104 protein-coding genes and 1 pseudogene (2 of these 105 running past the window's edge) are annotated in these 111,571 nt (G+C 64.7%); 56 read left to right on the top strand and 49 right to left on the bottom strand.

Going from position 1 to position 111,571, the window contains the following annotated elements:
• Nucleotides 1–288, top strand: partial view of a RidA family protein gene (locus FNV92_RS31080; RefSeq protein WP_015688692.1) — the 3' portion only. It extends 135 nt beyond the left edge of the window; only the last 288 of its 423 coding nucleotides appear in the window; its start codon lies off the left edge, out of view; the stop codon is at nucleotides 286–288.
• Between the two features lie 9 nt (nucleotides 289–297).
• Here the strand turns inward: FNV92_RS31080 and FNV92_RS31075 are convergent, their stop codons facing one another.
• A complete protein-coding gene (locus FNV92_RS31075; RefSeq protein WP_143843231.1) occupies nucleotides 298–1,389 on the bottom strand; it encodes an enolase C-terminal domain-like protein in 1,092 nt (363 codons plus the stop codon).
• 193 nt (nucleotides 1,390–1,582) lie between these two features.
• Between FNV92_RS31075 and FNV92_RS31070 the strand changes: the two genes are divergently transcribed.
• Nucleotides 1,583–3,145, top strand: coding sequence for an adenylate/guanylate cyclase domain-containing protein (locus FNV92_RS31070; RefSeq protein ID WP_143843232.1), 1,563 nt, complete (start codon nucleotides 1,583–1,585; stop codon nucleotides 3,143–3,145).
• Nucleotides 3,146–3,403: 258 nt separating this feature from the next.
• On the opposite strand, the gene FNV92_RS31065 is transcribed toward FNV92_RS31070, so the two are convergent.
• Nucleotides 3,404–4,333, bottom strand: a complete 930-nt coding sequence (locus FNV92_RS31065; protein ID WP_143843233.1) for an alpha/beta hydrolase — start codon at nucleotides 4,331–4,333, stop codon at nucleotides 3,404–3,406.
• Between the two features lie 116 nt (nucleotides 4,334–4,449).
• Nucleotides 4,450–4,944 carry a hypothetical protein gene (locus tag FNV92_RS31060; protein ID WP_143843234.1) on the bottom strand — a complete coding sequence of 165 codons (495 nt, stop codon included), beginning with the start codon at nucleotides 4,942–4,944 and terminating at the stop codon, nucleotides 4,450–4,452.
• Nucleotides 4,945–5,287: 343 nt separating this feature from the next.
• Between FNV92_RS31060 and FNV92_RS31055 the strand changes: the two genes are divergently transcribed.
• Complete coding sequence (locus FNV92_RS31055; protein WP_008133926.1) at nucleotides 5,288–5,428, top strand: hypothetical protein; 141 nt, start codon at nucleotides 5,288–5,290, stop codon at nucleotides 5,426–5,428.
• Here FNV92_RS31055 and FNV92_RS31050 read toward each other — a convergent pair.
• Genes FNV92_RS31050 through FNV92_RS31035 form a run of 4 tightly spaced genes read right to left on the bottom strand, consistent with a single transcriptional unit; the run spans nucleotide 5,425 to nucleotide 9,391 of the window.
• Entirely contained in the window at nucleotides 5,425–7,011 is a 1,587-nt protein-coding gene (locus FNV92_RS31050; protein ID WP_143843235.1) for an ATP-binding protein, read from the bottom strand. The genes FNV92_RS31055 and FNV92_RS31050 overlap by 4 nt on opposite strands.
• Entirely contained in the window at nucleotides 7,008–7,712 is a 705-nt protein-coding gene (locus FNV92_RS31045; protein ID WP_143843236.1) for a response regulator transcription factor, read from the bottom strand. The genes FNV92_RS31050 and FNV92_RS31045 overlap by 4 nt, the downstream gene beginning before the upstream one ends.
• Nucleotides 7,713–7,724: 12 nt before the next feature.
• On the bottom strand, nucleotides 7,725–9,227 hold the full coding sequence (locus FNV92_RS31040; protein ID WP_143843237.1) for a DUF4153 domain-containing protein: 1,503 nt from the start codon (nucleotides 9,225–9,227) through the stop codon (nucleotides 7,725–7,727).
• Nucleotides 9,224–9,391, bottom strand: coding sequence for a hypothetical protein (locus FNV92_RS31035; protein WP_168213473.1), 168 nt, complete (start codon nucleotides 9,389–9,391; stop codon nucleotides 9,224–9,226). The genes FNV92_RS31040 and FNV92_RS31035 overlap by 4 nt, the downstream gene beginning before the upstream one ends.
• A 26-nt stretch (nucleotides 9,392–9,417) precedes the next feature.
• Here FNV92_RS31035 and FNV92_RS31030 point away from each other — a divergent pair.
• Nucleotides 9,418–10,776 (top strand): annotated as a pseudogene (locus tag FNV92_RS31030) (glycoside hydrolase family 3 N-terminal domain-containing protein).
• Here the strand turns inward: FNV92_RS31030 and FNV92_RS31025 are convergent.
• Both FNV92_RS31025 and FNV92_RS31020 read right to left on the bottom strand, forming a co-directional pair.
• A complete protein-coding gene (locus FNV92_RS31025) occupies nucleotides 10,758–12,380 on the bottom strand; it encodes an ABC transporter substrate-binding protein (RefSeq protein ID WP_143843238.1) in 1,623 nt (540 codons plus the stop codon). The pseudogene FNV92_RS31030 and the gene FNV92_RS31025 overlap by 19 nt on opposite strands.
• A 65-nt stretch (nucleotides 12,381–12,445) precedes the next feature.
• Nucleotides 12,446–13,054 (bottom strand): TetR/AcrR family transcriptional regulator, encoded by a 609-nt coding sequence (locus FNV92_RS31020; protein WP_143846164.1) that lies wholly within the window; start codon nucleotides 13,052–13,054, stop codon nucleotides 12,446–12,448.
• A 103-nt stretch (nucleotides 13,055–13,157) separates the two neighbouring features.
• On the opposite strand from FNV92_RS31020, the gene FNV92_RS31015 reads away from it, so the two are divergent.
• From FNV92_RS31015 to FNV92_RS31005, 3 genes are all read left to right on the top strand, one after another.
• Complete coding sequence (locus tag FNV92_RS31015; RefSeq protein WP_143843239.1) at nucleotides 13,158–13,853, top strand: PspA/IM30 family protein; 696 nt, start codon at nucleotides 13,158–13,160, stop codon at nucleotides 13,851–13,853.
• 40 nt (nucleotides 13,854–13,893) lie between these two features.
• Entirely contained in the window at nucleotides 13,894–14,169 is a 276-nt protein-coding gene (locus tag FNV92_RS31010) for a YiaA/YiaB family inner membrane protein (protein ID WP_015688680.1), read from the top strand.
• A gap of 243 nt (nucleotides 14,170–14,412) precedes the next feature.
• Complete coding sequence (locus FNV92_RS31005) at nucleotides 14,413–14,619, top strand: hypothetical protein (RefSeq protein ID WP_015688679.1); 207 nt, start codon at nucleotides 14,413–14,415, stop codon at nucleotides 14,617–14,619.
• Nucleotides 14,620–14,629: 10 nt separating this feature from the next.
• On the opposite strand, the gene FNV92_RS31000 is transcribed toward FNV92_RS31005, so the two are convergent.
• Nucleotides 14,630–15,475, bottom strand: a complete 846-nt coding sequence (locus FNV92_RS31000) for an SDR family NAD(P)-dependent oxidoreductase (protein WP_143843240.1) — start codon at nucleotides 15,473–15,475, stop codon at nucleotides 14,630–14,632.
• Nucleotides 15,476–15,662: 187 nt separating this feature from the next.
• On the opposite strand from FNV92_RS31000, the gene FNV92_RS30995 reads away from it, so the two are divergent.
• From FNV92_RS30995 to FNV92_RS30975, 5 genes are all read left to right on the top strand, one after another.
• Nucleotides 15,663–17,159 carry an aldehyde dehydrogenase family protein gene (locus tag FNV92_RS30995; RefSeq protein ID WP_143843241.1) on the top strand — a complete coding sequence of 499 codons (1,497 nt, stop codon included), beginning with the start codon at nucleotides 15,663–15,665 and terminating at the stop codon, nucleotides 17,157–17,159.
• Between the two features lie 208 nt (nucleotides 17,160–17,367).
• The gene (locus tag FNV92_RS30990; RefSeq protein WP_143843242.1) at nucleotides 17,368–18,231 is read left to right on the top strand and encodes an outer membrane protein; all 864 of its coding nucleotides are present in this window, start codon (nucleotides 17,368–17,370) and stop codon (nucleotides 18,229–18,231) included.
• Between the two features lie 156 nt (nucleotides 18,232–18,387).
• Nucleotides 18,388–19,515: an alkene reductase gene (locus FNV92_RS30985; RefSeq protein ID WP_143843243.1), complete on the top strand. Its 1,128-nt coding sequence runs from the start codon at nucleotides 18,388–18,390 to the stop codon at nucleotides 19,513–19,515.
• A 179-nt stretch (nucleotides 19,516–19,694) separates the two neighbouring features.
• On the top strand, nucleotides 19,695–20,195 hold the full coding sequence (locus tag FNV92_RS30980; protein WP_143843244.1) for a GFA family protein: 501 nt from the start codon (nucleotides 19,695–19,697) through the stop codon (nucleotides 20,193–20,195).
• A 106-nt stretch (nucleotides 20,196–20,301) separates the two neighbouring features.
• Entirely contained in the window at nucleotides 20,302–21,963 is a 1,662-nt protein-coding gene (locus FNV92_RS30975; RefSeq protein ID WP_143843245.1) for a thiamine pyrophosphate-binding protein, read from the top strand.
• A gap of 154 nt (nucleotides 21,964–22,117) precedes the next feature.
• On the opposite strand, the gene FNV92_RS30970 is transcribed toward FNV92_RS30975, so the two are convergent.
• A complete protein-coding gene (locus FNV92_RS30970) occupies nucleotides 22,118–23,497 on the bottom strand; it encodes an LLM class flavin-dependent oxidoreductase (protein ID WP_143843246.1) in 1,380 nt (459 codons plus the stop codon).
• A gap of 293 nt (nucleotides 23,498–23,790) precedes the next feature.
• Between FNV92_RS30970 and FNV92_RS30965 the strand changes: the two genes are divergently transcribed.
• The 6 genes from FNV92_RS30965 to FNV92_RS30940 all read left to right on the top strand — a co-directional run bounded on the left by FNV92_RS30965 (nucleotide 23,791) and on the right by FNV92_RS30940 (nucleotide 29,538).
• Complete coding sequence (locus FNV92_RS30965) at nucleotides 23,791–25,176, top strand: M20 family metallopeptidase (protein WP_143843247.1); 1,386 nt, start codon at nucleotides 23,791–23,793, stop codon at nucleotides 25,174–25,176.
• Between the two features lie 100 nt (nucleotides 25,177–25,276).
• Nucleotides 25,277–26,188 (top strand): amino acid ABC transporter substrate-binding protein, encoded by a 912-nt coding sequence (locus FNV92_RS30960; protein WP_015688670.1) that lies wholly within the window; start codon nucleotides 25,277–25,279, stop codon nucleotides 26,186–26,188.
• Nucleotides 26,189–26,319: 131 nt separating this feature from the next.
• Nucleotides 26,320–27,051: an amino acid ABC transporter permease gene (locus tag FNV92_RS30955; RefSeq protein WP_143843248.1), complete on the top strand. Its 732-nt coding sequence runs from the start codon at nucleotides 26,320–26,322 to the stop codon at nucleotides 27,049–27,051.
• Between the two features lie 4 nt (nucleotides 27,052–27,055).
• Entirely contained in the window at nucleotides 27,056–27,748 is a 693-nt protein-coding gene (locus FNV92_RS30950; protein WP_015688668.1) for an amino acid ABC transporter permease, read from the top strand.
• 12 nt (nucleotides 27,749–27,760) lie between these two features.
• Nucleotides 27,761–28,492 carry an amino acid ABC transporter ATP-binding protein gene (locus FNV92_RS30945; protein WP_143843249.1) on the top strand — a complete coding sequence of 244 codons (732 nt, stop codon included), beginning with the start codon at nucleotides 27,761–27,763 and terminating at the stop codon, nucleotides 28,490–28,492.
• A gap of 185 nt (nucleotides 28,493–28,677) precedes the next feature.
• The gene (locus FNV92_RS30940) at nucleotides 28,678–29,538 is read left to right on the top strand and encodes a D-amino-acid transaminase (RefSeq protein ID WP_143843250.1); all 861 of its coding nucleotides are present in this window, start codon (nucleotides 28,678–28,680) and stop codon (nucleotides 29,536–29,538) included.
• A gap of 158 nt (nucleotides 29,539–29,696) precedes the next feature.
• Here the strand turns inward: FNV92_RS30940 and FNV92_RS30935 are convergent, their stop codons facing one another.
• The 3 genes from FNV92_RS30935 to FNV92_RS30925 form a co-directional block, all read right to left on the bottom strand.
• Nucleotides 29,697–30,158, bottom strand: a complete 462-nt coding sequence (locus tag FNV92_RS30935) for a carboxymuconolactone decarboxylase family protein (protein WP_015688665.1) — start codon at nucleotides 30,156–30,158, stop codon at nucleotides 29,697–29,699.
• 29 nt (nucleotides 30,159–30,187) lie between these two features.
• Entirely contained in the window at nucleotides 30,188–31,804 is a 1,617-nt protein-coding gene (locus FNV92_RS30930; protein WP_143843251.1) for an MDR family MFS transporter, read from the bottom strand.
• 115 nt (nucleotides 31,805–31,919) lie between these two features.
• Nucleotides 31,920–33,071 carry an HlyD family secretion protein gene (locus FNV92_RS30925; RefSeq protein ID WP_015688663.1) on the bottom strand — a complete coding sequence of 384 codons (1,152 nt, stop codon included), beginning with the start codon at nucleotides 33,069–33,071 and terminating at the stop codon, nucleotides 31,920–31,922.
• 139 nt (nucleotides 33,072–33,210) lie between these two features.
• Between FNV92_RS30925 and FNV92_RS30920 the strand changes: the two genes are divergently transcribed.
• On the top strand, nucleotides 33,211–34,119 hold the full coding sequence (locus FNV92_RS30920; protein ID WP_143843252.1) for a LysR family transcriptional regulator: 909 nt from the start codon (nucleotides 33,211–33,213) through the stop codon (nucleotides 34,117–34,119).
• A 140-nt stretch (nucleotides 34,120–34,259) separates the two neighbouring features.
• Here FNV92_RS30920 and iaaH read toward each other — a convergent pair whose 3' ends face one another.
• Nucleotides 34,260–35,678 carry an indoleacetamide hydrolase gene (iaaH, locus tag FNV92_RS30915; protein ID WP_143843253.1) on the bottom strand — a complete coding sequence of 473 codons (1,419 nt, stop codon included), beginning with the start codon at nucleotides 35,676–35,678 and terminating at the stop codon, nucleotides 34,260–34,262.
• Nucleotides 35,679–35,754: 76 nt separating this feature from the next.
• On the bottom strand, nucleotides 35,755–39,204 hold the full coding sequence (locus FNV92_RS30910) for an indolepyruvate ferredoxin oxidoreductase family protein (protein ID WP_143843254.1): 3,450 nt from the start codon (nucleotides 39,202–39,204) through the stop codon (nucleotides 35,755–35,757).
• Nucleotides 39,205–39,357: 153 nt separating this feature from the next.
• Between FNV92_RS30910 and FNV92_RS30905 the strand changes: the two genes are divergently transcribed.
• Nucleotides 39,358–39,813, top strand: a complete 456-nt coding sequence (locus FNV92_RS30905) for an Lrp/AsnC family transcriptional regulator (protein ID WP_143843255.1) — start codon at nucleotides 39,358–39,360, stop codon at nucleotides 39,811–39,813.
• 9 nt (nucleotides 39,814–39,822) lie between these two features.
• Here FNV92_RS30905 and FNV92_RS30900 read toward each other — a convergent pair whose 3' ends face one another.
• From FNV92_RS30900 to FNV92_RS30890, 3 genes are read right to left on the bottom strand one after another with little or no spacing between them, the layout of a single operon-like run.
• Complete coding sequence (locus tag FNV92_RS30900) at nucleotides 39,823–40,608, bottom strand: fumarylacetoacetate hydrolase family protein (RefSeq protein WP_143843256.1); 786 nt, start codon at nucleotides 40,606–40,608, stop codon at nucleotides 39,823–39,825.
• A 15-nt stretch (nucleotides 40,609–40,623) separates the two neighbouring features.
• Nucleotides 40,624–41,991: an LLM class flavin-dependent oxidoreductase gene (locus FNV92_RS30895; RefSeq protein ID WP_143843257.1), complete on the bottom strand. Its 1,368-nt coding sequence runs from the start codon at nucleotides 41,989–41,991 to the stop codon at nucleotides 40,624–40,626.
• A 21-nt stretch (nucleotides 41,992–42,012) separates the two neighbouring features.
• Nucleotides 42,013–43,065: an Ldh family oxidoreductase gene (locus FNV92_RS30890; RefSeq protein WP_143843258.1), complete on the bottom strand. Its 1,053-nt coding sequence runs from the start codon at nucleotides 43,063–43,065 to the stop codon at nucleotides 42,013–42,015.
• 293 nt (nucleotides 43,066–43,358) lie between these two features.
• Between FNV92_RS30890 and FNV92_RS30885 the strand changes: the two genes are divergently transcribed.
• Complete coding sequence (locus FNV92_RS30885; protein WP_168213474.1) at nucleotides 43,359–47,474, top strand: bifunctional diguanylate cyclase/phosphodiesterase; 4,116 nt, start codon at nucleotides 43,359–43,361, stop codon at nucleotides 47,472–47,474.
• 6 nt (nucleotides 47,475–47,480) lie between these two features.
• On the opposite strand, the gene galE is transcribed toward FNV92_RS30885, so the two are convergent.
• The 4 genes from galE to FNV92_RS30865 form a co-directional block, all read right to left on the bottom strand.
• On the bottom strand, nucleotides 47,481–48,473 hold the full coding sequence (gene galE, locus FNV92_RS30880) for a UDP-glucose 4-epimerase GalE (RefSeq protein WP_143843260.1): 993 nt from the start codon (nucleotides 48,471–48,473) through the stop codon (nucleotides 47,481–47,483).
• A gap of 19 nt (nucleotides 48,474–48,492) precedes the next feature.
• Nucleotides 48,493–49,299: a WecB/TagA/CpsF family glycosyltransferase gene (locus FNV92_RS30875; RefSeq protein ID WP_143843261.1), complete on the bottom strand. Its 807-nt coding sequence runs from the start codon at nucleotides 49,297–49,299 to the stop codon at nucleotides 48,493–48,495.
• Nucleotides 49,292–51,652 carry an exopolysaccharide transport family protein gene (locus FNV92_RS30870; RefSeq protein ID WP_143843262.1) on the bottom strand — a complete coding sequence of 787 codons (2,361 nt, stop codon included), beginning with the start codon at nucleotides 51,650–51,652 and terminating at the stop codon, nucleotides 49,292–49,294. Before FNV92_RS30870 ends, FNV92_RS30875 begins: the two co-directional genes overlap by 8 nt.
• 407 nt (nucleotides 51,653–52,059) lie before the next feature.
• Nucleotides 52,060–52,623, bottom strand: a complete 564-nt coding sequence (locus FNV92_RS30865; protein ID WP_143843263.1) for an acyltransferase — start codon at nucleotides 52,621–52,623, stop codon at nucleotides 52,060–52,062.
• A 367-nt stretch (nucleotides 52,624–52,990) separates the two neighbouring features.
• Here FNV92_RS30865 and FNV92_RS30860 point away from each other — a divergent pair, with 367 nt between their 5' ends.
• Complete coding sequence (locus tag FNV92_RS30860; protein WP_143843264.1) at nucleotides 52,991–54,019, top strand: glycosyltransferase family 2 protein; 1,029 nt, start codon at nucleotides 52,991–52,993, stop codon at nucleotides 54,017–54,019.
• Between the two features lie 11 nt (nucleotides 54,020–54,030).
• On the opposite strand, the gene FNV92_RS30855 is transcribed toward FNV92_RS30860, so the two are convergent.
• Nucleotides 54,031–55,017 carry a glycosyltransferase gene (locus FNV92_RS30855; protein ID WP_143843265.1) on the bottom strand — a complete coding sequence of 329 codons (987 nt, stop codon included), beginning with the start codon at nucleotides 55,015–55,017 and terminating at the stop codon, nucleotides 54,031–54,033.
• Between the two features lie 245 nt (nucleotides 55,018–55,262).
• Here FNV92_RS30855 and FNV92_RS30850 point away from each other — a divergent pair, with 245 nt between their 5' ends.
• From FNV92_RS30850 to FNV92_RS30835, 4 genes are all read left to right on the top strand, one after another.
• Entirely contained in the window at nucleotides 55,263–56,330 is a 1,068-nt protein-coding gene (locus FNV92_RS30850) for a glycosyltransferase (protein WP_143843266.1), read from the top strand.
• Nucleotides 56,331–56,368: 38 nt separating this feature from the next.
• Nucleotides 56,369–57,721: an O-antigen ligase family protein gene (locus FNV92_RS30845; RefSeq protein WP_143843267.1), complete on the top strand. Its 1,353-nt coding sequence runs from the start codon at nucleotides 56,369–56,371 to the stop codon at nucleotides 57,719–57,721.
• A 118-nt stretch (nucleotides 57,722–57,839) separates the two neighbouring features.
• Nucleotides 57,840–58,985 (top strand): GNAT family N-acetyltransferase, encoded by a 1,146-nt coding sequence (locus FNV92_RS30840; RefSeq protein ID WP_168213475.1) that lies wholly within the window; start codon nucleotides 57,840–57,842, stop codon nucleotides 58,983–58,985.
• Between the two features lie 81 nt (nucleotides 58,986–59,066).
• Complete coding sequence (locus FNV92_RS30835) at nucleotides 59,067–59,951, top strand: protein-L-isoaspartate O-methyltransferase family protein (protein WP_168213476.1); 885 nt, start codon at nucleotides 59,067–59,069, stop codon at nucleotides 59,949–59,951.
• Nucleotides 59,952–60,328: 377 nt separating this feature from the next.
• Here the strand turns inward: FNV92_RS30835 and wrbA are convergent, their stop codons facing one another.
• Both wrbA and FNV92_RS30825 read right to left on the bottom strand, forming a co-directional pair.
• The gene (gene wrbA / locus FNV92_RS30830) at nucleotides 60,329–60,928 is read right to left on the bottom strand and encodes an NAD(P)H:quinone oxidoreductase (protein WP_015688644.1); all 600 of its coding nucleotides are present in this window, start codon (nucleotides 60,926–60,928) and stop codon (nucleotides 60,329–60,331) included.
• Nucleotides 60,929–60,971: 43 nt separating this feature from the next.
• Entirely contained in the window at nucleotides 60,972–61,670 is a 699-nt protein-coding gene (locus tag FNV92_RS30825) for a pirin family protein (protein ID WP_143843269.1), read from the bottom strand.
• Nucleotides 61,671–61,828: 158 nt separating this feature from the next.
• Between FNV92_RS30825 and FNV92_RS30820 the strand changes: the two genes are divergently transcribed.
• Nucleotides 61,829–62,764, top strand: a complete 936-nt coding sequence (locus tag FNV92_RS30820) for a LysR family transcriptional regulator (RefSeq protein WP_143843270.1) — start codon at nucleotides 61,829–61,831, stop codon at nucleotides 62,762–62,764.
• 118 nt (nucleotides 62,765–62,882) lie between these two features.
• Here FNV92_RS30820 and FNV92_RS30815 read toward each other — a convergent pair whose 3' ends face one another.
• Nucleotides 62,883–63,140, bottom strand: a complete 258-nt coding sequence (locus FNV92_RS30815) for a hypothetical protein (protein WP_015688641.1) — start codon at nucleotides 63,138–63,140, stop codon at nucleotides 62,883–62,885.
• 160 nt (nucleotides 63,141–63,300) lie between these two features.
• Here FNV92_RS30815 and FNV92_RS30810 point away from each other — a divergent pair, with 160 nt between their 5' ends.
• Nucleotides 63,301–64,287 carry a tripartite tricarboxylate transporter substrate binding protein gene (locus FNV92_RS30810; RefSeq protein ID WP_143843271.1) on the top strand — a complete coding sequence of 329 codons (987 nt, stop codon included), beginning with the start codon at nucleotides 63,301–63,303 and terminating at the stop codon, nucleotides 64,285–64,287.
• Between the two features lie 96 nt (nucleotides 64,288–64,383).
• Nucleotides 64,384–64,731, top strand: a complete 348-nt coding sequence (locus FNV92_RS30805) for a hypothetical protein (protein WP_143843272.1) — start codon at nucleotides 64,384–64,386, stop codon at nucleotides 64,729–64,731.
• Between the two features lie 107 nt (nucleotides 64,732–64,838).
• On the opposite strand, the gene FNV92_RS30800 is transcribed toward FNV92_RS30805, so the two are convergent.
• From FNV92_RS30800 to FNV92_RS30790, 3 genes are all read right to left on the bottom strand, one after another.
• A complete protein-coding gene (locus FNV92_RS30800; RefSeq protein ID WP_143843273.1) occupies nucleotides 64,839–65,306 on the bottom strand; it encodes a YbaK/EbsC family protein in 468 nt (155 codons plus the stop codon).
• A gap of 21 nt (nucleotides 65,307–65,327) precedes the next feature.
• A complete protein-coding gene (locus tag FNV92_RS30795; protein ID WP_143843274.1) occupies nucleotides 65,328–66,092 on the bottom strand; it encodes a haloacid dehalogenase type II in 765 nt (254 codons plus the stop codon).
• A 92-nt stretch (nucleotides 66,093–66,184) separates the two neighbouring features.
• Nucleotides 66,185–67,195, bottom strand: a complete 1,011-nt coding sequence (locus tag FNV92_RS30790) for a zinc-dependent alcohol dehydrogenase family protein (RefSeq protein WP_143843275.1) — start codon at nucleotides 67,193–67,195, stop codon at nucleotides 66,185–66,187.
• 84 nt (nucleotides 67,196–67,279) lie between these two features.
• Between FNV92_RS30790 and FNV92_RS30785 the strand changes: the two genes are divergently transcribed.
• On the top strand, nucleotides 67,280–67,627 hold the full coding sequence (locus FNV92_RS30785) for a MerR family transcriptional regulator (RefSeq protein WP_143843276.1): 348 nt from the start codon (nucleotides 67,280–67,282) through the stop codon (nucleotides 67,625–67,627).
• Nucleotides 67,628–67,711: 84 nt separating this feature from the next.
• Entirely contained in the window at nucleotides 67,712–68,422 is a 711-nt protein-coding gene (locus FNV92_RS30780) for a sll1863 family stress response protein (RefSeq protein WP_143843277.1), read from the top strand.
• 104 nt (nucleotides 68,423–68,526) lie between these two features.
• Here FNV92_RS30780 and FNV92_RS30775 read toward each other — a convergent pair whose 3' ends face one another.
• On the bottom strand, nucleotides 68,527–69,411 hold the full coding sequence (locus tag FNV92_RS30775; RefSeq protein WP_015688632.1) for a 4-hydroxyphenyl-beta-ketoacyl-CoA hydrolase: 885 nt from the start codon (nucleotides 69,409–69,411) through the stop codon (nucleotides 68,527–68,529).
• A 340-nt stretch (nucleotides 69,412–69,751) separates the two neighbouring features.
• Between FNV92_RS30775 and ykgO the strand changes: the two genes are divergently transcribed.
• The 3 genes from ykgO to FNV92_RS30760 all read left to right on the top strand — a co-directional run bounded on the left by ykgO (nucleotide 69,752) and on the right by FNV92_RS30760 (nucleotide 71,024).
• On the top strand, nucleotides 69,752–69,877 hold the full coding sequence (gene ykgO / locus FNV92_RS30770; protein ID WP_006611362.1) for a type B 50S ribosomal protein L36: 126 nt from the start codon (nucleotides 69,752–69,754) through the stop codon (nucleotides 69,875–69,877).
• A gap of 120 nt (nucleotides 69,878–69,997) precedes the next feature.
• Nucleotides 69,998–70,639 carry a tetratricopeptide repeat protein gene (locus FNV92_RS30765; protein WP_041748555.1) on the top strand — a complete coding sequence of 214 codons (642 nt, stop codon included), beginning with the start codon at nucleotides 69,998–70,000 and terminating at the stop codon, nucleotides 70,637–70,639.
• A gap of 124 nt (nucleotides 70,640–70,763) precedes the next feature.
• Nucleotides 70,764–71,024, top strand: a complete 261-nt coding sequence (locus FNV92_RS30760) for a hypothetical protein (RefSeq protein ID WP_143843278.1) — start codon at nucleotides 70,764–70,766, stop codon at nucleotides 71,022–71,024.
• 15 nt (nucleotides 71,025–71,039) lie between these two features.
• On the opposite strand, the gene FNV92_RS30755 is transcribed toward FNV92_RS30760, so the two are convergent.
• Entirely contained in the window at nucleotides 71,040–71,222 is a 183-nt protein-coding gene (locus tag FNV92_RS30755) for a hypothetical protein (protein WP_015688629.1), read from the bottom strand.
• Between the two features lie 331 nt (nucleotides 71,223–71,553).
• Here FNV92_RS30755 and FNV92_RS30750 point away from each other — a divergent pair, with 331 nt between their 5' ends.
• Nucleotides 71,554–72,510 carry an alpha/beta fold hydrolase gene (locus FNV92_RS30750; RefSeq protein WP_143843279.1) on the top strand — a complete coding sequence of 319 codons (957 nt, stop codon included), beginning with the start codon at nucleotides 71,554–71,556 and terminating at the stop codon, nucleotides 72,508–72,510.
• A 19-nt stretch (nucleotides 72,511–72,529) separates the two neighbouring features.
• Here the strand turns inward: FNV92_RS30750 and cycA are convergent, their stop codons facing one another.
• The gene (cycA, locus tag FNV92_RS30745; protein ID WP_015688627.1) at nucleotides 72,530–72,925 is read right to left on the bottom strand and encodes a cytochrome c-550 CycA; all 396 of its coding nucleotides are present in this window, start codon (nucleotides 72,923–72,925) and stop codon (nucleotides 72,530–72,532) included.
• Between the two features lie 253 nt (nucleotides 72,926–73,178).
• On the opposite strand from cycA, the gene FNV92_RS30740 reads away from it, so the two are divergent.
• From FNV92_RS30740 to FNV92_RS30720, 5 genes are all read left to right on the top strand, one after another.
• Nucleotides 73,179–74,672, top strand: a complete 1,494-nt coding sequence (locus tag FNV92_RS30740) for an FAD-linked oxidase C-terminal domain-containing protein (RefSeq protein ID WP_143843280.1) — start codon at nucleotides 73,179–73,181, stop codon at nucleotides 74,670–74,672.
• Nucleotides 74,673–74,744: 72 nt separating this feature from the next.
• Nucleotides 74,745–75,983, top strand: coding sequence for an FAD-binding protein (locus FNV92_RS30735; RefSeq protein ID WP_143843281.1), 1,239 nt, complete (start codon nucleotides 74,745–74,747; stop codon nucleotides 75,981–75,983).
• A complete protein-coding gene (gene glcF, locus FNV92_RS30730) occupies nucleotides 75,980–77,302 on the top strand; it encodes a glycolate oxidase subunit GlcF (protein ID WP_143843282.1) in 1,323 nt (440 codons plus the stop codon). The genes FNV92_RS30735 and glcF overlap by 4 nt, the downstream gene beginning before the upstream one ends.
• A gap of 69 nt (nucleotides 77,303–77,371) precedes the next feature.
• Nucleotides 77,372–77,746 (top strand): histone, encoded by a 375-nt coding sequence (locus tag FNV92_RS30725; protein WP_143843283.1) that lies wholly within the window; start codon nucleotides 77,372–77,374, stop codon nucleotides 77,744–77,746.
• Nucleotides 77,747–78,161: 415 nt separating this feature from the next.
• The gene (locus tag FNV92_RS30720) at nucleotides 78,162–79,172 is read left to right on the top strand and encodes a TorF family putative porin (protein WP_168213477.1); all 1,011 of its coding nucleotides are present in this window, start codon (nucleotides 78,162–78,164) and stop codon (nucleotides 79,170–79,172) included.
• Nucleotides 79,173–79,370: 198 nt separating this feature from the next.
• On the opposite strand, the gene FNV92_RS30715 is transcribed toward FNV92_RS30720, so the two are convergent.
• The gene (locus tag FNV92_RS30715) at nucleotides 79,371–81,134 is read right to left on the bottom strand and encodes an ABC transporter ATP-binding protein/permease (protein WP_143843285.1); all 1,764 of its coding nucleotides are present in this window, start codon (nucleotides 81,132–81,134) and stop codon (nucleotides 79,371–79,373) included.
• Between the two features lie 314 nt (nucleotides 81,135–81,448).
• Between FNV92_RS30715 and FNV92_RS30710 the strand changes: the two genes are divergently transcribed.
• Nucleotides 81,449–83,113, top strand: coding sequence for an L-lactate permease (locus tag FNV92_RS30710; RefSeq protein WP_143843286.1), 1,665 nt, complete (start codon nucleotides 81,449–81,451; stop codon nucleotides 83,111–83,113).
• A gap of 144 nt (nucleotides 83,114–83,257) precedes the next feature.
• Nucleotides 83,258–83,656, top strand: coding sequence for an META domain-containing protein (locus FNV92_RS30705; protein WP_168213478.1), 399 nt, complete (start codon nucleotides 83,258–83,260; stop codon nucleotides 83,654–83,656).
• Nucleotides 83,657–83,788: 132 nt separating this feature from the next.
• Here the strand turns inward: FNV92_RS30705 and FNV92_RS30700 are convergent, their stop codons facing one another.
• From FNV92_RS30700 to FNV92_RS30690, 3 genes are all read right to left on the bottom strand, one after another.
• On the bottom strand, nucleotides 83,789–85,000 hold the full coding sequence (locus tag FNV92_RS30700) for a hypothetical protein (RefSeq protein ID WP_143843288.1): 1,212 nt from the start codon (nucleotides 84,998–85,000) through the stop codon (nucleotides 83,789–83,791).
• A 143-nt stretch (nucleotides 85,001–85,143) separates the two neighbouring features.
• Complete coding sequence (groL, locus tag FNV92_RS30695; protein ID WP_015688617.1) at nucleotides 85,144–86,772, bottom strand: chaperonin GroEL; 1,629 nt, start codon at nucleotides 86,770–86,772, stop codon at nucleotides 85,144–85,146.
• Between the two features lie 173 nt (nucleotides 86,773–86,945).
• Nucleotides 86,946–87,242, bottom strand: coding sequence for a co-chaperone GroES (locus FNV92_RS30690; RefSeq protein WP_015688616.1), 297 nt, complete (start codon nucleotides 87,240–87,242; stop codon nucleotides 86,946–86,948).
• A 313-nt stretch (nucleotides 87,243–87,555) separates the two neighbouring features.
• On the opposite strand from FNV92_RS30690, the gene FNV92_RS30685 reads away from it, so the two are divergent.
• Nucleotides 87,556–88,077 carry a hypothetical protein gene (locus FNV92_RS30685; protein ID WP_015688615.1) on the top strand — a complete coding sequence of 174 codons (522 nt, stop codon included), beginning with the start codon at nucleotides 87,556–87,558 and terminating at the stop codon, nucleotides 88,075–88,077.
• A 90-nt stretch (nucleotides 88,078–88,167) separates the two neighbouring features.
• Here the strand turns inward: FNV92_RS30685 and FNV92_RS30680 are convergent, their stop codons facing one another.
• Nucleotides 88,168–88,953 (bottom strand): protein phosphatase CheZ, encoded by a 786-nt coding sequence (locus tag FNV92_RS30680; RefSeq protein ID WP_041748552.1) that lies wholly within the window; start codon nucleotides 88,951–88,953, stop codon nucleotides 88,168–88,170.
• Between the two features lie 315 nt (nucleotides 88,954–89,268).
• Between FNV92_RS30680 and FNV92_RS30675 the strand changes: the two genes are divergently transcribed.
• Nucleotides 89,269–90,084 carry a L,D-transpeptidase gene (locus tag FNV92_RS30675; RefSeq protein ID WP_143843291.1) on the top strand — a complete coding sequence of 272 codons (816 nt, stop codon included), beginning with the start codon at nucleotides 89,269–89,271 and terminating at the stop codon, nucleotides 90,082–90,084.
• 22 nt (nucleotides 90,085–90,106) lie between these two features.
• Here FNV92_RS30675 and FNV92_RS30670 read toward each other — a convergent pair whose 3' ends face one another.
• From FNV92_RS30670 to FNV92_RS30640, 7 genes are all read right to left on the bottom strand, one after another.
• Nucleotides 90,107–91,894, bottom strand: a complete 1,788-nt coding sequence (locus FNV92_RS30670) for a caspase family protein (protein WP_015688612.1) — start codon at nucleotides 91,892–91,894, stop codon at nucleotides 90,107–90,109.
• Between the two features lie 96 nt (nucleotides 91,895–91,990).
• Nucleotides 91,991–92,500, bottom strand: a complete 510-nt coding sequence (locus FNV92_RS30665) for a hypothetical protein (RefSeq protein WP_143843293.1) — start codon at nucleotides 92,498–92,500, stop codon at nucleotides 91,991–91,993.
• Between the two features lie 183 nt (nucleotides 92,501–92,683).
• Entirely contained in the window at nucleotides 92,684–93,487 is an 804-nt protein-coding gene (locus tag FNV92_RS30660; RefSeq protein WP_143843294.1) for a DUF2076 domain-containing protein, read from the bottom strand.
• Nucleotides 93,488–93,609: 122 nt separating this feature from the next.
• Nucleotides 93,610–94,452 carry a ChbG/HpnK family deacetylase gene (locus FNV92_RS30655; RefSeq protein WP_143843295.1) on the bottom strand — a complete coding sequence of 281 codons (843 nt, stop codon included), beginning with the start codon at nucleotides 94,450–94,452 and terminating at the stop codon, nucleotides 93,610–93,612.
• Entirely contained in the window at nucleotides 94,449–95,525 is a 1,077-nt protein-coding gene (locus FNV92_RS30650; RefSeq protein ID WP_143843296.1) for a glycosyltransferase family 2 protein, read from the bottom strand. The genes FNV92_RS30655 and FNV92_RS30650 overlap by 4 nt, the downstream gene beginning before the upstream one ends.
• 110 nt (nucleotides 95,526–95,635) lie before the next feature.
• On the bottom strand, nucleotides 95,636–96,613 hold the full coding sequence (gene hisG / locus FNV92_RS30645) for an ATP phosphoribosyltransferase (RefSeq protein ID WP_143843297.1): 978 nt from the start codon (nucleotides 96,611–96,613) through the stop codon (nucleotides 95,636–95,638).
• A 3-nt stretch (nucleotides 96,614–96,616) separates the two neighbouring features.
• Entirely contained in the window at nucleotides 96,617–97,768 is a 1,152-nt protein-coding gene (locus FNV92_RS30640) for an ATP phosphoribosyltransferase regulatory subunit (protein WP_143843298.1), read from the bottom strand.
• Between the two features lie 559 nt (nucleotides 97,769–98,327).
• On the opposite strand from FNV92_RS30640, the gene FNV92_RS30635 reads away from it, so the two are divergent.
• Nucleotides 98,328–98,900: a hypothetical protein gene (locus tag FNV92_RS30635; protein ID WP_244623604.1), complete on the top strand. Its 573-nt coding sequence runs from the start codon at nucleotides 98,328–98,330 to the stop codon at nucleotides 98,898–98,900.
• A gap of 10 nt (nucleotides 98,901–98,910) precedes the next feature.
• A complete protein-coding gene (locus FNV92_RS30630) occupies nucleotides 98,911–99,921 on the top strand; it encodes a helix-turn-helix domain-containing protein (RefSeq protein ID WP_143843300.1) in 1,011 nt (336 codons plus the stop codon).
• Here FNV92_RS30630 and FNV92_RS30625 read toward each other — a convergent pair.
• Nucleotides 99,918–100,682, bottom strand: a complete 765-nt coding sequence (locus FNV92_RS30625; protein WP_143843301.1) for a 16S rRNA (uracil(1498)-N(3))-methyltransferase — start codon at nucleotides 100,680–100,682, stop codon at nucleotides 99,918–99,920. The two genes, FNV92_RS30630 and FNV92_RS30625, sit on opposite strands and share 4 nt — an antisense overlap.
• Nucleotides 100,683–100,893: 211 nt before the next feature.
• Between FNV92_RS30625 and FNV92_RS30620 the strand changes: the two genes are divergently transcribed.
• Both FNV92_RS30620 and ubiA read left to right on the top strand, forming a co-directional pair.
• On the top strand, nucleotides 100,894–101,556 hold the full coding sequence (locus FNV92_RS30620; RefSeq protein ID WP_143843302.1) for a hypothetical protein: 663 nt from the start codon (nucleotides 100,894–100,896) through the stop codon (nucleotides 101,554–101,556).
• A complete protein-coding gene (gene ubiA, locus FNV92_RS30615) occupies nucleotides 101,553–102,485 on the top strand; it encodes a 4-hydroxybenzoate octaprenyltransferase (protein ID WP_015688600.1) in 933 nt (310 codons plus the stop codon). Before FNV92_RS30620 ends, ubiA begins: the two co-directional genes overlap by 4 nt.
• Nucleotides 102,486–102,590: 105 nt before the next feature.
• Here ubiA and FNV92_RS30610 read toward each other — a convergent pair whose 3' ends face one another.
• A complete protein-coding gene (locus FNV92_RS30610; protein WP_143843303.1) occupies nucleotides 102,591–103,106 on the bottom strand; it encodes a DUF6101 family protein in 516 nt (171 codons plus the stop codon).
• A gap of 276 nt (nucleotides 103,107–103,382) precedes the next feature.
• Here FNV92_RS30610 and FNV92_RS30605 point away from each other — a divergent pair, with 276 nt between their 5' ends.
• Genes FNV92_RS30605 through lpxK form a run of 6 tightly spaced genes read left to right on the top strand, consistent with a single transcriptional unit; the run spans nucleotide 103,383 to nucleotide 108,905 of the window.
• The gene (locus FNV92_RS30605; protein ID WP_143843304.1) at nucleotides 103,383–104,774 is read left to right on the top strand and encodes a TldD/PmbA family protein; all 1,392 of its coding nucleotides are present in this window, start codon (nucleotides 103,383–103,385) and stop codon (nucleotides 104,772–104,774) included.
• Nucleotides 104,761–105,576, top strand: coding sequence for a 3'(2'),5'-bisphosphate nucleotidase CysQ (locus FNV92_RS30600; RefSeq protein WP_143843305.1), 816 nt, complete (start codon nucleotides 104,761–104,763; stop codon nucleotides 105,574–105,576). Before FNV92_RS30605 ends, FNV92_RS30600 begins: the two co-directional genes overlap by 14 nt.
• Before the next feature lie 58 nt (nucleotides 105,577–105,634).
• Entirely contained in the window at nucleotides 105,635–105,877 is a 243-nt protein-coding gene (locus FNV92_RS30595) for a DUF4170 domain-containing protein (RefSeq protein ID WP_015688596.1), read from the top strand.
• Nucleotides 105,874–106,587, top strand: a complete 714-nt coding sequence (locus FNV92_RS30590; protein ID WP_015688595.1) for a lysophospholipid acyltransferase family protein — start codon at nucleotides 105,874–105,876, stop codon at nucleotides 106,585–106,587. Before FNV92_RS30595 ends, FNV92_RS30590 begins: the two co-directional genes overlap by 4 nt.
• Nucleotides 106,550–107,896 carry a 3-deoxy-D-manno-octulosonic acid transferase gene (locus FNV92_RS30585; RefSeq protein WP_143843306.1) on the top strand — a complete coding sequence of 449 codons (1,347 nt, stop codon included), beginning with the start codon at nucleotides 106,550–106,552 and terminating at the stop codon, nucleotides 107,894–107,896. The genes FNV92_RS30590 and FNV92_RS30585 overlap by 38 nt, the downstream gene beginning before the upstream one ends.
• Nucleotides 107,889–108,905: a tetraacyldisaccharide 4'-kinase gene (gene lpxK / locus FNV92_RS30580; protein ID WP_143843307.1), complete on the top strand. Its 1,017-nt coding sequence runs from the start codon at nucleotides 107,889–107,891 to the stop codon at nucleotides 108,903–108,905. Before FNV92_RS30585 ends, lpxK begins: the two co-directional genes overlap by 8 nt.
• Before the next feature lie 103 nt (nucleotides 108,906–109,008).
• Here lpxK and FNV92_RS30575 read toward each other — a convergent pair whose 3' ends face one another.
• Nucleotides 109,009–109,236 (bottom strand): DUF2093 domain-containing protein, encoded by a 228-nt coding sequence (locus FNV92_RS30575; RefSeq protein WP_015688592.1) that lies wholly within the window; start codon nucleotides 109,234–109,236, stop codon nucleotides 109,009–109,011.
• Nucleotides 109,237–109,430: 194 nt separating this feature from the next.
• Here FNV92_RS30575 and FNV92_RS30570 point away from each other — a divergent pair, with 194 nt between their 5' ends.
• Nucleotides 109,431–110,252 carry a dienelactone hydrolase family protein gene (locus FNV92_RS30570; RefSeq protein ID WP_168213480.1) on the top strand — a complete coding sequence of 274 codons (822 nt, stop codon included), beginning with the start codon at nucleotides 109,431–109,433 and terminating at the stop codon, nucleotides 110,250–110,252.
• A gap of 38 nt (nucleotides 110,253–110,290) precedes the next feature.
• Nucleotides 110,291–110,440: a hypothetical protein gene (locus FNV92_RS30565; protein ID WP_015688590.1), complete on the top strand. Its 150-nt coding sequence runs from the start codon at nucleotides 110,291–110,293 to the stop codon at nucleotides 110,438–110,440.
• Between the two features lie 126 nt (nucleotides 110,441–110,566).
• Here FNV92_RS30565 and xseA read toward each other — a convergent pair whose 3' ends face one another.
• On the bottom strand, nucleotides 110,567–111,571 hold the 3' portion of the coding sequence (gene xseA, locus FNV92_RS30560; protein ID WP_168213481.1) for an exodeoxyribonuclease VII large subunit. It continues 618 nt past the right edge of the window; the window shows 1,005 of its 1,623 coding nt (coding positions 619–1,623); its start codon lies off the right edge, out of view; its stop codon occupies nucleotides 110,567–110,569.

Below are 111,571 nucleotides of genomic sequence, written 5' to 3'. Positions count from 1 at the left end.
ATCGCGGCCGCACAGGAGGCCGCGGCCCTCTGCGCCGATCTCTGCATTGCGGCCATCAACCACGCCACGGGCGGCGAGGACAACATCGTCCAGGTCCTGCAGGTCGTGGGATATATCGCCTCGGCGCCTGGATTTACCCAGCAGTCGCAAGTCATGAACGGCGCCTCCGACCGTCTCATCGAACGCCTCGGCGATCGCGGTCGTCACGCGCGCACGTCCGTCGGTGTCGCCGAGTTGCCGCGGGGAGCGCCGGTCGAGCTGAACATGATGGCCGCCGTTCGCTCGTAGCGGGCCGCCTTACTCGACCAGATACTTCGTCACCGCCGCCTCGTCCCAGACGATCCCGTTGCCGGGCTCTTCGCTCGGCAGTGCAAATCCGTCCTTGATCGTCAAACGCGTCGAAAGCACCGCATCGGCCCAGTCGACATATTCCAGCCAGTGCGCGGTTGGCGTCACGCAGAGCAGGTGTGCGCTGACCTCCGAGAACAGATGCGTCGACATCTCGATGCCGGCGGCGTGCGCGAGCGAGGCGGCACGGAGCCAGCCGGTGACGCCGCCGATGCGCTGAACGTCCGGCATTACGTAGTCGCAGGCCTCGGCGGCGAGTGCGGTCTGCATCGAAAAGGCGCTGTCGAAATTCTCGCCGATCTGGAGCGGCGTGCGAAGCGCGTCGGCGATCCGCGCGCAGCCCTCATAGTCGTCGTGGCGGATCGGCTCCTCGATCCAGGTCAGGCCCTCGTCGTCGAGCATCTCGCCGCGCCGGATCGCCTCGGTCACCGTCAGCGCCTGATTGTAGTCGCACATCAGCGTTACGCGATCGCCGACGGCCTTGCGCACCGCGCGCACGACGGCGAGGTCCTCGCGCGCATCGGGCCGACCGACCCGGATTTTTGCCGCCTGAAAGCCTTCGGCGAGCAGCTTGTGCGCTTCCTCCACCGCAGCGCCTGCCGGCATGATGCCGAGTCCTTTCGAGTTGTAAGCCTTGACCGGCTTTGGTGCGCCGCCGAGCAGGCGGGCGAGCGGCAGGCCCTTGCTGCGTGCCAGCGCATCCCATGCCGCCATGTCGATGCCGGACTGTGCCAGCCGCTGCAGTCCGGCGAGCCCGAGCAGCGTGAAGCGCTGGGTCAGCTTGCGCTCGATCTCGAACGGCAGCAGCTCGTCGCCGGCCAGCAGTTCTGACATTTCCGTGACCATCGCCGTCAGCGGTTTCAAGGCCGAGGGCGTGATCGAGAACAGATAGGCATGCCCCACGGCGCCCTGATCGGTCTCGCAGTCGATCAGGACCAGCGGCGCTTTGGCCACCGCGCCCGTCGAGGTCTGGAGCGGCAAATTCATCGGCACGATCACGGGACGCGCCACAAAGCGCCTGATGCGGATGGTCTCGGTCATTTGGAGGGTCTCCCGGCGGAGTGAATGCAGGTCTTTGCCGATCTTAAACATTCGGTATGAAACGAAAAGGTGCTTGCCACGACCACCATAAAAGGGGGTTGCACGGGCGCGCATTTCTTGGCTCTGTGCCGCCGCATGTTGTGCTGCAAATCCCTGGACTTTGCGACAAAAACGCACACGACGGAGCCACAGAGTGAAACAAGAGATCGCCGAAGAACAGCGCAAGAGCGGCCTGCTCACCGGAGCCGTGATCGCTTTCCTCCTGCTCGCTCTGCCGCTCGCGGTATGGCTGGACCTGACCGAGCTCAGCAAGACGGCGCTGCGCCGGCAGGCGGTCGATCTCAATTCCGTCATCACCAGCGTGCGCAGCTATTACGCGTCCAACGTGGTCGGCCGCGTGCTCGCCAACCCTGGCGGCACGACCAAGGTCGTCCACAATTACGAATCCGTCCCCGGCGCGATCCCGATTCCGGCCACGCTGTCGCTCGAGCTCGGGCGGGTGATCGGCGCGCAGCAGGAAAACATCACCTACCGCTTTGTCTCGGACTTCCCGTTCCAGAACCGCGCCCCGCACCAGCTCGACAAGTTCGAGAAGGACGCGCTCGATGCCCTCCGCAAGGACCCCGAGCAGAAGATCGTCGAGACCGAGACCTCGCTGTTCAACGACAAGGTCCGCCTGGTCGCGCCCGTGACGATGGGCCCGGCCTGCGTGAGCTGCCACAACAGCCACCCCGAAAGCCCGAAGAAGGACTGGAAGGTCGGCGACGTCAGGGGCATCCAGGAGGTGATCATCGCCCAGCCGATCGCCGCCAACATCTTCTCGTTCAAGTTTCTGCTGGCCTATTTCCTGATCGCCGCCGGCAGCGGCCTATCGTTCCTCTCGCTGCAGCGCCGCCAGGCGAGCCGCATCAAGGGCATGAACAGGGAGCTGGAATCCGCCAACGACTTCCTGGCCTCGCTCTCGATGAAGATCTCGCGCTACATCCCGCCGCAGGTCTACAAGAGCATCTTCAGCGGCCAGAAGGACGTCACCATCCATACCGAGCGCAAGAAGCTCACCATCTTCTTCTCCGATATCCAGAATTTCACGGCGACCGCGGAACGGCTTCAGCCCGAATTGCTGACCCAGCTTCTCAACGAATATTTCACGGAGATGTCGGCGATCGCCCACGAATATGGCGGCACCATCGACAAGTTCATCGGCGACGCCATGCTGATCTTCTTCGGTGACCCCGAGACCAGGGGCGACCGCGCCGATGCGCAGGCCTGCCTCCAGATGGCCTGGCGCATGCAGCACCGCCTCACCGAGCTCAATGCGAAGTGGCGCGCCTCCGGCATCGAGTTGCCGTTCAAGGCCCGCATCGGCATCAATTCCGGCTATTGCAACGTCGGCAATTTCGGCAGCAGCGACCGCATGGACTACACCATCATCGGTGCCGAGGCGAACCTTGCCGCGCGCCTGCAATCGATCGCCGAGCCCGGCGGCATCGTGATGAGCTACGAGACCTTTGCGCTGGTCAGCGACATCGTCCGCGCCCACGCGCTGCCCGCGATCACGATGAAGGGCATCAGCCGCGAGGTGATTCCGTATTCGGTGGACGCGCTGAACGATGCCGCGGCGGAGCGAAGCGGTGTCATCACCGAACGCGCGCCGGGGCTCGAGCTCTACCTCGATCCGGCGGTGGTGAAGTCAGGCGATGCCGCACGGGTGCGCTCGCTGCTGGAGAGCGCACTGGCTGCGCTGAAACCGGCGTGAGGAAGTACCTCCGCAGCCGCTTTCTGATTGAGAGAGTCCTCGTGTGGCACCCCTCTCCCTAACCCTCCCCCATAAGGGGGAGGGAACGCATTCGTGCGTGTGGCTGGTTCAAGCTGCTGAAAATCGGCTTTGAGTTGTGGGCCCAGCTTCCACTCCGCGGCACACTGCGCTCCCTCCCCCCTTGTGGGGGAGGGCGGGGGAGAGGGGTGGCCCAGCAAGCGGTGCAAGTTTATTCGCCGCACCGCCGCCAACAGACCGCTACGGCAGCCCCCGCGCTTCCAGCTGCTTCACCAGCAACATGGTCGGCTCGGCAAGGCTGTCGCCGGAGCCATCGAGCCCGAACGCTCCGGCGATGCCGTCGCGGCTGCGCAGCAGCGCGGCGCGCGGGCAGTGGCCGGCGCCGCAGAGCGTCTTCTTCAGGGTCTCGCCCTGTGCCACGACACCGGCGGAATCGTCCGACGCCCAGGCCAGCACGATCGGCACGTCGACGTTGAGGATGCCGGGAAACACCGAGCGCTTGTCATACTGGCTGGCATCGGTGCCAAGATAAGCCTTCACACTGTCGCTCGCGTCCTTGCCGGCGCGATAGAACCCGGACACCAGCACCACGCCCGCGACGTCGGCGCGGTCGGTCTGGAACTCGGGATGCGCGAGCAGGGTGGCGACATGGAACGCGCCGGCGCCATAGCCGATTGCGACGATCTCGCGGGCATCGCCGTTGAACAGGTCGATATTGCCGTGCACCCAGGACAGCGCCGCCGCCACGTCGGTTGCACCGGCAGGCCAGGCCGCCGAGGGCGCCAGCCGATAGTTGACGCGCACCCCGATCATGTCGTTGCGCGCGGCAAAGCACATGACCTGGTCCTGAATCTCGCGCGACAAGTCCGGTGCGGCGAGGTCGCCGGTGAAGGTGTCGCCGGCTACGAACAGCAGCACCGGCCGCGGCGTGTCCGCCTTGGTCGCGCTGGCGGCGACGTCGAGCACATTGGCCTCGCTCTCACCATAACGCAGGCCGCGCGAGAAGGTCACCTGCTCGCACAGCCGCGCGGTGCCGCCGGCGGTCGTATCGGAATCGGTGAGGCCTGCCAGGACCAGATCGGACGGCGCGACCGGCTGCACCGGCACCGGACCATGCGCGGAGGCCGTCGTGACGATCAGAACAAGGAAAAGTGCGAGGTAATTCTTCATATCGTTCGGCCTTGCGTGCTCATATGGTCCGGCGCGTTTGGCCTGTCTTTTCAATTCGCCTTATTAGTTGGCTGATCTTGAGGCGATTTCACGGCACCCTCGACAGCCTCGGCGTTTCAATTCCCCGGCTGGAACGTGCAGTCCGCCCCGCTGCCGTCCTTCCGCCTGATCGCGTTGGGATCGATCGTGCAGCTCAGCTTGGTCAGGCTTTCGAAATTCGATCCCGCCGCTCCGTCGGGCGGAACGCCGGCCAGCGCCTCGGTCGCAAAGATTTCGTTGGCCGTCGAGCCGTTCACGGTCCTGGTCTTCTTGCCGAAGGTGACTTCGCAGTTGCGCAACGTGATATCGACATTGCCGCTGCGGCAGACGATCCTGTCCGCGGTCACCACGATCGGCTTCTTGTAGGGAATGTCGGCATTGGCGGCGAACAGCATCGCCACCCCTTTCTTCTCGGCGCCGGTCAGGTTCGGCGACAGCGGCGCGATCACGCCCGCGAGCGCCAGCGCCGTCGAGCCCGAGACCTTTGCGGGTGTGGCGCCCGAGGCGGCGGCGGCGCCGGAGGCAGTCCCGACAACGAGGGCGCAGGCGAGGATCAGTCGGACGGACGTCATGTTGCCTCCCCGGCGCTGCGAGCTCAGGCCTTTGTCTTCCGCTCGGCGACCGTGCTGGCCGCCTTTTGCACCGCAAGATCGGTCTCGATTGCGTGGATCAGTCTAGCACGCAACCGGATTCGGATGGCAAGACGCGAGCTGCGCGGTCATTGCGCGGAGCAGCGTTTTGCAGCGGTTGCTCAGACATTTGCACGGCGTGACCCCGCCTCGGCAGGGAAGAGGCCGTCTACTGTGCATGGGGTTGTTTTCGCAGCTTTGTGTCCTCGCATGTCCGTGATGGAACCTTTCGCCGGCTGAAGCGACTTATCCATGCATGACACGGGGAAACACGTGCGAGGCAGTCATGGCACACAAGCATACCGCCGATCCCACCGAGATCATGCGGGCGACCGGACATCCTGAACTGGAATACGCCGCCGGCTGGACCATCGCCGGTCTGGTCACCATCGGCACCATCGTCGCCGCCTGGGTGTTTGCGATCTAGGCAGCCGGAAACTGCAGCTCGAAGGCCGCGCCCGCTTCGGTAGGCTTGAGCCTGATCGAGCCGCCATGGCTCGCCATCACCGCGCGCGCGATCGCGAGCCCCATCCCGGTGCCGCCCTGGTCGCGGCGGGTGGTGAAGAACGCATCGAAGATCCGGTCGCGGTTCGGCGCCGAGATCGGCTCGCCGTCATTGCTCACCGTCAGCAGCAAGGTCGTCCGCGCGTCCACCGCCTCCAACCTGATCGACCTCGCCTGGTGCCGCACCGCGTTGTCGGCGAGATGCGACAGCACGATCAGCGCCTTCTCGCCGGACATGCCGATCGCCCGGTCGAAAGTGCCGCTGGCCTCGATGGAGCTCGCCGGAAACCGGCTCCTGAGGTCGGCGATGACGGGTGCAAGCTCGGTCCGCTCGTTCTGAGGCAGGCTCTCGGCGCGCGCCAGCTCGCGCAGCCGCTGTGCCATCGCCTCCAGCCGCTGCGTGTCCGACAGGATGTTGGCGATGAAGGTCTTCTGCTCGGCCGGTGTCAGGCCGTCCGGCTTGCCTTGAAACGAATCCTGCAGCAGCTCGGCCGCACCCTTGATCGAGGTCAGCGGCGATTTCAGTTCGTGGGTCAGGTGGGCCGAGAACGTCGCGATATAGTCGGAGCGCCGCGCGAGCTGCTCGGCCATGCCGAGGAAGCTGTGCGAGAGCTGGGCGAACTCGCGGGTGCCGTAATGCCGGAGCGGCCTGAGCGCCTCGCGGTCGCCGCGGCCGATCCGCGCGGCGCGATCGATCAGCTCGTACATCGGCAGCGTGATGGTGCGGGAGAACACGAGGCCGATCGCGATGGTGCCGAGGACGACGGCGAGCCCGGCCAGCACGAACTTGGCCCGCTCCTGGTAGAGATGGTCAAAAATGTTGCTCGGCGTCCGCGTGGTGTAGATCACCCCCGCAACGCGGTTGTTGACGATGACGGGCATCGCCGAGAATACGTGGACACCGAGGCCACGGCTGAAGGAATAGATCGGTGGCGGCGGCTTGTCCGGCACGCGGTTGCGCAAGGTGGCGCGGTATTGCCCGCGTAGCGCGTCCGCGACCTCCTCGATATGGGCGAGCGACTGTCCGACCTCCTGCCGCCCGGCGATCACCACCCCCTGCGGATCGAGGATCCGGAAGCCGGCCAGCGTCACCTTCTGGGTCTCGCGGATGATCGGCGTCAGCTTTGTGCCGATCTCGACATAAGCCGGCTGCGCCGGCTTGGGCGCAGCTTGTGCATCCGGCCGGCGCCGCAACAGATCGTTGGCGGTGAGATCGAGCTCGGGCCGGATCGGCGTGACCTGGTCGCCGGGATCGGGCAGCACGTTCGGCGGCACTTCGGCGCCAAGCGTCAGGCCGCTGTCGAGCCTTGCCGTGACCTCCTGCGCATAGATCGTCGCCAGCACGCGGCTCTGCGCGATCAGCTCTGCCTGGGTCTGGCGGATCAGCTGATTGTCGTAGAGGCGGAAGAAGAACAGCCCGACCAGCGGCAGCACGCCGACTGTCGTCAGCACCGCGAAAATCACGAGCGTGAGCGACGGCCGCCATTTCTCGGGCGCCGTGCTCATGCCTCTTGCTCGCAGCGGCCGAGCTTGAAGCCGACGCCGTGGAGGGTCTCGATCACGTTCTCGCAATTCAGCGCGGCAAGCTTGGCGCGGATGTTGCGGATGTGGCTGTCGATGGTGCGATCGGAGACCTGGATGTTGAGCTGATAGGCCGCCCGCATCAGCTGCTCGCGGTTGAACACCGAGGTCGGCCGGGTCAGAAACGCGCGTAAGATGCCGAACTCGATTGCGGTCAGCTTCAACGGCGTGCCGGCGAAGGTCGCGACATGCTGCTCGGGGTCGATCAACAGGCGGCCTTGCGACAGCGCGGCCGGCCCTGCCTTGGCCTCGCCATTGCGTGGGCTGAGGCGGCGCAGGATGACGTTGACCCGGGCCACCAGCTCGCGGGGGCTGAACGGCTTCGTCACATAATCGTCGCCGCCGATCTCGAGGCCGAGGATGCGGTCGATCTCCTCGTCGCGCGCCGACAGGAACAGGATCGGGACGTCGGAATTCTTGCGGATCTCGCGGCAGACGTCGAGGCCGTCGAACTCGGGCATGCCGATGTCGAGCACGATCAGATCGGGCCTGTCCGCGGCAAAGCGGACGAGCGCCTCCTTGCCGTCGCGCGCCTCGATCACGTCCATGCCGGCCTTCTTCAGGGCGACGCGGATGACCTCGCGGATGTGGCCTTCGTCGTCGACGATGAGAATGCGATGCGCCAAGAATTTCTCCGCTTACCCGGCCGGCTGACTGTTGGGCGGGCTCTTGGCCTGCGCATCGAGCCTGTGTTGCAGCCGCCAGCTCCGAAAGCCCCAGGCACGCCAGGCCATGGCCAGCCGCTGAGCTTCTACAAGCCGATCGCGGCGCCGAGCAAGGCACTCGTCGCCCGGGCGATGGGCGATCACGCGATCGAGCGCAGGCAGCGCCTGCGGTCCGAGTGTGAGGAGATAGTCGGCATCGATCGTCACGCCCTTGCCCGACATTTCACTGCTGTGCGTCAGATTGTAGTCGGCAATGAAGGCATCAAAGTTCATGAGCGAGCAGCCATACAGCACGATCGCGAGCGCGATCAGATTGGCGCCCACGAGCCACCGGTTGGAGCGACTGAGCACGATGCGGGCCATGATCAGGATCAGCCCGAGCGCCACCAGCCCCATCCAGATGAAGGCCGCGATGCGCCAATAGGTCAGCATATAGATGTCCACGTAGAGATCGAGGCGGAGGATGGAGGAGGCGACGAGAAGGACGTTCTGGCCGACCCAGAGATAGACCAGCGGCCGGATCACCGTCGATTTCTCGGCCGGGCCGCCCGGACGCATCGCGACCAGCACGAAGGCCGCGGCGAACAGCGCGGTCGCGATCAGCGGATAGGCGCCGCGATGGGCGTAGGACGCATAGGTGACTTTGGCAGGCAGCGCCACATGGCCCCAGAGATAGATGCCGTCGAGGATGGACTGCGCCGCGAACAGCAGGTTGAACAGGATCAGCGAGCGCAGAATGGTGGAGGGTCCCAGGAACGCGGCGGGGACGAAGGGCGCGAGGGGCTCCGGCTCCAGGGCCTCGGCGGGGACTGCGGTGGAACTCTTCACGCGCCGCCAGCGCACATGGATGAACGGCCACACCAGCGCCAGCATCAAGGTCCAGAACAGCACGCGCCAGACGCTGACATATTCGAAGATGACCTTCGGATTGAGCAGGGACACCCATTGCTCGATCACCGGATTGGCCGCAGCGAACAGCGCGACGAACACGGTGCCTAGCACCGCCGGCATCAGCCAGAGTGCAATGCCGCGGGTGAACGCCGACATGTTGAAGACCTGAAGCGCGTCGGGGAAGAACCGGAAGGGGCCGATCAGGACAAGATTTCGCAGCGCCCGGGCGCGGTCCGCGAGTCCCGTCGTTTCAGGATTGGTTGCCAATAGCAGGGCGATGACCAGTGCCGCGACGAGGATCAGGAACGAGAGTGCGTAGAGTTCCTCCAAAGCCGGCACGAGACCGAGCGCAACGACCATGCCGCCGATCGCAGCGCGTCGAGAATCCAGCGTGGCATGGTTGGCGAGCAGCGAGGCGCCTGCGATCGCGACCGCGAAGATCGCCAGCGACAGACCGATCCGCTGGCCGTAGAACAGCCAGTCGGCGAGCGCGGCAAGCAGCAGTGCCATCGTGATCCTGGCCGACAGCGCGGAAGGCCTGATCGGTTGGATGTCCGTAGTCGACGTCGTAGCCGGGCTCGTCATGTCCAGAAGACCCTTTCGTGATGGATGGCATCACGAAGTCTGAACGTCGTTTGTGCAGAAGGCGGGATCACGCTCTGCACGGATTCAGGAGTCTTTTGCAGTTTTCGTGCAGGGGCGTCATTGCCTATCGCGTAGCGCAGATCGCTTTGATAGGTGCGAAGCATTCGCCACTCCCTGGACCTGACGCATCATGCAATTGCTCCGTCGCATCGGCCTCATCCTGCTCTGGCTTGCCGCGCCCCTCGTCTTGTTCGCGGCCGCGAACAAGAACGATCCCTATCTGCTCGCGCTGCGCGGCGCCGGAAACATCGCGCTTGTCGTCGCAAGCATCGCGATCGTCATCGTCCTGCTGCGCAGGGGGCGCTGGCGCAGCATCGGGGGCAAGCTCCTCGTCACGCTCTGGTGCCTGCCGCCCCTCCTGATGTCCGCGGCGCATCTCGAGTTTGAACTGCGCAAGCACGATGTTCTCAGCGCAAGTGCGGCCGAGGCGCGTCAGCTCGGGCCGCACTTCATGGTCGGTTATTCGTCGTTTCCCGAGGTCGCACGCCTTGCCGAGCAGGGCTTGATCGGCGGCGTCTACGTCACCCGGCACAATATTCGCGGCCGGACCATCGAAGCGTTGCGTGCCGAGATCGCGGCGCTGCAGGACAGGCGGCGTGCCGCTGGCCTGCCGCCGCTGGTCGTCGCTGCCGATCAGGAAGGCGGCATCGTCGGGCATCTCGCGCCGCCGTTGACGAAGTTGCCGGCGCTTGCGACGCTCACCGGGCTCGCCCCCGACGAGCAGCAGGCCAAGGCGGAAGAGTTCGGCCGCATCCACGGCCGCGAACTCGCCGGACTCGGCGTCAACCTCAATCTCGCACCGGTGCTCGACCTCAAGCCGCCAGTCCGGCGTAACCGCCTCGATTTCTATACGCTGATCGGCTATCGGGCGATTGCGACAGACCCGGCCGTCGTCAGCGCGATCGCGAGCGCTTACGTCCGCGGGTTGGAAGAGACGGGTGTTGGCGCGACGCTGAAGCATTTCCCGGGTATTGGCCGCGTACGCACCGATACCCATCACTTCAGCGCCAATCTCGATACGCCGGTCAGGGAACTGGAAGCGACCGACTGGCTCCCGTTCCGCTAGGTGCTGTCGCATTCCCGCAGCGCGTTGATGGTCGGCCATGTCACGCTCACGGCCGTGGATCCCGATCGCGCCGCCTCGCATTCGAAGCGCGTGGTCGAAGGGATCATCCGCGACAAATGGGGTTACCAGGGTGTCGTCATGACCGACGACCTCGTGATGGGGGCGATCTACCAGAACGACGTCTGCAAGGCCGTGGTCGAGGCAATCAACGCTGGCGTCGACCGGCTACTGGTCGCCTATGACGGCGCGCAGTTCTACCGGGTCTTCGCCTGCGCGCTCGACGGATCGCGGCAAGGCAAGCTCGACGCGGCGATGCTGCGCGCGAGCGAGGCGCGGCTGCAACGGGGCTTTCCGGTCGAGCAGGCGCGAGCCACGTCCAGCGTCGTGCACGTCGTCGACAAGAATCAGCCCTTCGCGAACTGACGGTAGTCCGGCTCACGGTGAAACCAGAACTCGTAGCCGCTGACGGCCTTCTGCATGGCGACGTCGTGGATCGGCTGGTTGAGCGGAACGACGGGAACGTCGCGCATGCAGAGCGCGACGAAATCCTTCACGGACTTGTCGTACTCGGCCGCATCCGTGGTGAACCGCGCCTTGTCGATCAGCGCGTCCATCTCCTTGTTCTGATAGGAGGAGATGTTGAAGATCGAATTGTTGCCGTGGAAATTCCAGTAGAAGTAATATTCGGGATAGTCGAGCCAGCCGCTGAAGCGGTTGAGCGCGAGCGGCAGCTCCTTCTTGTTCAGCGTCGTGCGCCAGTTCGCGCCGGGGATTTTTTCGATCGACGCCTTGATGCCGATTTTTGCAAGACTCTCCTGGATCAGGATCGCGGTCGGCTCGCCGACGGTCGCTGTACCGGTGTCGAGCGACAGCGTCGTTTCAAGTCCGGACTCGAAGCCTGCTTCCTTCATCAGGGCCTTGGCCTTGTCGAGATCGGTGACATAAGGAGATGGTTGCGGCCAGACCGGCTTTGAAACCTCTGGAGCTCCGCCATACATCGGAACGGCACGGCCAAAGAACGCGCTGCTCTGGATCTGCTCGTAGGGCATCGCCCAAGCGATGGCCTGACGCAGCTTCACATTGTCGAACGGCGGCTTCGCGGTGTTCAGCGCCACGTACCAGAGCGCGTTCGGTATCGGCACGCCCGAGACCTTGACCTTGCCCTCCTTGATGATCTGCTCGAAGTCACGCGGGGCAAAGCCGCTGGAGAGATCCGCATCGCCCCGTTCCAGCATCGCGCGGCGCGTGCCGGCGGAGGGCACGTCGCGTGCGATCACGCGTTTGACCTTCGGCAGCGGTCCGCTCTTCCAGTCGTCGAAACGCGTCAGCACGGTCTCGCTGCCGGGCTTCCAGCTCTCGATCCTGTAGGCGCCGCCGCCGGCTTCGTTGGTCCTGAGCCACGCCAGCGCCCACGGGTCCTCGGCGGTCGCGTTCTTCTTGGCAAGCTCGGAGTTGATGATGAAGGGCACCACCACCGCGACGTTGAACAGCAGCATCTTGTCCTTGCGCACATAGTCGATGCGGAAGGTGTGGTCGTCGACAACGACGAACTGCTCGGGCTTTTCCAGCGATCCCGCCGACATCTGGAAGGTCGGAAAGCCGCCGACCTTCACCGCGCGGTCGAACGACCATTTGACGTCCTTCGCGGTCACCGGCGCGCCGTCGTGGAATTTTGCGTCCTTCCGCAATTTGAAAGTGCACGACATGCCGTCGGCGGCGACCTCCCAGCTTTCGGCTAGTTCAGGCGCGAGCTTTTCCCGGTCGTAGGACACCGTGCCGTCGGGCAATGTCCTGGAAGCGTAGGAGAGCAGGCGGTCGTAGCAATTCCAGGACAGGCCGTTCACGGTCTGGTTGGAGCCGACGCCCTGCATGTCGAGCGAGTTCGGCCCCAGCTCCTGCACCACCAGCAGCGTCTCCGCGCGCCCTTGCGCAGAGGCGAAGCGCGGCGCGACGAGCGTTGCGCCGGCGACACCGAGGCCGCCGAGCAGGACGCTGCGGCGGTTCATACCGGAAGATGATGCGCTCATCGCTGCCTCCTCAAGAGAAACTCAGGATACGAGGAGGCAAGGGGCATGCCACGACGAGCGTGCAGCTAGCTCGGTTGCGCGATCAACCCGTCGATCATCGCGCGCACGAGGCCCGCGATTTCCTTGCGCAGCGCTGGCAGCGGAACGGCGACCAGTTTTTGTTCGAGTCCCAGCGCCACCATGCCATGCACAGCCGAGAACAGGCTGCGCGCGGTGATGCCGAGCTCGTCCGGGCTGCGCTGTGGAAACAGCGCGGCCAGCGGCCGGTAGATATGGCGGAACAGCCGCATTTGGTCGTCGACGGACCAATCGGGCACGGTTTTGTCAGTCGCCATGCGGTGCTCGAACAGCGCGCGCCAGAGCTGGAGATTTTCCGCGGCGAAATCGCAATAAGCAATCGCGATCCGGACCAGGGTCTGCTGCGGCGACGGTTCGCCCGCGCTTTCCGCCGCGCTGAGTGCCTCGTCGAGCCGACGCAGCGTGCGTGAGCCGACCCGCAGGATCAACTCGTCCACATCAGCAACGAGATTGTAGACCGCACCATTGGCGCAGCCAATCTCGCGGGCGAGATCGCGGGTCTTCAGGCCGGCCAATCCGCGGTTCGCGATCATCCGCTCCGCCGCTAGGATCAGGTCGGATCGCAATTTCTCTCGACGTTCCAGGGCTTTAGACATTTGCTGATAAAATTCTTGAGCGCTGCTCAATTTTTTCTTGAACGATGTTCAAGGTTGCTGCTACAAACCATTGGTGAGCAACGCTCATAACAGGGAGCAGCAGATGTTCAAGACCGTCATGACACTTTTCCGCGGCAGTGTTGCCGCCGCAGGCGAGGAGCTGGAGGACCGTACGGCTCTTCTGATCCTAGACCAGCAACTGCGCGACGCGGCCGCCGCCGTCGAGCGCAGCAAACGAACGCTGGCGCTGGCGATCGCGCAGGACCAGCAGGAAGGCCGCAAGCTCGAGGCGACCATCGCCCGCATCGCCGATCTCGAGACCCGCGCGGTTGCGGCGCTCGAGGCCGGCCGCGAGGATCTCGCCCGGGACGCGGCCGAAGCTATCGCAGGCCTGGAGGCCGACCGCGATGCGGCAATGACGGCGCGCGCGCTGTTCGCAACCGAGATCGCCCGCCTGAAGCGGCATGTCGCAAACGCTCATGCCCGCATCACCGAACTCGACCGAGGTCGCCGCGTCGCTCGTGCCTCGGAAGCGGTGCGCTCCATTCGCCGCAGCGGCATCGAGGCCGCACGCCCCTACGAATCCACGCTGCCCGAGGCGGAGAGCACCTTGAGGCGCCTGCGCGACCGCCAGATGGAAGCCCAGGCCGCGGACGATGCGCTGGTCGAACTCGACGCGGCCACCGGCCCGCTCGCCACCGCCGAGAGACTAGCCGAGCAGGGCTTCGGCCCCCGGCTCAAGACGACCGCGGACGACGTGCTGGCGCGGTTGAAGTCCAAGCGCATGCCGACTGCCTGATCTCAATCCGCATCATCACGCAAACCAACAGGAGACCATCATGAATCAGAACGGACAGCCCCACAGCAGCGCCTGGGTGACCTTCACTTACGCGTCTTTCGCGGCCTCCGCTTTCCTCGTCGCCATCGGCGTCTTCTTCCTGCCGATCGACCTCTGGATGAAGGGTTATCTCACCATGGGGATCGTCATGCTGATCCAGACCTGCATCACCTTGACCAAGACGGTCCGCGACAACCACGAGAGCAGCCGGCTGGTGAACCGCATCGAGGATGCCAAGGCCGAACGTTTGCTGATGGAAGTCTCCAAGGCGGCTTGAACAAGGCGGCTTGAACGAGCGCGTCGGGCGAACGAAGCCATACCGATACAGGGCGGCGGATGCTGCGGCATCCGTCGGCCCATGACGGTTCCTGGGAACTGCAAAATGCCTGCATGTCGCCGGGATGTTTCCGATGCACGTCAAGGCCAGCCATGGGATTGTCGAGGTCCGGGCGGCCGTTTCGGATTGTGATTTCGACGCAGGTGCGATAAGGCTCGCCCGCATTCATTGCGGAGATGAGCCTTGTCCAAACAATCCCTGCGAGAGGAGGCCGAGCGCCTGATCCGCGAATCGATGGAAAAGAAGTCCATCGTGGTCAAGCAGGGCGATACCCGCATCGAGGCGGTGTGCGGCAAGTGTGGCGCCCCGAACCGGGTGCAGGCTCCCAAGGGCCAGACCCGCGTCAAGTTCGCCTGCAAGCAATGCGGGCAGCAGCAGGAAACGCTGTAGACCGGGCCCTTCAGCTGCCCTTCACGAACTTCGCGAACGCATCCGCATAATCCGGATGCCAGCGCGATAGCGGCGGACGGTTCTCGACGATATCGCCGGCGGCCCAGAGCATGCGTTTCTCGTCGAGCGCGCGCGGCACGTCGTTGTCCGGGCACAGGATGTAGAAGTCGCCGGCTTCCAGCCGCGCCAGCATGAAATCCACGGTCTGCTCCGGCGTCCAGGCGCCGGCCGGCTTCTCGGTGCGGCCCTTCGCGGTCAGCCCGGTGAAGACGAAGCCGGGAATCAGCAGATGCGCGCTGATGCGGCAGTCTTTCGTGCTTCGCAACTCGTGCTGGAGGGCTTCCGCAAACGCCTTCACGCCGGCCTTGGAGACGTTGTAGGCGGGATCGCCGGGCGGCGTGGTGATGCCCTGCTTCGAACCGGTGTTGATGATGAGGCCGGCCTTGCCGCGTGCGATCATGCCGGGCGCGAAGATGCGCGAGCCGTTGATGATGCCCCACATGTTGACGCCGATGATGCGCTGCCAATTGTCGGGTTCGGCGAACAGCGTGCTGCCGGGCTGGATGCCGGCATTGTTCATGAGAATATCGGTGCCGCCGAAATGCGCGCCGACGGCACGTTCCAGTTCCTTGACGCTCTCTGCCTTGCTGACGTCGACCGCGACGGTCATCACGTGTGTGGCAGAAGCGACGGATGACAGTTTTGTTGCGGCCTCCGCCAGCCGTGCCTCGTCGACATCGGCGATGCACACCTTCAAGCCGGCACGCGCAAAGGCAAGGGCGGCAGCCAGTCCGATTCCGGATGCGCCGCCGGTGATCACGGCAACATTGTCTTTGATGATGGCGGGATGCGGCATGGGTGTGTCTCCGGAGGAGGGGCCTCGGTAGAACTATAACACGGCGCTCGCGCGACCCTGCACAAGTCGGCATGGGAGGTCCTCGTTCCACGCTGCCTTTACGCCTCTCCGGCACCGCTGTAGTCTCGTTCACCTAACGATCCCGCCCAGATCGAACTCAAACAATTACCTGACAGGGAGTGCAGCCATGGCTGTGTCGCAGGCTATTCCGATCACGCGCCATCCGTTCGCCAACGGGTCCTACAAGCAGATGCTGATCGACGGGAAGTGGGTCGATGCCGCTTCCGGGAAGCGCTTCGAGACCCACAACCCCGCCACCGGCGAATTGCTCGCAACCGTCGCCGAAGGCGACAAGGAAGACATCGACCGTGCGGTCGCCGCCGCGCGCCGGGCCTTCGAAGGACCATGGAGCAAGGTCAAGCCGTTCGAGCGGCAGAACCTGCTCTTGAAGCTCGCCGACCTCGTCGAGAAAAATTTCGACGAATTGTCGCAGCTTGACACGCTCGACATGGGCGCGCCGCTCAGCCGCACCCGCGCCTATCGCCTGCGCGCCGTCGGCATGCTGCGCTACTACGCTGGCCAGACCACCGCGATCCACGGCGAGACCATCGAGAACTCGCTGCCGGGCGAGATCTTCTCCTACACGCTGAAGGAGCCGATCGGCGTCGTTGGCGCCATCATTCCCTGGAACGGTCCGCTTACCGCGACGATCTGGAAGATCGGTCCGGCGATCGCGACCGGCTGCACCGTGGTGCTCAAGCCGGCCGAAGAGGCGCCGCTGACCTCGCTGCGCATCGCGGAGCTCGCGATGGAGGCGGGCGTGCCGCCCGGCGTCATCAACGTGGTGCCGGGCTACGGCGAGACCGCGGGCGCGGCGCTCGCCTCGCATCACGACGTCGACAAGGTCGCGTTCACCGGCTCGCATGTCACGGGCCAGTCGATCATCCGCGCCTCGGCCGGTAACCTCAAGCGCGTCTCGCTCGAGCTCGGCGGCAAGTCGCCGGACATCGTGTTCGCGGATGCCGACCTCGATGCCGCCGTACCCGGCGCCGCGATGGCGGTGTTCGCCAATTCCGGCCAGATCTGCAGCGCCGGTACGCGCCTGTTCGTCGAGCAGTCGATCTACGAGGAGTTCGTCGGCCGTGTCGCCGAGTTCGGCAAGAAGCTGCAGGTCGGCAACGGCCTCGATCCCAACGTGCAGATCGGCCCGCTGGTCTCCGAGCAGCAGCTCGAACGGGTCACGAGCTATCTCGACATCGGCCAGAAGGAAGGCGCCCGCGCGCTCGCCGGCGGCGGTCGCGTCACCGAGGGTGCGCTTTCAAAGGGCTTCTTCGTCTCGCCGACGGTGTTCGCGGGCGTCCAGGACAACATGCGCATCGCGCAGGAAGAGATTTTTGGTCCGGTCATCTCCGCGATTGCGTTCAAGGACATGGACGAACTGGTGAAGCGCGCCAACGCCACCACCTTCGGCCTCGGCTCCGGCCTGTGGACGCGCGACGTCAGCAAGGCGCATGCGGTTGCAAAATCGCTGCGTGCCGGCTCGGTGTGGGTGAATTGCTACCAGGCGATGGACCCGGCCGTGCCGTTCGGCGGCTACAAGATGAGCGGTTACGGCCGCGAATCCGGCAAGCAGCATGTCGAGGAATATCTCAACGTGAAGGCCGTCTGGATCAAGACGGCGTAAGGCGTTTCTGCCGTCGCGTCCGGGTTTCAGTGGATGATCTTGCTTGCAGCGACAGAGACTGCTTGCGACGACCTGAAATTGTTGCCTGGACGCTACACGCGTTTTTGAAACGACCTCGTGCCTGCGATCTCGCAAGGATTGTTATCCCATTTCGAAGGTTGGCCCGTTACTGCTGGTCAACGTCATGTTCGGCGTTGGGATATCGAGAATGCTCCGTTTCGCTTCGATCGTGTTTGTCGCTTTGGGCGTCGCCTCGGCGCAGCCCGCGGCCGCAGCCGATATCGCCGCACGTGCGCCGCTCTACAAGGCGCCGCAATTGCCCGTCGCGTACAACTGGTCGGGCTTTTACGCCGGCGTGAACGTCGGATATGGCTGGAGCGATGATGCGATCCAGCTCGCGCCGCACGATCCGGTTTTTACCGCGGGCGTGCTCGATGTGGCCCTGGCCGGCGGCCTTGTCCCGCCGTCACTGGCAACAAATCCGCGCGGCGTGCTGGGCGGCGTGCAGGCCGGCTACAACGTGCAGACCGGCCCCCTGGTGTGGGGCGTCGAAGCCGATATCGCGGCCGCCGGCATCAAGGGCAGCTCGACGGTTTCCCGGACCCTGCCGGTTTTCCCGGACATCACGACCACGCAGGAGCAGAAGGTCGACTGGCTGGGAACCGTGCGCGGCCGGATCGGCGTCACCGTCACGCCCGACTGGATGCTTTATGCGACCGGCGGTCTTGCCTATGGGCATGTCAAGGCGTCGACGTCGATCGTGGATCCCACGCTCGCGGCCGGCACGCCCTGCCTCAACGTGATCTGCGGCGCGGCGACGTCGGAAAGCTGGCGCGTCGGCTGGGCGGTCGGCGGTGGCGGCGAGTACCGTTTTTCGTCGAACTGGAGCGTCAAGCTCGAATATCTCTATTATGATCTCGGCAGCGAGAAATACACGTTCTTCAATCCGCTGTTCCCGTTCACTCCGGGCCCCGCGCGCGGCTTCGACGCAACCGCGGATTTCACCGGCCACATCGCCCGGGTCGGCCTGAACTACAAGTTCGGCTCGGGCCCGGTCGTCGCGAAATACTGATCCGCCGTTCCGGACGGACAGCAAGCCCCGGGCCCCGGCCCGGGGCTTTTTGCTTCTGCCGCATCTTCGGCTGGCCTGCCATCCACCCAAGCGGCTTCCGGGCCGCCACCCTTTCTCATATGATCCCCGTCCTCTCATCGATCATCCGGGGATCACATGAAATTCGAGGCGTTGTTCAAACCGTTGCAGGTCGGTCCGTACAAGCTCGCGCACCGGGTCGCATTGGCGCCGCTGACGCGCATGCGCGCCGAACGCGAAAGCTTCTCGCCGCGGCCGCTCAATGCCGAATATTACGGCCAGCGTGCGACAAAGGGCGGTTTGCTCATTGCCGAAGCTTCGCCGGTGGTCTCGCACGGCCGCGGCAATCCGGCGACGCCGGGCATCTATTCGGAGGCGCAGATCGCCGGCTGGCGCAAGGTGACGGATGCCGTGCACGCCAAGGGCGGCATTATCTTCCTCCAGCTCTGGCATGTCGGCCGCGTCTCGCATTCGTCCTATCATGGCGGCCAGCCGCCGGTGTCGGCCTCGGCGATTGCGATCAAGGCCGAAGGCATGAAGGCGATGACCGCCGACGGCAAGATCGCCGATTACGAGACGCCGCGCGCGCTGGAGACCGATGAGGTCAAGGGTGTCGTCGAAGCCTTCAGGCAAGGCGCGAAGAACGCGCTCGCTGCCGGCTTCGACGGCGTCGAGATCCACGGCGCCAATGGCTATCTGCTCGAGCAGTTCCTGCAGTCGCGCAGCAATCAGCGCACCGATCAATATGGTGGTTCGATCGAGAATCGCACGCGGTTGCTGCTGGAGGTCACGCAGGCCGCGATCGACGTCTGGGGTGCCAATCGCGTCGGTGTGCGCCTGTCGCCGCACGGCATTGCCAATGATTCCGGCGAGCCCGATCCGATGCCGCTCTACACCCATGTGGTGAAAGCCCTCGACAAGCTCGGTCTCGCCTATCTCCATTTCATCGAGCCGCGCTCCAGCGGCGCCGGCCGTGCCGACGTCCACTGGGATAATGTGCCCTCCGCAATGGTGCTGTTTCGCCCGCTCTACAGCGGCGTGCTGATGACGGCCGGCGGTTTCACCGGCGAGACCGCGAATGCCGCGATCGCCGACGGTCACGCCGACATCATCGCCTTCGGCCGTATCTTCATCTCCAACCCCGATTTGCCGCGGCGGCTGGAGCACGACTATCCGATTACGCCCTACAATCGCGCGACATTCTATGGCGGCGAGGAAAAAGGGTACACGGATTATCCCGTGTATGACGAGCTGACGCCGGCGTAGGCGCTCTCTTGTCATTCAGGGGCGCGACGAAGTCGCGAGCCCGGAATCCACCGGGCTGCACGTTTTGAGGTGAAATGGATTCCGGGCTCGATGCTTCGCATCGCCCCGGAATGCCGAGCTTGATTTGTTGCGCGACCGCACCACAAACTCCGCCCGCAATGACGACGGAGATACCTATCATGGCCAAAGCCGCAGCCGCCGCAGGTGTTGCCACCGGCCAATGCCTCTGCGGCAAGATCACCTTCGAGATCGATGTTCCCGCGCGCTGGGCCTGGCATGATCACTCGGCCGCCAGCCGCCGCGCCCATGGCGCGGCTTACGCGACCTATGTCGGCAGTTGGAAGAAGCGCTTTCGCATCACATCCGGCAAGACCGCGCTGATCCGCTACGAGGACAAATCCACCAGGACCGCGCGCAGTTTCTGCTCGCATTGCGGCACGCCGATCGCCTATGAGCGCCCGCGCGGCCCGCACATGGTCAACATCCCGCGCGCGCTCTTCAACGAGCGGACCGGCCGCCAGCCGCTCTATCACATCGGGATCGAAGAGCTGCAGGAATGGGCCTATACCGGCGAGCCGCTGGTGCCGCTGAAAGGCTTTCCCGGCGTGGTCTGGCAACGCTCGAAAAAGAAGCGGGTGAGCGGTGAGGATCCGTTCGAACTGGGGCGGGAAGAGATGTAGCTCGCGCCCGCGCAACGCAGCCATGACCGTGCTTCCTTGCGCGCCTCCCGCAACTTCGGCCATCATGTGATCCGTCCTTGCGGCAACGTCCGCTCCTGGAGGAAACATGAAGAACAAGATTACTGGCCGCTCCGCCTTTCTCGCGCTGCTCAAGGACGAGGGCATCACGCACCTGTTCGGCAACCCCGGCACCACCGAATTGCCGATCATGCATGCGCTGAAGGATCATCCTGATCTCACCTATGTGATGGCGATGCAGGAGAGCTTGGTGGTCGCGATCGCCGACGGCTACAGCCGTGCCTCGGGAAAGCTTGTCGCCTGCAACGTCCATGTCGCCCCCGGCCTCGGCAACGCGATGGGCTCGCTCTACAATGCCCAGTTCACAGGTACGCCGATGATCCTGACCGCCGGCCAGCAGGAGCAGGGCCACGGCCTGATGGAGCCGGTGCTGTACGGCCCCTTGGTGCGCATGGCCGAGCCGCTGGTGAAATGGGCGGTCGAGGTGACGCGGCTGGAGGATCTGCCGCGCATCGTGCGCCGCGCCGCCAAGGTCGCGATGACGCCGCCGACCGGGCCGGTGTTCATCTCGCTGCCCGGCGACATCCTCAACAGCGAGGCCGGCATCGATCTCGGCCGCTCCACCCGCATCGACGCCCGTACCAAGCCATCCGATGAGGCGTTGAAAGCGTTGGCCGCGCGCTTGCTCAAGGCCGAACGCCCCGTAATCGTCACCATGGACGAGGTGGTCAAGAGCGATGCGCTGAAAGAGGCCGCCGAACTCGCCGAGCTGCTTGGCGCGGCGGCCTACCAATCCTCGACGCCCTATGGCTCGCATTTCCTTTCCGAAAGCCCGAGCTTCGTCGGAACGCTCGCGCGCGTGCAGAAGGTCGCGCGCGATACGCTTGCGCCTTACGATCTGTTGATTGCGCTTGGCGGCGACCCCCTGCGGATGTCGGTCTATAGCGAGGTCGATGCGCTGCCCGACGGCCTCGGCATCGTGCAGATCGGCCTCGTCGATTGGGAAATCGCCAAGAACTACGGAGCCGAGATCGCGCTGAAGGCGGATTTGAAGGAAACGCTGCGCGCGCTGATCCCGATGCTCAAGGAGATGGGCGGCGCGACGCTGGCGAGCCGCGCCAGGCAGCGCCTCGCCGAGCTGGCGCCGCAGAACTGGACCGCGCGGCGCGCCGCGCTGGTCGAGCAGATCGGCAAGAGCGCTGGCCGCAGCCCCATCGATCCCGACCATCTGGTGCTGCAAATGGTCGAGGCGATGCCTGACAACGCCATCCTGGTCGACGAAGGCCTCACCTCGAGCCGTCAGATCGCGGCGCTGCGTCCGCATCGCGACCGCTACGGCTATCACGGCCTCGCCTCCGGCGGCATTGGATGGGGACTGCCGGCCTCGGTCGGCGCCAGCATTGCCAATCCGGATCGTCCCGTCGTGTGCTTCTCCGGCGATGGCAGCGCGATGTATTCGATCCAGTCGCTGTGGACCGCGGCGCATCACAAGCTGCCGCTCAACGTCGTCATCGCCAACAATGGCGGCTACCGCATCATCAAGCAGCGCCTGCTCGCCTTCCATGGCGATGATAATTACGTCGGCATGGATTTCGCGGATCCACCGGTGGATTTCGCCGGTGTGGCGAGGGCGCTGGGCTGCGAGGCGATCAAGGTGAGCGATCCCCGCGAGCTGAAAGCAACGCTGGCTGCGGCGTTCAATCGTCCGGGGACGAAGCTGATTGAGGTGATGGTGGACGGGAAGGTGTAGCTCCGCTGTCGTTCCGGCGAACGCCGGAACCCATACCGCGTGATCTATCGATTGCGGATGGTGGTAGACCCGAACGACCAGCCTCTGTCAAACTGCTCCCTGGGGTTATGGGTCCCGGCGTTCGCCGGGACGACACCGAATGTGTGGCGCGCTCCTACCCCTTCTTCCCCACCCGATACCCCGCCGCCGGATGCGGCGCGTCCAGCCGCGCGCGGCCGTCGCCGAACAGCTTCTCCCGCAACGTGCCTTTTGCATATTCCGGCTTGTAGCGCCCGCGCTTCGTCAGCTCCGGCACCAGCATGTCGGCAATGTCCTCGAAATCGCCGGGCGAGATCGCAAACGCGACGTTGAGGCCGTCGACGTCGGTCTTCTCGAACCAGTCTTCGATCTTGTCGGCGACGCTTTCGGGTGTGCCGACCACGACGGGGCCGGCGCCGCCGATGCCGACATGTTCGATGACGTCGCGCACGGTCCAGACGCGGTCGGGGTCGCCGCGGGTGACGTTGTCGAGAGCGCTGCGGCCGGCATCGTTCTGGACGTGACGGACCTGCTGGTCGAGCTCGTAGCCGGAGAAGTCGATGCCGGTCCATCCCGACATCAGGGCGAGCGCGCCTTCCGGGCTGATATGCGACCGGTAATCGGCATACTTGGCCGCCGCTTCGGCTTCGGTGTTGCCGAGGATGATCGTCATCATGTTGAACATCAGGATTTCCGCCGGGTTGCGGCCGATCGCGGCTGCTTCCTGGCGGATCGCGGAGACGCGCGGCCCGATGATCTTGGCCGACGGTCCCGACATGAACACGCATTCGGCGTGCTTGGCCGCGAACTGCCGGCCGCGCGGCGAGGTGCCGGCCTGGTACAGCACGGGCGTGCGCTGCGGTGACGGCTCGCTGAGATGAATGGTGTTGTTGATGCGATAGTTCGCACCTTCATGATTGACGCGATGAACCTTGCTGGGATCGGTGAAGATGCCGCGCGCCCGGTCGCGCAGCACCGCATCGTCCTCCCAGCTTCCTTCCCAGAGCTTGTAGACGACCTCCATGTATTCGTCGGCGATGTCGTAGCGGTCGTCATGCCCGGTCTGCTTGTCCCTGCCGGCGCCGCGCGCGGCGCTGTCGAGATAGCCGGTGACGACGTTCCAGCCGATCCGTCCCTCGGTGAGATGATCGAGCGTCGACATCCGCCGCGCGAACGGGTAGGGCGGCTCGAACGAGAGATTGCTGGTGACGCCGAAGCCGAGATTCTGCGTCACCGCCGCCATCGCCGAGAGCAGCAGCAACGGGTCGTTCGATGGCGACTGCGCTGCATTGCGCAGGGCTGCGTCAGGGCTGTTGCCATAGACGTCGTAGACGCCGAGCACGTCGGCCAGGAACAGTCCGTCGAAGCGGCCGCGCTCCAGCGTTTTGGCAAGGTCGATCCAGTAGGGCAGGCGGTTATAATTGGCGGTGCGGTCGCGCGGATGGGTCCACAGGCCCGGTGACTGGTGCGCGACGCAATTCATCGCAAAGGCGTTGAGCCTGATCTGCTTGGCCATAGGTCCCCCGGCACGCTGTACTGAGCGCCTTTCGAGTGATAGATGTGCGCCCAAACTTGGCGAAGTTCTTGCATATAATTGGCCCTTGGCAAGGGCCAAAAATGGAAAGACTTGCGCTTGGCAAGGCCGAAATCAGCAGCACTGCTGCCCATGGCAAGTCAATCTCAAGCGAGCAAGAACGAAATCCCAAGAGAAGTACAAGAGAACTACAAGAACAATCCAGGTCCCCACCACTTTCGAAGGCCCCCCTATCTCGGGTAGGGTCCTTCGCCTCGAAGTCCGAAAAGCAAATCATGACCAGAGCCGACGCCATCTCCCGCGCCCGTGAGGATTTCAAATCCGGCGCGTTCCTCACCGAACTCGACCGCCGCGTCGCTTATCGGACCGAGAGCCAGAATCCGTCGCGCGGCGCGGAGCTGCGCGGCTATCTGGAACAGGAGATGGTGCCCGCCTTCGCGGCGCTGGATTTTACCAGCCGCATCGTCGAATCTCCCAGCGGCAAGGCACCATTCCTGCTGGCCGAGCATCACGAGAGTGAGACGGCGCCGACCGTATTGATCTACGGCCATGGCGACGTCGTCGACGGCATGGAAGGCGAGTGGCGCGACGGCCGCGATCCCTGGCGCACTACAGTTGCGGGCACGCGGCTTTACGGCCGCGGCACTGCCGACAACAAGGGTCAGCACAGCATCAACATGGCAGCGCTCCGCGCGGTGCGCGACGCCCGCGGCGGCAAGCTCGGCTTCAACGCCAAGTTCATCGTCGAGATGGGCGAGGAGATCGGCTCGCCCGATCTCGGCAAGGTCTGCGATCTCAATCGCGATGCGCTCAAGGCCGACCTGTTCATGGCCTCCGACGGGCCGCGTCTGTCGGCCGACCGCCCGACCCTTTTCCTCGGTTGCCGCGGCGGCATCCGCATCCATCTCGACGTCAATCTGCGCGATGGCGGCCATCATTCCGGAAATTGGGGCGGCGTGCTCGCCAACCCTGCGACCATTCTGGTCAACGCCATTTCCGCGTTGGTCGACGGTCATGGCCGGCTGCAACTCGATGCGCTGAAGCCGCCGCGGCTCACCAATCAGATCCGCAGCTATCTTGCCGACGTGCAGGTGGTGCCGACCGAGGACGAGCCGGCGCTCGCGGAGAACTGGGGCGAGGAAGGGCTGTCGGCCGCCGAGCGACTCTATGCCTGGAACACGCTCGAAGTGCTGGCGATGTCGTCAGGCAATATCGACAAGCCCGCCAACGCCATTCCCGGTCACGCCAATGCCGTGCTGCAGCTGCGTTTCGTCGTCGGCACCAGGGTCGACGGCCTGGTCGATGCCGTTCGTGCGCATCTGGTCGAGAAGGGTTTTCCGATGGTCGAAGTGCGGGCCGCGCAAAGCTTTGCGGCTTCGCGCACCGATTTCGACAGCCCGTGGATCAAATGGGCGGCGAACTCGGTGCAGGAGACCACCGGCAAGCCGCCGGCGGTGCTGCCGAATTTCGGCGGCTCGCTGCCCAACGACGTTTTCTCCGAAATCCTGGGCCTGCCGACGATCTGGGTCCCGCACTCCTATCCCGGCTGCTCCCAGCATGCGCCCAATGAGCACATCCTGCTGCCATTGACCGAAGAGGCCTTGACGATCATGGCCGGGCTGTTCTGGGATCTCGGGGAATTGCCCAGGCCACTGACTTGAGCCACTGACCTGAACCGTGACCCAGCCAAAAGTCACATTCTAATCCGGCCCGATCTGTGCTTGCATCCGGGCCGCATCATCCTGAAAGGGGACCAAAAAAGTGAAACATTTCCGTAGCATCGGCCTCGCGCTCGCCGCGACCTTCGCCGTCAGCCAGGCCGGAGCGCAGGAGCTGACCGGTACGCTGAAGAACATCAAGGACACCGGCGCCATCACGCTGGGCTTCCGCGACTCCTCGATCCCGTTCTCCTATCTCGACGACAACCAGAAGCCCATCGGGTTTGCGATGGACATCTGCTACAAGATCGTCGACGCCGTGAAGAAGGAGCTCAAGCTCGACAAGCTCGAGGTCAAGCTCAACCCCGTGACCTCGGCGACCCGTATTCCGCTGATGGCCAACGGCACCATCGACCTCGAATGCGGCTCGACCACCAACAACGTCGAGCGCCAGAAGCAGGTCGCCTTCACCAATACCCACTTCCTGACCGCCAGCCGCTACGTCTTCAAGAAGTCGAGCGGCCTCAAGTCGATCGACGACCTCAAGGGCAAGACGGTGGTTTCCACCGCCGGCACCACCAACATCAAGCAGCTCACCGAGGCCAACGTCGAGAAAAAGCTCGGCGCCAACATCATCCCGGCCAAGGATCACGCTGAGTCCTTCCTGATGGTCGAGACCGATCGCGCGGTCGCCTTCGTGATGGACGACATCCTGCTCGCGAGCCTCGTGGCCGGCTCGAAGTCGCCGGACGACTACGTCATCTCCAAGGACGCGTTCTCAAAGCCCGAGCCCTACGGCATCATGCTGCGCAAGGACGACGCGCCGTTCAAGAAAGTGGTCGATGCCGCGACTGCTGCGCTCTACACCTCGGGCGAGGGCCAGAAGATCTACGACAAGTGGTTCACCCAGAAGATCCCGCCGAAGGGCCTCAACCTCAACAGCCCGATCTCGGCCGAGCTGAAGAACGAGTTCGCAAAGCCCACGGATTCGCCGAACCCGGACGACTACAAGTAAGATAGACCCTCGATCCCGGAGATCGAGATCGTGTCCGGCCACTCTTGACACCAGAGTGGCCGGACATTTGCATAGGCGCCCAGGACCTCTTTCGAGGCCACCTATGATTGGCGCGTTCGCGCGGGGGACACGTGAACTACCACTGGAACTGGGGAATTTTCTTCGAGCCGAACCCGATGGGGACCGGCACCTATCTCGACATGCTGTTGTCGGGACTGGTGCTGACCCTGAAGACGGCGGTGCTCGCCTGGATCATTGCGCTGATCTTCGGCTCGCTGGTCGGCGTCATGCGCACGCTGCCGTCCAGGGGCGCCAACTGGTTCGGCTTCTGCTGGGTCGAGTTCTTCCGCAACATGCCGCTGCTGGTGCAGCTGTTCCTGTGGTTCTTCGTGCTGCCGGAATTGCTGCCGAAATCAGCCGGCACCTGGCTGAAGCAACTGCCGGACGCACCGTTCTGGACCGCCGCGATCGGCATCGGCTTCTTCATGTCGGCGCGCGTCGCCGTGCAATTGCAGGCCGGCATCGGTTCGCTGCCGCGCGGGCAGAAGATGGCGGCAACCGCACTCGGACTGACGACGATACAAGGCTATCGCTACGTTCTGCTGCCGATGGCGTTCCGCATCATTCTGCCGCCGCTGACTTCCGAGTTCCTCAACACCATCAAGAACACGGCAGTCGCCATCACCATCGGCCTGCTCGAGCTGACTGGACAGGCGCGCTCGATGCAGGAGTTCTCGTTCCAGGTGTTCGAGGCCTTCACCGCCGCCACCGTGCTCTATCTCCTCGTCAACGCTGTTGTGGTGACCGCGATGCGCTTCCTCGAGCGCTACGTCGCGATCCCCGGCTACATCACGGGGAAATAGCGCCATGTTCAGCAATCTCGATTTCGACGTCATCCGCCGCGCGCTGCCCTATCTGTTCTACGAGGGCATGACGTTCACCGTGACCCTGACGGCGCTCGCGGGCCTCGGCGGCCTGATCTTCGGCACGGCGATCGCGCTGATGCGACTGTCCGGCTACAAGGTCCTCGGCCGCATCGCGGGCGTCTACGTCGACTTCATGCGCTCGCTGCCGCTGGTGCTGGTCATCTTCTGGTTCTACTTCCTGGTGCCCTATATCGGGCAGTGGGTGACCGGCGCGTCGCGCCCGATCAGCGTCGGCGCGTTCGCCTCCTCGCTCATCACCTTCATCCTGTTCGAGGCGGCGTACTTCTCCGAGATCATGCGCGCCGGCATCCAGTCGATCTCGCGCGGCCAGCCCGCCGCCGCGAACGCGCTCGGCCTGACCTACGCCCAGACCATGCGCTACGTCGTGCTGCCGCAGGCGTTCCGCAACATGCTGCCGGTGCTGCTGACGCAGACGATCGTGCTGTTCCAGGACACCTCCCTGGTCTACGTGCTCTCGATTCCGGACTTCCTGGGCGCGGCGAGCAAGGTCGCGCAGCGCGACGGCCGTCTGGTCGAGATGTATCTGTTCGCCGCCGTCGTCTATTTCACCATTTCCTGTGTTGCGTCCTTTGGCGTGCGTCGCCTCCAGGCGCGCATCGCCATCATTCGATAGAGCGTGTCGGTCATGATCGAAATCAGCCACGTCAACAAATGGTATAGCCCGACCTTCCAGGTGCTGACCGACTGTACCACCAGCGTCACCAAGGGCGAGGTCGTCGTGGTCTGCGGCCCGTCGGGCTCGGGCAAGTCGACGCTGATCAAATGCGTCAATGCGCTGGAGCCGTTCCAGGAAGGCGACATCAGTGTAGACGGCACCAAGGTCAACGATCCCAGGACCAATCTGCCGAAGCTGCGCTCGCGCGTCGGCATGGTGTTTCAGCACTTCGAGCTGTTCCCCCACCTCAAGATCATCGACAATCTCTGCCTCGCGCAGGAGAAGGTCCTGGGCCGACCGCACGACAAATCGGTCACCAAGGGCATGCAGCTGCTGGAGCGCGTCGGCCTGAAGGAGCAGGCGGACAAGTTTCCGGCGCAGCTCTCCGGCGGCCAGCAGCAGCGCGTCGCGATCGCGCGTGCGCTGGCGATGGATCCGATCGTGATGCTGTTCGACGAGCCGACCTCGGCGCTCGATCCTGAAATGGTGAGCGAAGTTCTCGACGTCATGGTCGACCTCGCCCGTGAAGGTATGACCATGATGGTCGTCACCCACGAGATGGGCTTCGCCCGCAAGGTCGCCAACCGCGTCATCTTTATGGACCGCGGTGAGATCGTGGAGGACGCGGCGAAAGAGGATTTCTTCGGCAAGCCGCGCAGCGACCGCGCGCAGAAGTTCTTGTCGAAGATTCTGTCGCACTAATCTCCGCCGTCGTCATTCAGGGACGCGCCTCTTGGCGAGGGCCCGGGATCCATACTCCCGATGGTGGTTATGGATCCGGGCTCGTCGCTTCGCGCCGCCCCCGAATGACGAATCGAGGGGTGATCGTGGTCCCCAATTGGCGTATAAGCCCGCCAACCCCCCCTTCCTCCCCAGGAGACCCTGCCTTGGACCCGATCGCTTACGTCAACGGCTCATTCGTCCCGCTCTCTGAAGCCAAAATCTCGGTCCTCGATCGCGGCTTCCTGTTCGCTGACGGCATCTACGAGGTCTCGGCCGTGCTCGACGGCAAGCTGGTCGACAATTCCTCACATCTGGCCCGGCTGGAGCGTTCGGTCGGCGAGATCAAGCTGAAGCTCCCGGAGACGGTCGAGCGCATCACCGAGATCCAGAAAGAGCTGATCGCCCGCAACAAGGTGACAAGCGGCCTCGTCTATCTCCAGGTGACACGCGGCGCCGACAAGGGGCGCGACTTCCCGTTCCCCAAGGCCGACGTCAAGTCGAGCCTCGTGATGTTCACCTCCGAGAAGGACATCATCAACGCGGCTTCGGCAAAGACCGGCATCAACGTGATCACCGTCCCCGACATCCGCTGGGAGCGCCGCGACATCAAGAGCGTGGCGTTGCTGGCGCAGGTGCTGGCGAAGCAGGCGGCGGCCGAAGCCGGTGCCGGCGAAGCCTGGATGCTGCAGGATGGCTATGTGACCGAAGGCGGCTCGTCCACCGCATTCATCCTCACCAAGGACGACGTCATCGTCACCCGCCAGAACTCCAACGCGATCCTGCCGGGCTGCACCCGCAAAGCCGTGATCGCGCTTGCCGAAGAGCGCCAGCTCCGCGTCGAGGAGCGTTCCTTCACGGTCGCCGAGGCGCTCGCCGCCAAGGAAGCCTTCATCACTTCTGCCTCTTCCTTCGTGCAGCCGGTGATTGCACTCGACGGCAAGACGATCGGCGACGGCAAGCCCGGCCCGGTGGCGACGCGCCTCCGCGAGATCTATGTGGAGTTCGCCAAGGCGACGGCGGTGTGAGCGACACCCACCGCTCATCGCCCGGCTTGACCGGGCGATCCAGTACTCCGTGACAGGAGTACTTGAATCGAGAAGCCGCAACGTACTGGATGCCCCGGTCAAGCCGGGGCATGACAGTTGAATGTGTAGAGGCAGCTTGGCCTCCATGTGTCAGTGTCTCACGCCACCGACGCCTTCACCTTCACCGGATGAACCGCACGGAACGCGATCGCCAGCCTGTTCCAGGCGTTGATGGCCCCGATCAGCATGGTCAGGTTCACCGTCTCCGCATCCGAAAACTGCGCGCGGACCTGCTCGTAGACGTCGTCGGGCGCGCGAGTCTCGGCAATCAGCGTCACCGATTCGGTCCAGGCCAAAGCGGCACGTTCACGGTCGGTGTAGAGCGGTGACTCGCGCCAGGCATTCAGGAGATAGATGCGCTGCTCGGTCTCGCCGCGCTTGCGGGCGTCCTCGGTGTGCATGTTGATGCAGAAGGCGCAGCCGTTGATCTGCGAGGCGCGGATCTTGACGAGCTCGATCAGCGATTTCTCGAGCCCCGTGGACTGGATCTGCTCTTCCAGGGCCATCAGCGCTTTCATGGTGTCGGGGGCGGCCTGGTAGAAGTTCATGCGGGGTTTCATGGTCGTTCTCCTTGCTTGCTGGGTTGACGTTAGTGGGCTCCACCGGCCGAGGTCTGGCCGGGCTTCTTCAGGAAGAGGACGGCGGCGAGCGCCACGATCAGGGCCACGCCGAGCAGATAGAAGGTGTCGCTGAAGGCCAGGATGTAGGCCTGCTTCTGCACGATATGACCGATCGCGACGTAGGCGCGATGCGCGGCATCCGCACGGTCGAGGACGCCGTGATTGACGAAATATTGCGTGAGCTGCTCCAGCCGCGTGCGGGTGGCTTGCTCGAACACCGACACCGACTGCGTCAGCACGTTGGAATGATATTGCTCGCGCTTGGTCAGCACGGTCTGGAGCAGCGCGATGCCGACAGCGCCGCCGAGATTGCGCATCATGTTGAAAAGGCCGGAGGCGGAGCCGGCATTCTCAGGCTCGATGCCCGCTGTCGCCACCGCCAACAGCGGCGCCAGCACCAATGCTTGTCCAATCGCACGGACGATATTCGGCCACAGCAGCTGGTCGGCTGCGTAGTCGTTGGTCATGTAGATGTTCATGAAATTGGAGGCCGCGAACAGCGCGAAGCCGATGCCGATGATGATCCGCGCATCGAACCGCTGCATCAGGCGCGGCACGAGCGGGATCAGCACGAGTTGCGGCAAGCCGGTCCAGGCCAGCACCATGCCGATTTGCTCGGCGTTGTAGCCCTGGATGCGTGACAGATATTGCGGCAGGATGAACACCGAGCCGTAGAGCGCGACGCCAAGCAGGAAGTTCGCGAGCATGCCGAAGCCGAAATTGCGGCGCACGAGCAGGCGCAGGTTCAGGAGCGGCTTCTTCACGGTGAGCTCGATGATCAGGAAGGCGGCCAGCGCCAAGGTTGCGATCACCGACAGCTTGACGATGAAGGGCGAGCCGAACCAGTCGTCCTTGTTGCCTTCCTCCAGCACGGTCTGGAGCGCCGACAGGCCGATCGCCATGGTGATGATGCCGACCCAGTCGCCCTCGCGGAGCAACGCAAGCTTCATCGGTTTGGCATCGAGCGCATACCAGAGCATGCCGACCATGATCGCGCCGGGCACGAGATTGACGTAGAAGATGTACTGCCAGCCGAAATTCTCGGTGAGATAGCCGCCGATGGTCGGGCCGATCGCCGGCGCGAACGTCGCCGACAGCGCGAACAGGGCAAGGCCGACCGGCTGCTTGGCACGCGGCAGCAGCGTGATGATCAGCGTGAAGGCCATCGGGATCAGCACGCCGCCGGTGAAGCCCTGGACGGCGCGCAGCACGATCATCTGCGGCAGGTCCTGCGCCAGCGCGCAGGCCGCGGAGAGAACCAGGAACAGGACGGCATTGGTGAGCAGATAGATCCGGATCGAGAACACCTGTGCGAGCCAGCCGGACAGCGGGATCACCACGATCTCGGCAATCAGATAGGAGGTCGAGATCCAGCCGCCGTCGTCGATGCCGGCTCCGATCGCGCCCTGGATGTCGGCGAGCGAGGCGTTGACGATCTGGATGTTCAGCACCGCCATGAAGGCGCCGAGCGTGGCGCCGATGACCGCGATCCACGTTTTTGCTGAAACCGCCGGCGCCGCGGGAGCGACGGCGGCGGGGATGTCGGTGGCGGAAGCGGCGTTGACGGTCGGTTGAAGCGTGCTCATGGAAGCCTCGTCTCGGGCATGGAGACAGGATGCATCAGGCGGATGGTTTCAAAATCGGAGAAGCGAAGGAGGGATCATCCGGCAGGACTCGATCATCCTGCCGGCCCTCCCGGCTTCAGCCGCCGTTCGGGCGCGTCGTGTTGTCGGCGAGGCGCTTGGCCGTCTCGCGCTCGGCCAGCACAGTCGCCTTGGTGTCGATGGTCGGGACCGCAGACATGCCGGGCCGCAGCAGACCCGTGAGACTGTGGTCGTCGAGCACGATCTTCACCGGCACGCGCTGCACGATCTTGGTGAAATTGCCTGTGGCATTGTCGGGCGGCAGCAGTGCGAACTCAAGTCCGCTGGCCGGGGAGAGGCTATCGACATGGCCGCGCAGCGTGCGATTGCGAAAACTGTCGACGTGCAGCTCGACCGGCTGGCCCGGACGTACATGCGTCAGCTGCGTCTCCTTGAAGTTCGCGACGACGTAAACCGCATCAAGCGGTACCACCGCCATCAATTGCGTGCCGGCCTGCACATACTGGCCGACGCGCAACGAGCGCGCGCCGACCGTGCCGTCGACCGGCGCGGTGATCTCGGTGTAGGACAGGTTCAGCGCGGCCTGCTGTGCGACCGCGCGGGCGTGGTCGAGCTGGGCTGTGGCCTGGGCGCGCTGGGTGGTGAGCACGTCGACCTTGCGCTGGGCGGCCACGAGGCCGGATTTTGCGTGCTGCAATTGCGCGTTGCTGGCGCGCAGCGCCGCGTCGGTCTGCTGCGCGCGCTGGATCGTGCCCGAGCCCGACTTCATGAGATCGTCATAGCGGGCGCGCTCCTCCTGCGCGAATTTCAGATTGGCGTCGGCTGCGGCGACGTCGGCCGTACTCTGCGCGATGATCGGCTGCTGCAGTTCGAGCTGGGCGTCGATGTTGCGCACCGAGGCTTCGCCGGCGGCGACGTCGGCTCTAGCCTGGTCGAGCGCCGCCTTGAAGTCGCGGTCGTCGATCTTCGCCAGCGCCTGGCCCGCTCTGACTTTCTCGTTGTCGCCGACTAGGACCTTGGCGATGTAGCCGGAGACCTTTGGGGCGACGATGGTGGAATCGGCCTTCACATAGGCGTCGTCGGTGGATTCGAGGTAGCGTCCGTGCCTGAGGTAGTCGTAGCCGTAGTCGCTGGCCACCGCGATGCCGAGTGCCAGAGCAAGGCCGATGGCCGCGCGCTTGATCGCCTGACGGGACGGCCGAAGGCGGATTTTTTCATTTATTTCAGTGACATAAGAAGCGTTTGACATGGCGTCCTCGGAGTTCCCAACCGCCCGATCGGCACGGCGCGCTGTTGGTGAGGGTAAGATGCGCTGTCTCCCCGCTTGTGATAATCCTCGAATAAATGGAAGCATTATCCAGCCATGGCGGGTAATCGGAGCTTGACCCATGGACCGCTTCACCAGCCTCACCGCCTTCGTCCGGGTGGTCGAAAACGGCGGCTTTTCCGCCGCCGCTCGCCGGCTGAACATGTCGACGACCATGGTGAGCAACCACGTCCAAGCGCTGGAAGACCGGCTCGGCGTGCGGCTGCTCAACCGCACCACGCGAAAGGTGAGCCTCACCGAGATCGGCAAAGCCTATTACGATCGCTCGACCCAGATCCTTGCCGATCTCGAACAGGCCGACGACATCGCTGGCGCACTGCAATCAACACCGCGCGGCACGCTGCGTATCCACACCGCCACTCACATGGTGCCGTTCGTCGCGCCCGTGATGGCGGAATTCCTCGCGACCTATCCCGGGGTGAAGGTCGATCTGCGCATGGGCGAGGCTAATGTCGATTTGATCGAAGAAGGCTTCGATCTTGCGTTGCGCATGACCGCACCGCCGGATTCGAGCCTGATCGTGCGCAGCCTTGCGACCTGGCGGCACGTGCTGTGCTGCTCGCACGCCTATATGGAGGCGCATGGGCGCGTGCAGACGCTCGAAGAGCTCGCCGGGCACAATTGCGTGCGACATCTCAACTATCCCTTCGACGAGTGGCGCTTCTTCGACCGCAAGGGCACGCCGGCCTCGGTGCGGGTATCAGGCAATCTGATCACCAACAGCGGCGAGGCGCTGCGCGAGGCCGCGCTGCAGGGCGCAGGCGTCAGTCTGGCGGCCGGCTTCCTGGTCGGCGACGATCTCGATGCCGGCCGGCTGGTGCGCCTTTTGCCGGAATACCGGCCGGTCGAGATGTCGATGAACGCGGTCTACCCGCACAAGCATCATCTGTCTGCGAAGGTGCGGACCTTCATCGATATGCTCGTGGACCACAGCGCCGAGCAGCAGAAGCTGATCAATCCGTATGCGTGAGCGGCGGCAGAGCCGTACCGTAGAGGGGTAGCCCTGCGGGCAGCGCGAAGCGCAGACCGCTTGGCGTAACCCACCTCCTTGTCTCCGCGGATACCAACAGTGGTGGATTACGCGTTCGGCTAATCCACTCTATGACAGCTTCAACGTGGCGGCGGCAGCCGCCCAAACACGGCGTCAAGCGCCATGCCGATCGCAAGCAGGCGGCGATCGCTGCCGGCGGGACCGTCGAGCTCGAGGCCGATTGGCAGTTTGCTTTTGGCTCCCAGCGCGATCGGAATTTGCACGCCGGGAATGCCGGCATTGCTGCCGGGATCGGTGTTCTGGATGAACAGGCCGAAATTCTCGGGCGTGCTGGACTCCGGGTTCGAGGGAATGGCAACGCACGGCGTGGTCGGGAAGGCGATGGCGTCGAGCCGATGATCGGCGAAGGTCTTGCCGTAGAGCGCCTGCAGCGCGGGGCGCGCGATCGTGATCGCGGCGTCGTAGATCGGCCTGGCGTCAACCAGCGTGCCATCGGGGGCGGGGAGTTTGCGCGGAATTACCAGGCCATCATAAGTGCCCTTGACGTCGGCGCTGGAGATCTCCTGCGCCAGCGCCTCGACGCTCAGGCCCGTGCCGGTATGCGCGAGATAAGCGACCAGATCGTCATAGGCCTCGTAGAGCGCGACCGGAAAGCTGACCTGGCCGTTGAGCTCTGCCAGTTGCGGCATCTCGATCTCGACGACCGTGACGCCCTGCGCCTTCAATTTCGCGACGGCCGCCTGGAACGCAGCGTCGGTGTCGGCGTCGAGATTGGTCAGCATCGCCTTCACGACGCCGATCCGCACCTGCTGCAGATCGGCCGGCGTAACCTCGTCCCCACCCGCGATGACGCGGTCGAGCAGCGCGACGTCCCTCATGGTCGCGGCCATGGGGCCCGCGGTATCGCGGGTGTGCGAGATCGGCGCGATACCCTGTTGCGGGTAGCGCCCGAGGGTCGGGCGCAGCGAGGCGCATCCGTTCAGCGCAGCCGGCACCCGGACCGATCCGCCGGTGTCCGTGCCGAGCCCGCCCGCGACGATCCGCGCGCCGAGCGCGGCGCCCGTGCCCGACGAGGAGCCGCCGGCGATCAGGGACCGGTCATAGGCATTGCGGACGCCGAACTCCGCGCCGGTCTTGAACGCGGTGTTGTAGCCGGAGATGCCGAAGGCGAGCTCGTGCATGCTGGTCTTGCCGATGATGATCGCGCCGGCGGCCCGCAGTTTTGCGACCACGGGCGCGTCGGCCGTCGGAATGTAATTCTTCAGCGCGGGCGTGCCGGCACTACAGGGCAGTCCCGCGACCTCGATGTTGTCCTTGATCACGATGGGTACGCCGCCAAGTGGCTTTGTCTTGTCGCCTGTGGCGTCGTACGCGGCTGCGGCGTTCAAGGCGCCGGCTTCGTCGAGGGTGACGAAGGCATTGAGGTCGGCCTTGGCTTTTGCGCGGGCGAGAGCTTCCGTCGTGAGCGCCGTGCTCGTGACCTTTCCTACGCGGACGTCGGCGGCGGCCTGGCTCAGGGTCAACTGGTCGAAATCCATGATGCGTCATCCGATGGCAGGGGCGCCAACAGGGCACTCCTCAATGCCGCGAGGCTGAGGCCTCACTGGCGCCTCGTCAACCGTGGGCGTGCATCTTTTGTGTGACCGGCGTCGTCAAATTCGCAAGTCGCCGTTCGACCTCGGGCCTCACCTTGGCGATCGCGGTGTCCTTCACGGGTCCATAGCCACGGATCTCCATCGGCGCATTTGCGATGGCAATGAGGTCGGGCAGGCGCGCGGCGTCGAGCTGACCGAGCATCCGTTCGATCAAGCCTTCGTACCAGCTGATCAGCTCCCGCTCCGCGCGCCGCTCACTCGTGTAGCCGAACGGATCGAACGGCGTCCCGCGCAGTCCCTTCAAGCGCGCCAGCATCGCGAGCGGCATCTGGATCCACTGGCCGAGGGCGCGCTTGCGGGGGCGGCCGCGGGCGTCGCGTTTGGACGGCAGGAAGGGCGGGGCGAGATGGTACTTCACTCTGAAGCCGTCCTCGAATTCGCGCTTCAACGCGTCGAGGAAGCCGCTCTGCATGTGCAGTCGCGCCACCTCGTACTCGTCCTTGTAGGCCATCAGCTTGAACAGAGCGCGTGCGACCGCCTCGGTCAGTGCCTCGCTGTTCAGCGGGGCCTCGGCGCTGCGAATCTTCTCGATCATCGCCCGATAGCGCGCCGCATAAGCCCCGTCCTGATAATCCCCGAGGAAATCGGCGCGGCGGGCGATGAGCTGGTCGAGCGTCTCGGCCGCGGGCGCTTCGTCCGTTTTCGGCAGGAAATCCGGATCGGCGGCGGCGATCCGGCCCCAGGCAAAAGCCTGCTTGTTGCGCTCGACCGCGACGCCGTTCAGCTCGATCGCGCGCAGCAGCGCTTGCAGTGAAACCGGCACCAGCCCGCGCTGCCAGGCAAAGCCGAGCATGATGATGTTGGCATAAACGGCATCGCCGAGCAGCCGCTCGGCCAGCGCGTTGGCATTGATCGTATCGAGATTGCCGTCGCCGATCACCTGGCGGATCGCGCGCAGGCGGGCGGGCGAGGCAAGATCGGCGTCGCGGAAGCGGACGACGTCGCCGGTCGGCATCTCCGCGGTGTTTACAGCGCCGCGCGTGCGACGGCGATAGGTGCCGGACGCCTTGGGCGAGGAACTGACGACGAGGTCGCACCCGATCAGCGCGTCGGCGGCGCCCTGGTCGATGCGCACCTGGTGCAATCCCTCGGGGGTAGCGGCGAGCCGGATGAAGCTAAGTACCGGTCCGAATTTTTGCGCAAAGCCGGTGAAGTCCAGCACCGAGACGCCACGTCGGTCGAGATGCGCGGCCATGCCGATCAGCGCGCCGACCGTGATCACGCCGGTGCCGCCGACGCCGGTCACGAGCAGGTCGTAGGGCTGGTCGAGCGATGCGGGGGACGGCAGGGGAAGCGTGGCGGCGCGGCCGACCGCGTCGATCTGGCTCGCGCTCTTCTTCCGGCGCGTGGCGCCCTCGACGGTGACAAAACTCGGGCAGAAACCGTTGAGGCAGGAAAAGTCCTTGTTGCAGCTCGAAAGATTGATCTGCCGCTTGCGGCCGAACGACGTCTCCTTCGGCTCGACGCTGAGGCAGTTGGACTCAATCGAGCAGTCGCCGCATCCTTCGCAGACGAGGTCATTGATATAGGCAAAACGCTTTGGGTCGGCCATCTGGCCGCGCTTGCGCCGCCGCCGCTTCTCCGTGGCGCAGGCCTGTTGATAAATCAGCACCGAGACGCCGGAGACGTCACGCAACTCACGCTGCACGGCATCCATCTCCTCGCGCGGGTGAATGCTGACGCCATCAGGCAGGTCCGCCGACGAAAATTGCGCGGGATCGTCCGACACCAGTGCGATGCGCGCCACGCCTTCGGCACGGACGCTGTGTGCGATTGCTTGCACGCTGACGGGGCCGTCGACCGGCTGGCCGCCGGTCATGGCGACGGCGTCGTTGAACAGGATCTTGTAGGTGATGTTGGCCTTGGCTGCGATGGCCTGGCGGATGGCCATCGAGCCCGAATGATAATAGGTGCCTTCGCCGAGATTCTGGAAAATGTGCTTGTGGCCGGTGAAGCGCGACGAAGCGGCCCAGTTCACGCCTTCGCCGCCCATCTGGATCAGCGAGGAGGTCTCGCGGTCCATCCAGCTCGCCATGAAGTGGCAGCCGATGCCGGCCAGTGCCTTCGAGCCCTCAGGCACCTTCGTCGATGTGTTGTGCGGACATCCTGAGCAGAAATAGGGCGTGCGCGTCGCGCCCGGGACGTCGATGGTGCGCGCCGCCTCCGGCAACAGTGCTGCCGCACGGGCAGCGAGATTGAGCCCCGGAAACATCGGATCGAGCCGGCGCGCGAGCACGCCTGCCAACGCGCGCGGCGACAACTCGCCGATCCATGAGATCAGCCGGGCGCCGGTCTCGTCGTGCTTGCCGACCATGCGCTCAGGCTTGCTGCCGGGATAATCGTAGAAATATTCCTTGAACTGGCTCTCGATGATGCCGCGCTTTTCCTCGACGACGAGAATCTCGCGCTTGCCCTTCACGAAGTCCATGGCGTCGTGCAGCGCCAGTGGCCAGACCATGCCGACCTTGTAGACGTCGATGCCGATGCGGCGGCAGGCGGCCTCGTCGAGGCCCATCAGCCGCAACGCTTCCATCAAATCGAGATGTGCCTTGCCGGTGGTGACGATGCCGTAGCTGGCATTGGGGATGTCATAGATGCGGCGGTCGATCGGATTGGCCTTGGCGAAGGCGTAGACCGCGTGCTTCTTCGCCTCCAGCCGTTCCTCGATCTGCGGACCCGGCAGGTCGGGCCAGCGATAGTGCAGCCCGCCCGGCGGTGGAGTGAAGTCGGGCGTGCGGAAGAGTCGCGGCGGGCGCAGTTCGACGGAAGCGCCTGATTCCACGATCTCCGAGATCGCCTTGAAGCCGACCCACATGCCGGAGAAGCGGCTCAGCGCGTAGCCATATTCGCCGAATGCGAGATATTCGCTGACATCGGCGGGATGCAGCGTCGGCATGAACCAGCTCATGAAGGCGACATCCGACTGGTGCGGCATCGAGGAGGACACGCAGCCATGGTCGTCGCCGGCGACCACCAGCACACCGCCATGCGGAGAGGAGCCGTAGGCATTGCCGTGCTTGAGCGCATCGCCGGAGCGATCGACGCCGGGGCCCTTGCCGTACCAGAGGCCGAACACGCCATCGACCTCGCGGTCGCCTTGCGTCTCCACCTGCTGCGAGCCGAGCACGGCGGTTGCGGCGAGGTCCTCGTTCACGGCCGGCAGGAACTCGATGCGGTCTTGTCTGAGCCGCTCCTGGATGCGCCAAAGTTCGAGATCGACGCCGCCGAGCGGCGAGCCGCGATAGCCCGAGATGAAGCCCGCGGTATTCAGCCCCGCGGTACGGTCGCGTCGCATTTGGTCGAGAACGATGCGGACGATCGCCTGGGTGCCCGTGAGGAAGACGCGGCCCTCGTCGCGATCGTAGCGGTCGGAGAGCTCGTAGGCATCGAGTGACGGAATGGCGTCCATGGCGGACCTCGCGCGGCATCCTGACCGATGGTGGAAGGGTACGCCGGGGAGGCTGGTAGGTCTTACCTATCCATCCCCTCTAGGCTCCATTTTCGGTAGGGTTTTGCAATTAGAGCTGAAACTCGGTAGATTTAATCGAATTGAGGGGCCCTCATGATTGAAGAGCAGGACACGCGGATTCTCGCCCATCTCCAGAAGGATGGCCGCGCCACCAACCAGCAGCTGGCCGACGAGGTCGGCATGTCCACCTCGGCCTGCTGGCGCCGGGTGCGCGCGCTGGAGGAGAGCGGCGTGATCAAGGGCTATGCGGCACTGGTCGCGCGCGAGCAGGCGGGCTTTGCCATGTCCGCGATTCTCCATGTCTCACTGGAGCGGCACGACACCAAATTCGTCGACGAATTTGTTTCGCGGGTCACGAAGCGTCGCGAGGTGCTGGAGTGCTTCGCGACCACGGGTGACGCCGATTACCATTTGCGCGTCGTCGTGCAGGACATGGCGGCCTACAACAGGTTCCTCGACGAATTCATGTTCCGCATTCCCGGCATCCGTTATGTCCGCAGCAATGTGGTGCTGAAGGAGATCAAGACCAGCGTGGCGCTGCCGTTTTGATCGGCATTGCTACCGCGGCTCCCGCACGAACCTGTTCCGCAGCGTGCCCACACCGGTGATGTCGATCTCGACGACGTCGCCGTGCTTGATGTCCGGCGAGGCGCCGTCGGTGCCCATCCAGATCACATCGCCGGGCCATAGCGTGAAATATTTGGTCAATTCGATCAGGAACGGCACCACGCCGAAGATCATGTCGTTGGTGTGGAAACGGTTGGTCTCCTTGCCGTTGACCCGGACGACGGTCTCCATTTTTGCGAGGTCGGCGTCCGTCTCGATCCACGGGCCCATCGGCTTGAAGGTGTCGGCGTTCTTCGAGCGCCACAGGCTGCGATCAGCCTTCTGCCAGCTTCGTTCGCTGACGTCGTTGCCGATGGTGTAGCCGAACACGCAGTCCATCGCGGTCTGCTTGGTGAGATGCTTCACCTTCTTGCCGATGACGACGACGAGCTCGCCCTCATAGTGGATCTTGTCCGTCGCAAAGGACGGGATCACGACATCCTCGTCATGCGCAATCAGCGCGTTCTGGGCACGGTAGCCGATTTCGGGCCGGTCAGGCACGGCCGGCACGGTGCCCGCTTTGTCGGCGGCTTCCTTCAGGTGCTTGAGGTAGTTCAAGCCGACGCAATAGAACGTGCGCGGGATCAGCGGCAGCTCGATCTTGACGTCGCCAAGCGCATGCGTGCGTGAGGTCCGCTGCCATTCGCCAAAAGGGTCGCCGTCGACCGCGATTACCTGGTCGCCCTCGACGATCCCCCAGGACGTCTTGTCCGAGGCGGTGAATTTCAGCCAGCGCATGTCCTGTCCTCGTTGTTATTCCGCGGCATCGCGCGGCTGCACTTTCCAGGCGCCGGCCGCCGGCCGCTTCAGCCCGAGATTTTCCCGCAGGGTCTTGCCGCGATAGTCCTTCTGGAACAGGCCGCGGCGCTGCAATTCCGGCACGACGTGCTGCACGAAGTCCGCATAGGAGCCAGGAACGTAAGTCGCGGCGATGACGAAACCGTCGCAGCCGCGCTCGACGAACATCTCTTCCAGTCTGTCCGCGATCTCCCTCGGGCCGCCGACCATCGCGTCGTGGACCTGGCCGCGGCCGGAGAAGGTGACGAAGTCGCGTGCGCTCGGATTGCTCTTGCCCGAATTCTTCAGCACGCCGTCGCGGATGCCCAGGATGCCCTGCATGCTCTTGAGATCATCCGTCGTCAGCGGTTCGTCGAGACCCTTGCTGGCAAAGTCGTAATTGAGCGCTTCGGCGAGCAGCGACAACGCGTCGATCTCGAGCGGCAGCTTGTTGATCAGCGCCATCTTGTCCTCCGCTTCAGCCTTGGTGCCGGCGCAGACCGGTGTCGTCAGATTGCAAAGGAACATCTGGTCGGGATCGCGGCCGGCCTTCGCGGCCTCGTTGCGCACGGCCGCGTAGCCTTCCTTGGCGCCGGCAAGATTTCTCGCGGCGGTGAAGATCACCTCGCCCCATCGTCCGGCAAAGCGCTGGCCGCGACCGGAGGCGCCGGCCTGGATGATGACGGGGTGACCCTGGTCCGAGCGTGGCACGGTGAAGGGTCCGCGGGACTTGAAGGCCGCTCCCTTGTGATCGAGCCGCTTCACCTTGGCCGGGTCGGCAAAGCGGCCGCTCTTTTTGTCCATGATGAGCGCGCCGTCCTCCCAGGTGTCCCAATGGCCGAGCACGACCTCCATGAACTCGTCGGCCTTGTCGTAGCGGGAGTCATGTTCGGGATGGGAATCGCGCCCCATGTTGAGCGCCTCGCCGTCATTGAGCGAGGTGACGACATTCCAGCCGGCGCGGCCGCCGGACATCAGGTCGAGGGTCGCGAAGCGGCGCGCAACGTCGAACGGTTCGTAATAAGTGGTTGAGCAGGTCGCCCCCAAGCCGAGCTTCTCGGTGACCAGCCCCATCGCGGTCAGAACGATCAGCGGGTCCATCTTTACGCAGCGGATGCCGTATTCGACGGTGTGGGCGTGGTCGTTGCCGTAGCGGTCAGGCATCGCCAGGCGGTCGTCGAAGAACGCCATGTGGAATTTGCCGGCTTCGAGGATCCTTGCGATCTCCTGGTAATAATCCGCCGACATCGAATCGGTGCGCGAGTCAGGATGCCGCCAGGAGCTTGGCAGGTTGGTGCAGTTCTGCGCCTGGAGGAAGCCGACAAGGACCATCTGTCGCGTCATGCTGCTGTTCTCCCGATACCGTCAGGCCAGATCGAGCACTGCGTCGAGCCGGTATTCGCGCGCCAGCGCGCGTAGTTTTTCCCAGGTCGCATCCTCGACCTCGATTCCGTCGCGCAAGCGCTGCTGCTCGCGCAGTCCCTCGATCTCGCCGGGATAGTAGACACCCTTGCTGCCTTCGGACGGCGGCGTCGATTTCAGGTACTGCGCGAACTCCGCGACCTCGCGCTTGAATTCCTTTAGCGGGCGGAATGCGGCGACGTTGAACACCGCCATGAAGCAGCCGTCATTGTGCCGCCCCGTGGGCTCGACGCCGAAACCAAGACCGGTAAGTAGGCCGCACAGCACCTCGACCATCGCGGCGAGACCGCTGCCTTTGTAGCCTTCGGTGCCGCCAAGGGGCAGCAGCGCGCCGCCTTTGCGATACTGTGTGGGGTCGGTGGTGTGCCGCCCCCCGGCGTCGATGATCCACCCGGTGGGGATGTCCTCGCCGCGCGCGACGGCGAGCTGGATCTTGCCGGCCGCCACCGCCGAGGTCGCCATGTCCAGATAGAACGGCGCGTCGAGATCGGACGGCACCGCGATCGAGATCGGGTTGGTGCCGAGCCGTGCTTCCTTGCCGCCGAATGGAGCCACGTGCTTCGGCGAGCGGCCGGAATCCGCGGTTGCAATCCCGATCATGCCCTCGCGCATCGCCATCAGCGGATAGGCGGCGAGGCGGCCGACATGGCTTTGCCGGAACACGGTGCAGGCGGCGACATTCGCTGTCCTGGCCTTCTCGATCGTCAACGCCATCGCCTTGGCGTTGACGTGGAAGCCGAAGCCCCAATGGCCGTCGATCACGGTCGTGGTGGGCGATTCCTGGACGATGGACCATTTTGCGCCGGGAACGATGTGTCCGGCCTTGATACGATCGATATAGGTGGGAACCGCAATCACGCCGTGGGAGTCGTGCCCCGCCAGATTGGCGTTGACGCAGCCGACGGCAACCGCATCGGCTTCTTCCTCGGAGGCTCCGGCGGCATGGAGCAGCGCGGCGCCGATGCGCGTGAGGCGGTCGGCCGTAACGATCGGCATGGCGTTCCCTCTGACGTCGCCCTTGGTGGGCGATTGTTGGGAGCCATCGTCTCAAAGCGGCGCTGCGATATCAATCTCTCGTAAACCAATACAGGGCTGCAAATTCGTAAAGAGGCCACGGCTTTGGTCGACGATTCCTCCCGTATGGCGGCATTCCAGACAGCTTGACGCCAGTCGTTCGCAGCTCGTTCACTTTGATCGACGGTTTGCGGCGCGCAATAACGACCACTTAGGCGATCGCCGTTCATAAAGTACCCGGGATAAAGAGGCAGAAATGCCCGGGAGTTGAGATCGTGCAGACGACCCTCGCGCGCACACTTGCAGCGTTGAGCGCCATCAACGAAGCGATCCTCTATGCGAGATCGCCGGACGAGCTGTACCAGAAGGTCTGCGATGCCGGGTTTTCGAGCGGGGATTTCATGGCCGTCGCCGTGTTCCTGGTGGAGCCGGACGGCCGCCGGCTGCGCTTTGCCGCCGGTTGCGGCGACGACGTGGCGCGGCTCAGCACGATTGAAATCACCACGGAAGCCGGCACCCCGGAGGGCTCAGGCGTTGGCGGTGAGGCGTTTCGTAGCCGGAAACTCTGCATCAGCAACGATTTCCTGAACGACCCGCGCTCGCTGGCCTGGCGCGAGGGCGCGGTCAAGGCGCATGTGGGCGCTGCGGCGGCGCTGCCGTTGCTGTGCAACGGCAAGAGCGTCGGCGTGCTGTTCGTGACCCGCAGCGAGGCCGAATCGCTCGACGCGCAGATGGTGTCGCTGTTCGAGCGCATGTCGGCCAACATTTCTTATGCCCTGGACAATTTCGCACGCGAGGCCGCGCGGCAGGTCAGCGAGCGCGCGACGCGGCGGCTCAACCGCATGTTCGGTGCGCTCAGCGCGACAAACGAAGCCATCTTGCACGCAAGAACCGAACAGGAGCTGTACCAGCTTGTATGCGATGCGTCCGTGCACGGCGGCAAGTCGCTCGCGACCTTCGTCCTGCTGAAGGAGCCCGACTCCCATTGGTTGAAGCCGGTCGCCGGCACCGGCGAGAACCTCGAGCTTGTGGCGCGGACCCAGTACTCCGTCGACCCCGAGAATCCCTATGGTCGTGGCATTTCCGGCCAGGTCTTTCGGACCCAAAAGCCATTCGTCGAAAGTGATCTTGCGCGTCGCACCAAGGGAACGCCGTGGGAGCAGGCCAACGTCAACACCGGCGTCGCTGCCTGCATTGCGGCTCCGCTCATCAGGCATGGCCAGAGCATCGGGGTCATCCTGTCGTTCGTCAGCCCGTCCTGGGCCAAGGACGAAGAGATCGTCGCGCTGATGTTGCGCATCGCGGAGAACCTCTGCTTTGCCATCGACAATTTCGACCGTGAGTCAGAAAAGGCCCGGATCTCCGCGGAGGAAGATCGCCTCGGGCGCATGTACGCGGCATTGAGTGCCACCAATGAAGCGATTCTGCGAGCGCGCTCCCGCTCCGAGCTGTTCGATCTCGTCTGCGAAGCAACGGCGAAGGGGGCCAAGTTCACCTCGGCCAACATCGCACTCGTCGACCACGATGCCGAGCTGCTCCGGGTCGTTGCCTGTTATGGGCCGAATGCGGATATGGTCCGCACCTTCAAGTTCTCCACGTCCGATCAGGTGCCTGAAGGCCGGGGGCTGACAGGAACCGCCTTCCGGACGCGCCAACCCTGCATCAGCAACGATGTGCTGGCGGACGACCGCATCAAGCCCTGGCACGCCAGCGCCCGCCGTAACGGCATCGCATCCTCCGCGGCGCTGCCGCTGTTCAACGGTGACCGTGTCGAAGGGGTGTTCCTGTTCAATTCCCCGGAGCGAGATACGTTCACGCGGGAATTCGTCGAACTGTTGCAGCGGCTCCAGGCCAATGTGGCCTTCGCGCTCGAGAATTTCGATCGCGCCGACGAGAAGGCGAAGGCGGAGATGCAGCGCAATCGCCTTCAAGGCATGTTGGAGGCGCTGAGCGCGACCAACGAAGCGATCATGCGGGTGAAGAGCCGCGCCGAATTGTTCGAAGCGGTCTGCGAAGCCGCCGTGCTCGGCGGTACGTTCACGTCCGCGACCATCGCCATGGTCGATTCCACGGGGCGCCATCTTGATATCGCCGTCACCAAGGGCGAATGCCGTAGTCATGTCGAGACATGGCGTTTTGCCACATCGGCTGACGAGCCTGAAGGGCGGGGGCTGGCCGGCACCGCGTTCCGCACCAGGGCGCCTTGCGTCTCGAACGAACTCCTCGCGGACCTTCGTGCGAAGCATTGGCGCCGTATCGCGCGAGATCAGGGGACGAAGTCCGGCGGCTGCTTCCCCTTGATGAGGAACGGTACCGACGCCGTCGGCATTCTCCTGTTTCTGTCGCCGGACGAGGGCACATTCACGCCCGATCTCATCCAGCTGCTGGGAAGGCTGGCCGAGAACGTGTCCTTTGCGCTCGACAATTTCGCCCGGGCCGAGGAACGGGCGCGGACCGAGGCGCAGAAGGAGCGCCTGACGCGCATGTTCGCGGCGCTGAGCGATACCAACGAGGCGATCGTCCGGGCCAAATCGCGCACCGAGCTGTTCGATCTGGTCTGTCAGGCCGCGTCGACCGGCGGCAAGTTCACCTCGACGACAATCGCGCTGGCGAGGCCCGATAGCGATCAGCTCGCGATCGTCGCGACCGCGGGGCCGTCCGCCGAGACCACCCGCAACGTCCGCCTTTCCATCGACGCCGATAGGCCTGAGGGACGCGGCATGAGCGGCACGGCGTTCCGCACCCGCCAGCCCTGTGTCAGCAACGACTATGTCAATGACAGCCGTGTGAGTGCTTTCCATGCTGTCCTGCAAGGCGACGGCGCGCGCTCCGGCGCGGCGTTCCCGCTGATCACGCACGATCAGGCCGTCGGCGTCATGATCTACATGTCGACCGAGCAGGAGACCTTCACGGCCGAGTTCGTCGAGCTGCTGCAACGCCTCGCTGACAACGTTTCCTTTGCGATCGAGAATTTCGATCGCGCCGACGCAAAGAACGAGGCGGACGAGAGGATCGAGTACCTCGCCTCCCACGACAGCCTGACCGACTTGCCGAACCGCGAGACTTTCAACGGGCTGCTCCGCAAGGCGATCGACGAAGCCGAGCGCCACGACCACCGCTTTGCGGTGCTGTTCATCGATCTCGACCGCTTCAAGGTCATCAATGATTCGCTGGGGCTCGAGGCCGGCGACCTGCTCCTGCTCGAAGTGGCGAACCGGCTGCGCAGCGCGCTGCGGGCCAGCGACGTGGTGGCGCGCCTCGGCGGCGACGAGTTCGTGGTGATCCTCGACCAGTGCGGCGAGATCGACGACGTCCAGCGTATCGCGGCCGGGCTGTTGACCGCGCTCGGCGAGCCCATGGAGCTTGCCGGCCACGAGTGCCACACCACCGCCTCGATCGGCATCGCGATGTATCCGGCCAACGGCTCCGACGCGCAGACGCTGACCAAGAACGCCGACATGGCGATGTATCTTGCCAAGGAAGACGGCAAGAACGGCTATCGCTTCTTCTCCAAGGAAGTGAAGACGCAGTCGATCGAACGCCTGTCGCTGGAAAGCGCACTGCGCCGGGCGCTGGAGCGCGATCAGTTCTCGCTGAACTACCAGCCCAAGGTCGACATGCAGACCGGTCAGATCACCGGCGTCGAAGCACTGTTGCGCTGGGCCCATCCGGAGCTCGGCAACGTCCCCCCGGCGCAGTTCATTCCGCTCGCCGAGGAAACCGGCCTGATCGTGCCGATCGGCCGCTGGGTCGTGAAGGAGGCCTGCGCGCAGGCGATGGCCTGGCAGCGTCGCGGCCTGTTGCCGGTATCGATGGCGGTCAACCTCTCGCCGCGGCAGTTTGTCGACGAACATCTGTTGCAGGACGTCGACGAGGCGCTGGCGGCCTCCGGCATGTCGCCGGTGCTGCTCCAGCTGGAGGTCACCGAGAGCATGATGATGCGCAATGTCGGGCGCGCGCTCAAGGTGCTCGACGCCATCCAGAGTCGCGGCATCCGCCTCGCCATCGACGATTTCGGCACCGGCTATTCGTCGATGTCGCTGATGAAGCACTTCCCAATCGACACGATCAAGATCGACCGCTCCTTCGTGCGCGACCTACCGCAGGATTCGGAGGACCAGGCGATCGCGCAGGCGATCATCAGCATGGGCAAGGCGCTCGGCATGACCGTCGTCGCCGAGGGTGTCGAGAATGCGGAGCAGGAGGCGTTCCTGCGCAGCCATGGCTGCGACGAGATGCAGGGCTTCCTGATCTCGAAGCCGCTCCCGGCCAAGCAGATGGCCGAGCTGCTGCGGCCGATGGTATTGCCGGTCGCGCCGCCGCTCCAGCCGGAGCCGGACCTGGTGGCGCAGGAAGCCGCGGCGTCACGGCTGAAACGCGCCTTCAGCTAGCGCGCTCTAGCGTGACTTGAGCGGATGCGCCTTCTGGTGCCAGGCCCAGGCGGTCCGGATCACCGTGGCGAGGTCGGAATGACGCGGCACGAAATTCAGCACTTTGCGCGCGGCGGAGGCATCGGCGACCAGATAGGTAGGGTCGCCGGCGCGGCGCGGCTTCATGGTGTGCGGTACCTCGCGCCCGGTTTCCTGCCTGATGGCGTTGAGGATCTCGCGCACCGAAAAGCCGGAGCCGGTGCCGAGATTGAAGCTGCCGCCGGCATGCCCCGTCTCCAGCAGCTTCAGCGCGGCGACATGCGCCGCGGCGAGGTCCGTGACGTGGATGTAGTCGCGGATCGCAGTGCCGTCGGGCGTGTCGTAGTCGTCGCCGAACACGGCGAAATCGACATGGCCTTGCAGCGCCATCATGGCGCGCGGAATGAGATGGGTCTCGTTGTCACGCAGCTCGCCGATGCCGCCGGCCGGATCGGCGCCGCTGGCGTTGAAATAGCGCAGGCAGAACGCGCCGAAGCCGTAAGCCGCGCGATAATCGGTCAGCATGCGCTCGATCATCCATTTCGATGCGCCGTAAGGGTTGATCGGCGCACAAGGGAAGTCTTCCGGCAGCTCCTTGGAATCGGCGTTGCCGTAGACGGCGCCGGTCGAGGAGAACACGATGCGATGGCAGCCCGCGTTGCGCATCGCCTGCAACAGCGACAGCGTGCCTTGCACATTGTTGATGTAATATTTCTGCGGGTCGGTCATGGACTCGCCGACGAGGCTGGCGGCCGCGAAATGCATCACCGCCGTGACCTTGTGGTCGGCGAAGGCGCGCGCCAGCGCTGCGCCGTCGAGCAGATCGCCCGTCACGAGCGGGCCGGCGACGAAGCTGCGATGACCCGTCGAGAGATTGTCGTAGACGACGGGTTGATAGCCGGCGGCGGCCAATGCGCGGCAGGCGTGCGAGCCAATATAGCCCGCGCCACCTGTGACGAGGACAGTCGGTCGGTCGGTCATGTCGTCTTGTACTCTTCTCTCAGCGATTGAAAGGCCGGTTGCGGCTGAAGAGAAGATAGAGCGCGCGAGGGTTGGTGGTCAAATAGCGCCAGAGCAGGCGGCGCGGCTCGAGCCAGGTGCGCCAGGCCCATTCGAGCCCGACCTTCTGCATCCATTGCGGTGCACGGGACCGGCTGCCCGACAAAAAGTTGAACAACCCGCCGGATGTCTTGATAACGCCAACATTGGTCATCAGCGGGCTATATTCTTCAACGAATGCCTGCTCGTTGGGCACCCCGAGCGCGACCCAGAGATAGTCCGGCGCGAGCGCGTTGATCTCCTCGACCTTCGCGCGGAGGGCGTCGCCGCGCAGATAGCCGTGGCTGTATCCGACGATCTTGAGGTTCGGATACAATCGCTGCACATTCTTGACCGCGGCGGCGTTTTCCTCTTCGCTGGCGCCAAACATGTAGAAGGTGCGGCCGAGCGCTTCGGCCTTGCGCGCGACGACGTGGAACAGGTCCGTCGTGGCGACGCGCTCCGGCAGCGGAAACCAGGATTGCAGCTTCGAGGCCGCGACCAGCGGCTGGCCGTCGGCGTTGATCAGGTCGGCGCCGCGAAACAGGCGTTCGGTCTCCGGCTCGGTCGAGCAGCGCGCCAGCACCTCGCCATTGGCCGAGGTCAGATGCAACGGACGGCCGATGCGATTGTCAGGATCGGTGGCCTCGATCATGAAATCGGCGGTGGCCTCCAGGTCGAGCGCGGCCATGCGAAGGCCGCCGACGGTGATCCGCGGCACATCGGCGGTTGCGGCCCGGCCGTCGAGATTGACGCGACGCTCAAGCATATTGTCTGCCTCGCTGGCGCGCTTGGGTTGCGGGGGTGAGTTCGTCGAGCACGACGCCGACGAGCTTGCGCTCGGCGCGGCCGAGCATGCTCAAGATCTCTTCCAGGCTGTCGTTGATGTCGAGGCTGGTCGGCAGCACAGCCACCAGCGCGTCGGCGTCATCGAGCAGCTTGCGGTTGCCGGCCGAGAGCGGCATCGCGGGGCCGTCGAGGACCACGAGATCATAGCCGCCGGCGGCGCGCGCCTGCTCGATTGCCTTGCGGATGGCATCGGTCGCCTTGCCGGCATCGCCTTCAGCGACCGGCAGCACCGAAATGCCGTTGACCGTCTTGATCTCGCGCGCGGCCTTGCTGCCGATCGAGAGCCAGCCGAGCCTGCTCGGCTCGCTCTTGCCGGGGCGGCTGATCTTGTTCGAGAGCGGGTGCGCCTGATGGTCGGCGTCGATCATCAGCACGCGCGCGCCGTCACGCGCGGCCGCGATCGCGAAATTCAGCGCGGTCACGCTGCGTCCGGTCGTGTCTCCGGCACCGACGAGCGCGATGACCGGCATCGCCTTGCCGTCGGCACGCCGCGCCAATGCGGCGCGCATGTCGCGCCAGGAATTGAGCAGCGTCGTCAGCGGAAAGCCGGGTCGCAGCGTCGGCCAGCCGAGCCGGGTCAGGTCGACACCGCCACCGGTCGCGAGAATGGCGCCCAGCGTGTGGATGACGTCGGCCTCCTGGAATCGCGCGATCAGCGGCTTCTCCATCAGGGAGTTTTCGACCATCGAAGGCTGCAGGGGCGGTGCGGCAATTTCCGGCGGAGCCAGTGCCACTTCCGGAGCTCGCGCAGCCTGCTGGGGTCGAGCAGTCTCCGCAGCCCGCGTCGTCTCCAGAGCTCCGGGAGCCTCCGGCGCCGGCGTGCGCGCGCGACGGGTTGGCGCGGGCGCGCCGGCGAGCAGCAGCTCTGCTGCGACGAACCAGCCTGATGCCGCGATCGCGCCGAAGATGAAGCCGATCATGGCGAACAGGCTCATTGCCGGCGGGAACGACCGCCGCTGGGGCACTGTCGCTTCGCCGATGACGCGGGCGGCTGAGGTATTGAGCGTCTCCTGCTCCTCGGTCTCGCGCGAGCGCTTGAGGAAGGATTGATAGACGTCGCGGCTGGCATCGGCCTCGCGCTCGAGTTCGCGCAGGCGCACTGAGGCCTGGCTGAGCTGCACGCTCTGCCGCTTCTGCGCCTCCAGTGCGCGGTTGAGCGAGGCTTCGAAGTCGCGGGCGCGGGTCAAATCGTTCTTGGCGGACTGCGCGAAGCGATCGATCTCCTCGTTGATGGTGCGCTTGAGATCCTCAACCTGCTTCTCGGTCTGGCGCAGCGCAGGATGACGCGGGCCGAGCTCGCTGGTCTGTTCTGCATATTTCTTGCGCGCGTCGGCATATTGCGCGCGCAGATTCGCGATGGTTGGCGATTGCAACGCTTCCGAATTCGCGCCGGCATCGGCAGTCGTGCGGCGGCTGGCCTCGATCTGGTCGAGTCGCGCTTGCGCGTCCATTGTCGCGGCGCGGGCAGCGGAGAGCCGCTGGTTGCTGGCGGAGAGCTGCTGGTCGCTGATCAGCGCGTCCTGGGTGCCGACGAAGTTGTTCTGTGCCTTGTAGGTGGCGAGTGTCGTCTCGGCATTGCGCAGCCGCTCGCGCAGCTCCTTGAGCCGGCCGGACAAGTCGCTGGTCGCACGCCGTGCGGCCGAAGCCTGCGAGTTGCGGGATTCAGCGAGGTAGGCGCTGGTCAGTGTGTTGGCGAGCATCGCCGCCTTGGCCGGATCGGTCGACCAGACTTCGATGTCGACGATGAAGCTTTTCTCGGTCTTGCGGATGGTGATGTGCCTGTTCAGCGCCTCGAGCGCCGCAAGCTGCACTTCCTTCGTCTCCGCGGCGGAGGGCGCGCGCGGCTGCAGGCCAATCAGGCCGAGCAGCGACCACATCAGGCTCTTGCTGTCGCCGCCGCCGAATTCCGGATCCTTGTCCAGACCGGCCTGCTGGATCACCTGGAGCAGCACGCTGTTCGAGGTGATCAGGCGCGCCTGGCTCTCCACCACCATGGACATTCCGGAGACGTCCTGCGCGCGCGGCGTGAGCTCGCGATCGACGAGCTGAAGCTCGCGCGGATCGACATAGAGCTGGGCCGTCGCGGTGTAGCGGGGCGTCACGCTCTTGCCGACAGTGACGGCAAGCGTCGCGCCAAGGAGCGCGGCAGCCGCAATCGCGATCTTCCGCCGCCAGAGCAGATTGACGAGCTCCAGCACGTTGAAGCCGGCCTGAGACCTCTGTTGCGGGGACTCTGGTGGGGCCCGATCTATCGGCTGGTTGTAGTCAAGCATGATCCCCAGCTTTCATTCCAATTGCGGCGGGCTGAGGGGTTACTCTTCGCTCTACGCCACGCACTCGGGATATAGGTGCCCTATCAACGCAACAGGGAAAATTAACCATACCCGTTGTGGGACTATTCACTGAAATGGCAAACAAAGCGTTTAAGCCCGGGCCGCCATTTGCCGCGTCGTTGTACAGCTTTGGTGTCACCGCGCCCCTCAGTGCTTAACGCTTCGTTACCCATGCATGCCAAGCGGTGCGCCTGCTCGGACATCGCAGCACATCTAGGGGATCTTGAAGCGCATCGCGGCAATCCCGGGTGGAGGATTCCGCGACGAAGTAAAATGGGCCTTAACGTGCGATTGGAATCTGGGTCGATCCGGCCGCTCTCGTGCGCAGAGCCCGCGTTCGTGCCGGCCTATTCGTCGTCGCGGAACTGTTTGACGACAGCCGCCGGATTCCCGGCGACGACCACGCGCGGGGCGACGTTCTCACGCACCACTGTGCCGGCACCCACGACGGAATGATCGCCGATCGTCACGCCCTTGAGCACGATCGAGCGCGCGCCCACCCACACGTTGTCCCCGATGTGCACCGGTGCGATGGCCCGGGCAACCGCAGGCTCGTGCCGAAGTCGCGGGGGAAGGTTGTGAAAGTCCGTGTCGACGACGTCGCAGTCGCTGATCAGGCAGAACGACCCGATGTCGACCTTCTGGTCGCAGCCGATCCAGCAGCCGTTGAGAAAAGTGTCGTGACCGATCGTGACCTGGCCACGCCCGGTGATGAGCACGCGCTTGCCGATCCGGCAGTTCGCACCGATCGACACGCGGACTCCGCGACCGAGCGCGAGCCGACCCTTGAACACGATCCCGGGCCCGAGCTGGAGTCGGCGCCCGTACCGCATTGTCAGCCAGGCGCGCCGGCAGGCGAACAGCAGGAGCGCACCGGCCCGCAGCACCGGATTCTCGATCTTGCGCACCACGTTCGTTCCTGATCCTTGCGGCGCCCCGCGCCCCTCATGTCCTGCCGAGCCTCGCATCCGCGCGTAAATACCCGGTGAAGGCTGGGTTCATTCGAACATGCGTTAACCAAGGTATTGCCCATGTTGCGTCGTTGGTGGGTGATGGACCGCAAATTGCAGTACCACGCGTGCTGGAACTCGCAGCGAAGACGCGCGAAAGGGTTAAGCGCATGAGCGGATGCGTGCTAACGAGGGCATTAGTGTCACGGTGCAGTGCTGGGCGCCGAGCCAGACCGTTCATTTTGCGGCGGATCTGTCCCGCGCCGACGTGTCGCCCTGGGACAATGGCGCAAGGCTTTTTCAATATGTCTCAGCCATCTAGAAGGCCATGACGCTGATCCCGACAGATTTGTCCGCCAGCCGGATCTTGGATGCCGTGCGCGACTCGAACCGGGAGATCGCGGCGAGTTCGCACGTCATTGATCTCTCGGTCGGCATCGTCGTCTGCATTCCCTGCTTTCGCCGCCCCGACCATCTGCGGCTGACGCTGGATTCGCTGGTCGGTCAGCGCACCTCGCGCTCCTTTGCGGTCGTGATGGTCGAGAACGATGCGGCAGGGCGCGCGAGTGCGCCGGTCGCTGCGGAATATCTCGCCGCGGGCAAGCTGCAGGGCCTCTGCCTGGTCGAGAAGCGGCAGGGCAATTGCCAGGCGATCAACGCCGCGTTCGAGACGGCGCAGGCGGTATTTCCCGCTGCGACCCGCTTCCTGATGATCGACGACGACGAGATCGCTTCGCCCGATTGGCTCGAACTGATGATCCGTACAGCGGAGGCGACCGGTGCCGACGTGGTCGGCGGACCGGTGCTGCCGGTGTTCGACGACGACAGCCAACCCTGGCTCGCGCGTCATCCCGCGTTCTGCCCCACTTACGAATACACCGGTGCGGTGCCGCTGATCTATGGCTGCGGCAACTGCCTGATCACGCGCGCGGCGTTCGAGAGGCTCGGCAGTCCGGCTTTCGATCTGCGCTTCAATTTCCTTGGCGGCGGAGATTGCGATTTCTTCTATCGCGGCCGCAATGCCGGCATGACCTTCCACTGGACCGCGGAAGCCGTCATCACCGAGACCGTGCCGCAGAACCGCACCAGCCTCGGCTGGATCGCCAAACGGAGCCTCCGCATCGGGGTGATCAACTATCGTGTGCGGTCCAAGGCCGCGCGTAGCGCGGGCGCGCGGGCGCGCTTGTTTGCGATGACCTTGGGACGGCTGCCGCTTTCGTTGATGCGCTCGGCTCGCCTGATGACGTCATCGAAAGGGGTCGTTGCGATGCACCCGATACTGGTGGCCGTCGGTTCTGCTCTCGCGGCATTCGGTTACGATCCGACGCCCTATGAGGCCTCGAAGATCGTTCCCTGAGGCGTCAGCCCCTAGATTCCAAAATAGGAAAGAGCGACCTTGGCCGCCGATCGCGGGATCGCCTTGAGCGAGCGACGCCCGACCATGCCGAGATAGCCAAGCGCCTCGCGATATCGCCCGAAGCGGACCGCCTGCGTTGCCGCATAGGTCACGATATGGATTTCGGCTGCTCGCCGCAGTCCGGCTGCCGTGCCCTCGGGAAGTCGCGAGAGGATCAACCCGTCGTCGAAGATCCGCGCAACCGCCGGGAAGAAATCCTGCGGCTTCCGCACGGCCGCGTTCATGGTGTTGGCCGCGTGCAGGCGATAGTCGAGCAGAAGCTTCGGTGCGAACGCGAACTCGCCGATCGCGGCAAGACGGCACCAGCAATGCCAGTCCTCGCAATATCTGAGGGACGTGTCGAAGCCGCCGATGGCGCGGAAAGCATGCGCACGGGTGAGCGCGATGCCGCCGTTGACGATGAAATTGCCGGCCGCGAGTCGCGTCAGCACGTCGCCGGACGGCTTGCGGCGACCTTTCAGCAGGTCGCGCCGGCCGACCTGCCGTCCCTCGCTGTCGATCGTGTTGTAGTCGCCGTAGACGAGAATCGCGAGCGGAGCACGGCGCGCCGCCGCCAGCAGCGCCGCCACGGCGCCGGGACGCAGGCGATCGTCGGCGTCGAGGAAGAGGAGCCATTCGCCCTTTGCATGGCGCGCACCGAGATTGCGCGCGGCCGATACGCCGGCGGAGTCATTGGTCAGCAGCCGCAACCGACGGTCAGCAATGCCGCGAACGATCGCAACGGTGTCGTCGGTCGATCCATCGTCCACGACGATTACCTCGGTCACCTCGACCTGTGCCAGTGCGCTGGCGAGGGTTTCGGCGACATAGGCCGCGGCGTTCTTGGCGGGAATGACGATCGACACCGGCGCGGCCCGGTTGGCCGGCAGCGGGAGGCGCGCAGCCGTTGCGGCGCGCGAGGCGGTCGGCAGATCGAGGACGTCGTTGGCGGTGGTCAAGTTTTAGCTCGCCTTTAAGGGTCTGTTAACCAAGGCGCGTCTGTCGACGGCGATGCGATCGATCGCAACCTTGGCCGCTGCGAATGATACTCGCATTACGGCCAAATCGTTGCCGCGAAGACCTGCGCGACCGCGGTTTCGCGCAATAGCGTTAAGCTGCTGGCATTAAGCCTGTCGTAGATTTGGAGGAGTGCGGCAGCCGGTCTCATGCGAGAATGCGGGCCTGATTGCCGCGGATGGATCCAGTGCCCGCAAAGACATTCGACTACGATCCCGATGCCATGGTCCTCAACCTGTTCTACGAGGACAAGGACGATCGCTGGTTTCCCGGCGACCGGCATCTGCGGCGCATGGCGCGCCGCATGCTGCTGGGCGAGCCGCGCATGAGCGGTCAGCTTCGCGTGTTCCTCAATCTCTGTGCGGGGCTCGACCGGCTCGGTATCCGCTACCGCGTCAACGACTACCGCTATATCGCGCAGCATCCCGAAGAACTCGCCTGCATCGTCGGCCGCACCTTTCTGCTCGACAAGTTCGCGTGGAAGAACCCGATCCTGCTCGGGGTTGCCGCTCACAATCATCCGCTCGACGATCCCGACCTGTTCAAGCGTCTGCCGGTGAAGAAGGTCGTGGTGCCCGGCCCATGGTACGCCGACATGTACCGGCCGCACTGGCCCGACACGGAGGCTTGGCCGGTCGGTATCGACACGGATCTGTGGGCGCCGCCGCGCACCTCGCACAAGACCGTGGACGTGCTGATCTACGACAAGGTCCATTGGGACCGCGAGCGCTATGCGCCAGAGCTGATCGAGCCCGTCCGCGCGCGGCTCATCGCGGAGGGGCGCTCGTTCACGGAACTGCGTTACGGCAGCTACAAGGAGGAAGACTATCAGGCCGCGCTGGCGGGCGCACGTGCGATGATCTTCCTGTGCCAGAACGAGAGCCAGGGCATCGCCTATCAGCAGGCGTTGTCCTGCGGCGTGCCGGTGTTCGCCTGGGATCCCGGTGGACCGTGGCGGGACCCCGATTATTTCCCCCACCGCGTCCAGTTCGGGCCGGTGTCGTCGGTGCCGTATTGGGACGAGCGTTGCGGCGCCAGATTCCTCGACATTGCGGGATTCGAGGCCGGTTGGGCTGATTTTTGGGCCGGTTGCGCTGCCGGTACGTTCGATCCGCGCAGCTTCGTTCTCGACAATCTCACGCTGGAGCAACGAGCGCTGCAATATTACCAGATCGCGCAGAGCATCGTGCGGCAGCAGGCGGTGTCGCAGAGCTCCGGCATGCTGGTTGACGGATGCTTAACGAGGATGAGCTAGCAGTTGAAGCTTCCCCGGCTTCATCACTGTCTTGAACCATGGATCGCAGCGCTGCTGACATGACCGACGTCGAGGCCCGATCGTTCGGCCACGTTCTGCACGTCGGGCTTGCGGGGCTGAACGCCGTGCAGGCGGCGCGGTGCCTCATCGCGATCGCCGCGCTGCTCCTCGTGATGGTGACGCTCGATCCGTTTCCCGACCTGCGCAGTGAGGATGTTGCCACCGTCGTCAGCGGACGCATGGCGACGGCCTATATCGCGTGGGGCCTGCTGGCTGCGGTCGCGATGCTGCTTGTCGCGGCAACCGATGCGCCTTCCCTGAAGACCCTGGTGACGCCGCTGCACGTCTGCCTCGTCGGCTGGCTGTTGATCAACATCGCTTTCGCGGAGAACCGCGGCGTTTCGATGCAGCGCTTCGTGCTCGCGGTCAGTGTGACGACGCTCGCCGTCTTGTTGCCATTGCTGCCGCCGACGCAGCGCGCCTTCAACCTGTGCCTGGGCGCGGCCGCGCTCGTGCTGCTCGCGCTTTGCTATCTCGGCGTCCTCCTCGCTCCGCAATATTCGATCCACACCGCACTCGACGTCACCGAGCCGCAGCTCGCCGGCGACTGGCGCGGCAGTTTTGGCCACAAGAACATCGCCTCGCCGGTGATGACCGTCCTGGTCTATGTCGGCATCTATCTCTGCAGTGCAGGCTCGTTCGTGATGGGCCCGGCGATCGCCGCGCTGGCCGGCATCTTCCTGATCTTCACCGGCGGCAAGACCTCGTCGGTGCTGTGCCTTGCGATCTATGCGCTTGCGTCGCTGGTCTATGTGACGCGGAGCCTGTGGCTGAAGCGGATCTTGTGCTTCGTCCCGCTGATCGTGATGAATCTGCTGACGGTCGGAAGCGTCATGAGCCCGGCGCTCGGAGCCATCACGCGGCTGCTTCCTCTCGATCCCACCTTCACCGGCCGTTCCGACGTCTGGCAGTTCGCGCTGGCGGCCGTCGCGGAAAAGCCGATCATCGGCCACGGCTATGCGGCCTTCTGGGACGACGTCACCGCGCGGCAGACCGCCCAGGGCGCCGAATGGGCGACGAGCGCAGCGCACAGCCATAACAGCTATCTCGAACTGGCGGTCACCATCGGCCTGCCGGGGCTGCTGCTGGTGGTTCTCGTCTTCGTTCTCGCGCCGCTCCGCAATTTTCAGTCGGCCCAGGCTCGCAGCCGCAGTGGCGCGCTGGCCAAGTTGTTTCTGACCATATGGCTGTTCGGCCTGTACTACGGGGCCACCGAGACCTTCCTGCTCGAACGCCAGAATCCGATCTGGTTCATGTTCGCGCTGGCCGTGGCCGGCCTGCATTTCCTGGCCAGGTTCCAATGCGTCGACCAGATCACACCGGAGCGCTGACAACTTGTCGCAGCCGGGGCGGCGCTGGTGGCATCGGCTTAACGATAAGCCGTGACGTGACTTGTGGTCTGCGACAAAACATCTATCGGGAAACATTCAGTCATTGTATGCCCCGCAGATGACGTGTCTCAGCGTCGAGCAACCAGATGATCTTGTGTCCAGCACCCCGGGAATCGCTGTCGATTTCGTGCGTGACTGGCGGCAGGCCGAATCGCGGCTGAGCGCAGGCCATCGCACCGCGTTCCAGCATGGTTACTGGCTCGGCGCCTGGTACGAGGCGTTTGGCGACGTCACGCCGCTGATCGCTGTGATCTCCGATGTTGCGACCGGCAAGGACATTGCCGTGGTGCCGATGATCAGCCATGTCAGGCGTGGCATTCGCATCGTCGAATTCGCCGACCTCGGCGTCTCGGACATCAACGCACCGATCCTGGCGCCCGATGCCGCGCTGGATGCGGCGGCGACGGATGCGATCGGCAAGGCCCTCGTCGCTTCATTGCGCGCCTCGCCCGACCGCTTCGATCTGTTGCGTCTGAAGAAGATGCCGGCCCATGTCGGCGGCAAGCCGAATCCGCTGGTGTCGCTCGGTCGGGTCGGATCGTGCTCGCTCAACGGCAATCTCGTGCTGACTGGCGACGACTATGAGGATTATCGGGCGTCGCTCAGGCGCCTGCAGCTGCCGCGATGCTGGCGCGTCTTCAGCCGTCTTGGCAATGCGCGGTTCGAGATCGCCACCGATGTCGAGCGCGCGGGCGAGATCCTCGATGTGATGGACATCCAGCAAGAGGAACGGATGAGACAGCTCGGCTCGCCGTTCGTCCTCAACGACGATGCTCACGCCCGGTTCTATCGCGAGGTGGCGCGCCAGGGTGTTGCCGATGGCTATGCCGTCATCTCGGCGTTGGTTTGCGACAAGGGTATCGTCGCCACCACGTTCGGTGTCAGATACGGCGCTACGTATGTCCTGCTTCGCATCAGTCACGCCGGCAAGACCTGGGCGAATTTCTCGCCCGGGCTGCTCGCAACCGAACGCACCATTGCGGCGCTGCATGCGCAGGGCCTGCGCCGCTTCGATCTCAGCATTGGCAATCAGGATTATAAGCGCCGCCTCGGCGCCGAGCAGGTGCCGTTGACCGATGTCAGCGTCGCGTTGTCCTGGCGCGGCATGCCCTACGCGTGGCGCGACCATGCCGCTCAGGAGCTGCGTCGCCACCCCAGGCTCGCGGCTTATGCGGCGCGGTTGATGGGCAGGGGCGCGCGTTGAAGCGCGCACCGCCTTGAATTGCAGGGTCACTCGAATATCGCAATAGTTGTGTTACTGTCGCCTCCGTTTCCCGGAGGCGACATGGAAGATCGTTCGGCAAAATATCGCGCGTTCTATGCGCAGTTGATCTGTGCCGCGGCAAGGGCCACGGATCCCCGCATCGAGGAAGCTTTCCGCACCGTCAGGCGCGAACCTTTCGTCGGGCCCGGGCCATGGTCGATCTCTCTCGGCGGCCCCCCCTATGTGGTGACGCCCGATGACGATCCCGCCTTCCTCTATCAGAACACGTTGCTCGCGCTCGACAGCGCACGCGGCCTCAATATAGGCATGCCCGGCGCGCACGCCTATTGGCTCAGCGGCTGCGCCGTGAAGGAAGGCGAGACCGTGATCCAGATCGGCGCGGGCAGCGGCTATTACACCGCGATCCTGGCGTATCTCGCCGGTCCCGGCGGCCGCGTCCACGCCTATGAGATCGACGAACGTCTGGCGGGGCTCGCACGCGAAAATCTGAAAGATGTCCCTCATGTCGATGTGCGCGATCGCTCGGGCATCGCGTCCGATCTGCCCAAAGCCGACGTGATCTATGTCTGCGCGGGCGCGGCGCAACCGGCCACCGAATGGCTCGATGCCTTGCTGCCCAGCGGGCGGCTGGTGTTTCCGCTCGCGCCTGAGGGCATGCTCGGCGGCATGCTGATGATCACGCGCCCGGACAATGGTGCGATCTGGCCGGCGAAATTCCTTGGCCGCGCTCAATTCATCGGCTGCGCGGGCCTACAGAATGAGGATGCCGCCCGGCGACTGGCCGAGGCGTTTGCAAAGGGTTGGGAGGGCGTGCAATCGTTGCGGAGGGACGGCGTTCCCGACGAGACCTGCTGGTTCGCCGGTGAAGGATGGTGGCTGTCGACGGCAGCGGCGCCGGTCGTTACGGACCCAATCAGGCCCCACGCAGACATCACGCAGGCTTAGAGCGTGTCGCGAAGTGGATACCGGTTCGCGTCAAGAAAACGCGTCAAAACGAATGTAGTGCTTCAGTTCTGATTCAATCAGAACCGAAAATGCTCGAGTGAGCGACCGATGCGTCACGTCTTCGCGCAGCCGGCGCAGTGAAAACGGCCGCGCGAGGCGCGAAACAGGCTGCGGCAATACTAGCGCCGCGCCAATGCCTGGGCGGGCCTGCGGATCATATGCGCGATCAACAAGAGTTCGAAAGCCATTCGTATCGCTTTTTGGTGAAATTTCCTGCTGACATAAATGGGGCGGCATCCTCGAATGAGAATGCCGCCCGCGTCGCATCAGCCATGCAGCCGGTCGTAGAGTTTCACTGCGAGGCTTAGCCGTGCAGCCTAGCCATGCAGCTTCTTGGCGGTCTCCGCGATCTGGCGGCCCTGGTAGCGCGCGCCGGCGAGTTCATTGGCGCTGGGCTGGCGGCTGCCGTCGCCGCCGGTGATCGTGGTCGCACCGTACGGCGCGCCGCCGGTGACTTCGTCGAGCTTCATCTGGCCGGCAAAGCCGTAGTTCATGCCGACGATCACCATGCCGAAGTGCAACAGGTTGGTGATGATCGAGAACAGCGTGGTCTCCTGGCCGCCATGCTGGGTCGCGGTCGCGGTGAATGCGCCGCCGACCTTGCCGTGAAGGGCGCCCTTGGCCCAGAGCCCGCCGGCCTGGTCGAGGAAGTTCGCCATCTGCGAGGCCATCCGGCCGAAGCGGGTGCCGGTGCCGACGATGATCGCGTCGTAATTGGCGAGGTCTTCGATCTTGGCGACAGGCGCGGCCTGGTCGACCTTGTAGTACGAGGCTTTCGCGACCTCGGCCGGCACCAGTTCGGGCACGCGCTTGATGTCCACCGTGGCGCCGGCTTCGCGGGCGCCTTCGGCGACGGCGTTCGCCATCGCTTCGATGTGGCCATAGGCGGAATAATAGAGGACGAGAACTTTGGTCATCGGTGGTCTCCGTTGTGTTGGCTTGATTGCTGGTTGTCGGGTGTCACGCGGCGTCGACGAGCACGAGCTCGGAGTCTTCCAGAGCAGTGATCTTCAGTTTCTCCTCGTCGCGGATGGCGGCGCCGTCGCGGGCGTTGACGCGGACGCCGTTGATCTCGACTGCACCCGCTGCGGGCACCAGATAGAGGTGCCGCGACTTCTGCGGCTCGTACTCCGCGCTCTCGCCGGCCTTCAGCGTGGTGGCAAGCACCCGCGCATCGGCGCGGATCGGCAGCGCGTCGGCGTCGCCTTCGAGGCCGCTCGCGATGGTGACGAGCTTGCCGGAGCGGTCCGCCTTCGGGAACGGCTTCGAGCCCCAGGTCGGCTGTCCGCCGCGCGCGGTCGGCTCGATCCAGATCTGGAAGATACGTGTCTTCGTCGGCTCCAGATTGTACTCGGAGTGACGGATGCCGCTGCCGGCACTCATCACCTGCACGTCGCCCGCCTCAGTGCGGCCCGCGTTGCCGAGGCTGTCCTGATGAGTGATCGCGCCCTCGCGCACGTAGGTGATGATCTCCATGTTGGCGTGGGGATGAGCGGGAAAGCCGGTGTTGGGCGCGATCTCGTCGTCGTTCCAGACCCGCAGGACGCCATGACCCATATTGTTCGGATCATAGTGGCTTGCGAAGGAGAAATGATGCTTGGCCTTGAGCCAGCCGTGATCGGCGCCGCCGAGCTTGTCGAAAGGTCTGAGTTCGATCATTTGCGTGATCCTTGTTTGATCCTGACGTCTCGGGCACCGAGGCCGCCGTTGACGTCGAGCACCTCATGACCCCTTGGATAGGCCTCCGGCTGTGGTATAGAAATAGAAACTATTGAAACGCATTGTTTCTCAAATTACCCCTGATGGATCCCCGCCCCATGGCAAAACTCCCCGATTTCGAGGCGCTCGCGATTTTCGCAAAGGTCGTGGAATTACGGTCGTTTGCGGGGGCCGCAAGCGAGCTTGCGATGTCCAAGGCGACGGTGTCCAAGGCGGTGACGCGGCTGGAGGAGCGGCTCGGCGCCCGGCTGTTCAACCGCACCTCGCGCCGGCTCGCCCTGACCGATGCCGGACACAAGCTCGCCGAACGCGCCACGCGCCTGCTCGTCGACGGTGAGGCAGCCGAGAACGAGGCGCTGGCGCAATCGGTGGCTCCGCGCGGGCTGGTGCGGCTCGCCGTGCCAATGACGTTCGGGATCAAGGCGGTGGCCCCGCTGCTGCCGGAGTTTTTCGAGGCCTATCCGGAAGTCTCGGTCGACCTGCATTTGAGCGATGCGACCGTCGATTTGATCGGCGAGGGTTTTGACATGGCGGTGCGGATCGCGCGGCTGCCGGACTCCTCGCTGATCGCGCGGCGCCTCTTCACCATGCCGCGCTTCACGGTGGCGGCGCCGTCCTATCTCAAGAAGCACGGTCGGCCGACGCATCCGATGCACCTGGCCGAGCACAAATGCTTCGCTTACGCCTATCTCTCGACGCCCAATGTCTGGCACTACACCAATTCGGCCGGCGAGCAGGCCAGCGTGCGTCCCGGCGGCCAGCTACGCGTCAACAATGGCGAGGCGGTGATGCCGGCGCTGATCGCCGGCCTCGGCATCGCCGAGCTTCCGGAATTCATCGTCGGCGAGGCCATCTCGTCCGGCGAGGTCGAAGTGATCCTGAAGGACTGGAAACAGGCCGAAGGCGCCGTGCACCTCGTGACCCCGCCCGGTGGCCCGCGCCCCGCGCGCGTCGAAGCGCTTGGCGATTTTCTCGCGGCGAAATTGCCGGGCACCTGCAAGCGGCGGCCGCGCGGGAAGGTGAAGGCGTCGTAGAGCGAGCAGTTCTCAAAGTACCGGTCATTGCGAGCGAAGCGAAGCAATCCAGAGTGTCTTCCGCAGAGGGATTCTGGATTGTTTCGTCGCAAGCGCTCCTCGCCATGACGGAGCTTGACTACGACACTTTCACGCCATCTCTTGCAACAACCCGCAAGCTTGGTTTCAGCGTCTCTTCAAGTTGCGATTTCAACTCGTGCACACGCGGATCGGTGGAGCGCGCCGCGCACACCGCATATTGATGCACCGATTGCGCCAATGCGTTGCGCGCTTCCGGCGTTCGCGTCAATTCGGGCTTTGACAGCCGCAGGACGATGGCAGCGAGATTCACCAGCATCTCGTCGAGGGCAACGTCGATGGTCGCAAGCTTTCCCATGGCACACTCCCTGACCCGCGGATCTGGGAAGGCAACGGTGGCTTTGATGCGGCGTTCCCCGGCGCGGGGCGAACATGGATAACGTTTCGTTAACGGCTTGTTCTTGCCGAGCACTCCGCTAGGCTGCCGAAACAAGAAAAAATCCGGGGAGGGACCTGCCATGGACCGACGCGATCTCCTGCGCGCCGCTGCCGCACTGCCGTTGTTGCGCGCCGCGTTACCCGGCCAAGCCTTCGCGCAAACCTATCCGGTGCGCAACATCACCATGATCGTGCCGTTTCCGGCCGGCGGGCAGGCCGATCTTGCCGCACGTCCGGTGGCGATGGCGCTGGAGCGGATCCTCGGCAAGCCCGTCATCGTCGACAACCGCGCCGGAGGCGGCGGCGGATCGGTCGGCAATGCCGCGGCTGCGCGCGCCGAGCCCGACGGCTACACGCTGCTGATGACATTGTCCTCGCTTGCGGTGCTCCCGGAAGCCGACCGGCTGTTCGACCGTCCCGCCGCCTACGAGGTCTCGCAGTTCATGCCGATCGCGCGCGTGCTGGCTGACCCGACCTTGCTCGCGGTGCCGGCCTCGTCGCCATGGAAGACCGCGCGGGAGTTCGTCGAGGACGCCAGGAGGCGCCCGGGCCAGATCACCTATGGCTCGTCAGGTCCCTACGGCACGCTGCACGTGGCGATGGAGATGTTCGCGAGCAGCGCCGATATCAAATTGCTGCACGTGCCGTTCCGCGGCGCGGGGCCGGCGTTGACCGCGTTGCTCAGCGGCACGGTGCAGGCGATCGCAGCCGCACCCGGCACGCTGAAGCCGCAGGTCGACGACGGCAAGTTGCGCGTGCTCGGCAATTGCGGCGCCCAGCGCATCGCGAGCTTCCCCGATGTGCCGACCTTCCAGGAGCTCGGCTACAAGGATGTCGAGATGTACATCTGGGCCGGCTTGTTCGCGCAGAGCTCGCTGCCGGCGCCGGTCGCGACCCGCCTGCGCGAGGCGATGGCGCAGGTGATGATGAGCCCCGATGTGCTCAAGGCTTTCGACACCTCCGGCAGTCTCGTCGCCTATCAGGATGCGCCGGCCTTCTCCGCGTTCATCGCCGCCGACAGCGCGCGGCTGATCGCGGCTGTGAAGAAGATCGGCAAGGTGGAGTAGGTCCAGGCGCGCTTCACATTTAGTTGTAGGGCCAGAACCGGCTGCCGCCTCATTGATTGGTGAAAATCGATCGGTATCGACGAGAAGGATCTGGACATGCGAACAGAGCGGATTGCGCTGGGTGTCGCGCTCGCCATCGGCGGCATCGTTGCGCAGAGCGCTGCCTCCGCCGAAGAGTATCGCGGAACCATGGAACAACAGATGGCGTGCACACCGGATGTGTGGCGTCTGTGCAGCGACCAGATTCCGGATGTGAGCCGCATCACGGCCTGCCTGCAGCAGAACACGCCGCAGCTTTCGAGAGGCTGCCGTGCCGTGTTCGAGTCCAACAACCAGATGTCGCCGCAGCAGCAGGTTCCGCGCAACCGTGCGGCGCCGACGCCGCGCTACAATGCGCCGCCGCCTCCCGCGGCCCAGCCGCAGCCTTACGACGACGATGATTAGCGTTGGCTAGAGCATGATCCGGAAAAGTGTGAAGCGGTTTTCTGAAAAGATCATGCTCGAACAAGGAGCTAAAGCACGATGACAACTCATCCGAATCTCATCGCGCTTTAGGGTCTGCTCTCGCAGACGTCGACCCATTCGGCGCCGACGAGTTCGGCCATCCGGTCGGGCGCAATGCGCACCGCGCTGTGGGTCGAGCCCGCGGCGGGAACGACGATGTCGAACGCCTTCAGCGACACATCGCAGTAGATCGGCAGCGGCGATTTCAGCCCGAACGGGCAGACGCCGCCGACCTCGTGGCCGGTGATCTCGGCGACCTCTTCCAATCCCAGCATCTTCGGCTTGCCGCCGAATTGCGCCTTCACCTTCTTGTTGTCCATCCGCGACGTGCCGGCGGCGACGATCAGGATCACCCGCTCGCCGATGCGCAAGCTCAGCGTCTTGGCGATCCGGCCGGGTTCGACGCCGTAGGCCTCGGCGGCCAGCGGCACCGTGGCCGAGCTGATCGGCGATTCAATCACTGATATGTCGGGGGCTTTCTCGGCAAAGAAGGCGCGAACGGATTCCAGGCTCATTCCAGTCAGCTCAGTCCAGTTTTATCGGCGGGCGGCGATCCCCGGGGCATCCACGGAGATGATCCCGGCCAGCTCCGACAGCGAACGGATGCGAAAATCCGGCGCAAAGCCGAGCTCGTCCATCTGGGTGCGGATCGCCTTGAACATGGTCAGCGGTGCCACGAGTTCGTTCTCGACGCAAGCCAGCGCCATCGCCTCCGGCGTCACCCGTTCGATCCAGGCGACGTTGAGGCCGAACGACTTCGCACCCGCAACGTCCCAGGGATTGGAGGAGATGAACAGCACCTCGTCCGGCGTGGTGCCGAGCACCTCGCCGATCAGCTCGTAGGCTTCCGGGCTCGGCTTGAAGATCTTCTTGGCATCGACGCTGATGGTGGCGTCCAGCAGGCGGTCGAGGCCGGAGTTGCGCACCAGCGTATTCAGCATGTCCGGGCTGCCATTGGAAAGGATGGCAAGCTTGCGCGGTTTCAGCGCGGTAAGCGCGCTTGCTGCATCCGGATAGAGATCGAGATGCAGGTACTTTTCGATCACGCGCTCGAACGTAACAGGGTCATAGGCAAGGCCGAGCAGGCGCAGCGTATACGCAAGCGAGTCGCGCGTGACCGCTGCAAAATCCTGGTAGCGCCGCATCAGCGAGCGCAGCCAGGTATATTCGAGCTGCTTGATCCGCCAGACCTGTGTAATGATCTCGCCGTAGCCCGGAAACGCATCCTCGGTAATCTCCGCGACCGACTGGATGTCGTAGAGCGTTCCGTAGGCGTCGAAGACGACGGCTTTGATGCTCAAGGGATGGGTCCTCCGGGCGTTGCGGTCGCAAGGACTATATAAGCCCTGCGATTTCGATCCAAGGAGCGAGGTCGAATTGGGCGCCTTGGCTCCTAAAGCTCGACGACGACCTTGCCGAAATGTGAGCCGGTCCGGAGGTAAGCATAGGCCTCGGGTGCTTCGTCGAAGCCGTAGACCCGATCGATGATCGGGTGGATCGCCTGTTCGGACAGGAAGCCGTTCATCGCGGTGAAATGTTCGACCGATCCGACGGTGACACCGATAATGTCGGCATTCTCCCACTGAAGGCGCGCGAGATCGGGCTTCGGACCGAACCCCGTCAACACGCCAATTTGAACGATCTTGCCGCCCGACGCGACCGATCGCAGCGATCGGTCATAGGTGCCGGGACCGCCGAGTTCGAGGATATGGCTGACGCCTTCGCCATTCGTCGCTTTCATCAGCGCAACATCCCAGTCAGGGGTGTCGCGGTAGTTGATGAGGATCGAGCCGCCCAGCGCCTTGGCGCGCGCGAGCTTTTCATCCGAGGACGAGATCACGATCGCGCGCGCTCCCAGCGCCGCCGCGAATTGAAGTCCGAACAGCGCGACGCCACCCGTTCCCTGGACCAGCAGCGTATCGCCTTTGCCCATCTGGCCGCGTGCAATGAGGCCATGGAAAGCAGTGACGCCGGCACAAGGCAAGGTCGCGGCTTCGAGTGAGGACAAATGCGCCGGCACCGAAACGAGCGCATTTGCCGGTAGCACGACATACTCCGCCAGCATTCCGTCCATCGTGTTGCCACCAAGGGATGACGGGACATAGCTGGCCTTGAACGGCCCCGAGATCCAATCGCGAAAGAACGATGCCGCAACGCGGTCTCCGACCCGCCATTGCGTGACGCCGGCGCCGATGGCGTCAACGACGCCTGCACCGTCGGAGAGTGGCACGCGGCCGTTGAGCCCACCTTGGCCCACGCGGTCGAGGATCAGGAGGTCGCGGTAGTTCAGACTGACGGCTTCGACCCGGATGCGGACCTCGCCATTGGCGGGTTCGGGTTTGCTGACCTCGGCTCGCAAAAGGCCAGCGCCACCGGCTTGGCCATTCAAATGATAGGCTTTCATCGTAGCTCCCTCTCAAGCGGCATTCACTTGGATGAGCCGAGTCTGTAAGGTCTGACAGCGCTGTGAGGGTCAAGAGGTTCTCAGATGAAAATTGGCGAACTTGCCCGGAGGACGGGAGTGAGCATTCGAATGCTGCGCTACTACGAAGCCGAAGGGTTGCTGGCGCCGTTGCGGACCGCGGCTGGCTACCGCGACTATGGCCCGGCGGACGAGGAGACTGTGCGGCGGATCAAGATGCTTGGTGCCGCCGGCATGACGCTCGAAACGATCCAGCGATTGCTGCCCTGTGTGCGCAACAACGACCCGGCGTTCACGCCCTGCAACGAGTTGCGAAGAATACTCGCCCAGCAGGTCGGACTGATCGATGAGCGCATCGAGACGCTCAGCCAGAGCCGGACAATTCTGGCCGGCTTTCTGGCAAGTGTGAACTGATCGGCCGCGCGAGTGAGACTGTAGTCCACTCGCGGGGGCGCCTCACTGTAGTCAGTGCGCTTCACCAGACGGACTGCACCTCGTGTGCCGCTGACGAAGCGAACGACGCGCGTTGACTCACGTCAAGAAGGAGCCCGGCGCCGCGTGCTAGTCGAAACATCGGGGCGGTACCATTCGAACCATGGACATGAAACAATGGTTACGCAAAGCAACATCAACTTCTTCACGAATTGGGGAAAGGAGCGTCTCGGCGAAATGGAGGCAACGGTGACCTCATTCCAGGCCAAGGCCGCCGAGGTGCAGTCCGATCTCAGTGAGAAGGCCACCAAAGTTCTGGCCGATCTCTGCAAGCAGCGGGATGAATTCCGCGACACCCTGAAGAAGCAGTCGGAGGCGGGCGAGGCGGCCTGGACCGAGACGAAATCGAAAATGGAAGCCGACTGGCGCGTGTTCGAGACCGAGGCCGGAAAGTACGTCGAAAGCTTCGGCAAGCAGCTCGAGCAGCAACAGGCGACGTTCAAGCTTCAGGCGGATGCGCAGCTCAAGGCGTGGCGCGAAGCCGCCGACAAGCTCGGCAGCGATGCCGGGAAGTTCGCTTCCGAGCGTCGGGCGGACATCGACGTTGCGCTGAAACGCATGAATGCCGATGCGGCCGAGGCGGAGAAGAAACTGGAGAAGCTGAAAGAGGCAGGGGCCCACTCGTGGTCCGCACTCATGACCGCCTTGACCGAAACGCGCCTTGCCTTCGATCGTGCCAACGAGGCGGCGCGGGAAGCTTTCAAGCGAGCAGCCTGATCAGGCGCGGTGAACTTCCGGAGACCGCCGCCAGGCGGTCTCCTTGGCTTGCCGTCGGTGGCTCGAGCGTTGCTCTGCCACGCCAGGGGCCGCCTCAGCGTCCGCTAGATCCCCAGCAGCTTCCTTGCGTTGGCCTTCAACACCTTCGGCCGGATCTCGTCGCGGATCTCGATCTTGGCGAAGTCCGCCAGCCAGCGGTCCGGCGTGATCACCGGCCAGTCGGAACCGAACAGCATCTTGTCCTGCAGGATCGAGTTGATGTAGCGCACCAGGATCGGCGGGAAATATTTCGGCGACCAGCCGGAGAGGTCGATATAGACGTTCGGCTTGTGGGTCGCGACCGACAGCGCTTCTTCCTGCCAGGGGAAGGAGGGGTGGGCGAGGATGATCTTGAGGTCGGGGAAATCCGCCGCGACGTCGTCCATGTACATCGGGTTGGAATATTTCAGCCGCATCCCCATGCCGCCGGGCATGCCCGAGCCGACGCCGGTCTGGCCGGTGTGGAACAGCGCGATCGCGCCGCCATTGTTGATCTCTTCGTAGAGCGGGTAGGCCATGCGGTCGTTGGCATAGAAGCCCTGCATGGTCGGGTGGAATTTGAAGCCGCGGACGCCGTATTCCTCGATCAGCTTGCGCGCCTCGCGTGCGCCGAGCTTGCCCTTGTGCGGATCGATCGAGACGAAGGGGATGAGGACGTCGAGATGGTCGGAGGCGGCCTCGATCATCTCGTAATTGTTGTAGCGGCGGAAGCCGGTCTCGCGCTCGGCGTCGACCGGGAAGATCACCGCGGCGATGTTCTTGGAGCGGTAGTAGGCCGCGGTTTCCGGCACGGTCGGCGGATGCTTGTTCGGCGACTTGAAATAGTCGGCCATCTGCGCCTGGAAATCGTCATAGCCGTCGTCGGGATGGCAGCCGCAGGGCTCCTCGGCATGGGTGTGGATGTCGATCGCGACGACATCGTCGATATTCGGCAGCTTGAGCTTCGGCATTGGTTTCCTCCCGACCGGTTGCAAATTGATTATATGATATAACGAATTTGGCAAGGCGTTGCGGGCGGCAAAACCGCAGCCAGCGGAAGTCTTTGCTGTGCCTGGCCTCGGATCAGGCAGATCGGCTCGATCCGGACGCTTTTACTGTGCATGGGGTTGTTTTGAAGAATTTGCTGGCCCGGAACCGGGCGGTTAACATTGACATCACCTCCCGGCATGCCTTAAGAACCGCCCCGTCCCGGGCGGTTGTCCGCCAGCGGGGAAAATCTCATTTTGCCACATTCGCGCGTGCCGAAACGGTAGTGCCGAACACGGCCTTTCGAACGTTCAGGATTCTGCCATGAAGGTCCGTAACTCGTTGAAATCGCTGCGCGGTCGCCATCGCGCCAACCGCCTGGTCCGCCGCAAGGGCCGGGTCTATGTGATCAACAAGGTGCAGCGCCGGTTCAAGGCTCGCCAGGGCTGAGCTTTGGGCGGCTGATCCTGCCCTGCCGGACGCCGCTGCGCCCCGCAAGACCACTGTCTCACACGAGTTTGACGCCGCCTTTGCTTTGCAAGGGCGGCTTTACGCGTTTAGACTTTCGCCATGGCAGTGAGATTCCGCTTCGCGCGCACCTTGTGTTTGGCCCTTGTGTTGGGGACCGCCGGCCTTGCTCCGGCCCTGGCACAGACCGTTCAGCCGGCCCCGCCCGGCAAGCAGCAGAAGAAGCTGCCTGAAGCGCCGGCCAAGCTGCCGAAGGTCGATCGCAACAAGAACATCGATTTCCTGTTCGGCGCGCTGAAGGCCGCCCCCGACGAGGCCAGCGCCAAGCACGTCGAGGCGCGGATCTGGGCGATCTGGATCCAGACCCCGAGCGACACGGCATCGCTGCTGATGGCGCGGGCCAAGACCGCGGTCGACGCGCAGAAGATCGATGTGGCGATCAAGCTGCTGGATTCGGTCATCAAGCTCAGGCCCGACTACATCGAGGCCTGGAACCGGCGCGCCACGCTCTACTACATGCAGAACGATTATGGCCGTTCGCTCGCCGACATCCGCGAGGTTCTGATCCGCGAGCCCCGCCATTTCGGCGCGCTCGCAGGGCTCGGCATGATCATGCAGGAAGTCGGCGACGAGAAGCGCGCGCTCGAGGCCTACCGCAAGGCGCTCGCCATCAATCCGCACCTCGACAAGATTCCCGATCAGGTCAAGTCCCTGACCGAGAAGGTCGAAGGCCGCGACATCTAGCCGAGAACTCGATCATTTCTTGAGTGAACGCGGCGTCTCCGGATTAACCACGATCGCAGGCGCGGCGTCGCGAGGGCTATTGCGAAGACTGCCGCAGGCCTACCTGCATTGCAGGAGCAAAGCCATGAAGCGTTTGATCTTTGCGGGTAGCTTGCTGCTCGCGTCGGGGACGATGAGCCTCGCCGACGGACTGTTCTGGGTGGTCGGCAACCGCGCCACCGGCAAATGCAACATCGTGACCAGCAACCCCGTGATCATCGGCGACATCTGGTTCGGTGACGGCCCCTACAAATCCATGGCCGACGCCAAGCTTGCCCGCTCGACGATTCGCGCCTGCCCCGCCGTCACCCCCGACGAGGAAAAGGCAGAAGACAGCGCCAATTAGGTCGTTGCCGTCACGTCAATGCAGGACGCTGCCGCCGCGTTCGGCCAGGCCCTGATCGGCGGCCGCCGCGTAAGCCTTCGCAAGTTCCGCCTCGAGATGCTCGTTGATCAGGAGCAGCGCCCGGACGGCGCCGCGCAAGTCGCCGTTACAGCTCGCCACGATCTCGTCGATCGCCGTATCTTTCGATCTCAAGCTCATCGAAAATTCTCCGGTTCAAACCAGGATAAATCCTGCCGGCCTGTCCCGCATCCCCTGGGGTTGCGAGGAGGATCGGCACCCATCCGGGTCTAAATGGCGGAACCGACCGTGGCGATTATAAGGAAACCGCGATGACGACTGCATGAAGCTGGCCCGGGGCTTGCGGGTCCCTGAGGAGGGGTATTGATTCTATTGAGCTTTTAGTTCGGAAATTATGCACATATCCACAACCCGGCCCGTTTCCAGTGGACGTGCTAAGCCCCGCTTGTGCGAAACCGCCTCCTGCGAGACCCGTAACTGCGATGTGCCCAGGATTGCCCGGACCCTCTCCATGATCGTGATCTCAGTCGTGACGGCGCTGGCCCTGCTGGCGCTGGTCACGCAGGCCGGAATCGTCGCCGTGCAACGCGCTCATCCGCCTCAGGGCCGGATGATCGAGGTCGATGGCGCGACGCTTCACGTCGTCGATATCGGCCCGCGCGATTCCGGCGTGCCGATCGTGATGCTGCATGGCGCGAGCTCCAATCTCGAAGCGATGCGGCGTCCTCTCGGCGACCTCCTCGCCAGGGACCATCGCATCATCCTGATCGACCGTCCCGGCCATGGCTGGAGCACGCGCGCACGGCGGCAGGATTCGACGCCGGGCATCCAGGCGCGAATGATCGATGAGGCGCTGGGCAAGCTCGGGATCGATCGCGCGGTCTTCGTGGTGCATTCCTGGAGCGGTGCGCTCGGCACGCGGATTGCGCTCGATCATGCCGGCCGCGTCGCCGGTCTGGTGATGCTCGCGCCGGTGACCCATCCCTGGCGCGGAGGTGTCGGCCGCTACAACGAGATCATCGCAACACCCGTGATCGGGCCGCTGCTCGCCTACACCGTCACGCTGCCGCTCGGCTATTTCGTTGCCGAAGCCGGCGCGCGCAGTGTCTTCCTGCCGCAAACCATGCCGGACGGTTTCGTGAAGGACTCCGCGACGCCGCTGCTGCTGCGCCCGCGTGAGTTCATCGCCAATGCCTATGATCTTGTGACGCTGAAGGAGGCGGTCGCCGCGCAGGCTCCGCGCTATGCCGAGATCGTAGCGCCGGTCACGATCATCGCTGGCGAGCCCGACAAGACGGTGTCCACCAACATCCACGCGCGCCCGTTCGCAGCCATGGTGCCGAATGCAAAGCTGATCGTGCTGCCCCATCTTGGCCACATGGTGCAGAACGCGGTGCCGGACCTTGTGAAGGCGGAGATCGAGACGATGATCCGCCACATCGTCCCGGCGCAGGCGGCCGCCGATTAGCGGCCGCCCCTTGGCGCGCTTACTGCTTGATCTTTCCGTCCTTGTCGAACTGCGAGACAAAGGCCCAGAGATTGTTGATCTCGGTCTCGTTCTTGATGCCGGCGAAAGCCATCTTGGTGCCGGGAATCTTGGCCTTGGGGTCCTTGATGTACTCCTTGAACACCGCCTCGTCCCAGGTGATGCCGGAATTCTTGTTCGCGTCCGAGTAATTGTAGTCGGGCGCGGTGCCCGACTTGCGGCCGTTGAGGCCGTTGAGCTCGGGACCGACCTTGTTCTTGGCGCCTTCGCCGATCGCGTGGCAGGCCAGGCACTTGTTGAACGACGTTTTGCCGGCGGCAACATCCTGCGCCATCGCGGCGGACGCTGTGGCAGTGACGGTGAGGATCATCAGCGCGCCAAAAGTCAGTTTTTTCATAGGGTGCTCTTCGTCTCTTTCCCGGTGGGGGCGTTTATCTGGTCGGCAATCGTCGAACCTGCCGGTTTTGGCAGGCCCGCCCGGCTTGGACAAGCCACCAAACGATGACAGGTTTCACGATTTCCTACTTGTCCCAGAGCGAACTCGGCAGAGATCGTCGCTCCGACTTTCGGATGGCCTACCCAAACCATCGCGGACGTGGTTGATTTGCCGCGATAAATTGATCGTGCCGCGTGAGTCGGAAGGATATGTCATGGCCATTATGATGCCTGCGAGCGACCAGTCCGTGCTCGCGCGCCGCGCGCAGATCATTGCTGCGTTGCGTGCAATCGTGCCCGGCGAGGGCGTGATCGACAGCGCCGCCGAGATGCGAGTTTATGAATCCGACGGGCTGACTGCTTATCGGCAACCCCCGATGGTCGTGGTGCTGCCCGATACGACCGAGCAGGTCTCGCTCGTCCTGAAATATTGTGCAGCGCAGGGTATCAAGGTGGTGCCGCGCGGCTCGGGTACCTCGCTTTCGGGTGGTGCGCTGCCGCTTGAAGACGGCGTTCTGCTGGGGCTCGGCAAGTTCAAGCGCATCCGCGAAATCGATTTCGACAACCGCGTCGTCGTCACCGAACCCGGCGTCACCAATCTCGCCATCAGCCAGGCGGTCGCGCATGCCGGCTTCTACTACGCGCCCGATCCGTCCTCGCAGATCGCGTGCTCGATCGGCGGCAATGTCGCGGAGAATTCCGGCGGCGTGCACTGCCTCAAATACGGCATGACCACCAACAACGTGCTCGGTTGCGAGATTGTCCTGATGAGCGGCGAGATCCTGCGCATCGGCGGCAAGTCTGCGGAGAACTCCGGTTACGATCTGATGGGCGTCATCACCGGCTCCGAGGGGCTGCTCGGCGTCATCACCGAGATCACGGTGCGCATCCTGCAGAAGCCCGAGACGGCGCGCGCGCTGATGGTCGGCTTCGCAGAGGTCGAGGCGGCCGGCGAATGCGTGGCGCGCATCATTGGTGCCGGCATCATTCCCGGCGGCATGGAGATGATGGACAAGCCCGCGATCCACGCTGCTGAAGCCTTCGTCCACGCCGGCTATCCGCTCGACGTGGAAGCGCTGCTGATCATCGAGCTCGACGGTCCCAAGATCGAGGTCGACGAGCTGATCACGCGCGTCGAGGCCATTGCGAATGCTTGCGGCTCGACGACCTGCCAGATCTCGACCTCGGAGGCCGAGCGCAATCTGTTTTGGGCGGGCCGCAAGGCCGCGTTTCCGGCCGTTGGCCGCATCTCGCCCGACTATCTCTGCATGGACGGCACCATCCCGCGCGGCGCGCTGCCGAAGGCGCTGGCGCGCATCCGCGAGCTCTCGGAGAAATACCAGCTCGGCTGCGCCAACGTGTTCCACGCCGGCGACGGCAATCTGCATCCGCTGATCCTCTACGATGCCAACAAGCCCGGCGAGATCGAGCGCGCCGAGGCCTTCGGCGCCGACATCCTGCGCGCCTGCGTCGAGTTCGGCGGCGTGCTCACCGGCGAGCACGGCGTGGGCATCGAGAAGCGCGACCTCATGCCCGAGATGTTTTCGGAAGTCGACCTCAACCAGCAGCAGCGGCTGAAATGCGCCTTCGACGCGCAAGGCCTGCTCAATCCCGGCAAGGTGTTTCCGACCCTGCACCGCTGCGCCGAGCTCGGCCGCATGCACGTGCACGCGGGTAGGCTGGCGTTTCCGGACATCCCGCGGTTCTAGTGTCTATCACTGTACCGTCGTTGTCATGCGCCAGATTTGCATTCCGTTCTAAACTTGGATACCCGCTCACTCGTGGATACGCTCAGGGTCAGAGACGCCAAAGACGTCGAAGAGGTGGTGCGCGCGGCGATTGCCAATGAGCAGCCGCTCGAGATCATCGGTCATGGCTCCAAGCGCGGCATCGGTCATGCGATGGCGACCAATGCCGTTCTCGACGTCTCCGCGCTGAATGCGATCACCGCCTACGAGCCCAACGAGCTGATCGTTACGCTGCAGGCCGGCGCGCCGCTGGCCGACGTGCTGTCGCTGATCGATGCCAAGAACCAGCAATTCGCCTTTGAGCCGATGAACACGGCACCGCTGCTCGGCACGCCGCCGTCAGGCACCATCGGCGGCATGATCGCGGCCGGGCTCGCCGGTCCGCGTCGGATCAAGGCGGGTGGGGCCCGCGACCATCTCCTGGGCGCGCATGCCGTGTCCGGTTTCGGTGACAGCTTCAAGACCGGCGGCAAGGTGGTGAAGAACGTCACCGGCTACGACCTCTGCAAACTGCTGGCGGGGTCTTGGGGCACCTTGTCGGTGATGACCGAGATCACGCTCAAGGTGATGCCGAAGCCGGAAGCGGAGCGGACGCTGCTGCTGCGTGGGCTCGACGATGCTGCCGCCAACAAGGCGATGACCGCGGCGCTCGGCTCGCCCTATGACGTCTCTGCCGCCGCTCATCTGCCGAAATCGGCGTCCCGGGCCGGGACCGAAGGACTCGGCGATATCGCGGACCAGGGCGAAGCTCTGACCGTGCTACGGCTGGAGGGCATCACGGCCTCCGCCGCGCACCGAGCCGGCTCGCTGCGCGAATTGCTGGCGCCGTTTGGAACCGCGACGTTGATCGAGGACACCGCGTCGTCGGTCCTGTGGGCCACGATCCGCGACGTGCTGCCGTTCGCGGCCAGCGGCGCGCTCGGCGCCTGGCCGGTGTGGCGGATTGTCTGTCCGCCGGCCTCGGGAGCGGCGCTCGGCACGCAATTGGTGCGCGAGACCGGCGGTGAGGTGATCTACGATTGGGGCGGCGGGCTGATCTGGGCCGCGCTGCCGCCGAAGGCCGATGCGCACGCCCCGGCCGTGCGCCAGCGTGCTGATGCCGTCGGCGGGCATGCCACGCTGATCCGCGCGGCCGAGGATGTCAGGAGCATGGTGGACGTGTTCCACCCGCAGACGGCGGGGATCGCCGCGTTGAGCGATCGGGTCCGGGCCAGTTTCGATCCAAAAGCCATTCTCAACCGGGGAAGGCTGACGCGGGGCGCTGCTGAATGAAGACCGAATTCTCGCTGGCGCAACTCGCCGACCCCGATATCGCGCAAGCCGACAAGATCCTGCGCGCCTGTGTCCATTGCGGCTTCTGCACCGCAACCTGCCCGACCTATGTGCTGCTCGGCGACGAGCTCGATAGCCCGCGCGGCCGCATCTACCTGATCAAGGAGATGCTGGAGAAGGACGAGACCCCGACGGCGGAGGTGGTCAAGCATGTCGACCGCTGCCTGTCGTGCCTGGCCTGCATGACGACCTGCCCCTCCGGGGTGAACTATATGCACCTCGTCGATCAGGCCCGGGTCAGGATCGAGCAGCGCTACCAGAGGCCGCTGACCGAGCGGCTGCTACGCCAGGTGCTGGCTTTCGTGTTGCCAGACCCGCGACGCTTTCGCGCCAGCATGTGGCTGGCGAGGCTGGCCCGTCCGCTCGCAATGTTGCTGCCGACGCCGCGGCCCGCGGCCACGCCCGGCCTGATCCTGCGCCTCAAGGCCATGCTGGCGCTGGCCCCGAACCGGCTGCCGGCGCCCGGCCCGCTTCCGGGCAGCGTGTTCGCGGCACTCGGCAAAAAGCGCGGCCGTGTCGCGCTGCTCCAGGGTTGCGCCCAGCAAGTGCTGGCGCCGCGCATCAACCAGGCCGCCATCAGTCTTCTCACCCGCCACGGCATCGAGGTCGTCCTGGTCAGGGACGAGCAGTGCTGCGGTGCGCTGACCCATCACCTCGGCAACGACCGGGATGCGTTGGGGCGGGCGCGCGCCAATGTCATGGCGTGGCAGAAGGAAGCGGCGAAGGAGGGGCTCGACGCCATCCTGGTGACGACGTCCGGCTGCGGCACCGTGATCAAGGACTACGGCTATCTGCTGCGCGAGGACGCTGCGTTCGCAGCCGATGCGGCCAAGGTGTCCGCCCTCGCCAAGGACATCACCGAATACGTCGCCGGTCTCGGACTCGAGTCGAAGACGCGACTGGACAACATCGTCGTCGCCTATCACTCCGCATGCTCGTTGCAGCACGGACAGAAAATCACGGGCCTTCCGAAAGAATTGCTTTCCAAGAATGGATTCGTGGTGAAAGATGTGCCGGAGAGCCATTTGTGTTGCGGTTCGGCGGGGACCTACAACATTCTCCAACCCGAGCTTGCGGGCCGGTTGCGCGATCGCAAGGTCGCCAACATCGCAAGCGTCCAGCCGGACATGATTGCCGCGGGCAATATTGGCTGCATGGTGCAGATTGCCAGCGGCACGTCAGTTCCGGTCGTACACACGATTGAGCTTCTCGATTGGGCTACGGGCGGGTCGCGGCCGGCACTGAACACGTCGAGCTGAGCTTTCGCCCGGAGGTGACGGCTGAAGACGCCCGATCGACCATTGTTCGTCGGCAACAGGAGGACCACGATGGCGAAAGCAAAGAAGAAAAAAAGCAAGAAGGCCAAAAAGGCCAAGAAGGCTGTAGCGGCGAAGAAGACCGCGAAGAAGGCAGCCAAGAAGTCCGCTAAGAAATCTGCCAAGAAGTCTGCAAAGAAATCCACGAAGAAGTCTGCCAAGAAGGCCGCGCCGAAGAAGGCTGTGAAGAAGTCGGCCAAGAAGGCTGTCAAGAAGGCAGCGCCGAAGAAGGCCGCCAAGAAAGCGGCACCGAAGAAGGCGAAGGCAGCTCCCCCGCCGAAGCCGTCAGCACCGGCTGCTGCTCCGTCTCCGGAGCCCGCCGCCGAGACAAGCTGGGCGATGCCTTCGTCTTCTGCGGAACCGACACCGGCTGAAGGGCAGGGGTAGGTCCCAAGGTCAGGCCAAGGGGCCGGGTCCATCTCAATGGCTACGATCGACAAAGGAAAGGCCGCGGCGGCGACGCTGCGGCCTTTTTGCATCGTCGCCAGCCCGCTGAGGGAATCGCGACCTCTCGTGCCGGCATGATTCGTATTTGGGCAACATGCCCCCAGGTTTCCGTACTAACCCGGGTCTCTCTGTGCACTTTGGAATGCAAATAATGTGATCTAGAAGCAACACAGGCTGACAACCTTTCGTGGAATCGTCAGAACGCCTAAAAAGTCGGCAGATGCCCGTGATTTTTGCTTCACGGTTTGCACCCCTCCATACAAATTGTCGCGGTAACGCAATTTTGCAGATTGGTCGTACGCCCCGGGGGGCTTCCGGGAAACCGACTGGGTAAGAACTGGTGATGGGGATCGAAATGAAAAAAGTGACTTTGTTGGCAACGGCGCTGGCAATGGTGGCGGGTTCGGCTTTCGCGGCAGACATGCCGGTGAAGGCCAAGAAGGCTCCGCCCGTGGTTGCCTTCGACCCCTGGGACGTCGCCTTCGGCGGCGCCATCATGAGCGATTACGTCTTCCGCGGTATCACCCAGTCGAACCACAAGCCGTCGGTCTCGGCCTATTTCGAGCCGCGCTACAACGTCACCAAGGACCTGCAGCTCTATGTCGGCGTCGCCGGTGAGAGCATCTCCTTCCCGAACCGCGCCGCGGCCGAAATCGACATCTACGGCGGTATCCGCCCGACCTTCGGCGCCTTTGCGTTCGACATCGGCGTCTGGGGCTACCTGTATCCGGGTGGGACCTGCTACTTCGGCGGCACTGGCATCGACAACGCCGGCGTGGACCAAGGCCCTGGCTGCGCCGAGAAGGCCCTGCTCAACACCAACGTGATCAAGAAGGACCTCAGCTTCTTCGAAGTCTACGGCAAGGGCACCTACACGGTGAACGACAACTGGTCGTTCGGCTTCACCGAATACTACACCCCGAGCTATTTGAACTCGGGCGCTTGGGGCAACTACGCTTCGGTCGTCGGCAAGTACATCGCGCCCAGCACGGTCTTCGGTCCGAGCGGCGTCGGCATGTACGTCTCGGGTGAGTTCGGTCGTCAGTGGCTCGGCACTTCCGACAGCTTCTATGGCGTCCCGCAGTTCCCGAACGGCATCAAGTACGCCGACTACAACACCTGGAACATCGGCATCGGCTTCACCTACAAAGTCGCCACGCTGGACCTGCGTTACTCCGACACCAACCTCTCCAAGGGTGATTGCAACGCTTTCACCAGCGACTTTGCGGCTCGCGGCAACATCACCGCTTTCTCTGGCACCTCTGTGACCCCGATCAATCCGTCGGGCGTCGGCTCCAACTGGTGCGGCGCCACCGGCATTGCCAAGCTGTCGTTCGACCTGACGGCAATGAGCAATCTGAAGTAAGTTTCTTCTCGAGACGACTTCGAGGGCGGCAGAGCAATCTGCCGCCCTTTTGCTTTTCTCCACGCCGTCATGGCCGGGCTTGATCCGGCCATCCGTGTTAGCTCCAAGCCGGACAAGGCGTGGATGTCCGGGGCCAAGCCCGGCGATGACGGAGCGTACCGCGTAGCCTGTTGAGCCTAACTGCCTCCCGCTTGCGCCTCAGCGCGCCACGCTAGGCTCCGCCTCGGCCGGCTTGCCCGCATCGCCGAGGACGTGGATCTCGCCGCGCTTCGCCATCGTCACCTTGCGGGTATGGAAGGCGTCGAGCGTCGAGCGGTGGCCGATCGAGACGATGGTGGCCTGCGGCAGCTTCTCCGCCAGCAACCGGTACAGCCGGGCCTCGGACGGCTCGTCCAGCGAGGCGGTGGCCTCGTCCAGGAAGAGATAATCCGGCACATGCAGCAGCGCGCGGGCAAGTCCGAGGCGCTGCTGCTCGCCGAGTGACAGCATCCGGTTCCAGTGGCCGTCCTCGTCCAGCCGCTCGGCGAGGCCGGGCAGCCCGACAGCCAGCAGCGCACCCCGAACATCGGCAGCCTCGAATGCGCCCGGGGCGGCGGGATAAACCACCGCGTCGCGCAACAGGCCAACCGGGAAGTAGGGACGCTGCGGCAGCATCATCAGCTTCGCCTTCTCGGGAATGACGATGGTGCCGGTGCCGAACGGCCAGATGCCGGCGATGGCGCGGAACAGCGTCGACTTGCCCGAGCCCGACGGCCCGGTCACCAGCACCCGTTCCGGCGCCTGAATGGAGAACGCGTCGGCCGCCACCAGCGGGGTGCCGTTGGGCAGGTTCACGCAGAGCTCCTCGAGCCCGATCGTGCGGCCGCCGTCAGTGGCCTTGAGGGTGATGGCCGGCTCATGCGCCGGCAGGTGCGCGGCGGAATCGACCGACATCTCGAAGCCGTCGAGACGCGCAACGATCGAGCGCCATTCCGCGAGCGACCGGTAGGCCGTGACGAAGAACGATAGCGCGCCCTGCACGCTGGAGAAGGCGGAGGCGGTCTGCATCATGTCGCCGAGCTGGATCTTCTTGGCGAAGAACGCCGGCGCGACCAGCACGTAGGGGAAGATCACGGCGGCCTGCTGATAGCTTGCCGTGAACGCGGTGAGGCGCTTGGTCCGGCTCATGATGGCGTACCAGTTGCCGATCACGAAGCCGAAGCGATCCAGCAGGCGCGAGCGTTCGGCGCCTTCGCCCTTGAGCAGCGCGATCTGCTCGGAGTTCTCGCGCACGCGAACGAGGTTGAAGCGGAAATCCGCTTCATAGCGCTGCTGCTCGAAATTGAGATTGACCAGCGGGGCGCCGATCCAGTGAGTCAGCGCGGTGCCGAAGATCGCGTAGATCAGCGCGCCCCAGCACAGATAGCCGGGGATCATCAGATCCTGGCCGAACAGGTGCAGCGGTGCGGCGTTGGACAGGCCCCAGAGGATGATGACGAACGAGAACAGCGTCACGATCGACGAGAGCAGGCCGAGCCCAATCGTCAGGGTCTGCTCGACGAAGTTCTTGACGTCCTCGGTGATGCGCTGGTCGGGGTTGTCGGCCGCATCGCCCTTGAGCTGCATGCGGTAATGCGTGGCGTCTTGCAGCCATTCGCCCAGATAGTGCCGGGTCAGCCATTGCCTCCAGCGGATCTGAAGCCATTGGTTCAGGTAAAGCTTGTAGACGGCCAGCGCGATAAAGGTGAAAGCGAGGCCGACGAAGATCCAGATCTGCGTGACGAAGGCGTCCCAGTCGCTGTTCTGCAACGCAGTGTAGAACCGGTTCTGCCACTGGTTCACCAGCACGTCGATCGCGACCAGCGCCAGCTCCATCGCGATGACGGCGGCGAGCAGGCCGCGCCCCACCCACTTGTCCTCCGACCGGAAATAGGGAACGGCGATTCGCCAGACGATCGCGAGGGTGGCGATGATGTTCTTCACAGAGCGGAATCTCCTGCGGGGATGTGCACAAATGCCCGGGGCCAAACGGCTGAGGCAATGGCTGAAATCGGCGCGCTTAGACTAAAGTCGCAAGTCCTGCAATTTGCGTTGGCTTGTCGCAGCTTGCAACCCTAGCATGGGTCTCAACGGCGCGGGGTGGGGGGCTCCGGGACTTCGCGGGCTTGTGAGCGGACGGGAACCGCTGCATTCGCGAGGAATTCGCGTCCAACCCGGGGGTTATCGCTTCCAGCGTCAAGCAGGCTCGGCTGTCCACGCAGGCCGCCTGCCGCATACATGCGTGGGGGAGGAAGACCATGTGGAATCAAGTCTATGATCCGCTGCACAGCCCTGTGTTGTCGACGATCGCGGCGGCGGTGCCTGTCGTCACGCTGCTGGTTCTGATCGCGAGCGGCCGCGTCCAGGCTCATATTGCGGCGATCATCGCCGTGATCGTGGCCAATCTGATCACGATCTTCGTCTTCACCATGCCGGCGAACATGTCGATCCGCGCCTCGGTGCTGGGCATCGTGACCGGCTTCTTTCCCATCGGCTGGATCGTTCTCAACGTCATCTTCCTCTATCAGGTGACGGTATCGACCGGGCGCTTCGAACTCCTCAAGCGTGCGATCGGTGGCGTCACCGAGGACCGGCGGCTGCAGTTGCTGCTGATCGCATTCTCCTTCGGTGCCTTCTTCGAGGGCGCCTCTGGCTTCGGCACGCCGGTGGCGATCACGGGTGCGGTGCTGATCGGCCTCGGATTCTCGCCGCTTGCCGCAAGCGGCCTGTCGCTGATCGCCAACACCGCGCCGGTCGCCTATGGCGCGCTGGGCACGCCGATCCAGGGTCTTGCCTCGGTCACCGGGTTCGATCCCTACATCCTGGGTGCGATGGTCGGACGGCAGCTGCCGTTCTTCTCGCTGATCGTGCCGTTCTGGGTGATATGGGCTTTCGCCGGATGGAAGGGCATGAAGGACGTCTGGCCGGCGATCCTGGTCACCGGCGTATCGTTCGCGATTCCGCAATTCGTGATCTCGAATTACATCAATCCCTGGATCGTCGACATCGGCGCGTCGCTGATCTCGATGGGTGCGCTGATCCTGTTCCTGAAGGTCTGGCAGCCGAAGCAGCTCTGGCTGTCGCCTGCGCTACGCGGCAATGATGAATCGGCCTCCACCATGGCCACTGCAAAGCCGCTCGACAAGACGCCGCTCACGCAGAGCGAGCTGTTCAGCGCGCTGTTGCCCTGGATCATCGTCTGTATCGTGATGCTGGTCTGGGGCAACGGCAGCTTCAAGACCTGGGCAAACTCGATCTTCACCTGGAACTATCCCGTTCCCGAATTGCACCAGATGATCAACAAGATGCCGCCGGTCGCACCAGGGCCGACGAAAGAGAGCGCGGTGTTCGGCTTCACCTACCTCTCCTTCACCGGCACGGGCATGCTGATCGCCGCGATCATCTCCGGCTTCCTGATGGGCGTCGGTCCCGGCCAACTCGTCACCCAGTACGGCCGCACCATCCGGCTGTGCGCGATCTCGCTGATCACGATCTCGGCGATGCTCGCGATCGGCACGCTGACGCGGCTCTCCGGTGTCGACGCGACGCTCGGCCTCGCTTTCGCTGCAACCGGCGTGCTCTATCCCTTCTTCGGCACGCTGCTCGGCTGGCTTGGCGTGGCGCTGACGGGGTCGGATACGTCGTCGAACATCCTGTTCGGCAATTTGCAGAAGATCACCTCCGAACAGCTCGGCATATCGCCGATCTTGATGGCCGCCGCGAACTCCTCCGGCGGCGTGATGGGCAAGATGATCGACGCGCAGTCGATCGTGGTCGCCTCCACCGCGACCAACTGGTACGGCCACGAGGGCACGATTTTGCGCTTCGTGTTCTGGCACTCGATCGTGCTCGCCTGTCTCGTCGGTGTGCTCGTGACGCTGCAGGCCTATGTCTGGCCGTTCACGGCGATGGTCCTGAAGTAGCAGGCCGCGTCGCGGCTTCGACGCAAGTCAAATCTCCCCGCGGGTTGTCTCCGCGGGGATTTTTGCGCCCAAAGCGGGCGAACCTTCTCAATGGCGTCGTCGTCTTATAGAAGGTGCCGCAAATCAGGTCGGTCGAGAGGTCTCATGGTTTCGCTCAAGCAGATGGTGTGTGTGTCGGTTGCAATGCTGGCGATGTCCACTGTCGCGCGTGCCGAGGACGGTTTTCCGTTCGGCACGGAGATGACGATGGAAGCACTGCCGCAGCCGGGCTCGAAGCGGATTCCGAACATCGAGATCGGCGACAATGGCGAGGTGGTGCTTGAGCTCTGGTGCAAGGGTGGCAAGGGCCAGTTCTCGGTCGCCGGCAACACCGTGATCTTCGTTCCGGGCCAGATCCAGGACCGCTCATGCCCGCCGGCCAGAGCGCAGGCCGACGACGAACTCGTCGCGGCGCTCGCCAGCGTCGAGACCTGGAAACGCCAGGGCGACGTGCTGACCCTGATCGGCCCCAAGCCGCTGCGCTTTCGCGTGACCGGGAATTAGCGTTTAGCTCGCTGTCGTACCCCGGCTTGACCGGGGTACCCGGTACGCCGTGACCTATCGATTCAACTACTGCCGTCTCGGACTCCTGGATCGCCCGGTCGAGCCGGCGATGACACCGACTTGGTGGCTACGTCACTTCCACACCGATTTGTCGGCATCCCAGCGCTGGCCCTTCAGCTCCTTCGTGAGCGCCTCGACCGAGCCGTTGTCGTCGGGCTGATCGCCTTCCTCGTCGGCCGCCGCGTCGTCGGACAGGTTGAGCTTGGCGCCGCTGCTCTCGTCCGCCGTAGTGGTCGCGGGACTGCCGATCCAGAGCATCAACCTGTCGGTCGTGCCGGGCTTGTCGGGCGAGATGAGTGCGGCGACCTCGATCGTGTCGGTGAGGTCGAGCGCCGGGAAATCCGGGTTCGGCCGCTTGAAGACGAGCTTGAGCTTGCCGGTGGCGGGATTGAAGCTTTGCGAGACCGGCTTTGCCGCCAGTGTCTTGCTCAGCACGCCGGCCACGGCTGAAGCGAGCTTGTCACGGTTGAGCTTGTCGCCGTCGCGCCAGTCGGCAGCGGCAAAGCGGATGGTGCGGTCCATCTCGGTCATGCCGGCGGTCCAGCCCGCCGCGGTGACGCCCGGCATCGCCTTGAATTTTGCCAGCAGCGCGCCTGCGCGTTCCGGATCGACCGACATGTTGATGGTCTGCTCGCCGGCGCGCAGCGCCTCGCAACCGACCGAGAGGCTCGCCAGCGTGACCTCGACGTCCTGGCCCTTCAGGCTCTTCAGGAACTCGGTTGCCGCATCCAGCTTGACCTTGACCGCGATCGCTTCCGGCGAGACGTCGGTGAAATCCTTCGGCTGCGCCGTGATGCCGTCGTCGGACGTCTGGTTTTCCTGAAACTCCCTCTCGCTGAGATCGGAATTGTCGGGAGAGGTGACCTCGGTCACGGCCTGGCCGATGCTGATCTGGCCGCGGAACTCGAACGTGTCTCCAGACTGCTTGCGCAGCAGCTTGACGCTGACGGGCGACTTCTCGCCGAGACTCTGCGTCGTGCCGGTCAGGTTCTGGCCCGCGACCTGGAGATTGACGACGAAGCGGTCCTTGCGGTCGGAATTCTTCGCGACGGGATAGCAGACGTCGAGCACGGCCGCCGTGACGGTCTTGCCCTGGCGCGTCTCCTTCAGGATGACGTCGGCATTGCCGTCCATCAGCCCGTCGATCGAGGTGAAATAACGTATTTCCGGGCCGCTTGGCACCGTGGCCTTGGGCGACAGCTTCATCTGCGCGGAGGCGGGATGCGGCGAGGTAGCAAGCAGAGCGGCCAAAACAATTGTCGGGCAAACCAGAAGCGCGCGCATCGACGAAATCCTCGAGCAAAAGAATCGGCGCCACCGTAGTTGGTTTTGGCCGCCGGTTGAATCGGAAAGCGCGGGCGAACCTGGGCAAAAAAGAAGGCCGCCCGGAGGCGGCCTTCGCAACACTGTCAGGTCACAGGACGGGCTCAGAAGCCGCCCATGCCGCCGCCGGCCGGCATGGCGGGCGCAGCTTCCTTCGGCAGTTCGGCGACCATGGCCTCGGTGGTGACCAGGAGGCCGGCCACGGAGGAGGCGTCCTGCAGCGCGGTGCGAACCACCTTGGCGGGATCGATGATGCCCTTCTCGATCATGTCGACATAGTCCTCGGTCTGGGCGTCGAAGCCGAAGGTCTCGGACTTGTTCTCCAGGATCTTGCCGACCACGATCGAGCCTTCCACGCCCGCGTTCTCGGAGATCTGGCGGATCGGAGCTTCCAGCGCCTTCAGCACGATGTTGATGCCGGCCTGCACGTCGGCATTGGCATTGGTGAGACGGCCGACCGCCTTCTTGGCGCGGAGCAGCGTGACGCCGCCGCCGGGGACGATGCCTTCCTGCACCGCGGCGCGGGTGGCGTTGAGCGCGTCCTCGACGCGGTCCTTCTTCTCCTTGACCTCGATCTCGGTGGCGCCGCCGACGCGGATCACCGCGACGCCGCCGGCGAGCTTGGCGAGGCGCTCCTGGAGCTTCTCACGGTCGTAGTCCGAGGTGGTCTCCTCGATCTGGGCCTTGATCTGGCCGACGCGGGCCTCGATCTCCGGCTTCTTGCCGGCGCCCTTGACGATCGTGGTGTTCTCCTTGTCGATCACGACCTTGCCGGCGCGTCCGAGCATCTTCACCGTGACGTTCTCGAGCTTCATGCCGAGGTCTTCGGAGATCAGCTGGCCGCCGGTGAGGATCGCGAGGTCCTCGAGCATGGCCTTGCGGCGGTCGCCGAAGCCCGGCGCCTTGACGGCGGCGACCTTGAGGCCGCCGCGCAGGCGGTTGACGACCAGGGTCGCCAGTGCCTCACCCTCGACGTCCTCGGCGATGATGACGAGCGGCTTGCCCGACTGCACCACGGCTTCCAGCACCGGCAGCATGGCCTGCAGGCCCGAGAGCTTCTTCTCGTGCAGGAGGACGTAGGCGTCCTCGAGCTCGGCGGTCATCTTCTCGGCATTGGTGACGAAGTAGGGGCTGAGATAGCCGCGGTCGAACTTCATGCCCTCGACGATGTCGACTTCGGTGTCGAGCGACTTGTTTTCCTCGACGGTGATGACGCCCTCGTTGCCGACCTTCTGCATCGCCTGGGCGATCATCTTGCCGATGGCGGCATCGCCGTTGGCCGAGATGGTGCCGACCTGGGCGACCTCGGCAGAGGAGGCAACCGGCTTGGCGCGCTTCTCGATGTCCTTGATGACGGCCGCAACCGCGATGTCGATACCGCGCTTGAGGTCCATCGGGTTCATGCCGGCGGCAACCGCCTTGGCGCCTTCGCGCACGATGGACTGGGCCAGCACGGTCGCGGTGGTGGTGCCGTCACCGGCGAGGTCGTTGGTCTTGGAGGCGACCTCCCGCAGCATCTGGGCGCCCATGTTCTCGAACTTGTCCTCGAGCTCGATCTCCTTGGCGACGGTGACGCCGTCCTTGGTGATGCGGGGCGCGCCGAAGCTCTTCTCGATGACGACGTTGCGGCCCTTGGGGCCGAGCGTCACCTTGACGGCGTTGGCGAGAATGTCGACGCCGCGCAGCATGCGATCGCGCGCGTCTCCGGAAAACTTGACGTCTTTGGCAGCCATGTCTGCAGTCCCTCGTGTTTCGTGATGTGTCTTGTTTATGCCGTGTCTTTCCGCGCTCGCTTCGTCATTGCCGGGCTCGACCCGGCAATCCATCCTGGTGCAAAAATGATGGATGCCCGGGTCAGGCCCGGGCATGACAATGAAGCATTCAGCGGCTGTTCAGGCGGGTGGCCTTAGGACAGAACGCCCATGATGTCCGACTCCTTCATGATCAGGAGATCTTCGTTGTCGATCTTGACCTCGGTGCCCGACCACTTGCCGAACAGCACGCGGTCGCCGACCTTGAGGTCGATCGGGGTCAGCTTGCCGGCTTCGTCGCGGCCGCCGGGGCCGACGGCGACGATTTCGCCCTGGGACGGCTTTTCCTTGGCAGAATCCGGAATGATGATGCCGCCCTTGGTCTTTTCCTCGGCGTCGATACGTTTGACCACGACACGGTCATGCAGCGGACGAAATTTGGATTTAGCCATGACGTTTCCCTTTGGAGGCGGTTCGAAAGTAGTGGAAGTAGGTGGGGCGGCGCTTCCGTCCTTCCTCTTCCCGAGGATCGAACGGCGCGCTTAGCAATCGGGCTTTCCGAGTGCTAATAGTGCGCCCGGAAATATTGCTTGGCCGCGATCCTGTCAAGCAAAGGTGGTTAAGCGATTGGTGAGGCGGATATAGGATGGTGGCATTGGAAACTCGTTCGGGGTGCCGACGTATTAAAGGACGTCATTGCTCCAGCAGCGGTTTTACGCTTGGCTGCGGGAGGGGTGCGGCCGTCGTCTTGTTCGGGGAAATGCCATGATCAGTTCAGCTCACGCGCGCACGGTTGCCAATTTGGCGGTCGCCTCTTGCCTGGCGCTGCTGCTCGGCGCCTGCGGCGGTGGTATGAGCCTGCCGTCATTCTCGTCGTCTTCGCCGCCGCCCGAGGCCGAGCCCGGTACCGGTCCGGAAATGCCGGCGAGCATCCGGGCCGACGAAATCGTCGGCCGTTGGGGCCTTGCCTCGTTCCAGAACCCGGCCGACCGCGCCCGAACCGAGGCCGCGGCGAGGGCGCAGTGCAAGAATCCCTACGTGATCACCGCCGGCTCCTCCGGCGGCGTGATCATGCATCTGGCCGACCAGGCGACGCCGCAGGAACTGCGGCTGAAGGGCTCGCCCAGCGGCAAGAATTACATCGGGCCGGCGGGGCCGACCCCCGGCGAGCAGGACCGCGAAATCGTCTCCTTCGACGGCCGCGTCCTGATCACCCGCTTCATCGACAAGGACGCCGCCACCCGCTACGGCAACATGGTCTACGTCCGCTGCGCGCCGCGGGCGTGACAAGGGTTCGGCTCTAACCACTCGACAGCAATAACGAAAAAACGCCGGCTTTTGCCGGCGTTTTTGTTTTTCCGCAAAGGCTGCGTCCGATCAGTCGAACAGTGCGTCGATATCGTCCTGCGAGGCGTGGCCGACGTCGCCGTTGAGCTTCGGGCCGTTGAGGAGCTTGTCGTCTTCACTGCGGGTGTCGACCTGCGCCGGCACGTGAGCCTTGATCGCGTCGACGCCGCCCCAGATGTCCATCATCGCATTGATGTGCTGCTCGATGAACTTCATGGTGGTCATGACCTTGCTGATGCGCTGCCCGGTCAGGTCCTGGAAGTTGCAGGCCTCGAAGATCGAGATGACACGTTCCTGGATGTCGTCGGCGAGCCGCTTCTGCTGGTCGGCCGAGTCCACCTTGGCCATCGCGCTGGCTGCCTGGTCGATCGATTCGGCAGCTTCGAGAATTTGCTGTGTAGCCTGCTCGGTGCCGCCGACCACCGCGCCGAGCTCGCCATTGACCTTGGCCATCTCCGCGCCGTCAAAGCTCTTGCCATGCAGCACCGCGATCTCGCGCTTGGTGCGGTCGATGGCGTCATGGATCAGGTCGAGTTCGATCTTCAGCTTCTCGCACTGCTCGATCTGGGCCCGATAGGTCTCGAGCATCGTGCGTGCGTCGGCAAGCTCCTGCGCCGTGGAGGCGTCGATCGCCGCCATGGCCGCGCTGCCGGACAAGGGCGCAGGCACGCTGCCCTTGGCCATCTGTGCGCGGATCGCGCGCAGCTCCGCCATGATCTCGCTATGCATCGGGATTGCCTCATCAGTTACGTCAAGAATGGGCATCTCGCCACCGACGATATCCTCGACACGAAAACGCTTGCGGTGAACAGCCATCAGATACTCCCCCCACCTCACTCACGCGTCTTTGTAGGCAGAAGCAATTTAACACGAGGTTCACAGCGGAACTGTTGCGCGGTCGTGCGCGACGACGCAAAAAACCGCTGATTAACCATGGGACTGTGGCGTTCATCGAAAATAAACGCTGATCGCCAAATTGGGCCTTCGTTCGCGACGTGGTGAATCGAAACGCGGCTCTCGTTTACCAAACAAAACGGCTTTTGCTCTTTATTGACCACGTCGCGGACGCCGATCAGCCATCAGCTCCTGCATGACGCATGTGATCTAGACGAAACAGTACAGAGTACGTCGATGTTCAAGAAAATGTCTGTCGCGCTGCTTGGCAGCGCTTGCACCTTCATTGCCGGCGCAAACAGCGCGAATGCCTTCGACAATACGGTGCCGAACGATCCGCCGGCGGTGCTCTACCAGCCGCAGGTGCCGCCGGCGCCGGTACGCGTCGCCTCCAATGCGAACATGGGTGGCGGCTTCATCGAGTTCCTGTTCGGCGACGGTCCGGGCCGCGGTCCCGCCTACGCGCCGCAGCAGCCGGTCTATCAGCAGCAGCCGGGTTATTACGACCAGCGCCGCCTGCCGCCGATGGGCGAACCGCAGATGCAGGGTGGATATCAGCAAGGCGCAGGTCTCCAGCAGGAGGCGGTCGATCCGCGCCAGCGTCAATTCGACCCGAGATTCGAGAAGCAATCTGTTGACTATAGCGGCAAGGAAAGTGCCGGCACGATCGTGGTCGATACGCCGAACAAGTTCCTCTATCTCGTCGAGGGCAACGGCCGGGCGATGCGTTACGGCATTGGCGTCGGACGCCCCGGCTTCACCTGGTCCGGCGTGAAGTCGATCACGGCCAAGCGCGAATGGCCGGATTGGACGCCGCCCGCCGAAATGATCGCGCGCCGCCCCGACCTGCCCAGGCACATGGAAGGCGGTCCGGAAAACCCGCTCGGCGCCCGCGCGATGTATCTGGGCTCGACGCTCTACCGGATCCACGGGTCCAACGAGCCTTGGACCATCGGCACCAACGTGTCTTCCGGCTGCATCCGTATGCGCAACGAGGACGTCATCGACCTCTACGGCCGCGTCAATGTCGGCACCAAGGTCGTGGTGATGTGAACCGGACCGGCAGGCAAGCAGCCTATTCGCAATAGGTCTTGCCGCCGAACGAGAAGCACTTGCCGCCGCCCCCGCGAGGCGCCGGCGCACTGCGTGTCGCGGCGGGTTCCTGCCGCGTCACGGTCTTCGGCTTCGGCGCCGGCTCGGGCCGCTTCTCGCAGGCGCCGCTGGCGTTGAGCACATAGCCGCTCGAACAGCCGATCTGGACGCAGCGGTCGCCCTCGGCGCGCTGCCCCTTCGCGCATACCAGCGGACAGACGCGGTCGGTCTTGCCGCGCACCGAGTCCAGCGCGTCGAGGCTCGCCAGCTTCACGTCGAAATGGGTGTCGGCGCTCTTGTTGAACAGCTCCAGCGCCTTGCGCGAGCCGTCATCCCACTTGCCGTCCATGCTGCCGGGATCGCAGCCGACGCGCTTGAGGTGAGCCTGCAGCAGCCGCGCGATATCGGAAGGATCCATCTTCGGTGCGGCAGGCGGCGGCGCCTGCGGGGGCGGCTGGCTGGGCGTGAGCGCGGCCAGCTTCTCGGCTTGAGCCTTGTCGGCCTGCGCCTTGTCCGCCTGGGCCTTGGCGTCGCGTTTGGCCTGCTCGACCTGAATCTGCGCATCGGCTGCCGCCTGGCGCCGCGCCTCGTCGACCTGCACCCGGGCCGCATCGGCCTGTTGCCGGGCCTGTTCGGCCTGGCGCCGCGCCTCGTCCAGCTCCCTCTTGGCCTGCTCGGCGATCTGGGCGCGAGCTTCGTCGAGCTCACGCTTGGCCTGCTCGGAGAGCTTCTGCTTGGCCTCCGCGGTCTGGCGCGCGCTCTGCTCTTCGAGTTGGCGGCGGAAGTCGGCGGCCTTCTGTGCCGCCAGCTCGTCGGCCTGCCGCTTGGCGTCATCGGCCCGAGCACGGCCCTGCTGGGCGGCTTCGAGCTTGCTGTTCTGCCCGCGGGCGAGGTTGGCGAAGAAACCGGCCGGGTGCTTGGCGAGGAAAGAATCCCAGGCTTCCCTGGTGCCGACCTGCGCCGCCAGCTCGTAGTCGACGCGGGCTTCCGCCTCGGGATCGGCGGCGCGCGGGACCAGCGCCACGGTGTCGCCGCCGAGCGACCCGTACACGAATGGCTCCTGCCGGTTGCCGGTGGCCTTGAGCACCTCGTCCCGGACGCGGCCGAACGCGATGCGCAGATCGAGCCCGGGCTCGGCGATGTTCCGCACCAGCGCCGTGGCGAAGGGGCTGTTCTGCCCGTCGCCGTCGCTCGCCACCGCGCCGGCCCTTGCGGCGAACGCGATCAGCGTGTCGGACATCGCAGGCTCGACCTTGGCGAGGCCGCGCCCGATCGCGCGGCTGGCGACGGTGCGCTTCATGCTGGTGGCGAACGGATTGTCGCGGCAGGCATCGAGGATGACGAGCTTGAGTCGCTTGGCGCCGTCGAGCGCGCGCATCACGCGATCGAGCGAGATAGTCTCGTCCTCGATGTCGAAATCGCTCGCGAGCTTGGCGTCGGCCGGCACCAGATAGTTGACGCCGTCGACCTCGATGCCATGGCCGGCATAGTAGACCACCGCGACGTCGGCATCCTGCGACGCCGCGGAGAACTCGCGGATGGCGCGGCGCAGCTCGGCGATGCCGAGATCGCGCCTGCTGTCCACGGCGTCGAAACCCGCCTTCTTGAACAGGGCCGCCATCACGTCGGCATCGCGCGCGGGATTGGGCAGTCGCGGCACCTGCCGGTACTCGGAAACGCCAATGACGAGCGCAACCCGCTTGGCGGCCCAAGCCGTGTCACTCGATATCGAAAGGATCAGCGCGAGCAGAAACAAAAAGGCGGATCGCACGGACGGTCTCCGTGGGTGCAATAAGGGTCCCTATCAAAACCCGGACCGCCGGACAACCGCCGGACGCTGCCGGCGATTGGTCGGCGCCCGGAAACCTTAACCGGCGAAGGCGTTGCCGCTCTGGATCGAGCAGCTCGGCGAGGTCGTGGTCACGCCCGAGAGCTCGTACATCACGCCGTTCGGAGCCTTGCGCCGGATGATGCCGCCGGTATGGCCCTCGATCACGTTGACCGAGCAACTTGAGAAGCCGGTATCGAAGGTGACAGTGACCTGGCGCGCCCCGACCTCATAGGGAATCACGCCGATGAGCTTGTCGCTCTGGAAGCTGAAATTGCCTTTGCCCTGGCCCGGTGCGATCTCGCCGCTCCGGTCGCCGCCACGGTTCGTGGCCCGAAAGCGGCTGAACAGGCGCCCGGCGCTGCTGACATAGATGATGCGCGACACCTTGGTGGTGAAGCCGTGGGATTTGCCGTCGGGTGCCTTTGCCATGCCTGTGGTGGCGAAGGAGATCGTGATGGTCTTGTTCAACAGGCCCGCAGGTGCGGCGAAGGCACTGCTCGCATGCAACGCAAAAATGAAGGAGGCGGTCAGGCAAATCATCCGCATTGCAAAACTCCTCGTCTGAAAGGGGGCATCATAGCGGTGGTGCAGCGTGTCTCCAAGATCGGCTTTCCGCCCGGGCATGATTTGCGTGACGAATTGCTCACAAGCGCATGGACACCGCCGAAACGGAAACGGCCGCCTGTTCGGCGGCCGTTCGTTCAGGTTGATGACGGGGGCTTGCCGCGATCAGGCGTAATCGCTGCCGCCGTCGTCTCCGCCGCCGAAATCGCTGTCGTCGGCCAGGTCCATATTGCCGTCGTCGCGATTGTCGTCGTCGTCGTTCTGGTCGTTCGAGGCCTGATCGGAGAAGCTTTGGCGGGAGTCGCGGTTCGATCCGATATCGTCGAGACCGGCATCGCGAGCGAGCGAGCCGCCGGACTGATCGCTCCCGCTCCAGGGGCTGCGATCACCGCCCAGGGAGTTGGTGTCGCCGAAGGCCTGCTGGTGCGATCCGCCCATCATGCCGCGGATGCTGGAGAGCAGGAGCGAGCCGCCGACGACGCCGGCCGCGGCAGCCGCGGCCGTGCCGAGGAACGAGCCGCCGCCACCGCCGACCGGCGGGGCGCCATAGCCCTGACCCGGGCCTTGACCGTAGGCCTGCCCGTAAGGCGGCTGGCCGTAGCCCGGCTGCGGCTGCGGCATGGCCTGGCCGGTGTTCCAGACCGGCCGCGAGTCGCGCGGCGGCACGTTCGGAACCGAGCCGCGTACGGGGCCACCACCGAACAGCGTGTCGCGCATGGTATCGAGGAAGCCGCCCGACTGGGCCTGCTCCGGCGCATGCGCCGCTTCCAGCTCCTGGATGCGGTTATGAGCGCGCTTCAGCGCTTCGTCCTGCAACAGTGTCGTCTGCACCAGCGCGTAGATCGCGCCGGGGGCCTTGCGCAGGCCGTCGGAGATCGCAGCGATCGCGTCTGGATCGCGCGGTGCGTTTTCCAGTTTCGAAAGCCGGTCGAAAAGGTCGTCGACGAGCTGGCGTTCCTGCGGCGTCATGATCAATCTCCCTCGCACAAAACAAGCGCGAGCCAGATGTAGGGTTCCATTGTGGCCCCAACAGTGCCGGCCGGATTAAATTTCGGTATGCGACAAGCTGCCTCAAAGCCTGCTTCGGCGGGTTACCCCAGCGTGACGCCGCTGTCCGTCAGCAGGCGCGCGAAGGCATCGCCGGCGAGATAAGCGTGCTCGCGTTCGCGGACGTCGGTCATCGGATCGAGGCCGGCGAGGATGTCGTCGACGAAGCCGGGGTGGCACATCACGAGGCCGTCGTCGGGAAGGCCTTCCAGGAATTGTCGCATCAGGGCGCCGAAATCGGCGGCCCGCGTGAAGTCATAGGCTCCTGCAAAGCCGGGATTGAAGCTAAGGCCGGCGCTACCGGCGCGGCGGCGGAATTGCGCGCTGAGAATGTCGAGCACCATGGCCTTTGGCGAGGCCAGCCGCTGCGCCAATGGCAGGTCGCGCCCGCCCTGCCGCACCCAGGCGTTCGGGGCGCCATCGGTGACGGCATCGACAAAGCCGTCGCGCACCTGCGGATAGAGCTGCACGTGCTGGTGGCCGTCGACGAAGTCGGGTGGGCACCCGAATGCTTCCATGAAGGCCACGAGTTGCGCTTTCACCTCGTTGCGAAAGAACTCGCGGTCGAGCCTTCGCGTGAGGCCTGCGCGCAGCAGCTTCGGAAATGCCAGGAACATGTCGCCGTCGAGCGGACGGAAATGCATGGTGAGCGGCCGGAACGGCGCCGAGAGCGTCACGTGCAATCCGATCGCGCAGCGCGGGCTTAGCTTTGCCGAGGCCTGAAGCGCCTCGATCTCGCTGCGCCCGACCGCCGGGCCGACCATCATCACCGACGTCGCGTTGAGGCGGCCGCGCTCGATCAGGTCGCGGATGGCACGGTTGACGCCCGGGCTGATGCCGTAGTCGTCGGCGCACAGCCAGATCCGCCGCGGCGCCGCCGCGCTCATTCGGCCGCCGTCCGCTTCGCGGCGTCCTGGCTTGAAGCGTCCTGTCTTGAAGTGTCCTGGGTCTTGTCGGTCTCGAAATGCTTTTGACTGTGCTCGGCGACGAAGTAGATCGGGCGCGCCTTCAGCTCGGAGAGGATCTTGCCGATATATTCGCCGACGATGCCGATCATGATGAGCTGCACGCCGCCGATCGTCATCAGGCCGATCACGAGCGAGGGATAGCCGGGCACCTGCTTGCCGGTGGTCCAGACCTCCCAGAGGATCGACAGGCCGAACAGGAAGGCGCCGCCGGCGAGGATCACGCCGAGCAGGCTGGCAAAGCGCAGCGGCGCCACCGAGAACGAGGTCACCCCTTCGATCGAAAGACCGAGCAGGCGCGCGGCGCTGAACGTCGTCACGCCATGGATGCGCGGCGCCGGCTCGTAGTCGACGCGGATCTGGCGGAACCCGATCCAGCTTGCGAGACCCTTGAAGAAGCGATTGCGCTCCGGCAGCTGCCTGAGCGCCGCGACCGCGCGCGGCGACAGCAGGCGGAAGTCGCCGGCGTCCTCCGGGATTTTCTGGCGGGCGCCCCAATTGATCAGCGCGTAGAAACCATGCACGGCGATGCGGCGCAGGAAGGGCTCGTTGTCGCGATGCGCCTTGGCGGTATAGACGACGTCATAGCCGTCCTCGATCCAGTGCCGCACCAGTTGCTCGACCAGATGAGGCGGATGCTGGCCGTCGCCGTCCATGAACATGACAGCGCCAAGCCGGGCATGGTCGAGGCCGGCCATCAGCGCCGCCTCCTTGCCGAAATTGCGCGACAGCGACACCACCTGGACGTCGACCGCGTCGGCCGGCAGGCTGTGTGCGATCGACAGCGTCGCATCGGCGCTGCCGTCGTCGACATAGACGATCTCGCAGGCAAGCCGATAGCGCTGCGCTAAGGTTTTCGCGAGATCGCAAATGCGTTGGTGCAGGGACGCCAGTCCCGCCGCCTCGTTGTAGAGGGGCACGACAATCGACAGTCCCTTCGCCGCGGCGCCGGCCGCGGTGGTGGTCAGGCCGGAAACGTCAGAGCCCAGCGTCATCGATCAAGGTCCCAGAGGTAATCAAGGCTTCTTGCAAGTCGTCCTGCAAGTCGTCTCAACAGCATATGGTAGCTGCGGTTTGCTGTCGCTACGCTGAACGAACCTGAGGCTCACTGCCGCAGGAACGCCTCGAGCCGGGCGAACAGCGGGTTCTCCCGGTCGAACACGTAGTCGAGCGAGACCACCGAGACGGTCTCGGCGCCGTGCTCGCGCAGGAAGCTCGCCAGCGCATAGAGCTGGCCGGGCGGGCAGTGCAGCGTCAGCATGCCCGACGAGGTCGGCCCGCCGAACGGGGCTTCGACGCCGAACCGGCTGTGGGCCTCGCCGAGCAGGGCCGCGTCGCATTGCCGGAAGCGGGTCCGTACCTCGCGGTATTTGTTGGCCCGTGCCCGCGCCGCGATGTGATCCAGGATGATTCGCGCGGTCTCGCGTGCCTGCGGCGACCAGTCTGCGTCTTTCGAGGCGACCAGATTGGCCTGGCTGCGCAGGATCACGCCGTCGTCGAGCACCCGCAGGCCGTTGGCGGCCAGGGTCGCGCCCGTGGTGGTGATGTCGACGATCAGCTCGGCGCTGCCGGCCGCCGGCGCACCTTCGGTCGCGCCGGTGCTTTCGACGATGCGGTAATCGGTGATGCCGTGGCTCTGGAAGAAGGCGCGGGTGAGGTTGATGAACTTGGTCGCGACCCGCATCCGCATGTGATGCTGCTCGCGGAAGCCCGTGGTGACGTCGTCGAGGTCGGCCATGGTGCGGACATCGATCCAGGCCTGCGGCACCGCGACGACGACGTCGGCATAACCGAAGCCCAGCCCGTCGATCAGCGACACGCGCCTGTCGGCGTCCGCGATGTTCTCGCGGACCAGATCCTCGCCGGTGACGCCGAGATGCGCGAAGCCGCGGGACAGTTGCGAGGCAATCTCGCTGGCCGAGAGATAGGCGACCTCGACATTGTCGAGCCCTGCGATGGTGCCGCGATAATCGCGGGCGCCGCCGGCCTTCGACAGCTTGAGCCCGGCACGGGCAAAGAAGGCCTCGGTGTTTTCCTGGAGGCGGCCCTTGGAGGGAACGGCCAGAACGAATGGCGCGCTCATGACTTAAGCTCCCACCTTGCGGCCGATCCCGGTCAGCGCATCCACCCAGACCGAGAAGCCGACGGCGGGAATCGGATCGGCCGATCCAAGCTGGGTCATCAGCCCGTCATAGCGGCCGCCGGCAACCAGCGGCTCGGCGCCGTTGCCGCGATAGTGCAGCTCGAATTCGAAGCCGGTGTAATAGTCGAGGCCGCGGCCGAACGCGGTGGAGAAACGCGTCTGCTTCACGTCGATGCCGCGCGCCGCCATGAAGCCGACCCGGCTTTCGAACTGGTCGATGGCAACAGCGAGATCGAGCTTCGCATCAATTGTCAGCGCGCGCAGCTCGGCGATGGCGTCGTCGGGATTGCCTGATATCGACAGGAAGCGCTTGAGCACGGTGATCGCCTCGCGCGGCAGCGCGCCGCCCTTCAGCGTGGATTGCTCGAGGAAGCGGTCCGCGATCTCAGCCGTGGTGCGGCCGCCGACATTGGTGGTGCCGGCGATCGACATCAGATCGGTGACGAACGCGAGCGCCGCCTTGCGGTCGGAGCCGGCGAGCGCGGCCAGCACGCCCTCATATTCGCTGCGCGTCGCGGTGGTCGCGGCCGCCAGCCGCTCCAGATCCTGCTCCAGGCTGATCTTGCGGTTGAAGTCCTTGACCAGGCGGCGGCGCCAGACCGGATAGAGGTCGAGCGCGTCGAGCAAGGAATTGAACAGCGCCACGTCGCCGGTGCGGATCTCGACGTCGCGGACGCCGAAGGCCGCGGTCGCTTCCAGCGCCAGCGCCAGCATCTCGGCATCGGCTGCGGGGCGGTCCTGGCGGCCGAAAGATTCGATGCCGGCCTGCATGAATTCGCTGGCCTGCCCGCTGCGGTAACGGAACACCGGACCGAGATAGCTGAATCCGGCCGGCTGGCCGGCGCGCCCCGAGGCGAGGTAGTCGCGGGCCACGGGAATCGTGAGATCCGGCCGCAGGCAGAGCTCCTCGCCGGACAGGTCCGTGGTCAGATAGAGGCTCTTGCGGATGTCCTCGCCGGAGAGATCCAGGAACGGCTCGGCCGGCTGCAGGATCGCGGGCTCCGCCCTGACATAGCCGGCCTGCGCGAACGACAACAGCAGCGTATCCGCCCAGGCGGCGGAGCCGGCAGCATTTGAGGTGGCAGTCGCGGTCATAACAGGGGTCCATTTTCCCGGCGGAACCGGGAGGGGCAAGGCGAGACAGGCGAATTGGCGCAGCCCTTAGCATGGCCCGGAAACGGTTTCGACCTCCAAAGGATCAATCGCTTAACGGCGACGGAGCCTCGCGGGCCCCCTGAATGGGTGTGTAGCTCAGAGTTATGTGCGAGTCGCATTAGGTATTTTAATACCGACCGCTCTCAGCATTCCATTGGGGCGAGGATGCTTCGCCCTCATTTCATGTGGGGTCCGGGATGTGTCGGGGCGCCAGGTCCCGCTGCTTCGTATGAAGCGTCATCCGCGAGCTGCTCCGCCAGTCTGAGAACCCTCTGCCGTTTACCCGGGTCGGTGATGCCGAGAAATGCTTTGATCAGTTGCAGTGCCTCGCGTCGCGGCCTGTCGGATATGGCATCGTCATCCATCGCCATGTCTTCCCGTGCGATTGCCTGTGCGATCGATACGGCGCGAGATCGTCCGCCCGACGGGCCGCGATGCAGCAAGGCCCAGCGTCACAATGAGAAATTGAGGACGGCTGACAAGTCATCGCATACTCATTTTGGGTAGGGCGGATGATCCGTTCGCCGCGGCGTTCGTTTACAATGTGAATGTTGGTTTCCGATTCATGCGCAATGCTTCAGATATCATCCGGACGGTCTCGCGACATACGCTGGCCTATATGCTGTTTTCGATCAGCGAGCTGTTCCGGCACTACGACGAATTCGATCCGCTGGACCTCTTGATCATTCACGCGATTCTCAATGCGAACGTCATTCATGTGATGAACGATCCGTCGCTGGACGAGAGATTCTCCAGCATTGATGCGGTCGAGCCGGATGTGATCAAGCAAGGAGTATCACGAGCGGCACTCTCTCGTTTCCTCAGCCTGCCGTTGGAGACAGTGCGTCGTCGCGTGACGGCACTGAAGCGGCGCAAAATTCTTGCGGAGACGAAGGCCGGGCTCATCGTGACCGAGCAGAACATGTTCAAGTTTGGAAACAATCACGAACTGCAGAAGACCAACATGCTGTTGCTGACGAAGCTGCTTCGAGATCTCAAGCGCGCCGGCATCAACGGACCGGATGACCTGCGTGTCGCCAAGAGCGCCGCGTCGACAAGGAAGGCGAAGTAAGCGGCGGCATATGGACCAAAGCCATCTCAATGCGGTGCGCGACGGGGCGCAAAGAATAGCGACGGACCGCTCGTTGTCGTTCCAGGGGCTCAGGCCATCCTCGGTGCTCGAGCTTCAATCGTATGACGTCGATCATTTCGACGAAAGTGAGAGATACGCCGGCGCATCCAGCATGCCGTTGTCCGCCGGGACGACCGCGATCATGCGTGCCCGGCTGAGCTTGCCGACCCTCACGCTCTCCCTGGTGAAAACCTTCCCGCGGATCGTTCGCGGCTATCGGTTGACGAATGCCGTGGCCGTGTCGGTACCGATGGATCATGTGACCTCTGCCCGTATCAACGGGCAATCGATTGGGAGTTCCGTGGTCGTTCTGAAAGGCGATTCCGACTGCCTGGTGTACGAGCCGGAGGGCCGTCTGATCGGCATCGTCTATTTCAGTCCGCCCGCCCACGAGCCCTGGGCGCAACTGGCTGATGGCCATCATCTGCTGAACCCGGCGCCCGACGTGCTCGTCTCCTTGCGCCGCCTGATCTCCGTCACGCTCGAAACCGCCGCGAATGATCCGGACCTCCTGAACGAGCCGGCGTCGCAAACCGTTGTGCAGCAATCCCTGCTCAGCACGATGGAAGCCGCGATCCGCACCGACGCGGGTTGTGGACCCGTGCCGTCCGCGACGGATGGCTATCGGCGGATCGTCGCGGAAATGGAAGGATTGATCCGTCGCGATCTGACGGTCTGGCACAAGACGACTGAACTGGCGGAGCAGGTTGGCGTCTCCGTGCGGACGCTCCAGAGCGCCACCCAGGCCATCTGTGGCATGAGCCCGCATCGCTATAGCCGGGTCTTGCGCCTCTGGTCCGTGCGCCGGCAGCTTCGTATCGGCCCCGGGCGGCGGAGTGTGAAGGCTTGCGCCATTGCGCATGGCTTCTGGCATCTGAGCGAGTTTGCAGCGAGCTATCGGGCGGCCTTCGGAGAGCTGCCGTCCGAGACCCTGAATCGGTCTCGGCGCGGGGCAATCTAACCGCCCCCCCAGTCGCCGAGCACCGTCTGGACCAGCGCCAGCGCCGCCACCGCGGCGGTATCGGCCCGCATGATCCGGGGTCCCAGCGGCAGCCGCAGGATCGTCGGCTGCCGCAACAGCAGGGCGCGCTCTTCCTCGGCGAAACCGCCTTCGGGGCCGATCAATACGTCGATACCTGGTCCGCCTTGGTCAGGGCCGGCCTCGCGGGCCTTTTTCAGGCTCTCAATGGGATCCTGGACCTCCGCCGCCTCATCACAGAAGATGAGCAGCCGGCCGGAGGGGCGCTGACTGAGATACCGGTCCAGCGCCAGTGGCTCGGCCACGGTGGCGATGCTCATGATGCCGCATTGTTCGGCGGCCTCGACGACATTGGCGCGCATCCGCTCGGTGTTGACCCGGGAGGCCTGGGTGAACCGGGTCAGGACCGGCTGAAGCGTGGCGACGCCCATCTCGATTGCCTTTTGCACCATGTAGTCCAGCCGGGCATGCTTGAGCGGGGCGAAGACGTAGGTGAGGTCGGCCAGGGCGTCCTGGGGCCTGGCCTGCTGCAGGATGACGAGGCCGTCCGGCCGCTTGCGGCCTTCGATCGCGGCCTGCCATTCGCCGTCGCGGCCGTTGAACGCCAGGACCTCGGCCCCGGCGGCGAGCCGGAGCACATTGCCGAGATAATTGCCCTGCTCGCGGTCGAGCGGGACCTTGGCGTCCTGGGCCAGGGGGGCGTCGACGAACAGGCGGGGGGCGCGAAAATTGTAGGAGGGCATCGTTCAACGGGTCCAATTTGGTGCCGTTATTAACCGAAAGCCGCTATTTCGGGGGTAAATATTGCCAAACTGGTGCGTCGGCGCGCCGCGCTCTTGCCCTATTCGACGGGTTGTTAAGAGCCGGCGGGAATCGTAAAAACGCGAGCACGCTGTTGCGCTTCAATTGGGAAGACGCCGAACCCCGTAGGCTCCTGCCGGAGAGACTGCCTTGATGATCCGTCATTTGATGGTTCCGATCACTGTAGCCATGGTCACCATCGGTGCCTCGGGTACCTATGCGCAAAGCGCGTTCCCGGCGCCGCTGCCGAACCAGGCCCCATCCAGTTCCGCGTTTCCGCCGGTCAACGGCTCCGCGCCGGTCGCGTCCGTCGGCGGCGCGCCGCAATCGTCCTTTCCCGTGAACGGTGCAGCACCTGTGGGTGGCGCCGGTGCTTTCAGCGCAGCTCCGCCGACGCAAGGCGGTCCCGGCGAGGACTGCATGAAGGCCTTCATTCCTCTGCGCGAGGAAGCCGAGAAGCGCGGCAAGCTGATCAAGGCCGCGAGCGACCGTCATGCCCCGCCCGACGAGGCCTGCAAGCTGATCCGCAATTTCAGCCAGGCCGAGACCAAGATGATCAAGTACATCGAGGCCAACGCCGCAAAATGCGGAATCCCGCCGCAGGTCGGCGCGCAGATGAAGGACGGCCACAAGAACACCGAGGCCATGACGACGAAGGTCTGCAATGTCGCGCAGCAGATGCAGAACCAGCCGCGCGGTCCGGCCGGTCCGTCGCTGAGCGAGGTGCTGGGCTCCGGCTCGGCGCCTGAGGCCAATGCCGGCAAGAAGGGCGGCAGCACCTTCGACACGCTCAACGGCAACGTCCTCACCCGATGACCGATACATCCGCCCGCGTTGCCGATTCCACCGGCAACTGGGTCGATACGCTCGCACCGCAATGGGCGCGGCCCTATCTGCGATTATCGCGCTTCGATCGCCCGATCGGCTCCTGGCTCCTCCTGATGCCGTGCTGGTGGTCGGCGGCGCTCGCCGCGGGCATGGCGCATGACGCCAGCCGTCTGCCGCTCACCATCGTCCTGTTCTTCATCGGCGCCTTCGTGATGCGCGGGGCGGGCTGCACCTGGAACGACATCACCGACCGCGACCTCGACGACAAGGTCGAGCGCACCCGCTCGCGGCCGCTGCCGTCGGGCCAGGTGACCACGAAGCAGGCGCTGGCCTTCATGGTCGCGCAAGCGCTGGTCGGTCTCGTGGTGCTGCTGCAGTTCAACCGCTTCGCGGTCCTGACCGGCATCGCCTCGCTCCTGATCGTCGCGATCTATCCGTTCATGAAGCGCATCACCTGGTGGCCGCAGATCGTGCTCGGGCTCGCCTTCTCCTGGGGCGCCCTGATGGGATTTGCCGTCACCTTCGGGCGCATCGATATCACCGCGCTGGTGCTCTATGCTGGCGCGATTTCTTGGGTGATCGGTTATGACACGATCTACGCGCATCAGGACGCCGAGGACGATGCGCTGATCGGCATCAAGTCCACCGCGCGCCTGTTCGGCGCCCATACGCATCAGGCGCTGATCCTGTTTTACGGGCTGGCTGTGATGCTGATCGGTGTGGCGCTGGCATCCAGCGACGCGCGCTGGCCGGCCTGGCTCGGGCTCGCGGCTTTCACCGTGCATCTGGCGTCGCAGATCGTGCGCTTGAGGATCGATGATCCTGTGCTCTGTCTGCACCTGTTCAAGTCGAACCGCGATGCAGGACTGTTGCTGTTTGCGGGATTGCTCGCCGACGCGGTGACGCGGGCTGCGTGATGCGAATGAGTGGGGTGGATTAGCGAAGCGTAATCCACCAACTTCTATCCGCGTGCACAGCAAAGAGCGGGGTTACGCCTTCGGCTGACCCACCCTGCGGCACCTTTAGTTCCTTGCGATGATCTCGCGCTCGCGATGAACCGGCAGCTCGCGCGCAACACCGGCGCGGCGGCGCATCAAAAATTTCGGACGGCGGGCGCGGATCGCGTTGCAGCGGCGACGGCGGGCGGCGGGCTTGCGGGCGCCTTCGTCGAGCTGCGGAAGTGCGAACAGCTCGCTCCAGATCGCCCAGGCCTCGGCCAGTTCGTCGCCATCGGCGCTGACCAGCAGCGGAACGGAGAGCGAAGGGTCGCGATGCACGAGAACGAGGGTCTGCGTTTCGTCGTTGCCGCGGAGCGCGACGCCGGTGAAGTCGCTGACGCGGACGTTGATCGCCATCCGCATGCCGCGGACGGCACGGCGCAGCACGACGCGTTCGCGGTGAAGCTCGATCTGCCTTGTGTATCCGTCGGCGCGCGGATCATGCGCATCGAAGCGGACCGGAAGGGAAAGGGGGTCGAGCCGCAGGCTGCGGCCCGACCCGGCGGGAGCGATCCCGCTTGTTGCTGTTTGACGCCTCACGGCTTTAGTTCTCCCCGCCAGGATTATGTTCCCGGTCGATGTGAGGACCTTAGCGCGCGCCCTTCGGAAACCGCTTAAAAAGGCTGGTTAATCCAGCGTCACCGCCGCTCATGATTGACAAGACCTTGGCGCACATGATTGACGAGACGTTGCGCTGAAGTCGCGAATCTGAGCCTTTTGCAGGCTGAAAATGCTTGAAGTCCGCACCATCAGGGCACATCTGGTGTTCAGGGCCGCTCTCGCCCCGAAACCTCCCGCCGCAACAGGATTTCGTTTGTGAACCCTTCACCAAGCTCGACGCTTTCGTCCAAAGCCAATCGCGACCTGTTCGACCAGTCCGCGCTCTCCGATCTCGCGCAGCGGCTGGTCGAGGCGGCCAGGCGCGCCGGCGCCGACGCGGCCGATGCGGTCGCGGTGCGCGGCATCTCGCAAGGCGTCGAAGTGCGCGACGGCCGCGTCGAGGAATCCGAACGCTCCGAGGGCGACGATGTCGGCCTGCGCGTGCTGGTCGGCCAGCGCCAGGCCGTGGTCTCGACCAACGACGCCAGCGGCGATGCGGTGACCAAGCTTGCCGAGCGCGCCGTGGCGATGGCGCGGGTGGCGCCCGACGACAAATATGTCGGCCTTGCCGATCCCGCGCTGCTGGCGCGCGACTTCCCCGATCTCGACCTGCTCGATCCCGACGTGCCTGCGACCTCCGAGCTCGAGCGCCGCGCGCTCGAGGCCGAGGCCGCCGCGCTCGCCGTTAAGGGCGTGACCAAGTCCGGCGGCGCCTCGGCCTCCGCCGGCATGGGCGGCATGGTGCTGGTCACCAGCACCGGTTTCCACGGTTCTTATCTGCGTTCCAGCCAGGGCATTTCGGCAACCGCGATATCGGGCGAAGGCACCGGCATGGAGCGCGACTACGACTTCACCTCGGCGCCGCACGGCGCCGACCTGCTGTCGCCGGAGATCGTCGGCCGCTCCGCCGGCGAGCGCACCGTGGCGCGCGCCAATCCGCGCAAGGTCGAGACCTGCAAGGTGCCGGTGGTGTTCGATCCCCGCGTTGCGGGCTCGCTGGTCGGCCACGTCGTCGGCGCCATCAACGGCGCCTCGATCGCGCGCAAGACCAGCTTCCTGAAGGACAAGCTTGGCCAGCAGCTGTTCGCGAAGAACATCCGCATCATCGACGATCCCCTGCGCAAGCGCGGCCTGCGCTCGCAGACCTTCGACGCCGAGGGCGTTGCCGTCAGGAGGACCGCGCTGATCGACGAGGGCGTGCTGACCACCTGGCTGCTCGACTGTGCCACCGCGCGCGAACTCGGCCTTACCACCACCGGCCACGCCCATCGCGGCGTCTCGTCCTCGCCCTCGCCGGGACCGTACAATCTGCATCTCGAGCCCGGCATCCCGACGCCGGCCGAGCTGATCGCCGACATCAAGCAGGGCTTCTACGTCACCGACCTGATCGGTTCCGGCGTCAACGGCGTCACCGGCGATTACAGCCGCGGCGCCTCGGGCTTCTGGATCGAGAACGGCGAACTCACCTATCCCGTCAGCGAGGTGACGATCGCGGGCCACCTGTTCGAGATCTTCAAGTCGATGCAGCCTGCGAACAATCTCGAGTTCCGCTACGGCGTCAATGCGCCGACGGTGCGCATCGAGGGTTTGACGCTTGGCGGACGTTGACGCGCACTCTCTCCAAACCATCCTGAAGCGCGACGCGGCGCTGCTGCAAGACACGGTGCGGGAAGCGGGCGCGCTCGCGCGGTCGATGTTCCGCACCGAACTGAAGACATGGACCAAGGGCGCGTCCTCGCCGGTGTCGGAAGCCGATATCGCCGTCAATGATCTGCTCGAAGCGCGGCTGCGTTCGGCGACGCCGGACTACGGCTGGCTGTCCGAGGAGAGCGCCGATGATTCGAGCCGGCTGTCGCGGCGGCTGACATGGATCGTCGATCCCATCGACGGCACCCGCAATTATCTGGGCGGCCATGACGAATGGTGCGTCAGCGTCGCGCTGGTCGAGGATGCTGCGCCGGTGCTGGCTGCGGTATTCGCGCCTGCCAGCGACGAGTTCTTCTTCGCGGCCCGCGGCCAGGGCACGACGCTCAACGGTCAAGCCGTTCGGGCGGCGGGCGGATCGACGCTCGACTTCTCCCGCGTCGCCGGCCCGAAGCCGATGGTAGAGCGGCTACACACCTCGGGCGGCGACATCAAGCTGCATCCGCGAATCGGTTCGCTGGCGCTACGCCTTTGCCGGGTCGCCGATGGTGTGCTGGATGCGGCTTTTGCGGGCGGCAACAGCCATGATTGGGACCTTGCGGCGGCCGATTTGATCGTGCAGGAAGCGGATGGTAGGATGAGCGACCTCTCCGGAGACCCCATCCTCTATAACCGCAGGGAAGTTACGCACGGGGTGCTGGTGGCAGCGGGACGCGATCGTCATGCGAGCATTGTCGCGCATTTTCGAGATCGTCCCTTGCCCTGAAGCGCGTCCGTAGCTTTTCGAACACTGCTTTGCCGGGCAGCCCGTTAGGAACAGAACCATGCCAGATAGTGCCCCGCAACAACTGCTCCATCTCGTCATCGGTGGTGAACTGCTCGATCTCGAGCACAACACCTTCAAGAATCTCGACGAGGTCGAGGTCGTCGGCCTCTATCCGAATTATGCGGCGGCCCACGTCGCCTGGCGCGCCAAGGCGCAGAGCACGGTCGACAACGCGCAGATGCGCTATTTCATCGTCCATCTCCACCGGCTGCTCGACCCGAATCAAGAACCGGCGCGTTGACAAAACTGCTTCGCAATACGCTGCGGAGCAGCTTCGTTCAACGCGCCGTGGGTATCCTGGCGGCCGAATATCTGCGTCTGGTCTGGCGGACCAACAAATTCACGTTCGATCCGCCGGACGTCTATGACCGCGTCGAGCCGCAGATCCCGGCGATCTTTGCCTTCTGGCACGGCCAGCATTTCCTCACGCCCTTCATCAAGAACAAGGACTGGTACAAGGCCAGGGTCCTGATCTCCCGCCACCGCGACGGCGAGTTCAATGCGATCGCCGCAGAGCGGCTGGGCATCGGCACCATCCGCGGTTCGGGCGACCACGGCGGCGCCTTCCACCGCAAGGGCGGCGTCGGCGCCTTCAAGGAAATGGTGCGGACGCTCCAGGACGGTTGTAATGTCGCGCTGACCGCCGATGTCCCCAAGCGCTCGCGCGTGGCCGGGCTCGGCATCATTATGCTGGCACGGGAATCGGGGCGGCCGATCATGCCTTTCGCGATGGCGACCAGCCGCTTCATCCGGCTCAAGAACTGGGACCGCACCACCATCAACCTGCCGTTCGGGCGGGGCGCATTGGTCGGCATCAAGGAAATTCACGTTCCCGCGGATGCCGACGCGGCCACGATGGAAGCGCTGCGGCTGGAGCTGGAAGAGACCTTGAACGAGGCGACCCGCCGCGCCTATGCGCAACTCGGCCGCCCGGGACCTGAAGATGGCTAATTCGCTGCCACGAGCGCTGCCGATGACGCTGCGGATGTATCGGCGCCTGGCATCAGGCCTGGTGCCGCTCGCGCCTGCGCTGATCAAGCGGCGGCTGAAGCAGGGCAAGGAGGATCCCGCGCGCGTCGGCGAGCGGCGAGGCCTGTCCCGGGACGTGCGGCCGCATGGTCCGCTGGTCTGGATCCACGGCGCCAGCGTCGGCGAGGTGCTGGCCGCGGCCGCGCTGATCGAGCGCCTGCGCGATCTCAATCTGCGCATCCTCCTGACCTCGGGCACCGTCACCTCGGCCGCCGTCGTGGCGAAACGCTTTCCGCCCGACGTCATCCATCAATACGTGCCGTATGATTCCCCGCGCTACGTCGCGCGCTTCCTCGACCATTGGAAGCCGTCGCTGGCGCTGTTCATCGAATCCGATCTGTGGCCGAACCTGATCCTGGCCGGCGCGACGCGCCGGCTGCCGATGGTGCTGATCAACGGGCGGATGTCGCCGAGGTCCTTTCCGCGCTGGCGGCGGATGTACGGCACCATCTCGGCGCTGCTGTCGCGGTTCGACATCTGCCTTGCCCAGTCGAAGACCGATGCCGAACGCTTCTCCGCGCTCGGCGGCCGCGACGTCGTCACCACCGGCAACCTCAAGCTCGACGTATCGGCGCCGCCGGCCGATCCGGCCAAGCTCGAACGGCTGATGGCGATGACGCGGGGGCGCCCGATCATCGTCGCGGCCTCGACCCATCCGGGCGAGGACGAGATGCTGGTCGCGGCGCATCGCAGCCTGGTCGGGTTCTTCCCGCACCTTCTGACCGTGATCGTGCCGCGGCATCCGGATCGCGGCTCCCAGATCTCGGGCCTGGTCACGGCCTCCGGCCTGAAACCCGCCTTGCGCTCGCGCGACGAGCTTCCCGCCCCGACCACCGATGTCTACATCGCCGACACCATGGGCGAGCTCGGCCTGTTCTACCGGCTCTCGCCGGTCGTGTTCATGGGGGGATCGCTGATCCGCCACGGCGGACAGAATCCGATCGAGGCGATCAAGCTCGGTGCTGCCATCGTTCATGGTCCGCACGTCTTCAACTTCGCCGACGTCTACGAGGCGCTCGACAGCAGAGGCGGTGCACGCCAGGCCGACACGCAGGAGGCGCTGGTCAAGCAGCTCGGCCTGCTGCTGGCCGAGCCGACCATCCGCAACAAGATGCAACACGCCGGCGCGAGCGTGGTCGAGGAGCTCGGCGGTGCGCTCAATCGCACCATGACCGCGCTCGAACCCTATCTGCTGCAGTTGCGGATCGAGATGGGGGCCGCCAATGCGTGAGCCGGCCTTCTGGTACCGGCCGCGTTCCCCGCAATCCCTTGTCCTCAGCCCGCTCGGTGCCCTCTATGGCGCCATCACCGCGCGCCGCATGGCGCGCGAGGGCGTCGACGCCGGCATCCCGGTGATCTGCGTCGGCAACTACCATGTCGGCGGTGCCGGCAAGACGCCGACCGTGCTGGCGCTGACCAAGCTGTTGCGCGAGCTCGGCGAGACCCCGGTGGTGCTCAGCCGCGGCTATGGCGGGCGGTTGCAGGGCCCGGTCATGGTTGACCGCGAACGCCACGTTGCGGCCGATGTCGGCGACGAGCCGCTGATGATGGCGCGCGACGTCCCTGTCGCGGTCGCGCGCGACCGCCTCGAAGGCGTGATCCTCGCCAAGTCGCAAGGCGCCACCGTCATCCTGATGGACGACGGCTTCCAGAATCCGCGGCTGTTGAAGGATGCCTCCCTGATCGTGATCGACAGCGAGCGCGGCCTCGGCAACGGCAAGGTGTTTCCCTCAGGTCCCCTGCGCGCGCCGCTGAAGGCGCAGCTTTCGCGTACCGACGCGCTGGTGGTGATCGGCGACGGCCGTGCCGCCAACGATGTCGCGGCCGAGATCGCCAAGCGCAACAAGCCGGAGCTGCGCGCGCGCCTCAAGCCGGACGCGGCCACGGTCGCCCAGCTCTTGGGCAAGCGGGTCCTGGCCTTCGCCGGCATCGGCGATCCCGAGCGTTTCTTCCGCTCCTTGCGCGCCAGCGGTATCGATGTCGCGCGCACGCGTCCCTTCGCCGACCATCACGTGTTCTCGCGCGAAGAGATCACCGCGCTCGCAGCAGAGGCGAAAGCCGAGCAGCTCACGCTGGTGACGACGGAAAAGGACCTTGCGCGCCTGCGCGGCAGCGAGGGCGTGCCTGACGGCATCGTGCCGTTCGCGGTGCAGCTCGAATTCGATGACCCCGCCAAGCTGCGGCAGCTGATCAGCGATCATCTCTACAAGGCGCGCGAGCGGCGGTTCGGCAGGCGGTGATTTCGCCCAACCCTACGGCACCTGCATTCAGGGGACATTCATCGCGAGACTCTTACTGATCTCTCTTGATCAGGAGACTTCGATGCAACAACCGCCGGCGACCCTACGGCTGCGGCTTCGGCGCGCCGGGGAAGTGCCGCTGCAGCACGGCGGCTGGCGTGGCGTAGGCCTCCTGCAGGTCCACGCTCCAGTACTTCAATTCGTCGAGCGGTATCCGCGTGTCGGTGATGGCGCAGCGCACATAGGTCCCCGGCGAGATCACGCGGAAGTCGCCGTCGAGATATTGCACCTGCGCCTCGCCGCTGCCCGAGGGGCCGAACTTGTTCAGCACGGTCGAAAGTCTCCGTGGAAGGCCGCGTCCAGGCAAACCCTGGAGGGCACGATGTGTTGGACGGGATGTAGCATAGATAGGGTGGCTTGTCCGCCCGGTAAACCCACCGGTTTGTGATGTTTTGCCGCCGTTTCCGCATGATAGTGCTTCGCGCGAAGGGGGGCTTGTTCCGGCACCTCCGACCGCGGAGTCCGATGCGCCTTCGATCGACCGCCCTGTTCCTGATGCTGCTGATGTCGGCGGCGCGCGCAGCGCCGGCGCCGCAGCAGGTCGACATTCCGCTGTCGTCCGGCGTGCTGCATGCGCAGCTCTACAAGCCTGAAGGCGAGGGGCCGTTTCCGACCGTGATCGCGCTGCACGGCTGCGGCGGCCTCGGGAGCCATTCCGAGTCCGTCCTGCCGCGCTATCGCGACTGGGCCGAGCGGCTGCTCAAGGCCGGCAACGCCGTGCTGCTGCCCGACAGCTACGGCTCGCGCGAGCTCGGGCCGCAATGCCGCGTCAAGGAGATGCACGTCAAGGCGCGGCGCGAGCGCGTCACCGACATCGCGGCCTCCCGCGCCTGGCTGATGAAGCAGGGCTGGGTGGCGCGCGACCGCGTCAGCCTGATCGGCTGGGCCAACGGCGCCAGCGCGCTGCTCTGGGCGGTGCGGCCGCAGAGCGCGGCGCGCGATGCGGGCCCGGATTTTCGCGCGGCGATCGCGTTCTATCCGGACTGCCGGATCTCGGCCGGTCTCGGCTGGAGCGCGCGGGTGCCGACGCTGGTGCTGATCGGCGCCGATGACGACGTTTCGTCGCCGCCGGCCTGCCGCCAGATGGTGGACGGCGCGCGCGGCCGCAGCGCGCTCACGCGCATCGTGGTCTATCCCGGCGCCTATCACGATTTCGACCGCGCCAACACGCCGCTGCATGCCGCTGCCGGCAGCGATGCCGCGGCGCCCGAGCACGGCCATCTCGGCACCGATGCGGTCGCCCGGGCCGATTCGCAGAAGGAAGTTTCGCAGTGGCTGGCGCGGTAGCCTTAGTTCGACCACGATGTCGATTAAACGCAATCCCCATGCGCAACCGCTTCGCCCTGTTCTCCTCCGCACTGATCGTCTTCACCGTCGCGATCTTCCTGTTCGAAGCCCACGCCGGCGCGCCCATGCAGGCGCCCGAGCATTGCGGCTTCTGGACCACGATCGACGCGGGATTGTCGTGTAGGTAAGGCGGGCTGCCTCCACACCGTCATTGCGAGCGCAGCGAAGCAATCCAGAGTCCCTCGGCGGAAAGATTCTGGATTGCTTCGCTGCGCTCGCAATGACGAGTTCGTGGAAGCACCTTCCCTCGCCCCTTAGAACAACGTCCCCTGATCCACCGGCTTGCCCACGCGCTTCGGCGCGGGTTTTGTCTCCTGCGCGGCAGCCTTTGCCTGCGCTGGCGCGCGCTTGGTCGCCGGCGCCGGGCGATCCGCATCGGTCGTCGCGCCCACACGACCATCCGCAAACTCGATCTCGACCCTTGCGCCGGGGCCGATCGCATCCGCCGCATGCACGGGATGCCCCGCCTCGTCGCGCACCAGCGCAAAGCCGCGCGCGAGCACGCCGCGATAGGACAACGCCGAAAGCAGCTTGCCGCTGTTCCCGACGCGGGCATCCAGCCGTTGCATCAACGTCGCCAGCGCGCGGCCAGCACGCTCGCCAAGACGCTGCGTGCGCTCGCGCTGCCGGACAATCGCGTTGCGCTGCGCTTGCGCATTGGCAAGCTTGGAAGCGCGCAGGCGCACCTGAAGCCCGTCGAAACGATCGCGCCGCTGCCGCAACAAGGACCGCGCGGACAGGCCAAGCCGCTCGCCGCATACGGTGAGGCGGTGATCGGCCTGCGAAATCTGGCCATGCAGCACCCGCAGCGTCAGCTTTGAACTCGCCGCGGTGAACCTGCGGAAATGCGCGTGCGTGTTGGCCTTCAGCCCGCGCGGCAACGAGGCGCCCGCCGAATCCAGCCGTTGCCGCGGGATCGCCAGGAGATCGCCGGCCGACGGCAGCGCGCGCGCGGCGGCGCGCAGCTCGTTGCGGCGGCTTTCGTGGGCGCGCATCCAATAGGCATGCGTGCGTCGCCCGAGATCGGCGACCTCGACGAACAGATCGCTGCGCACCGGCACCGCCATCTCGGCCGCCGCCGTCGGCGTCGGCGCGCGCTTGTCGGCGACGAAATCGATCAGCGTGATGTCGGTCTCGTGGCCCACGGCCGAGATCAGCGGGATCATGCTCTCGCTTGCCGCGCGCACCACGATCTCCTCGTTGAACGACCAGAGATCCTCCAGCGAGCCGCCGCCGCGCGCGACGATCAGCACGTCGGG

It is taken from the genome of Bradyrhizobium cosmicum, from assembly GCF_007290395.2.
Lineage (GTDB): Bacteria > Pseudomonadota > Alphaproteobacteria > Rhizobiales > Xanthobacteraceae > Bradyrhizobium > Bradyrhizobium cosmicum.
The sequence above is the reverse complement of the archived record's forward strand: the minus strand, read 5'-3'. Positions and strand labels throughout refer to the sequence as shown.

What these genes read in the sequence shown, in the direction of transcription:
- FNV92_RS31075 (WP_143843231.1), bottom strand. Translation starts at nt 1,389, where the DNA reads ATGACCGAGACCATCCGCATCAGGCGCTTTGTGGCGCGTCCCGTGATC.
- FNV92_RS31065 (WP_143843233.1), bottom strand. Translation starts at nt 4,333, where the DNA reads ATGAAGAATTACCTCGCACTTTTCCTTGTTCTGATCGTCACGACGGCC.
- FNV92_RS31060 (WP_143843234.1), bottom strand. Translation starts at nt 4,944, where the DNA reads ATGACGTCCGTCCGACTGATCCTCGCCTGCGCCCTCGTTGTCGGGACT.
- FNV92_RS31055 (WP_008133926.1), top strand. Translation starts at nt 5,288, where the DNA reads ATGGCACACAAGCATACCGCCGATCCCACCGAGATCATGCGGGCGACC.
- FNV92_RS31050 (WP_143843235.1), bottom strand. Translation starts at nt 7,011, where the DNA reads ATGAGCACGGCGCCCGAGAAATGGCGGCCGTCGCTCACGCTCGTGATT.
- FNV92_RS31040 (WP_143843237.1), bottom strand. Translation starts at nt 9,227, where the DNA reads ATGACGAGCCCGGCTACGACGTCGACTACGGACATCCAACCGATCAGG.
- FNV92_RS31035 (WP_168213473.1), bottom strand. Translation starts at nt 9,391, where the DNA reads ATGCTTCGCACCTATCAAAGCGATCTGCGCTACGCGATAGGCAATGAC.
- FNV92_RS31025 (WP_143843238.1), bottom strand. Translation starts at nt 12,380, where the DNA reads ATGAGCGCATCATCTTCCGGTATGAACCGCCGCAGCGTCCTGCTCGGC.
- FNV92_RS31020 (WP_143846164.1), bottom strand. Translation starts at nt 13,054, where the DNA reads ATGTCTAAAGCCCTGGAACGTCGAGAGAAATTGCGATCCGACCTGATC.
- FNV92_RS31015 (WP_143843239.1), top strand. Translation starts at nt 13,158, where the DNA reads ATGTTCAAGACCGTCATGACACTTTTCCGCGGCAGTGTTGCCGCCGCA.
- FNV92_RS31010 (WP_015688680.1), top strand. Translation starts at nt 13,894, where the DNA reads ATGAATCAGAACGGACAGCCCCACAGCAGCGCCTGGGTGACCTTCACT.
- FNV92_RS31000 (WP_143843240.1), bottom strand. Translation starts at nt 15,475, where the DNA reads ATGCCGCATCCCGCCATCATCAAAGACAATGTTGCCGTGATCACCGGC.
- FNV92_RS30995 (WP_143843241.1), top strand. Translation starts at nt 15,663, where the DNA reads ATGGCTGTGTCGCAGGCTATTCCGATCACGCGCCATCCGTTCGCCAAC.
- FNV92_RS30990 (WP_143843242.1), top strand. Translation starts at nt 17,368, where the DNA reads ATGCTCCGTTTCGCTTCGATCGTGTTTGTCGCTTTGGGCGTCGCCTCG.
- FNV92_RS30985 (WP_143843243.1), top strand. Translation starts at nt 18,388, where the DNA reads ATGAAATTCGAGGCGTTGTTCAAACCGTTGCAGGTCGGTCCGTACAAG.
- FNV92_RS30980 (WP_143843244.1), top strand. Translation starts at nt 19,695, where the DNA reads ATGGCCAAAGCCGCAGCCGCCGCAGGTGTTGCCACCGGCCAATGCCTC.
- FNV92_RS30975 (WP_143843245.1), top strand. Translation starts at nt 20,302, where the DNA reads ATGAAGAACAAGATTACTGGCCGCTCCGCCTTTCTCGCGCTGCTCAAG.
- FNV92_RS30970 (WP_143843246.1), bottom strand. Translation starts at nt 23,497, where the DNA reads ATGGCCAAGCAGATCAGGCTCAACGCCTTTGCGATGAATTGCGTCGCG.
- FNV92_RS30965 (WP_143843247.1), top strand. Translation starts at nt 23,791, where the DNA reads ATGACCAGAGCCGACGCCATCTCCCGCGCCCGTGAGGATTTCAAATCC.
- FNV92_RS30950 (WP_015688668.1), top strand. Translation starts at nt 27,056, where the DNA reads ATGTTCAGCAATCTCGATTTCGACGTCATCCGCCGCGCGCTGCCCTAT.
- FNV92_RS30945 (WP_143843249.1), top strand. Translation starts at nt 27,761, where the DNA reads ATGATCGAAATCAGCCACGTCAACAAATGGTATAGCCCGACCTTCCAG.
- FNV92_RS30935 (WP_015688665.1), bottom strand. Translation starts at nt 30,158, where the DNA reads ATGAAACCCCGCATGAACTTCTACCAGGCCGCCCCCGACACCATGAAA.
- FNV92_RS30930 (WP_143843251.1), bottom strand. Translation starts at nt 31,804, where the DNA reads ATGAGCACGCTTCAACCGACCGTCAACGCCGCTTCCGCCACCGACATC.
- FNV92_RS30925 (WP_015688663.1), bottom strand. Translation starts at nt 33,071, where the DNA reads ATGTCAAACGCTTCTTATGTCACTGAAATAAATGAAAAAATCCGCCTT.
- FNV92_RS30920 (WP_143843252.1), top strand. Translation starts at nt 33,211, where the DNA reads ATGGACCGCTTCACCAGCCTCACCGCCTTCGTCCGGGTGGTCGAAAAC.
- iaaH (WP_143843253.1), bottom strand. Translation starts at nt 35,678, where the DNA reads ATGGATTTCGACCAGTTGACCCTGAGCCAGGCCGCCGCCGACGTCCGC.
- FNV92_RS30910 (WP_143843254.1), bottom strand. Translation starts at nt 39,204, where the DNA reads ATGGACGCCATTCCGTCACTCGATGCCTACGAGCTCTCCGACCGCTAC.
- FNV92_RS30905 (WP_143843255.1), top strand. Translation starts at nt 39,358, where the DNA reads ATGATTGAAGAGCAGGACACGCGGATTCTCGCCCATCTCCAGAAGGAT.
- FNV92_RS30900 (WP_143843256.1), bottom strand. Translation starts at nt 40,608, where the DNA reads ATGCGCTGGCTGAAATTCACCGCCTCGGACAAGACGTCCTGGGGGATC.
- FNV92_RS30895 (WP_143843257.1), bottom strand. Translation starts at nt 41,991, where the DNA reads ATGACGCGACAGATGGTCCTTGTCGGCTTCCTCCAGGCGCAGAACTGC.
- FNV92_RS30890 (WP_143843258.1), bottom strand. Translation starts at nt 43,065, where the DNA reads ATGCCGATCGTTACGGCCGACCGCCTCACGCGCATCGGCGCCGCGCTG.
- galE (WP_143843260.1), bottom strand. Translation starts at nt 48,473, where the DNA reads ATGACCGACCGACCGACTGTCCTCGTCACAGGTGGCGCGGGCTATATT.
- FNV92_RS30875 (WP_143843261.1), bottom strand. Translation starts at nt 49,299, where the DNA reads ATGCTTGAGCGTCGCGTCAATCTCGACGGCCGGGCCGCAACCGCCGAT.
- FNV92_RS30870 (WP_143843262.1), bottom strand. Translation starts at nt 51,652, where the DNA reads ATGCTTGACTACAACCAGCCGATAGATCGGGCCCCACCAGAGTCCCCG.
- FNV92_RS30860 (WP_143843264.1), top strand. Translation starts at nt 52,991, where the DNA reads ATGACGCTGATCCCGACAGATTTGTCCGCCAGCCGGATCTTGGATGCC.
- FNV92_RS30845 (WP_143843267.1), top strand. Translation starts at nt 56,369, where the DNA reads ATGGATCGCAGCGCTGCTGACATGACCGACGTCGAGGCCCGATCGTTC.
- FNV92_RS30840 (WP_168213475.1), top strand. Translation starts at nt 57,840, where the DNA reads ATGACGTGTCTCAGCGTCGAGCAACCAGATGATCTTGTGTCCAGCACC.
- FNV92_RS30835 (WP_168213476.1), top strand. Translation starts at nt 59,067, where the DNA reads ATGGAAGATCGTTCGGCAAAATATCGCGCGTTCTATGCGCAGTTGATC.
- wrbA (WP_015688644.1), bottom strand. Translation starts at nt 60,928, where the DNA reads ATGACCAAAGTTCTCGTCCTCTATTATTCCGCCTATGGCCACATCGAA.
- FNV92_RS30825 (WP_143843269.1), bottom strand. Translation starts at nt 61,670, where the DNA reads ATGATCGAACTCAGACCTTTCGACAAGCTCGGCGGCGCCGATCACGGC.
- FNV92_RS30820 (WP_143843270.1), top strand. Translation starts at nt 61,829, where the DNA reads ATGGCAAAACTCCCCGATTTCGAGGCGCTCGCGATTTTCGCAAAGGTC.
- FNV92_RS30815 (WP_015688641.1), bottom strand. Translation starts at nt 63,140, where the DNA reads ATGGGAAAGCTTGCGACCATCGACGTTGCCCTCGACGAGATGCTGGTG.
- FNV92_RS30810 (WP_143843271.1), top strand. Translation starts at nt 63,301, where the DNA reads ATGGACCGACGCGATCTCCTGCGCGCCGCTGCCGCACTGCCGTTGTTG.
- FNV92_RS30805 (WP_143843272.1), top strand. Translation starts at nt 64,384, where the DNA reads ATGCGAACAGAGCGGATTGCGCTGGGTGTCGCGCTCGCCATCGGCGGC.
- FNV92_RS30800 (WP_143843273.1), bottom strand. Translation starts at nt 65,306, where the DNA reads ATGAGCCTGGAATCCGTTCGCGCCTTCTTTGCCGAGAAAGCCCCCGAC.
- FNV92_RS30790 (WP_143843275.1), bottom strand. Translation starts at nt 67,195, where the DNA reads ATGAAAGCCTATCATTTGAATGGCCAAGCCGGTGGCGCTGGCCTTTTG.
- FNV92_RS30785 (WP_143843276.1), top strand. Translation starts at nt 67,280, where the DNA reads ATGAAAATTGGCGAACTTGCCCGGAGGACGGGAGTGAGCATTCGAATG.
- FNV92_RS30775 (WP_015688632.1), bottom strand. Translation starts at nt 69,411, where the DNA reads ATGCCGAAGCTCAAGCTGCCGAATATCGACGATGTCGTCGCGATCGAC.
- ykgO (WP_006611362.1), top strand. Translation starts at nt 69,752, where the DNA reads ATGAAGGTCCGTAACTCGTTGAAATCGCTGCGCGGTCGCCATCGCGCC.
- FNV92_RS30765 (WP_041748555.1), top strand. Translation starts at nt 69,998, where the DNA reads ATGGCAGTGAGATTCCGCTTCGCGCGCACCTTGTGTTTGGCCCTTGTG.
- FNV92_RS30760 (WP_143843278.1), top strand. Translation starts at nt 70,764, where the DNA reads ATGAAGCGTTTGATCTTTGCGGGTAGCTTGCTGCTCGCGTCGGGGACG.
- FNV92_RS30755 (WP_015688629.1), bottom strand. Translation starts at nt 71,222, where the DNA reads ATGAGCTTGAGATCGAAAGATACGGCGATCGACGAGATCGTGGCGAGC.
- FNV92_RS30750 (WP_143843279.1), top strand. Translation starts at nt 71,554, where the DNA reads ATGATCGTGATCTCAGTCGTGACGGCGCTGGCCCTGCTGGCGCTGGTC.
- cycA (WP_015688627.1), bottom strand. Translation starts at nt 72,925, where the DNA reads ATGAAAAAACTGACTTTTGGCGCGCTGATGATCCTCACCGTCACTGCC.
- FNV92_RS30740 (WP_143843280.1), top strand. Translation starts at nt 73,179, where the DNA reads ATGGCCATTATGATGCCTGCGAGCGACCAGTCCGTGCTCGCGCGCCGC.
- glcF (WP_143843282.1), top strand. Translation starts at nt 75,980, where the DNA reads ATGAAGACCGAATTCTCGCTGGCGCAACTCGCCGACCCCGATATCGCG.
- FNV92_RS30725 (WP_143843283.1), top strand. Translation starts at nt 77,372, where the DNA reads ATGGCGAAAGCAAAGAAGAAAAAAAGCAAGAAGGCCAAAAAGGCCAAG.
- FNV92_RS30720 (WP_168213477.1), top strand. Translation starts at nt 78,162, where the DNA reads ATGAAAAAAGTGACTTTGTTGGCAACGGCGCTGGCAATGGTGGCGGGT.
- FNV92_RS30710 (WP_143843286.1), top strand. Translation starts at nt 81,449, where the DNA reads ATGTGGAATCAAGTCTATGATCCGCTGCACAGCCCTGTGTTGTCGACG.
- FNV92_RS30705 (WP_168213478.1), top strand. Translation starts at nt 83,258, where the DNA reads ATGGTTTCGCTCAAGCAGATGGTGTGTGTGTCGGTTGCAATGCTGGCG.
- FNV92_RS30700 (WP_143843288.1), bottom strand. Translation starts at nt 85,000, where the DNA reads ATGCGCGCGCTTCTGGTTTGCCCGACAATTGTTTTGGCCGCTCTGCTT.
- groL (WP_015688617.1), bottom strand. Translation starts at nt 86,772, where the DNA reads ATGGCTGCCAAAGACGTCAAGTTTTCCGGAGACGCGCGCGATCGCATG.
- FNV92_RS30690 (WP_015688616.1), bottom strand. Translation starts at nt 87,242, where the DNA reads ATGGCTAAATCCAAATTTCGTCCGCTGCATGACCGTGTCGTGGTCAAA.
- FNV92_RS30685 (WP_015688615.1), top strand. Translation starts at nt 87,556, where the DNA reads ATGATCAGTTCAGCTCACGCGCGCACGGTTGCCAATTTGGCGGTCGCC.
- FNV92_RS30680 (WP_041748552.1), bottom strand. Translation starts at nt 88,953, where the DNA reads ATGGCTGTTCACCGCAAGCGTTTTCGTGTCGAGGATATCGTCGGTGGC.
- FNV92_RS30675 (WP_143843291.1), top strand. Translation starts at nt 89,269, where the DNA reads ATGTTCAAGAAAATGTCTGTCGCGCTGCTTGGCAGCGCTTGCACCTTC.
- FNV92_RS30665 (WP_143843293.1), bottom strand. Translation starts at nt 92,500, where the DNA reads ATGCGGATGATTTGCCTGACCGCCTCCTTCATTTTTGCGTTGCATGCG.
- FNV92_RS30660 (WP_143843294.1), bottom strand. Translation starts at nt 93,487, where the DNA reads ATGACGCCGCAGGAACGCCAGCTCGTCGACGACCTTTTCGACCGGCTT.
- FNV92_RS30655 (WP_143843295.1), bottom strand. Translation starts at nt 94,452, where the DNA reads ATGAGCGCGGCGGCGCCGCGGCGGATCTGGCTGTGCGCCGACGACTAC.
- FNV92_RS30650 (WP_143843296.1), bottom strand. Translation starts at nt 95,525, where the DNA reads ATGACGCTGGGCTCTGACGTTTCCGGCCTGACCACCACCGCGGCCGGC.
- hisG (WP_143843297.1), bottom strand. Translation starts at nt 96,613, where the DNA reads ATGAGCGCGCCATTCGTTCTGGCCGTTCCCTCCAAGGGCCGCCTCCAG.
- FNV92_RS30640 (WP_143843298.1), bottom strand. Translation starts at nt 97,768, where the DNA reads ATGACCGCGACTGCCACCTCAAATGCTGCCGGCTCCGCCGCCTGGGCG.
- FNV92_RS30630 (WP_143843300.1), top strand. Translation starts at nt 98,911, where the DNA reads ATGGACCAAAGCCATCTCAATGCGGTGCGCGACGGGGCGCAAAGAATA.
- FNV92_RS30625 (WP_143843301.1), bottom strand. Translation starts at nt 100,682, where the DNA reads ATGCCCTCCTACAATTTTCGCGCCCCCCGCCTGTTCGTCGACGCCCCC.
- FNV92_RS30620 (WP_143843302.1), top strand. Translation starts at nt 100,894, where the DNA reads ATGATCCGTCATTTGATGGTTCCGATCACTGTAGCCATGGTCACCATC.
- ubiA (WP_015688600.1), top strand. Translation starts at nt 101,553, where the DNA reads ATGACCGATACATCCGCCCGCGTTGCCGATTCCACCGGCAACTGGGTC.
- FNV92_RS30595 (WP_015688596.1), top strand. Translation starts at nt 105,635, where the DNA reads ATGCCAGATAGTGCCCCGCAACAACTGCTCCATCTCGTCATCGGTGGT.
- FNV92_RS30585 (WP_143843306.1), top strand. Translation starts at nt 106,550, where the DNA reads ATGCGCAACTCGGCCGCCCGGGACCTGAAGATGGCTAATTCGCTGCCA.
- lpxK (WP_143843307.1), top strand. Translation starts at nt 107,889, where the DNA reads ATGCGTGAGCCGGCCTTCTGGTACCGGCCGCGTTCCCCGCAATCCCTT.
- FNV92_RS30570 (WP_168213480.1), top strand. Translation starts at nt 109,431, where the DNA reads ATGCGCCTTCGATCGACCGCCCTGTTCCTGATGCTGCTGATGTCGGCG.
- FNV92_RS30565 (WP_015688590.1), top strand. Translation starts at nt 110,291, where the DNA reads ATGCGCAACCGCTTCGCCCTGTTCTCCTCCGCACTGATCGTCTTCACC.